Annotated in this window: 85 protein-coding genes (2 of these 85 running past the window's edge); 35 read left to right on the top strand and 50 right to left on the bottom strand. The window is 29.8% G+C overall.

Going from position 1 to position 115,343, the window contains the following annotated elements; all coding sequences use genetic code 11:
• Positions 1 to 37, bottom strand: the 5' end (the start) of a protein-coding gene (locus GQS57_RS02700) for a Lacal_2735 family protein (RefSeq protein ID WP_165730950.1). 131 nt of this gene lie to the left of the window's left edge; 37 of the gene's 168 nt are visible here — the first part of the coding sequence; it begins with the start codon at positions 35 to 37; the stop codon falls past the left edge of the window.
• A gap of 524 nt (positions 38 to 561) precedes the next feature.
• On the opposite strand from GQS57_RS02700, the gene GQS57_RS02695 reads away from it, so the two are divergent.
• Positions 562 to 759, top strand: coding sequence for a YchJ family metal-binding protein (locus GQS57_RS02695; RefSeq protein WP_165730949.1), 198 nt, complete (start codon positions 562 to 564; stop codon positions 757 to 759).
• Positions 760 to 1,246: 487 nt separating this feature from the next.
• Here the strand turns inward: GQS57_RS02695 and GQS57_RS02690 are convergent, their stop codons facing one another.
• From GQS57_RS02690 to GQS57_RS02645, 10 genes are all read right to left on the bottom strand, one after another.
• On the bottom strand, positions 1,247 to 2,482 hold the full coding sequence (locus tag GQS57_RS02690) for a NosD domain-containing protein (protein ID WP_165730947.1): 1,236 nt from the start codon (positions 2,480 to 2,482) through the stop codon (positions 1,247 to 1,249).
• A 50-nt stretch (positions 2,483 to 2,532) separates the two neighbouring features.
• Positions 2,533 to 5,592: a chondroitinase family polysaccharide lyase gene (locus GQS57_RS02685; RefSeq protein WP_165730945.1), complete on the bottom strand. Its 3,060-nt coding sequence runs from the start codon at positions 5,590 to 5,592 to the stop codon at positions 2,533 to 2,535.
• A 41-nt stretch (positions 5,593 to 5,633) separates the two neighbouring features.
• Positions 5,634 to 6,389 carry a hypothetical protein gene (locus tag GQS57_RS02680; protein WP_165730943.1) on the bottom strand — a complete coding sequence of 252 codons (756 nt, stop codon included), beginning with the start codon at positions 6,387 to 6,389 and terminating at the stop codon, positions 5,634 to 5,636.
• Positions 6,390 to 6,442: 53 nt separating this feature from the next.
• On the bottom strand, positions 6,443 to 7,696 hold the full coding sequence (locus GQS57_RS02675) for a glycoside hydrolase family 88 protein (protein ID WP_165730941.1): 1,254 nt from the start codon (positions 7,694 to 7,696) through the stop codon (positions 6,443 to 6,445).
• A 269-nt stretch (positions 7,697 to 7,965) separates the two neighbouring features.
• A complete protein-coding gene (locus tag GQS57_RS02670) occupies positions 7,966 to 9,246 on the bottom strand; it encodes a T9SS type A sorting domain-containing protein (RefSeq protein WP_165730939.1) in 1,281 nt (426 codons plus the stop codon).
• Between the two features lie 86 nt (positions 9,247 to 9,332).
• Entirely contained in the window at positions 9,333 to 10,268 is a 936-nt protein-coding gene (locus GQS57_RS02665) for a DUF5017 domain-containing protein (RefSeq protein ID WP_165730937.1), read from the bottom strand.
• 29 nt (positions 10,269 to 10,297) lie between these two features.
• The gene (locus tag GQS57_RS02660) at positions 10,298 to 11,929 is read right to left on the bottom strand and encodes a RagB/SusD family nutrient uptake outer membrane protein (RefSeq protein ID WP_165730935.1); all 1,632 of its coding nucleotides are present in this window, start codon (positions 11,927 to 11,929) and stop codon (positions 10,298 to 10,300) included.
• A gap of 11 nt (positions 11,930 to 11,940) precedes the next feature.
• On the bottom strand, positions 11,941 to 15,108 hold the full coding sequence (locus tag GQS57_RS02655) for a TonB-dependent receptor (protein WP_165730933.1): 3,168 nt from the start codon (positions 15,106 to 15,108) through the stop codon (positions 11,941 to 11,943).
• Between the two features lie 143 nt (positions 15,109 to 15,251).
• Positions 15,252 to 19,361 carry a hybrid sensor histidine kinase/response regulator transcription factor gene (locus GQS57_RS02650; protein WP_165730932.1) on the bottom strand — a complete coding sequence of 1,370 codons (4,110 nt, stop codon included), beginning with the start codon at positions 19,359 to 19,361 and terminating at the stop codon, positions 15,252 to 15,254.
• 37 nt (positions 19,362 to 19,398) lie between these two features.
• Positions 19,399 to 20,427: a LacI family DNA-binding transcriptional regulator gene (locus GQS57_RS02645; protein ID WP_165730930.1), complete on the bottom strand. Its 1,029-nt coding sequence runs from the start codon at positions 20,425 to 20,427 to the stop codon at positions 19,399 to 19,401.
• A gap of 167 nt (positions 20,428 to 20,594) precedes the next feature.
• On the opposite strand from GQS57_RS02645, the gene kduI (GQS57_RS02640) reads away from it, so the two are divergent.
• The 10 genes from kduI (GQS57_RS02640) to tssD all read left to right on the top strand — a co-directional run bounded on the left by kduI (GQS57_RS02640) (position 20,595) and on the right by tssD (position 34,408).
• Complete coding sequence (gene kduI / locus GQS57_RS02640) at positions 20,595 to 21,437, top strand: 5-dehydro-4-deoxy-D-glucuronate isomerase (RefSeq protein ID WP_165730928.1); 843 nt, start codon at positions 20,595 to 20,597, stop codon at positions 21,435 to 21,437.
• A 6-nt stretch (positions 21,438 to 21,443) separates the two neighbouring features.
• A complete protein-coding gene (locus GQS57_RS02635; RefSeq protein ID WP_165730926.1) occupies positions 21,444 to 22,238 on the top strand; it encodes a gluconate 5-dehydrogenase in 795 nt (264 codons plus the stop codon).
• Positions 22,239 to 22,308: 70 nt separating this feature from the next.
• Complete coding sequence (locus GQS57_RS02630) at positions 22,309 to 23,484, top strand: DUF4861 domain-containing protein (RefSeq protein ID WP_165730924.1); 1,176 nt, start codon at positions 22,309 to 22,311, stop codon at positions 23,482 to 23,484.
• A 640-nt stretch (positions 23,485 to 24,124) separates the two neighbouring features.
• Positions 24,125 to 27,169, top strand: a complete 3,045-nt coding sequence (locus GQS57_RS02625; protein ID WP_165730922.1) for a TonB-dependent receptor — start codon at positions 24,125 to 24,127, stop codon at positions 27,167 to 27,169.
• A 14-nt stretch (positions 27,170 to 27,183) separates the two neighbouring features.
• On the top strand, positions 27,184 to 28,770 hold the full coding sequence (locus tag GQS57_RS02620; RefSeq protein WP_165730920.1) for a RagB/SusD family nutrient uptake outer membrane protein: 1,587 nt from the start codon (positions 27,184 to 27,186) through the stop codon (positions 28,768 to 28,770).
• A gap of 467 nt (positions 28,771 to 29,237) precedes the next feature.
• A complete protein-coding gene (locus GQS57_RS02615; RefSeq protein WP_165730918.1) occupies positions 29,238 to 30,545 on the top strand; it encodes a sugar MFS transporter in 1,308 nt (435 codons plus the stop codon).
• A gap of 27 nt (positions 30,546 to 30,572) precedes the next feature.
• Positions 30,573 to 32,501, top strand: a complete 1,929-nt coding sequence (gene nagB / locus GQS57_RS02610; protein ID WP_165730916.1) for a glucosamine-6-phosphate deaminase — start codon at positions 30,573 to 30,575, stop codon at positions 32,499 to 32,501.
• Between the two features lie 29 nt (positions 32,502 to 32,530).
• Positions 32,531 to 32,830, top strand: coding sequence for a hypothetical protein (locus GQS57_RS02605; protein ID WP_165730914.1), 300 nt, complete (start codon positions 32,531 to 32,533; stop codon positions 32,828 to 32,830).
• Positions 32,831 to 32,835: 5 nt separating this feature from the next.
• On the top strand, positions 32,836 to 33,690 hold the full coding sequence (locus tag GQS57_RS02600; RefSeq protein ID WP_165730912.1) for a BadF/BadG/BcrA/BcrD ATPase family protein: 855 nt from the start codon (positions 32,836 to 32,838) through the stop codon (positions 33,688 to 33,690).
• Positions 33,691 to 34,006: 316 nt separating this feature from the next.
• A complete protein-coding gene (gene tssD / locus GQS57_RS02595) occupies positions 34,007 to 34,408 on the top strand; it encodes a type VI secretion system tube protein TssD (RefSeq protein WP_165730910.1) in 402 nt (133 codons plus the stop codon).
• 97 nt (positions 34,409 to 34,505) lie between these two features.
• On the opposite strand, the gene GQS57_RS02590 is transcribed toward tssD, so the two are convergent.
• The gene (locus GQS57_RS02590; RefSeq protein ID WP_165730908.1) at positions 34,506 to 34,904 is read right to left on the bottom strand and encodes a hypothetical protein; all 399 of its coding nucleotides are present in this window, start codon (positions 34,902 to 34,904) and stop codon (positions 34,506 to 34,508) included.
• Between the two features lie 151 nt (positions 34,905 to 35,055).
• Between GQS57_RS02590 and GQS57_RS02585 the strand changes: the two genes are divergently transcribed.
• A complete protein-coding gene (locus GQS57_RS02585; protein WP_165730906.1) occupies positions 35,056 to 36,048 on the top strand; it encodes a hypothetical protein in 993 nt (330 codons plus the stop codon).
• Positions 36,049 to 36,111: 63 nt separating this feature from the next.
• Here GQS57_RS02585 and GQS57_RS19185 read toward each other — a convergent pair whose 3' ends face one another.
• From GQS57_RS19185 to GQS57_RS02540, 9 genes are all read right to left on the bottom strand, one after another.
• The gene (locus GQS57_RS19185) at positions 36,112 to 36,747 is read right to left on the bottom strand and encodes a response regulator transcription factor (protein WP_165730904.1); all 636 of its coding nucleotides are present in this window, start codon (positions 36,745 to 36,747) and stop codon (positions 36,112 to 36,114) included.
• Between the two features lie 5 nt (positions 36,748 to 36,752).
• On the bottom strand, positions 36,753 to 38,714 hold the full coding sequence (locus GQS57_RS02575; RefSeq protein WP_205860181.1) for a tetratricopeptide repeat protein: 1,962 nt from the start codon (positions 38,712 to 38,714) through the stop codon (positions 36,753 to 36,755).
• A 27-nt stretch (positions 38,715 to 38,741) separates the two neighbouring features.
• On the bottom strand, positions 38,742 to 40,991 hold the full coding sequence (locus GQS57_RS02570; protein ID WP_165730902.1) for a lipopolysaccharide assembly protein LapB: 2,250 nt from the start codon (positions 40,989 to 40,991) through the stop codon (positions 38,742 to 38,744).
• Positions 40,988 to 41,647, bottom strand: a complete 660-nt coding sequence (locus tag GQS57_RS02565) for a DUF1266 domain-containing protein (protein ID WP_165730900.1) — start codon at positions 41,645 to 41,647, stop codon at positions 40,988 to 40,990. Before GQS57_RS02565 ends, GQS57_RS02570 begins: the two co-directional genes overlap by 4 nt.
• Before the next feature lie 3 nt (positions 41,648 to 41,650).
• Positions 41,651 to 44,140 (bottom strand): hypothetical protein, encoded by a 2,490-nt coding sequence (locus GQS57_RS02560; protein WP_165730898.1) that lies wholly within the window; start codon positions 44,138 to 44,140, stop codon positions 41,651 to 41,653.
• A gap of 55 nt (positions 44,141 to 44,195) precedes the next feature.
• Positions 44,196 to 45,257 (bottom strand): SMI1/KNR4 family protein, encoded by a 1,062-nt coding sequence (locus tag GQS57_RS02555; RefSeq protein ID WP_165730896.1) that lies wholly within the window; start codon positions 45,255 to 45,257, stop codon positions 44,196 to 44,198.
• A gap of 112 nt (positions 45,258 to 45,369) precedes the next feature.
• Positions 45,370 to 46,506: an adenylosuccinate synthetase gene (locus tag GQS57_RS02550; RefSeq protein ID WP_165730894.1), complete on the bottom strand. Its 1,137-nt coding sequence runs from the start codon at positions 46,504 to 46,506 to the stop codon at positions 45,370 to 45,372.
• Positions 46,507 to 47,370, bottom strand: a complete 864-nt coding sequence (locus tag GQS57_RS02545; RefSeq protein ID WP_165730893.1) for a hypothetical protein — start codon at positions 47,368 to 47,370, stop codon at positions 46,507 to 46,509.
• Positions 47,371 to 47,372: 2 nt separating this feature from the next.
• Positions 47,373 to 47,723: a hypothetical protein gene (locus tag GQS57_RS02540; RefSeq protein ID WP_165730891.1), complete on the bottom strand. Its 351-nt coding sequence runs from the start codon at positions 47,721 to 47,723 to the stop codon at positions 47,373 to 47,375.
• 172 nt (positions 47,724 to 47,895) lie between these two features.
• Between GQS57_RS02540 and GQS57_RS02535 the strand changes: the two genes are divergently transcribed.
• The 14 genes from GQS57_RS02535 (at position 47,896) to GQS57_RS02470 (ending at position 57,888) form a co-directional block, all read left to right on the top strand.
• Positions 47,896 to 48,804 (top strand): hypothetical protein, encoded by a 909-nt coding sequence (locus tag GQS57_RS02535; RefSeq protein WP_165730889.1) that lies wholly within the window; start codon positions 47,896 to 47,898, stop codon positions 48,802 to 48,804.
• 177 nt (positions 48,805 to 48,981) lie between these two features.
• The gene (locus GQS57_RS02530) at positions 48,982 to 49,623 is read left to right on the top strand and encodes a hypothetical protein (RefSeq protein ID WP_165730887.1); all 642 of its coding nucleotides are present in this window, start codon (positions 48,982 to 48,984) and stop codon (positions 49,621 to 49,623) included.
• Between the two features lie 54 nt (positions 49,624 to 49,677).
• A complete protein-coding gene (locus tag GQS57_RS02525; protein ID WP_165730885.1) occupies positions 49,678 to 50,934 on the top strand; it encodes a hypothetical protein in 1,257 nt (418 codons plus the stop codon).
• Between the two features lie 172 nt (positions 50,935 to 51,106).
• Positions 51,107 to 51,853 (top strand): hypothetical protein, encoded by a 747-nt coding sequence (locus GQS57_RS02520; protein WP_165730883.1) that lies wholly within the window; start codon positions 51,107 to 51,109, stop codon positions 51,851 to 51,853.
• Between the two features lie 87 nt (positions 51,854 to 51,940).
• Positions 51,941 to 52,696 (top strand): DUF2314 domain-containing protein, encoded by a 756-nt coding sequence (locus GQS57_RS02515; RefSeq protein WP_165730881.1) that lies wholly within the window; start codon positions 51,941 to 51,943, stop codon positions 52,694 to 52,696.
• 22 nt (positions 52,697 to 52,718) lie between these two features.
• Positions 52,719 to 53,120 carry a hypothetical protein gene (locus tag GQS57_RS02510; protein ID WP_165730879.1) on the top strand — a complete coding sequence of 134 codons (402 nt, stop codon included), beginning with the start codon at positions 52,719 to 52,721 and terminating at the stop codon, positions 53,118 to 53,120.
• Between the two features lie 21 nt (positions 53,121 to 53,141).
• Complete coding sequence (locus tag GQS57_RS02505) at positions 53,142 to 53,747, top strand: SMI1/KNR4 family protein (protein WP_165730878.1); 606 nt, start codon at positions 53,142 to 53,144, stop codon at positions 53,745 to 53,747.
• Positions 53,748 to 53,854: 107 nt separating this feature from the next.
• A complete protein-coding gene (locus GQS57_RS02500) occupies positions 53,855 to 54,460 on the top strand; it encodes an SMI1/KNR4 family protein (RefSeq protein ID WP_165730876.1) in 606 nt (201 codons plus the stop codon).
• Between the two features lie 58 nt (positions 54,461 to 54,518).
• Positions 54,519 to 55,193, top strand: a complete 675-nt coding sequence (locus tag GQS57_RS02495) for a hypothetical protein (protein WP_165730874.1) — start codon at positions 54,519 to 54,521, stop codon at positions 55,191 to 55,193.
• 36 nt (positions 55,194 to 55,229) lie between these two features.
• Positions 55,230 to 55,658 carry a hypothetical protein gene (locus GQS57_RS02490; protein WP_165730872.1) on the top strand — a complete coding sequence of 143 codons (429 nt, stop codon included), beginning with the start codon at positions 55,230 to 55,232 and terminating at the stop codon, positions 55,656 to 55,658.
• An 85-nt stretch (positions 55,659 to 55,743) separates the two neighbouring features.
• Positions 55,744 to 56,202: a hypothetical protein gene (locus GQS57_RS02485; RefSeq protein WP_165730871.1), complete on the top strand. Its 459-nt coding sequence runs from the start codon at positions 55,744 to 55,746 to the stop codon at positions 56,200 to 56,202.
• An 11-nt stretch (positions 56,203 to 56,213) separates the two neighbouring features.
• Positions 56,214 to 56,723 carry an endonuclease V gene (locus GQS57_RS02480; protein ID WP_165730869.1) on the top strand — a complete coding sequence of 170 codons (510 nt, stop codon included), beginning with the start codon at positions 56,214 to 56,216 and terminating at the stop codon, positions 56,721 to 56,723.
• 20 nt (positions 56,724 to 56,743) lie between these two features.
• Positions 56,744 to 57,175, top strand: a complete 432-nt coding sequence (locus GQS57_RS02475; RefSeq protein WP_165730867.1) for a hypothetical protein — start codon at positions 56,744 to 56,746, stop codon at positions 57,173 to 57,175.
• 290 nt (positions 57,176 to 57,465) lie between these two features.
• Positions 57,466 to 57,888 (top strand): DUF4168 domain-containing protein, encoded by a 423-nt coding sequence (locus GQS57_RS02470; RefSeq protein WP_165730865.1) that lies wholly within the window; start codon positions 57,466 to 57,468, stop codon positions 57,886 to 57,888.
• A 142-nt stretch (positions 57,889 to 58,030) separates the two neighbouring features.
• Here GQS57_RS02470 and GQS57_RS02465 read toward each other — a convergent pair whose 3' ends face one another.
• The 9 genes from GQS57_RS02465 to GQS57_RS02425 form a co-directional block, all read right to left on the bottom strand.
• The gene (locus GQS57_RS02465) at positions 58,031 to 58,801 is read right to left on the bottom strand and encodes a hypothetical protein (RefSeq protein ID WP_165730863.1); all 771 of its coding nucleotides are present in this window, start codon (positions 58,799 to 58,801) and stop codon (positions 58,031 to 58,033) included.
• 34 nt (positions 58,802 to 58,835) lie between these two features.
• Complete coding sequence (locus GQS57_RS02460; protein WP_165730861.1) at positions 58,836 to 61,211, bottom strand: leucine-rich repeat domain-containing protein; 2,376 nt, start codon at positions 61,209 to 61,211, stop codon at positions 58,836 to 58,838.
• 42 nt (positions 61,212 to 61,253) lie between these two features.
• Positions 61,254 to 61,628: a hypothetical protein gene (locus GQS57_RS02455; protein ID WP_240915413.1), complete on the bottom strand. Its 375-nt coding sequence runs from the start codon at positions 61,626 to 61,628 to the stop codon at positions 61,254 to 61,256.
• Positions 61,629 to 61,867: 239 nt separating this feature from the next.
• Positions 61,868 to 62,509 carry a DUF1444 family protein gene (locus GQS57_RS02450; protein WP_165730859.1) on the bottom strand — a complete coding sequence of 214 codons (642 nt, stop codon included), beginning with the start codon at positions 62,507 to 62,509 and terminating at the stop codon, positions 61,868 to 61,870.
• Between the two features lie 179 nt (positions 62,510 to 62,688).
• The gene (locus GQS57_RS02445; protein WP_165730857.1) at positions 62,689 to 63,294 is read right to left on the bottom strand and encodes a DUF1444 family protein; all 606 of its coding nucleotides are present in this window, start codon (positions 63,292 to 63,294) and stop codon (positions 62,689 to 62,691) included.
• A 215-nt stretch (positions 63,295 to 63,509) separates the two neighbouring features.
• The gene (locus GQS57_RS02440) at positions 63,510 to 64,127 is read right to left on the bottom strand and encodes a hypothetical protein (protein WP_165730855.1); all 618 of its coding nucleotides are present in this window, start codon (positions 64,125 to 64,127) and stop codon (positions 63,510 to 63,512) included.
• 173 nt (positions 64,128 to 64,300) lie between these two features.
• Positions 64,301 to 65,899, bottom strand: coding sequence for an MFS transporter (locus GQS57_RS02435; protein WP_165730853.1), 1,599 nt, complete (start codon positions 65,897 to 65,899; stop codon positions 64,301 to 64,303).
• A 12-nt stretch (positions 65,900 to 65,911) separates the two neighbouring features.
• The gene (locus GQS57_RS02430) at positions 65,912 to 66,970 is read right to left on the bottom strand and encodes an HlyD family secretion protein (RefSeq protein WP_165730850.1); all 1,059 of its coding nucleotides are present in this window, start codon (positions 66,968 to 66,970) and stop codon (positions 65,912 to 65,914) included.
• The gene (locus tag GQS57_RS02425; RefSeq protein WP_165730848.1) at positions 66,971 to 68,308 is read right to left on the bottom strand and encodes a TolC family protein; all 1,338 of its coding nucleotides are present in this window, start codon (positions 68,306 to 68,308) and stop codon (positions 66,971 to 66,973) included.
• A 99-nt stretch (positions 68,309 to 68,407) separates the two neighbouring features.
• Here GQS57_RS02425 and GQS57_RS02420 point away from each other — a divergent pair, with 99 nt between their 5' ends.
• Complete coding sequence (locus tag GQS57_RS02420) at positions 68,408 to 69,226, top strand: AraC family transcriptional regulator (RefSeq protein ID WP_165730846.1); 819 nt, start codon at positions 68,408 to 68,410, stop codon at positions 69,224 to 69,226.
• 52 nt (positions 69,227 to 69,278) lie between these two features.
• Here GQS57_RS02420 and GQS57_RS02415 read toward each other — a convergent pair whose 3' ends face one another.
• The 5 genes from GQS57_RS02415 to GQS57_RS02395 all read right to left on the bottom strand — a co-directional run bounded on the left by GQS57_RS02415 (position 69,279) and on the right by GQS57_RS02395 (position 76,540).
• Positions 69,279 to 70,010 (bottom strand): SIMPL domain-containing protein, encoded by a 732-nt coding sequence (locus tag GQS57_RS02415; protein WP_165730844.1) that lies wholly within the window; start codon positions 70,008 to 70,010, stop codon positions 69,279 to 69,281.
• A gap of 73 nt (positions 70,011 to 70,083) precedes the next feature.
• Positions 70,084 to 70,569 (bottom strand): phosphoribosylaminoimidazolesuccinocarboxamide synthase, encoded by a 486-nt coding sequence (locus GQS57_RS02410; RefSeq protein ID WP_165730841.1) that lies wholly within the window; start codon positions 70,567 to 70,569, stop codon positions 70,084 to 70,086.
• Positions 70,570 to 70,655: 86 nt separating this feature from the next.
• On the bottom strand, positions 70,656 to 70,979 hold the full coding sequence (locus GQS57_RS02405; RefSeq protein ID WP_165730839.1) for a hypothetical protein: 324 nt from the start codon (positions 70,977 to 70,979) through the stop codon (positions 70,656 to 70,658).
• An 18-nt stretch (positions 70,980 to 70,997) separates the two neighbouring features.
• Positions 70,998 to 71,411 carry a hypothetical protein gene (locus tag GQS57_RS02400; protein ID WP_205860180.1) on the bottom strand — a complete coding sequence of 138 codons (414 nt, stop codon included), beginning with the start codon at positions 71,409 to 71,411 and terminating at the stop codon, positions 70,998 to 71,000.
• 122 nt (positions 71,412 to 71,533) lie between these two features.
• Positions 71,534 to 76,540 (bottom strand): DUF4132 domain-containing protein, encoded by a 5,007-nt coding sequence (locus GQS57_RS02395; protein WP_165730838.1) that lies wholly within the window; start codon positions 76,538 to 76,540, stop codon positions 71,534 to 71,536.
• 237 nt (positions 76,541 to 76,777) lie between these two features.
• Between GQS57_RS02395 and GQS57_RS02390 the strand changes: the two genes are divergently transcribed.
• The 8 genes from GQS57_RS02390 to GQS57_RS02355 all read left to right on the top strand — a co-directional run bounded on the left by GQS57_RS02390 (position 76,778) and on the right by GQS57_RS02355 (position 91,253).
• Positions 76,778 to 79,291, top strand: coding sequence for a hypothetical protein (locus tag GQS57_RS02390; protein WP_165730836.1), 2,514 nt, complete (start codon positions 76,778 to 76,780; stop codon positions 79,289 to 79,291).
• A 79-nt stretch (positions 79,292 to 79,370) separates the two neighbouring features.
• Positions 79,371 to 81,893: a hypothetical protein gene (locus GQS57_RS02385; protein WP_165730834.1), complete on the top strand. Its 2,523-nt coding sequence runs from the start codon at positions 79,371 to 79,373 to the stop codon at positions 81,891 to 81,893.
• A 246-nt stretch (positions 81,894 to 82,139) separates the two neighbouring features.
• Positions 82,140 to 82,505 carry a YchJ family metal-binding protein gene (locus tag GQS57_RS02380; RefSeq protein ID WP_165730832.1) on the top strand — a complete coding sequence of 122 codons (366 nt, stop codon included), beginning with the start codon at positions 82,140 to 82,142 and terminating at the stop codon, positions 82,503 to 82,505.
• Between the two features lie 558 nt (positions 82,506 to 83,063).
• The gene (kduI, locus tag GQS57_RS02375) at positions 83,064 to 83,903 is read left to right on the top strand and encodes a 5-dehydro-4-deoxy-D-glucuronate isomerase (protein ID WP_165730830.1); all 840 of its coding nucleotides are present in this window, start codon (positions 83,064 to 83,066) and stop codon (positions 83,901 to 83,903) included.
• Positions 83,904 to 83,906: 3 nt separating this feature from the next.
• Positions 83,907 to 84,704: a gluconate 5-dehydrogenase gene (locus GQS57_RS02370; RefSeq protein WP_165730828.1), complete on the top strand. Its 798-nt coding sequence runs from the start codon at positions 83,907 to 83,909 to the stop codon at positions 84,702 to 84,704.
• On the top strand, positions 84,704 to 85,858 hold the full coding sequence (locus GQS57_RS02365) for a DUF4861 family protein (RefSeq protein ID WP_165730826.1): 1,155 nt from the start codon (positions 84,704 to 84,706) through the stop codon (positions 85,856 to 85,858). The genes GQS57_RS02370 and GQS57_RS02365 overlap by 1 nt, the downstream gene beginning before the upstream one ends.
• 163 nt (positions 85,859 to 86,021) lie before the next feature.
• Positions 86,022 to 86,993 carry a type I phosphomannose isomerase catalytic subunit gene (locus GQS57_RS02360; RefSeq protein WP_165730824.1) on the top strand — a complete coding sequence of 324 codons (972 nt, stop codon included), beginning with the start codon at positions 86,022 to 86,024 and terminating at the stop codon, positions 86,991 to 86,993.
• Positions 86,994 to 87,077: 84 nt separating this feature from the next.
• Positions 87,078 to 91,253, top strand: coding sequence for a two-component regulator propeller domain-containing protein (locus GQS57_RS02355; protein WP_165730823.1), 4,176 nt, complete (start codon positions 87,078 to 87,080; stop codon positions 91,251 to 91,253).
• A 190-nt stretch (positions 91,254 to 91,443) separates the two neighbouring features.
• On the opposite strand, the gene GQS57_RS02350 is transcribed toward GQS57_RS02355, so the two are convergent.
• The 15 genes from GQS57_RS02350 to GQS57_RS02280 all read right to left on the bottom strand — a co-directional run.
• The gene (locus GQS57_RS02350; protein ID WP_165730821.1) at positions 91,444 to 91,605 is read right to left on the bottom strand and encodes a hypothetical protein; all 162 of its coding nucleotides are present in this window, start codon (positions 91,603 to 91,605) and stop codon (positions 91,444 to 91,446) included.
• Between the two features lie 335 nt (positions 91,606 to 91,940).
• Positions 91,941 to 92,699 (bottom strand): DUF6250 domain-containing protein, encoded by a 759-nt coding sequence (locus tag GQS57_RS02345; RefSeq protein WP_165730819.1) that lies wholly within the window; start codon positions 92,697 to 92,699, stop codon positions 91,941 to 91,943.
• A complete protein-coding gene (locus GQS57_RS02340) occupies positions 92,700 to 94,334 on the bottom strand; it encodes a hypothetical protein (protein WP_205860179.1) in 1,635 nt (544 codons plus the stop codon). It lies immediately after the preceding gene.
• Between the two features lie 81 nt (positions 94,335 to 94,415).
• The gene (locus GQS57_RS02335) at positions 94,416 to 95,864 is read right to left on the bottom strand and encodes a glycoside hydrolase family 30 protein (protein WP_165730817.1); all 1,449 of its coding nucleotides are present in this window, start codon (positions 95,862 to 95,864) and stop codon (positions 94,416 to 94,418) included.
• 27 nt (positions 95,865 to 95,891) lie between these two features.
• Entirely contained in the window at positions 95,892 to 97,487 is a 1,596-nt protein-coding gene (locus GQS57_RS02330; protein WP_165730816.1) for a sialate O-acetylesterase, read from the bottom strand.
• 273 nt (positions 97,488 to 97,760) lie between these two features.
• On the bottom strand, positions 97,761 to 100,361 hold the full coding sequence (locus GQS57_RS02325; protein ID WP_165730813.1) for a T9SS type A sorting domain-containing protein: 2,601 nt from the start codon (positions 100,359 to 100,361) through the stop codon (positions 97,761 to 97,763).
• A 624-nt stretch (positions 100,362 to 100,985) separates the two neighbouring features.
• Positions 100,986 to 101,795 (bottom strand): DUF4998 domain-containing protein, encoded by an 810-nt coding sequence (locus GQS57_RS02320; protein ID WP_165730811.1) that lies wholly within the window; start codon positions 101,793 to 101,795, stop codon positions 100,986 to 100,988.
• A 32-nt stretch (positions 101,796 to 101,827) separates the two neighbouring features.
• Positions 101,828 to 103,075: a DUF5000 domain-containing lipoprotein gene (locus GQS57_RS02315; protein ID WP_165730809.1), complete on the bottom strand. Its 1,248-nt coding sequence runs from the start codon at positions 103,073 to 103,075 to the stop codon at positions 101,828 to 101,830.
• Between the two features lie 35 nt (positions 103,076 to 103,110).
• A complete protein-coding gene (locus GQS57_RS02310) occupies positions 103,111 to 104,994 on the bottom strand; it encodes a RagB/SusD family nutrient uptake outer membrane protein (RefSeq protein ID WP_165730807.1) in 1,884 nt (627 codons plus the stop codon).
• 10 nt (positions 104,995 to 105,004) lie between these two features.
• Positions 105,005 to 108,292: a TonB-dependent receptor gene (locus tag GQS57_RS02305; RefSeq protein WP_165730805.1), complete on the bottom strand. Its 3,288-nt coding sequence runs from the start codon at positions 108,290 to 108,292 to the stop codon at positions 105,005 to 105,007.
• An 867-nt stretch (positions 108,293 to 109,159) separates the two neighbouring features.
• Positions 109,160 to 110,641, bottom strand: a complete 1,482-nt coding sequence (locus GQS57_RS02300) for a sulfatase-like hydrolase/transferase (protein WP_165730803.1) — start codon at positions 110,639 to 110,641, stop codon at positions 109,160 to 109,162.
• A gap of 33 nt (positions 110,642 to 110,674) precedes the next feature.
• Positions 110,675 to 111,820 (bottom strand): glycosyl hydrolase family 28-related protein, encoded by a 1,146-nt coding sequence (locus GQS57_RS02295; protein ID WP_165730801.1) that lies wholly within the window; start codon positions 111,818 to 111,820, stop codon positions 110,675 to 110,677.
• 21 nt (positions 111,821 to 111,841) lie between these two features.
• Positions 111,842 to 112,642: an SGNH/GDSL hydrolase family protein gene (locus GQS57_RS02290; protein ID WP_165730799.1), complete on the bottom strand. Its 801-nt coding sequence runs from the start codon at positions 112,640 to 112,642 to the stop codon at positions 111,842 to 111,844.
• A gap of 12 nt (positions 112,643 to 112,654) precedes the next feature.
• Positions 112,655 to 114,619: a right-handed parallel beta-helix repeat-containing protein gene (locus tag GQS57_RS02285; protein WP_165730797.1), complete on the bottom strand. Its 1,965-nt coding sequence runs from the start codon at positions 114,617 to 114,619 to the stop codon at positions 112,655 to 112,657.
• A 15-nt stretch (positions 114,620 to 114,634) separates the two neighbouring features.
• Positions 114,635 to 115,343, bottom strand: partial view of an arylsulfatase gene (locus GQS57_RS02280; RefSeq protein WP_165730796.1) — the final stretch only. Its footprint extends 1,091 nt past the window's final position; 709 of the gene's 1,800 nt are visible here — the last part of the coding sequence; its start codon lies off the right edge, out of view; its stop codon occupies positions 114,635 to 114,637.

Below are 115,343 nucleotides of genomic sequence, written 5' to 3'. Positions count from 1 at the left end.
TTTGTACTTCTGATTTCTTTTTAAATATTCCGAACATCTCTATTTTTTGTGTAAATATACAAAATGTTTAACTAATATTAATTATTGTTAAACAAAATTACTTGTGAGGTGATTTATTAATAGATAAAACGATGCTTTTATATTCGTTTTGTTATAGCAATTAGTAAATTGATTTCTTAATATAAATTCTTAAATAACTTTACGTTTACATAATCTAACAACTTATAATTCAAAGCATTTCATTAAAAAAAATGAAATTAAATAAAGTCAAATATTTTAATTACGGGAATATGAATTAGTCATCTATCTAAAAACAAATCTCTTTGCTTTATGGAGTTTCAAGAAAAATAGAGAGCTGTAATTTTGTTATATATAGGAAGTGGAATAGGTTTTGAAAAATCTTAATCAAATAAAAACATAAAAAACTATTATGAGTAAGATTATAATAGCTAGAGTCAAGTCAGCTAAAAGAATATAAATGCATACTACTAGAACAACAAAACATCCAAAAATCCAATAGAATATAAGTTTATTACATATTGTATTGGTAAATAACAAAATATGAAATATCCAAGTAATCCTTCTAATCTATGTGAAAATTATTACAAAAAAGAACATCAAGGTATTAACTCTGTAACTACCCCAGAAATTTTAATGCGTTCTAAACAGAATGCTTTTGTGATGGCTAATATTTATTATCTACAAAAAAGTCACCATAGTACAACCAAACCTTCTAATACTGAAAAAAAGAAATATTAACTTGGACAAAGTTGATAGAATGGATAAAACTATATGTTTTACAATCAACAGAAAATACAGTTAAGTAAAAAGACCTTTATTGCCTTTATTTTTAACAATGATAACTTATTTACTTCTTGCTACTTATACCCCCGAGTTAAGTCTTTTACTTTCTTGATTATTTACTTTATTATAAAAAGACAATACCTCCATATATCAAAAATAAATTAAACAGAATAGATATTATGATAAATATGTAGCTTTAAATACTTAAGTAATAGATTTGATGCCTCCCAAATAAACTACAAGCTATTAAATTAGAAATACCAAAGACAGATTTTTAATTACAAACTAAAATTTAGTTTCTGTAAATAAATTAATATAAAACAGTAAATTTTATTCACTTTTTTTTCACAAACTGTTATGTTTACATCTAACCACCAAACACTTAACCGTAAAAAAGAGATTTTATTTAAACTTAATAATATATTAAGATAAATATAACCTATTAATCATTACCAGAATTATTAATACCTGAAACTAGACTAATAACTTTTATATCATTTTTAAAAACTCCTCCTCCATTTTTATTAAATGACGCTACATTTATAGGGTTTGATATTTTAATGTTTCCGTTAGGTAAAACATTTTCAGTAATATTAATAGATTCTTCATAGAACTCTTCTTCTAATGTATCTCTCCAATACCCAATTCCGTGATAAATATCATCTGTAGTAGTAATTGCAACATTAATATTATTATTAATAATGACAACATTTTTTAAAATAGGATGATCTGGAGTGTTTCCATAAACATACATTAATATACCAGAAGTACTCATTGTATTGTTTCTAATTGTGGCATTTTCTCCATTACGTAACTTAATAGAACCTCCACTGCTATTTGTAGGCCAACCAGAAATTGTATTATTTTCTATAGTTACATTATTAAAACTATGAACATAAATACCATGATCTGTTTCGTTTAGGTTAACCCAAGATTCATTTCTTTTTATAATGTTTTCCTTAATAACAGTTCCGTTACTATTGTCATTTATGCTGCAAACAAAATAACCTTCATCTCCATTATCATTTCCAAAAGTATTGTTTAAAATTTCTGTATTCTCACAATCAACAATATAAACTCCACGTCCGCTATTGCCTTGTCTTCTTTTAAAAGTATTTTCTGAAAGTAGAATATTATTTGTTTCGAATAGCTGAATATATGCATCTTGAGTAAAAGACTTATTTGTTCCTAATTTTCTTTTACCATAATCAAAAACACAAGATTTTATCGTTGTATTACTTGCGTACCTTAAGTTGAGTCTAATGTTTTTAAATTCGATACCATATATTTCTATATCACTGTTATTAGAACTCCAATATTGTTCTAACATTTCTGTTGATGAAGATTCTATTGCGGTAAAAACAGGTCTAATTTCTGATTTTCCATAAATAGAAATACCATCTTTAATTGCTAATTCTCCTGTAATATTATAAGTACCAGCTTCTACAGCTACCCTATCACCACTTAATGCTGAATTTAATATTGTATTTATTTCTAAAAATGTCATCCCATTTGTAATCAGAAAATCATAAGTAATAGCATCTTTAGTATCATCAGAACTAACTATCTCTGCTATTTCATTCTCATTTATTTTACCAACATTAGAAGTAGATTCGGTACAAGAAAACAAAAAAAAGGAACTTAATATAATTAATAAATATTTTTTTATTTTTAACATATTTAGATGTTTTTTAATAAGTAATACCTTGTAAAGGAAGGTGTTTAAATTTATATTTTAGAAATAGAAAAAATTCTAGGTAAACCATCTTTACATTCTAATGAAAACGTTGTATTACCATCTTTATAACTTATAGATTTTATAAAATTAGTTTTAGAAGTATTCCATTTTCCTTTAAGAGTAAAAGAAAGTGGTACAGGCCTGCTAAAGTTTATATAACGACCTTTTTTATATGCTTCGAAATTTAAATCTGGTTGCACAACGCTTAATTCAGCAACATTGTTTTCTTCATTACCAATCATTATCAAACAAGGATTAGATACTTTTTCTAATAAACCGTTTTCTAAACTTTTATCTGCTTCAAATACAACATAACCCGTTATTTTTGATTTTTCATCTTTTACAATATGAGCTATATTATCTGCTCTTAAAATAGTATAACTATTGTCTTTAGAAGCATATTTATTAAAATCAGCTTGCTTATCTTTATCTAAAAAAGGATAAATTACATATTGATAAGAAGCATCTTTTGGAGCAAAACCATGGTTTAACCAGCCTGTTGCATAATCTCCTTGGGTTTCTTTAACACCTTTTCCTTTGGCGTTCATTTTACCCGTATGTATTGAGTATTTATTATGGTAAGAATCTTGTGTTTTTTTCTGAATGTAAGTATCATTTTTAGATAATAAATAATAACCACTTCCATAAGGATCAATTATCCATTTTTTAGAAGAACTGTTCTTTGTTAAGATTTCTTTACTTCCTAATTTTTTCATTTTTCCATTCGAAGAATACAATACCTGCTTAGAATCTGGTAAAAAACTTTGAAATAAATTTGTTTGTGTAGCATTTTTAGTATCAACACTAGAAATATTAGTTCCTATAGAAATTAGTTTATCACCAAAAGAAAAAACAGATTTCTTTGCTTTTAATTTTCCTGGAAAACCATTTTTAGTATCGTCTCCATCTGCATTAGAACCACTGCCCTCATTTAAAATCATTCCAAAAATTCCGTTACCGTTTAGTGTTGTTGTTCCTGCAAAAGTTTCATCGCTTCTAAACATTAACAATGGCTTTTTAGTTTCTAATTCTTTAAGCGGTAAATAAATTATAGTAGCTCCAGGATAACGGTTCCAATCCCAACCTTCTTGACGGAAACCACTACCACTTTCTCCTTTATTATTTAATAATTCTATGGTACCATTTGCAGGATATCTACCATATCTATTTTCGTCTACATAAATTTCTGATGCCCAAACATATTTACTATAGCCTTTTATAATTGCCGCCCAATCATTTCCTTTTCTTTGTATTGCAGTGGCTGCATAAGGCAATGTTTTATATGGCTTTAACTTTTGACTTGCAATACCTTCAATATCTCTAAAAACAGTACTATTAAAGACATCTTCTTTGCCCCAAAGTCTTAAATATGCCGCAGCAACATCTCTATCTATTTTAGAATTACCTTCTGGATTACCAGATTGTGCCATCATTAAATATTGATCTTTTAAAGATTCAATTCCGTTATTTTCTAAAGGATGTCTGCCCGCATTACCAAAACCCCAATTGTATAGTTGACTATATTCACTTGATGTTAAAAATGCCTTTTTAAAATTTTGATGTCCTGCTGTTTTTACTCTAAACCTTGTTCTAGAAAGTGTTTTTATAACTTTTGGTACATTTTGGAAAGCTCCTAATCCATAAGCAGGATAATGCCCATTATGATGCCAAGAAGTTCCATCAATTTTAAAACCCCATTCTTCATTTTGTTGCGCTAAAATAATAGACATATAATTAGAATATGCTTTTAACAAAGCAGCTTGACCTTCTTGATTATCAACTAAAAAAATAAGCATTAAATGATAATAAGATTGTGTATTTAAATAATCTATATTTACTTTAAAAGTACTTTTATCGTCTAATAACATGCCTAAATTAAATAGCCAATGCATACTGTTTGCAACATCATTTAACAAACCTTCTTTATATAAGGTTTTTCTCATTGTAAAAAAACCTTCTGCGATTCCTCTAACAAAATAACCAACATGATGTCTTGTTCCTCCACTCGTGCCAGCTTGCCAACCCTGATCTAAAAAGTACTTTGTACCTAAAACAAACATTTCTTCTATTTGTTTTGTTTCTTCTGGCGTAGATCTATCATAGAAGTGAGAAAGCTTTCTCATAATTGCGCCAAAAGCTTTTACATCATTAAATATTTTAACTCCTTGTTGGTCTTTGTTAAAATATTCTTGTTGATCATAAAATGTTAAAGGCGGACCTAACACAACTCCTTCTTTTTCATAAATACCCAAAGTATTAAAATCTGATTTAAGACTATTTATGTATGTTTTATATTTTTTGGGTACTTCTAAATCTTTTGCAATTAAGCTTTCAAACTTGTTTAAATCTAACCTTGTTGCAACTGAAATTGTTTTTTTTTCTAACTTTTTAATACGATTAAAATTCACTGCAAGTGGCATCCAAAAATCTTCTCTTAACTTTTTATCTTCTTTTATAAAGGGAATTAAATTATCTGGAAATTGATGTCTGTCATCTTGATATTGAGAAAAAATAATGTCATCAAAAAACAACGTTCCGCTTTTGGCTGTTGTAGTAATTTTAAAATAATCATAATTTACAGCAGTTCCTTTTTTAGGTGCATTACCATCCATTTCATAGAAAGGAACCCAAATTTTTCGCCAACCTGTAAAGTTTAAACTAAGATTAAACCAAACTTCTTTCTTACCGTCTTTTTGATAAGAAATAGTGATTTTTTCATCTTGTGAAACCTCATTGTATATTGCCATTTGCAACGTTGGGCTTGCAGGAAAATAGTTTCCATAAGCTAACGGACTTTCTTCTAATGTTAAAAACTTAAAATTAGAAGTACCAAAAGAAGCCTTATCAGACCAAGACCATTTTAAGGAGTTTTTTCCGTATTTATAATGTTTCTTACTTGTAATTAAATTACTGTTTTCAGTTTTATATTCACTTAAAACGGACTCTTTTTCAAAAGACTCTACTGCTGGTTTATTTTGTTGTGCAAAACCTGTAGCTGTAAAGAATACAATTGAAATAAAAATCGTTTTTATAAATATTGAAAATTTCATCTTTGTTACTTTTTTATGTTATTAGGTATTAAAAAACTTACTTAAACTTTAAGTCTAGTAACTTTAGAACCTTCTATTTTCCACTCTTTAAACCAAACACTTTTAGTTTTATTTGCGGTACTATTATTGTTCTCGTTTTCAAAATTACTAACCAAGCTAAAACTACCAACCAGTTGCTTTTCTGAAACATTTTTTTTGGAAATTCTTGTTAAAACCTTACCGCTTTTTTCTTCTAAAGCAGAAAAATCTAATGTATAATTACCTTTCTTATTATTTATTATTAAAAGCTGTAAGTACACTCCGGTTTTTAAAGCATTAATTAGATTACTATTTTTTTGGTTTGAATTTAGCTTACCAATAAATAAAGTTCCGTTTGTACAAATACCAATATCAATGCCTTTTCTAATATTGTAATTATCTTTCTCATTCAATTTATCTCCAATATGGAAACCTACCCAGTTTTTATTAGAAACCTCATCATTAAGAATACCTAAATGCACTTTAATTTCTATATCTCCATTATTATTTTCTAACCGTCTTGTTAAAAGGTGAATGTTACTATTTTTTTCACTTACCAGACATTCAATTCTATCATTTGTTACTTGCCAATCCTTAGGATTTTTTGTCCAATAATCTAATTTAAGATACTGTTCGGTTTCTCCTTCTTTAAAATTACTTGTAAAAGTATTAGAAAACGCTGTTTCTTTTGTACAACTAGCTAATAGACAAAATAAAAAAAAGGAAGTAAAAACTAGCTTTTTAAACGAACAAAATAAAATAGGGGATTTTAATATCATTACGGTAAAATTATTTTAGAGGTTAACCTTAAACAAGTATAAAAATAAGTAAACTACTTTTTTTCTAACTTTTTTAATCTAGACAAAGCTTCTATATAATAATAATCTGCATAAATTAAAGCAACATCAATTTCCCATCCTAAAGATTTTGCACCAGTAGAATGTAATAAAAAAGCATCTGATTTACCAACACCAGAATATTTTTTAGAACTTAAAGAATTTAACATTTTTATACCTGCATTCAAATATTTTACTTGCTCTTCTTTACTTTCTACAAAAGAACTTAAATCTATTAAAGCAGATGCTACAACTGCTGCTGCAGAAGCATCTTTTTCTTCTTTTGGATCACTCTGCACATCAAAATCCCAGGCAGGAATCATATCTTCTGGTAATAATGAAATGTATTTATCCGCTAGTTTTTTAGCAAAATCTAAAAACTTTTTATCTTTAGTTTCTTTGTACACCATTGTGTAGCCATATACTCCCCAAGCTTGCCCTCTAGACCATCTGCTATCGTCTGCAAAACCTTGCTTTGTGTGTCTGTTTAATACCTTTCCATTTATAGAATCATATTCTATAACATGCCATGAAGTTAAATCTTCTCTAAAATGATTATTCATAGTTGTTTCTGCATGCTTTACAGCCATATCATAATGTACAGGATTCCCTCCATTTTTTGCTGACCAAAACAACAATTCTAAATTTAACATATTATCTATAATAGTAATGTGCTGTTTCCATCTTGGATGCATTTTATTAGACCAAGATTTTATCGTTCCTACATTTGGATTAAATCTTGTTGCAAGAGAGTTTGCAGATGTTAATAAGATGTCTTTATATTCTTTTTTATCACCTATTTTAAAACCGTTACCATAGGCAGGAAACATCATAAAACCAATATCATGATGTTCTGTAATGTTCTTAAAATCTTCAAAAACTTCTGTACGCTTAATTGCTTCTTTTTTCCATTTATTATCTCCAGTTACATCGTAAGCATACCATAAAATCCCTGGATAAAACCCAGAAGTCCACATTAATTTATCATTAGGTACTTGATGCCAGTCTGTATCTTCTTTTTCTATAAACCTTGGATGTTTTGTTAAATCTGTTAATTTAGGCACAGCTCTTTCTAATTGTGTTTGACAATCTGCAATTGCACTTTCTAAATTAAAATTTAATGTTTTTTCTATGTTTGAAACAACTGTAGTTTCTTTTAATTTCTTATTAGAATCTTTACAGTTTGTTAGTACCAAACACAAAATTAAAATTGAACCTTTTGAGATTCTAATAACTATTTCTTTTATCATAATAATTTATTTTTTTAACCGGGCTTTTAACTTGTAATTCTGATGCTATTTAATATGATGTAAAATTCGTTCATTTATAAAGTAATAAAGAGGGGCAAATTAACCTTAAGAGAGGTATTTACTATTCTTTTAAAATTAATAGCAGATATTAATCACTAAACAGTATTTAAATTATAGTTTAGTGAACTTAAGTTAAAATAAAAAAGGATAGATCTATAATAAACCTATCCTTTTTATTACCTTAAAAATAGGGTTGGAATTTTATTACTCTATTTTAATATTAGTTTTTTAGTTGTATAATTACCTAATTCAGATTCTAATTTTAACAAATAAATTCCACGAGAAAAACTTGCAACATCAATGGTTTTTTTAAAATCTCCATTTAATACTTCCCTACCTGTAATATCAGTAAGTTTGATACTTTTTATATTAATAGTGCTTTCGTTTTTGATATTTATAATATCTTCTGCAGGATTAGGGAATATTGAAATGTTTTTACCTAAAATAGCATCCTCCGTAGATGCAACTGCTAAACTTAATGATATTACAGAACCATTAATTGCTACATTATCTATAGAATAATCACGACATACATTTGGACTTCCGTGAGCACTCTCGTATCTTAATTCTAATACATCACCTTCATCACTAGCTAATGCAGTATAGCTTAATGACACTTCCAAAACAGTTGTATTATTAGGTATATTAGCTTTAAATGTAGTTAATTGAACTCCACTAGTTACATTAAATAAAGACACGTCAATCACAGTATAACAAGTATTTGTTATATACATTTTTGTAACCACTGAATATGCGTCTCCTTCTTCCATAGTTTCGTCAAACGTAAATGCAGAACCATTACCAAGTACCGCAGCTTGTACATCTGCATAAAGTGCTCCATCAGCAACACCATCTCCATTATCAGCATCGGTATTTGTATTACTTAATTCAACATCTCCTATAGCACTCCAATTACCTGTTTCTGAAAAAGTGGTTGTTGCAACACTTACAGCTGTTCCATTTAGTTTTAAAACATCAATAGCATAATTACGAGCTGCTGAAGCTTGAGTTTTTATAAACCTTACTTCTAATACATCACCAATATCGGTAGCAGTAGCAGTGTACATCAATTCCATAGCTACAATTTTATCAACAGAAGTACTACTCATTCCTTGTAAACCATTTGAAACTCCCGATGTTTGAGTACTAGTTATAGCCAATTCAGTACCATCTGTTTTATTATATAAAGCAACAGAAACAATACAAAAATTATTAGTAACATTATATAATGTTGTATTAATAGTATAGTCAGCACCATTCTCCATTGTTCCATCAAATGTAAAATATGCTGTTTCAGTTTCTGAAGTAGCATCTGATCCATCTATAAGTTTTGCACCGTCACCAAAACCATCTCCATTATCTTCATCCGTTGTAACATTTGTTATCGTTACAGTAGCATCAGAACTATAAGAGCCTGTTGCTGTAACTTGTGCATTTGTAATTGCGCTAATACCTATTAAAGACATTAGTAAAAAAGTAATTTTTTTCATGTTAATATTGTTTTTAATTAGATTATAAAAATAAACCCCCTCTTTTATTAAAAAGAGGGGGCAACTAATATAAAAAGAGGGGGTAATTACTCTAACACCTCTATTGTTAACTCCTTAACATCTTCTTCATTTCCATAAATAGTAGTATTATTACCTACAAAGGTTACTGTATAGACCCCTGCTTCTGAATAAATATGTTTAAATGATTCTAAACGTTCTGAATATGATTTAAGTGAAATTGCTTGATCTGGTAAAACTGCTGTTAAATTAATTTTATCAGTAATTAACCAATCTTCATTTGTAAAATCTGCAGAAGTACCATTCATTCTAAAAAAATCATTAGACCACCAAATCCATTCGTTTGTATTTGCATCTCCAGAACCTTGTACGTTTACGGTTTGCCACTCTGTACTTTCTAAATCTGTAACGGGTAAAGTTGTTGTTTTACCTGCTACCGATAAATCTATTACAAAATTATTAAAACGATATTCTCCTTGTCTGTTACCTTCGGATGTTTTTCCTTCTGCCAATATTTTAAAGGCAATATAAACCGACTGACCTTCTGCTGCTAAGTCTGTAATATCTCCTATACCAGAATTTGTCCATTCGTACGTTCTGTTTGTTGGTAAAATAAATTTATCTGAAATATCTGTCCAATTTGACGCAGCAATTGCTGCTGCTGTTCCAGAACCATCATAATCTGAAGAATATTGAATAGATAAACCAGGATTAGAACGACTTGTTCCGTTTTGATAATTTTGAGCACAATCAAAAGACATATTTACAGTTCCTTCTATATTTGTTCTATCTCTATATTGATATTCTTTACCAAATTCTCCTGAATAAAAACTCAAGAAATTTGGCGCATTTTCTATTGTAAATTCTACTTCTTCGCCCACAGCGATAGATTGCTTTACACTTACTTCAAAATCGGGTGTTTTTACCTCTTCAAAATCTTCGCAACTTGTAAACAAAAATGTTAGCAAAAGTGTACTGAATACTATTTGTTTTATGTTTTTCATCTTTATGTTTTAAATTTTAAACTAAAATTTTACCAACCTGCTGTTTGAGATAAGTTTGTATTTACACCTAATTCTTGTTCTGGTATTGGCAGTATATAATGTTTAGAGATATCAAAATTATTGTAACCATCAAAATAATTAAAAGAAGAGCTAAGGCTATTTAATCTAACTTCTAAAGTAGTTGGTTCGTCTCCGCTTAAAGGAATTCCGTCTGGCCCAACATTAGCATCTGCATAGATAGACCAATCTGTATTTACAAAATCTGAATCTGCTCCTAAAGTTTCCATTATACTTTTAGTTTCATTTACTCTTTCTTCTAAAATACCCCATCTTAAAAGGTCGTATTTTCTATGTCCTTCAAAACACAATTCTAACATTCTTTCTTCTTGTATTAACCCTTCATTAATCTCTGTAAAAGGTGTTGCTTTAGCTCTGTTTCTTACGCGATTTACAGCATTTAAAGCTAAACTAGAACCTGGGTTTATTTGATTTTCTGCTTCTGCATACATTAATAAAACATCAGAAAACCTCAAAACTGGCCAATGGTGTGCCCCATAAGATGAGTTGGTGTTATTACTTTCTAAAGATCTTCTATATTTTGATGCTACTTCTAAAAATTGATTATTAAGAAGCGCTGTATTACAGTCATTTAATCTTGGAACATAGTACGGATTTACGTTCCATAACCCTCTTTCATCAGAAATATCTGATCTATATTTTTGTAATAAGGAAATTGTTGCATTCATTAAAGCAAAACCTTTTCCACAACCTTCATCGTGCACTAACATACCAGCAACTGCACCTAATTTTGATGATTGATTTACATCTGAATTTGCAAAAGAGAAACCTATTTGAAAAAGTACTTCTTTATTATCATACTCTTCCATTGCTAGTTTATTAAACACATCTTGGTAACTAGAATTTAATTGATAATAAGAATTACTTATAATAGCTTCACTCCATTCTTTTGATTTCTCATAAGCTCCGGGTTCGTTAAAAGGCTCACCTGCAATATATAAATATGCTCTTGCTAACAAACCTCTAGCAACACCTTTACCTGCTCTACCAGGTGTAACATCTGCATCTTCTGGCAAATCTTTTTCTGCTAATTCTAAATCAGCAATAATTTGCTTATAAACATCTATACCAGAAGTTCTAGGTAACAACTCTCCAATAGTTTCTTCTAATTGCATTGGTATTCCTTCTTTACCTCCAAAGGCTTTTTCTAAATCGAAATAAATAAAAGCTCTTAAAAAATGACCTTCTGCAATTAGTTGTTGTTTTAGAGTTTCATCTATATCAGAATTTCTAACACCTATTAAAAAAGTATTAACACTTACAATACCTTCGTAATAACTTGTCCAAAGTATTCTTAACTTAGTATCTGAAGAAGAAAAATCATTTTTAATATAACCAAAAGCTCCAACTCTATTATAATGCCCCTCATCTGTATAACTAGATGGGTAAAGTGCGTTAATTTCTGCTTCTTTATACGCTGTAACTACTCTACTGTATACACCTGCTAACCCTGCTAAAGCACCAGATTCTGAATTATATAATGTTGTAGATGTAATGCTATCGTTTTGTTCAATATCTAATTGATTATCGCAACCTTGTATTGTAAGTATTAATAGTAATAATATTATTATCTTAATTTTCATAATTGTATTTTTTAAAATGAAACATTTAAACCTAAACTAAATATCTTATGCTTTGGATAGGCAGAGTAATCTATACCAGGCATAATTGCTGAACTATTTACAGACACTTCCGGATCAAAACCAGAGTAATTTGTCCATGTTATTAAATTTTGTCCAGAAATAAATAACTCTAAGCTATTTAACTTCATTTTTTCTAGTATCGGTTGTGGAAAACTATATGAAAAATTCACTGTTTTTAATCTTATATAAGAACCATCTTCAATAATTCTAGAAGAAATATCTTCAAAACCTTGTCCTCCTGCTCTATAAATATCTGTATCTTGATTATCAATAGTCCATCTATCTGTTACGGTAGCTAACTGATTTTGTCCTACAGTATTCATATCTTCAAAAACCATTCTATTAGCATTTAAAATATCGTTACCATAAGACCATTGAAAAAATGTATTTAATTGAAAGTTTTTATATTTAAACGTATTTCCTAAACCTCCAAAATGCTTTGCTAACCCATTACCAATAATAGTTTTATCATCATTTGTAATTACTCCATCACCATTTAAATCTTTGTATTTTTCATCTCCGGCTTGATGACTTCTGTAACTAGGTTGCGATGCTAATAAAGTATGTGATGCATCGTTTGCATTGTAGTTTTCAAAATCTTCTGGTTGATAAACTCCATCAGAAATATACCCAAACATATTACCCAAAGGTTTTCCTTCTTCAACAATGTATTGTTGGCTACTAAGTCTCCAATAATAATCTGGTGTTCCAAAAATTGGTTTGCTTTCTGGTAAAGAAATTACCTTATTTTGATTAAATGATATATTAAAATCGGTTGTCCAACTAAAGTCTTTTGTCTGAATATTTCTAGTACTTAAACTTATTTCTAAACCTCTATTTCTTACTTGTCCAGAATTTACCCATTGTGTAGAAAATCCTTGAGAAGGAGCTGCATCAGAATTAAGAAGTAAATCTTTTGTGTCTTTTTGATATACCTCTGTAGTTAAAGAAATTCTATCATTTAAAAATGACATATCTAAACCTGCATTAAATTGAGATGTTGTTTCCCATTGTAAATCTAAATTTGCACCAAAACTAGTAGGTCGTTGCCCTTGAATCGTTTGTCCATTAAAAAAATAAGATGCATTGTTTGATGTTAAAATTTGATTACCAGCATTATAATTAAGAATTCTATCATTACCCGTTTTACCATAACCTAATTTAAATTTTAACTGAGAAAAAATGTTTAAATTTTTAATAAACCTTTCTTCTTCTGCTTTCCACGATACAGCTACTGACGGAAAATAACCAACTCTATTACTTTCTGGAAAAGCAGATGATGCATCTCTTCTAATAGAAGCTGTAAGTAAATATTTATTCTTATATCCATAATTTAAACGTCCTAATAATGAAAAAACACTTCTTTTTTCACTTGAATTTATATCATTCGCATCATTTAAAGTACCCTCATCAATAGCATTAATACCTAAATGTTCTACATATTGAGGAATATCTATAGATTTAAAATAGGTTTGATCGAAATTTCTAATATTTAAAGTTACACCAACAAGAGCATCTATTTTGTGGTCGTTAAATGTATTTTTATAGTTTAACGTATTTATTGATGAATAATATTTCCAACGGCTATTATCTAAAGAACCATTAATACCGTCTATTTTATTTATTAACCTACCATATACCGTTTGACTATTATAAAACTGACCCGTTTTTCTGTATTGAGAATTATAACTTCCTTTAGCATCTAAAGTTAACTTTGGTGTTACCTTATATCTTAAACGTAAATTTGTTATTAATTGATCTGTTTCACTTTTTCTATATTCATTATTTAATGATACTAATGGATGCCAAGAAACAATATTAGTTACATCATATTCATTACTAATATTATTTAAAGGATCTTGTCCATTATAATCTAAAAACTTATTTGCTACTGGCGTATACCCTATTAAACTTCTTAAAAATGAATACGAAGATGTTCCTTTTGTGTTTAATCCTTCTTGACTGTAGGTTGTATAATTTATATCTATAGTTGCGTCTAATTTATCATTTACTTTATGGTTTAAAGTAACTCTTCCGTTTAATCTTTCATATTCTGATTTTAATAAAGATCCTTGATCTTCAACCATATTTATAGATGCATTAAATCTAGTTTTTTCTGTACCACTAGAAATTTTAAGTTTATGTGTTTTAGAATACGCTGTTCTAAAAGCTTCATCTTGCCAATTTCTCGAAGGATAATCTGCGTAATCTTCTAAACCACCAACAATAACACTATTTCCGGTATCTGCATCTGGTACAGAAAAGAATCTTAAACTTGTAGAACCTTTATTTAGTTCTAAATTTAACTTGATATATTCGTAAGCATCTAAAACATCTAACGTTTTAGAAACTTGTTTTACATCTAACCTAGACTCATAAGTAATTTTTGTTCTTCCTTCTTTTGCTCTTTTAGTTGTAATTATAACAACTCCATTAGAACCACGTACACCGTAAATTGCTGTAGCAGAAGCATCTTTTAAAATACTCATAGACTCTATGTCTGATGGATCTACTAAACCAGGGTTAAAATCTTCTACAATAAAACCATCTAAAACATATAAAGGAGAATTATCTCCGTTTACAGTATTACCTCCTCTAATTACAATATTTGCTGCGCTTCCGGGTTCTCCGCCACCAGAACTAACCTGCACCCCTGCTACTCTACCAGATAAAGCCTGATCGAAATTTGCAACAGGTGCTTTTGTTAATTGACCAACATCTACTAACGCTACAGAACCTGTTAAATCTTTTTTCTGAACAGCCCCATATCCAACAATAACTATTTCGTCTAAGTTTTCTACATCTGGAGACAAACTTATATTTACTTTATTTTCTTTACCTATTTTTTTTGTAACAGATTTATACCCTATATAACTATAAGTTAAAGATGAACCTGCTGTTATCTTTATAACATAATTACCATCAAAATCTGTAGAAACTCCTTTTGTGGTTCCTGCTTCAGATACCGAAACTCCAGGTAATGGAGAACCGATTTCATCTGTAACAATACCTGAAATTGTTATTTCTTGACCATAAGTAGTAAGTACACTTAGTAACAAGAAAAAGAAAATTCCGTTTGTTTTTAATTTACTTAAAGACAATTTAAACTGTTTTTTCATTCCTAAAATATTTTATATTATACCGTAAATTTAAGAGACTTTTAACAAAAAAAAGAGGGACAAATAGCTCAATCTAATGGGGGTATTTGTTCATAATAAAAATAACCCACTAGAATAAAGAAGTTTAAGTGTTATATTTTTTCTTAAGAATTTAATTGAATGTCTTCATGGTTTTTTACTCTGTATTGAGAAGGCAACTCATTAAACTGTTTTTTAAATGATTTTCTAAAGTGTTTTAAATCATTAAAACCAAGCTCAAACGCTATTTCAGAAATAGTACGTTTTGTTTGTGATATTAATTGAGCAGCTCTTTTTAATTTAATTGTTTTAATAAACTCTATTATAGATTGACCTGTTAATGCTTTTAATTTTCTATAAAAAGCAGAACGACTCATTCCTATTTCATTTATAAGGTCAACAATAGTAAATTCTGAATTATTGATATTTTCTTCTACAATTGTAATACACTTTTTAAGAAAAATTTCATCTGCAGATGTTATTTCTAATTCCTTAGGTTTTAAAATAATATCTTTTTTAAACTTTTTAATAAAATTTAGCCTTGTCTGCAAAAGGTTCATTACTTTTTGTTCTAAAATACTAGCATCAAAAGGTTTAGTTAGGTAGGCATCTGCACCTGTTTTATAACCTTCTTTTTGAGATTCTTTAGAAGTTTTTGCCGTTAAAAGTAATACAGGAATGTGACTGGTAACAACATCTGTTTTAATTTTTTCACAAAGCTCAATACCATCCATTATTGGCATCATAACATCACTAATAATTAAATTTATCGAATTATTCTTAGCTATTTCTAATGCTACCTCACCATTTTCTGCTTCTAAAATATTATGGTTATTCTCAAAAATTTGTTTGATAAAGTTTCTAACCTCCGTATTATCTTCTACTAATAGTAAAGTAGGAATATTATCATCTATATCTTCAATATTATTGTTTTTAGGTTTTTCTTCTAAATAATTTATAGGATTATCTTGTAAAAAAACGGCTTCATTTACCTCTTCAGATATATCAACTATTTGTTCTTTTTGTAAATGTGAGTTTCCAAACGGCAATTGAATTACAAAAGTTGCTCCTTCCTTTTCTTTACTTTTTACTGTAATACTTCCTTTGTGAAGTTTTATAATACTTTTTACCAATGCCAAACCAATACCTGTTCCTGATCTAGAGTTTTCATCTCTTTTTATTTGATAAAATCTATCAAAAATAAATTTGACATTCTTTTTAGGAATTCCTTTTCCGTCGTCTTTTATCTCTATTTGAATAAACTGCTTTAAATTTTTAGGTTTTGTATAAGTAGATAATTTAATTCTAATTTTACCATTGTTAGGTGTAAATTTAAAAGCATTTGATAATAAATTAAAAATCACCTTTTTTAAATTTACATCATCAAACCATATATCAATATGTTTATCTTTAGATTTAAATGTAAAATCAATTTCTCTATAATCTGCCATTTCATCAAAAGATTTCTTTATATTTTCTATAAACGAAACAATATTATTTTCTGATGCTCGTAACTTTAATTTACCTGTTTCACTTTTTCTAAAATCTAACAATTGATTGATTAACTGCAACAAAACACTTGCATTTCTATACATGGTTTTATGTTGGTTTTGTATAGAAATAGAACCTTCATTATTTTTTAACATCCTCTCTAAAGGACCAATAATTAAAGTTAACGGTGTTCTAAAATCATGAGAGATATTAGTAAATAGTGTCAATTTTAATCTATTTATCTCTTCTATTTTTTGTTTTTCTAAACGCTCTTGTTTTAGTTCGTTTTTTTCGTATATCCTTAACAAAGAATATTTTCTAATCAAAAATAAACTACCAATAATTAAAATTGAATAAATTAAATATGCCCACCAAGTTTTCCAGAAAGGAGGTAGTATAGTTATATAAATAGAGTGTCCTTTCTCATTCCAGAGGCCATCATTATTAGATGCTTTTACTCTAAAGGTATAATTACCTGCGTCTAAATTTGTGTAAGTAGCAGATTTATTATGTCCTATATAATTCCAATTCTTATCAAAACCATCTAATCTGTAAGCATATTCATTTTTTTCTGATTTTGAATAACTCAAAGCTATAAAGTTAAAATTAAAGACATTTTGATTGTGGTTAAGAGTTATTTTTTCATTTATTGAAGAACCTGATAAATATGGCTTATTATTTACAGAAACAGAGGTAACATAAACTGGGGGAATAAAAGAATTTTCTAAAATTTTATTTGGATTAAAAAATACAATTCCGTTTGTACTACCAAACATCAATTCTTTGTTTTGCAATTTAATTTTAGAGTTATAATTAAACTCATTACTAGATATACCATCAGAAATATCAAAGTTTTTAAACTGATTACTTTCTAAGTTTAATCTACTTAACCCTTTATTTGTACTAAACCATAAATTGTTATAATCGTCGGGTAAAACAGTATAAATAACTTGGTTTGGTAATCCTTCTTCCAAACCATAATTTATTGTTTCTTTTGTAGTATAATTGTAAAAATAGAGTCCATAACCTTCTGTACCTATCCATAAATTACGCTGTTTATCTTCAAAAGCACAAAGGGTAATAATAGAAGTATCTTCTTCTCTTTCTTGTTTATATTTTATAGGTACTATCTCTTTAGTGTTTATGTTTATCTTTGCTAAACCTTTGTTGCCCGAAATTAATAAAACATTTTTATCTTCTGTTTTTGAAATATTATAAATTATTTCCCCAATAGATTGTTCTGTATTTTTAACTCTTAGAAAGGTTTTCTTTTTTTTATGAAACACATTTAATCCTCCACCAGAAGTTCCTACCCAAATATGTTTATTTACATCTTCAAATAATGAAATAATTCTATCATTACTAATACTTAAACTATCGTTAGAATCATTATTAAATTTTTTAAAATTGAAAGGTGTTTTTGTTGGGTTTAAAAAATTAAGACCACCATCGTGTGTACCGATCCAAAAGTTACCTTCACTTGTTCTTAGAAGTGCTTTTACATTATTAGTGCTTATAGATTTTGGGTTGTCTTCATTGTGCGTATAATATGTAAATTTCCCCGTTTTTATATTTAAAAAGTTAATACCTCCACCTTCGGTACCAATCCATAAATTTTTAGAAGCATCCTCTACAATAGAGCTTATAACTTTATAATTTAATTTATAATTACTTGCCCCTATGTAATAGTTTTTAAAAAGGTCAAAACTTCTGTCGTAATAATTTACTCCACCAGCATAGGTACCAATCCAAACATTTCCTTTTGTATCTCCTGTAATATTAAAAATAGAATTTTGGCTTAAACTGTTTTTATTTTTTTCGTCATGCAGGTAATGATTGATTACATTTTTTTCTTTATTAATTATATATAAACCATTGTAAGTACCTACCCAAATGTTTCCATAAAAATCTTCATAAACAGACCTAACCTCTTCATTAATAGAACTTATTTTATTTGTTTTTATTTTAAAATGTTGAAACTCGTTTTTTTGAGGATTAAAGACCGCTAAACCATCTCTATACCCCAACCAAATAGTATTGTTTTTATCCTCATAAACAATTGGCGCGTAGTTTCTTGTTGTTTTTCTAACTTGAGTCTGAGGATAAGAAATCTCTTTAACTATACTATCATTATAAACAATAATATTTTTTCTATTACAAATCCATAAATTATTATCAGAAGATCTAAATAAAGATCTAATTTGATTTTTTAATAAATGGACAGAATCCTTTGCAATGTCTGTTCTTTCTTTAGTTATAATATTAAACTTTTCTAAACCAGAGTTTGTACCAACCCATAAATTATTGTCTCCTGCAGATGTTAAACTCCAAATTTCATTATCAAAGCTACTTTTTTTAGTTTCTGAATGTTTATAACGTTCAAAACTATCATTATTAGGTGTAAATTTATTTAAACCGTTGTTTGTCCCAATCCAAATATCTCCGTTTTTATCTTCAACTAAGGTTTTTATAAAACTATTGCTTATACTATTTTTATCTTTATAATTGTGTCTGTATGTTTTAAATGTATGGCCATCATATTTATTTAAACCATCTCTTGTACCAAACCACATATATCCTTTAGAGTCTTGCATAATACACAATACAGAACTTTGAGATAAACCATCTACTAAAGAAAATTGTTTAAATTTTAATGATTGATTAGTACCAGAGAAATCTTGAGAAATAGTAGAATATGTTACTAAGATTAAAAGGAAAGAGAATATTATTTTTATAAATTTCATATAGGTCTTTAAAAAGAAGAGTTTTGATAAGTACATTTTACTCAAAAACTCTTAAAGAAGAATTGCGTTCAATTAAATTTGTTTTTACAATTATAGTTTCATTGGTAATTATTTTTGATTTATCATCAATTTGAGAAATTAACAAGTTTGTAGCAGTTATACCTATTTCTAATCCTGGTTGGTTAATTGTTGTTAATGATGGATCTATTACAGAAGAAATAGATTCGTTACTAAAACCAACAATAGCTATGTCTTTAGGTATTTCTACTTTTATATTTTTTAAATATTTTATTGCTCCAATAGCTACAACATCATTTGCACAAAACAAACCATCTAACTTATAAGGTAATGTTAATAGCTTTTTTACATTTTCTTCTCCATCACTTTCCATTAAACTTGAAGAAATTACTAATTCCTTACTAAATGGAATATTATATTTTTTTAATGCTGCCTTGTAGCCTTTAAATCTATTTTTATAAATTTCTAAATTCTGAGGTCCAGAAAAATGTGCTATAACTTCACTTTTTTTCTTAATTAAATGCTCTGTAGCAACAAATGCTGCATCAAAATCATCAATAAGAACATTACTATTTCCTTCTATATTACAATGTCTATCAAAAAAAACATACGGTATGTTTCTTTTTTTTAATCCTTCTAAATGTTTATAGTTTGTAGTTTCCATAGAAATAGAAATTAAAACTCCATCTACTCTATTTGATAATAACGTTTTTATAATATTTTCTTCTCTTTCTAAACTTTCTAAAGATTGACAAATAATAACATTGTACCCAGCCTTAAAAGCTGTTTCTTCTATTCCTGAAATTGTAGAAGAAAAAAAATCTCTAGAAATTCTTGGTACAATTACCCCCAATGTATAAGTTTTATTTTTTCTTAAATTAGAAGCCAAATGGTTTCTCTGGTAACCTAATTCATTAGCTTTTTCTAAAATTTTATTTTTTGTTTTTTCAGCAACTCTAGGACTGTTGTTTAATGCTCTAGACACCGTAGAACTATCTATTCCTAAAATTGCAGCAATGTCATGTATGGTTACTTCAGTGTTTTCCATTTTAAAAAAAAATCCATTTTTTATTGGCACCTATATTAGGGTAAAACTAAACATATTATTATCATAAATAAAAGGTAAATATAAAAATATAAAAATACAATCGATTGTATTTTTATATTTTTTATTACTTTTGTAAGAGAACTTACAATTAATCTTTAAATTTAAGAATGATAACAAATTTCACAACAAGATACGCAGCATCTCCAAAAGATGTAAAAAACTACAACACAACAAGGCTTAGAGAAGAGTTTTTAGTAAACAATTTAATGATTCCAAATGTTATAAACCTAGTATATTCTCATTATGATAGATTTATAACAGGTAGTGCAGTACCAACAAACGAATCTTTAAAACTAAAAACTATAAATCCTTTAAAATCTGAAAACTTTTTAGATAGAAGAGAATTGGGAATTATAAATGTTGGAGAAAAAGGAACAGTAATTGTTGATGGAACTTCTTATATTTTAGAACATAAAGAAGCATTATATGTAGGTAAAGGAAACAAAGATGTTATGTTTTCTAGTGCATCATCAGAAAACCCAGCTTTATTTTACTTAAACTCCACTCCTGCTCACAAAGCTTTTCCAAATAAAAAAATTGGTAAAGATGATGTAGAAGTTATAGAGTTAGGAGCGCCAGAAACTGCAAATGCAAGAACTTTAAGAAAATATATTGTAAATAGTGTGGTAGATGTTTGCCAACTACAAATGGGGATGACAACTATTAAACCTGGAAGTTCTTGGAACACTATGCCTGCACATGTGCATGATAGAAGAATGGAAGTTTACTTTTATTTTGAAGTTCCAGCAGACCAAGCTGTTTGTCATTTTATGGGAGAACCAACAGAAACTAGACATATTTGGATGGGAAATAATGAAGCTGTAATTTCTCCACCATGGTCAATTCACTCTGGATCTGGCACAAGTAGTTATTCTTTTATTTGGGGAATGGCTGGTGAAAATTTAGATTATGGTGATATGGATCATTGTAAAATAAACGAATTAAAATAAAAGATTATGTCAATTAACTTATTTGATTTATCAGGAAAAGTAGCATTAATAACAGGTGCAACTCATGGTCTTGGAATGGCAATGGCTAAAGGAATTGGAAATGCCGGAGCTAAAATTATAGTGAACGGAAATTCTTCTCAAGAAAAATTAGACAAAGCATTAGCAGAATATAAAGCCGAAGGTATAGACGCTTATGGTTCTCTTTTTAATGTTACTGATGAAAATGCAGTAAAAGAAAGTGTAGCCAAAATTGAAGCAGAAATTGGTAATATTGATATTTTAGTAAATAACGCAGGTATTATTAAAAGAACTCCTTTAGTAGAAATGGAAGTGGTTGATTTTAAAGCTGTAATTGATGTTGATTTAGTGGCTCCTTTTATTGTTTCTAAACATGTTGTTAAAGGAATGATAGAAAGAAAAAGCGGTAAAATCATTAACATTTGCTCTATGATGAGTGAATTAGGTAGAAACTCTGTTGGTGCTTATGCAGCAGCAAAAGGTGGCCTAAAAATGTTAACCAAAAATATGGCTACAGAATGGGCTAAATATAATATTCAAACTAATGGTATTGGTCCAGGATATTTTGCAACAAGTCAAACAGAGCCAATTAGAATTGAAGGTAATCCTTTTAATGATTTTATTGTAAGTAGAACTCCCGCAGGCAAATGGGGTGATCCAGATGATTTACAAGGCGCAGCTATTTTTTTAAGTTCTAAAGCAAGTGATTTTGTTAACGGACAAGTGGTTTATGTTGATGGTGGAATTTTAGCTACTATTGGTAAACCAGCTAATGAAGATTAAATAAATAAAACCTGCCTTATTATAGAAATGAGGCAGGTTTTTAAGTTAAAAACTAAAACCTAATATAATAATGAATACAATTAAAACACTTTCATGTTTATTAATTGTAACACTTTTATGTTCTTGCTCTCAAGAAAAAAAGGATACAATTATTACCGTTAAAAACACACTAAATTTCGAGCGTACCTTTGAAACCGTAGAAATTCAAAGAACAGCGCTAAGTACAGAAAACCTTTCTTCTATAGGCATAAAAAACACAACAACAGGTAAACTTTTGGTTACACAATTAGTAGATACTGATGGAGATGGAGCAATGGATCAATTGTTATTTCAACCTAAAATAGCAGCTAATTCTGAAGTAAACTTTGAAGTTGTAACTATTTCTGATGCAGAAAAACCAAAAGCAGAAGAGTTATGCTATTCTCGTTTTGTCCCAGAAAGAACAGATGACTATACTTGGGAAAACGATAAAGTAGCATTTAGAGTTTACGGACCCGTTGCACAAAAAATGGTAGAAGAAAATGTTCCTGGAGGAACTTTATCTAGCGGTGTTGATGCTTGGTTAAAAAAAGTAAAATACCCAATAATAAATAAATGGTACAAAGAAACTATAATTGATAAAACAGGGTCTTATCATGAAGATACAGGTGAAGGTTTAGATGATTTTCACGTTGGTTCTAGTAGAGGTATTGGTGGTATTGCTGTTAAAATAGATAGTACTTATTTTTTATCTAAAAATTATACAAAATGGAAAACAATTACTACAGGACCAATAAGAACTAGCTTTTATTTAGAATATGCTAACTGGGATGCTTCTGGTAAGATAATTAAAGAATCTAAAACAATCAGTTTAGATCTTGGAAGTAATCTTTCTAAATTTTCAACTTCAATTGAAGGAGTCGATCAAATTTCTGCAGGTTTAACTTTACATGAAAAAGACGGAGAAGTTTCTGGTAACAAAGATGAAGGTTGGGTAAGTTATTGGCAACCTCATGCAGATTCTGAACTTGGATCTGCAATTATTGCTGATAGAAACACTTTTTCTGGATTTGAAAAATATGATATTGATACTCCGGATTTAAGCAACGCTTACGCACATCTTATAGTAAAAAATAATAAAGTAGTTTATTATGCTGGTTTTGGATGGAAGAAAAGCAATCAATTTAAAACAAGACAAGCCTGGGAAGCTTATTTAAAAATATTCTCAAAAAAAATAAATAATCCTTTAGAAGTTCGTATAAAATAATCATTCTATTAATTTTTAGCCTTTTTATAATTTCGTTTAACAAAATTTATTTATCCTATTTAGATTCTAAATTTTCTATTTTAATTTCTGCCGAAAATAGGTAAGAGCAGCTATAATAGCAAGAAAAAGAAGGCTTTTATAGCTGCACTTCTTACTGAATAAAGTCAGAGAAAAGGATGTATGTAATCAGAATAGACGTTTTAAATCATTTTTAATTTAGAATAAACAAGTCAACATCAAAATATACTATATCCTAGAACCATAGTGATAAGATAGTGAGTGCTTATATTATTTGCAAAGCTAAAATAGCATGCAAACAACTACTGCTCCTATAATATTAAAACACCCACAGTTAAAGAACCTTCAGAAATCTAATTAAATAAAGCTACTAATATATACTTTAATAGTGCTTCTCCCCTATTACTTACTCAAGATACATTTTCATCATATCTTTACTCGTTTTACTACTTTACAAATACCTGTTTGTATTTCTTAATTGTTTAAATTAAGTTCAAAATATAAAATGAACTAATACCCCCTCTTTATAGCTCTATTACCCCCTTACAAATACACATGTAACTTATTAATTTTGAGAATAATAACTAACCAATTTTATTATTAACTAAAATTATTTATTTCCATGAAAAAAATTCAAACATTACTATTTATTGTTTTTTCTATTGTTTTTACATTAAGCGTAAAAGCACAAGAAAAAACAATTTCTGGTACAGTTACTTCTAAATTAGACGGAACTACACTGCCAGGAGTAAGTATTGTTGTACAGGGTACAACAATAGGAACAGAAACAGACTTTGACGGTATGTATACCATTAAAGCTTCTGTTGGAGACATTTTAAGCTTTTCTTTTTTAGGAATGAAAGCAAAAAAAATTACAGTTTTAAGCACTTTTAATAAAGTAAATGTTATTTTAGAAGAAGATGCAAGTCAATTAGATGAAATTGTTGTTACAGCACTTGGTATTAAAAAATCAAGAAAATCTTTAACCTATGCAGCTCAAGACATTAATGCAGATGAGTTAAATAAAGTAAAACAAACAAACCCTGTAAATAGCTTATCGGGTAAGGTTGCAGGTGTAAACATCTCTAGAAGTGCTTCAGGCGCTGGTGGATCTGTCAAAGTAACTTTAAGAGGTAATTCGTCTATAGGTAATAACCAACCTTTATATGTTGTAGATGGTATTCCATTATCTAACCCATCATCTAGCCAACCAGTAAATTCTTTAGGGAGTAAAGATGGCGGTAATAGAGATGGAGGAGATGCTTTATCTTTAATAAATCCAGATGATATTGAGTCTTTAACGGTTTTAAAAGGAGCATCTGCTTCTGCATTATATGGTAGTGCTGGTTTAAACGGTGTAATTTTAATTACGACTAAAAAAGGTAAATCCGGTAGTTTTAAGGTTGGTTACTCTTCAAATTTAACTGTTGAGAATTCTGCTTATGTTATGGATTTTAATGATGAATCTCAAAGTAATATTGATGATTTTTTATCTACAGGGTTTACTAATATTAATGCAATATCTATATCGGGTGGTACAGAAAAAGCACAAACTTATTTTTCTTATAGTAATACATTTGCAAGCGGAACTTTACCAACAAACAAGTTAAAGCAACATACATTTAATATTAGAGAAACTGCAAAGCTTTTTGACGATAAGTTAACAGTAAATGCTAGTGTTATGGGATCTACTCAAAATGTAGTAAATAGACCTGTTTCTGCAACATATTATAATCCTTTAGTTGGTGTGTATGCTTTTGAATCTGATACAGAGAAATTATCTGACTATTCTAACTTTGAAGTTTACAATCCTAACAGAAATATAATGACTCAAAGATGGTTTCGTGGTGAAGGATCAGAACCTGGAACATTTTTTACTAGTGATATAGAACAAAATCCATATTGGATTTTAAACCGTAATGTTTCTGAAGATACAAATACAAAATTAGTTGCTTCATTAAATCTAAGTTTTAAACTTACAGATTGGCTTACATTACAAACTAGAGGTACGTATGATAAATCATTTCTAGATTTTGAAAGAAAAATATATGCTACAACAAATGCCACTTTAGCCCCAGAAAACGGAAGGTATATTGTTGAAGAAAATGATTATACACAATTATACGGAGATTTTTTAGCAAATATTAATACCAGTATTAATGAAGATTTTTCTCTAATAGCAATTCTAGGAACTAGTACCAAACGTACTACAACTGAATCTTTTGTGGGAGATTCAGGAATAAGTGGAGGTTTACAATTTGCAAATGTATTCTCATTTCAAAACTTTAACGGAAATCCTTCTGTAAAATTCGAGCAAAACTCTTTAGAAACAAGAGTAAGTTCATTATTTGCAAGTGCAACCATTGGTTTTAAAGAAAAAATTTATATTGATTTAACAGCTAGAAACGATTGGTCTTCTACATTACCTGAAGAAAACAATTCATTCTTTTATCCTTCGGTTGGTGTAACAGGTGTTTTAAGTGAATTATTTGATTTAGGAGAACATATTTCATTTGGAAAAATAAGAACATCTTATGCAGAAGTTGGTAGTGGTTTTTCTGCAGACAGAATATCACCTAATAGTAGTATTCTTTTTGGTGGTGGAGGTGTTAATTCAATAAATCCTATTAGACCTTTTCCAGGTTCTACACCTAAGCCAGAAAGACAGAAATCTTTTGAAATTGGTACGGAATGGAAATTTAATAATAATAGATTTGGAATCGATTTAGGGTATTATAATACTAGAACTGTAGATCAATATTATGCATTTTCAACATCCGTTTCTATTATAGGTGCAGAACAAGCATATTTAAATTCTGGTGAAATTTCTAATTCAGGTGTAGAAATTTCTACTTTTTTCACCCCTATACAAAATGATAATTTCGAATGGACATCAATATTAAACTTTGCAACGAATAAGAACACTGTTGAAAAAATTTATAATGGCCAAGTCTTAGAAGGTTTAATTGAACCTGAGTTTTTTACAATATCTAGTAAAAGCTCTAATACTTTTGGTTCTTATTTAGTTGAAGGTGGTTCTTTTGGTGATATTTATGCGCAAGTAGTTAGAAGAGACGAAAACGGGTTGCCTATTGTAGACAACGATGCGGTAATAGCTAATGATGATAATACGGTTGATGGTTTAACAAAAGTAGGTAACGCAAACCCAGACTTTACTTTAGGTTGGAACAACTCTTTTCAATACAAAAATATTACTATAGATTTTTTAATTGATGGAAAATTTGGTGGTGAAACCATGAGTATGACCGAAGCTATTGTAGAAGGATTTAGTAATAACTCTGCTAGAGAAACCGAAAATGCTAACATCGCAGTGGTAGATTTAGCTGGAAATACATCAACATTAACAGCACAAGAATATTATGGAAAAGTAGGTGGTAGAAATGGTTTTACTGGTGAATATATTTATAGTGCAACTAATGTAAGGTTAGCAGAATTTGCTTTGGGGTATAACTTTAAATTAAGTGAAGAATCATTTTTCTCTTCAGTTAAAGCATCATTAGTAGGTAGTAACTTGTTTTTCTTTTATAAAGATGCGCCACACGATCCTAACGTTTCTTTAAGTACAGGTAATGCATTACAGGGTGTAGATATTCTAGGACTTCCTTCAACAAGAAGTATTGGATTGAATCTTAATTTAACATTCTAAAAAATAAATAAAAGATGAAAAATATAAATAAAATATTAGCACGTTTAATTGTTTTAGGGTTAGTTGCTACGTCTTGTAGTAATTTAGAAGATTACAATGTAAATGATAGAAATATTACGCAAGAACAATTAGAGGTAGATTTTCAGCATGTAGGGTCAAAATATAAACCTATTTTCGAGAATATTTATAAATACAGTCCAGCTGCTCAATATCAATTACAGCAAAATTTAAACGCAGATGTATATTCTGGGTATATGACAAACCCAAGACCATTTGTTGCTGGAGCTAATAACACCACTTATAAAATGATAAGCGGTTGGAATAATAGTATTTGGAGTATTCCTTATACTAATGTAATGAATAATGTACAAACTATTAGTGAATTAACAGCTATAGATTATCCTACATTGTATGCAGTTGCCTTAATCTTAAAGGTAGAGACAATGCATCGTGTTAGTGATGTATTCGGACCAATAGTTTATTCAAACTTTGGAGATTTAGAAAATGCAGGGATTTATGATTCTCAGCAAGAGGTTTATAGTGCCTTTTTCACAGATTTAGATACTGCTGTAGCTAATTTAATGGCAAATATAGATAGTAAAAGTTTTGCTTCTTTCGATTTGTCTTATGACGGAGATTATAAACAATGGGTAAAACTAGCAAACTCTTTACGTTTACGTTTAGCAATTCGTATTTCTAAGGTAGATGCCGATAAAGCAAAACTAGAAGGCGAAAAAGCGTTAAGTCAAAGTTTAGGAGTTATGGAAACTAATGCAGATGGTTTTTTTGTGAACAGTGAATTCGATCATCCTTTAACAACTTTAGATAACTCTTGGGGAGATACAAGAATGAATGCTACAATGGAGTCTATATTAACAGGTTATAATGATTCTAGAGCCACTAGTTATTTTGATGCACCAACAAGTGTATCTGGAACCGTAAAAGGTATTAGAGCAGGATTACCTTTGTTAGGAGCATATGCCGATGAACTTGCTCAAAAAGCAGATTATATTGGTTTTTCAGCTATTAATGATAATATTCACACATCTAAAGTACAGTTAATGACAGCATCGGAAGTTGCTTTCTTAAAAGCAGAAGCATCTTTAAGGAATTGGTCAGGCGCAGGAAGTGCTCAAACAAACTATGAAAAAGGAATCCAATTATCTTTCGATCAACATGGAGCAAGCGGGTCTGCTTCTTACATTGTAGATAATATATCTACACCGTTAGATTATACAGATCCTATAAATGCAACAAACAGTGTAGCTGCTTTAAGTAATATAACAATAGCTTGGGATGGTGGCGCAACCAATGAAAAAAATCTAGAACGTATTATTACTCAAAAATGGATTGCAATGTTTCCGGAAGGACAAGAAGCTTGGAGCGAATTTAGACGTACAGGATATCCTAAGATTTTTCCTGTTGTAAGTAACCAAAGTGGAGGCTTAGTTGATACTGATATTCAGATTAGAAGAATACCATTTGTAGATAGTGAAATATCTACAAATTCAGAAGGTGTAGCAACAGCTGTATCTTTATTAAAAGGATCAGATAATGCAGGTACCCGCTTATGGTGGGATACTGGAGCATCAAATTTTTAGTGTTAATTAGTGTTTATTTGAATTAGTTTAGAGCAAGTAAAAGATATATCTTTTACTTGCTCTTTTTTTTATGAAGATTTAATTTTCTTTTTAAAATCCTTGTATAAATAAGTAATCAATTTATTTCTCAAAAAAAGTAAAAATATTTAACCAAATTCTCTACACAAATAAACAGCCTATTAGAAGTTCGTTTTAAATCTTAGTAAGTTTCATAAAAAGAAAAATGAATTGTAGTAAATACAATCCATTTTTTATCACTTCACTCAAAATCATTCTTTTTCATATAGCTAAGACTTCTAAAGTAAACAACCTATTTAAAACTAAACTTACTTAAAAAATAGCGAACTAACAGAAGTACTTTCTTGTTATTTTTTAATCATTGACCACCCTACCCCTAATAATAGAACATTAAACCACTCATTAAAAACTGTTTTATTTTTTAATTTTACATCTATAAATTAAAAAAAATGAACAAAAAAAACAGTACTATTCCTATTATAATAATAGCCGGAGTTTTCTTCATTTTCGGATTTGTTACATGGATAAATGGAGCATTAATTCCGTTTATGAAAACTATTAATGAATTAACAGATACTCAATCTTACCTAGTTGCATCTGCCTCTTATATATCTTTTGTTGTAATGGCTTTGCCAGCTTCTTATATTTTAAATAAAATAGGCTATAAGAAAGGAATGTCTTTAGGATTAATCATTATGTCTATTGGAGCGTTAGTTTTTATTCCTGCAGCAGAAGCAAGAACATATTGGGTGTTTTTAACGGGTATTTTTATCCAAGGAATTGGTATGACGATTCTTCAGACAGCTGCAAATCCTTATATCACAATTTTAGGTCCCATAGAAAGTGGTGCTAAACGTATTGCAATTATGGGTATTGCTAATAAAATTGCGGGTGCATTAGGATCTTTAATTTTTGGGGCATTATTACTTTCTGGTATAGATGATGTTCAAGAAAAATTATTATCTGTTACATCAGAAGAAAAAAATATTTTATTAAACTCCATGGCAGATAGCGTTTTTATCCCTTATCTAATTATGGCTATTGTGTTATTTCTTTTAGGAATTTTAATTAGAAAAGCACCATTACCACAAATTGAAGCTGATGAAATAGAAGAAAATATTGAGGAAGAAAATATAAAAACAAACATCTTTCAATTTCCTAATTTATGGTTGGGGGTTTTAGCATTATTTTTTTATGTTGGTGCAGAAGTTATTGCAGGAGATACCATTATTGCCTACGGAATTTCATTAGGTTTTACTGGTGAAGAAGCAAAATACTTTACAACATTTACTTTATTAGCAATGATTGCTACATATATATTAGGCGTCTTCTTAATACCTAAATATATAAAACAAAAAACGGCCTTAGTTGCAAGTGCTCTGTTAGGTATCATTTTTAGTTTTTGTATTATAAATACAACTGGTTATACGTCTATATTATTTGTTGCTGCATTAGGTATTGCCAACGCACTTGTTTGGCCAGCTATTTGGCCTTTAACTTTAAAAGGTTTAGGGAAATTTACAAAAACAGCTTCTGCTTTATTAATTATGGCAATATCAGGTGGTGCAATAATACCTCCTTTATATGGTAAAATAGTAGATGCTAAAAAATACGAATTAATTACAAATGGTATGCAAGAACTAGAAGCAATAGCTACTGCTTCTACAAATAGTTATTGGCTATTAATACCTTGTTATGTTATGATTCTTTTTTACGCAATAAAAGGTCATAAAATTAAAAATTGGACAAAAAAATAAAACTCTAAATACATAAATAAAAAAAGTATGTTAAAAAGTAATATAGATAAAGCAACAGGTTTTGAAAAAAGATTTGAAAATATAGGTACTGTTGTTTATAAAGATTCTTCTTCAGCATCAAGATCTGTGGCAAAGGAAATCGAAAACCTAATAAAAGTAAAACAAGCGCAAAAACAACCTTGCATCCTGGGTTTAGCAACAGGTTCTTCTCCAAAGGGGCTGTATGCAGAATTAGTTCGTTTACATAAAGAAGAAGGTTTAAGTTTTAAAAATGTAATCTCATTTAATTTAGATGAATATTACCCAATGGAACCAGATTCTGTAAATAGTTACGTTCGCTTTATGCAGGAACAATTATTTAATCACATTGATATTTTACCTGAAAACTGTTTTGTACCAGACGGAACACTACCTAAAGATAAAATTAGAAGTTATTGTGATGAGTATGAAGCTAAGATTGAAGCTTATGGAGGTATCGATTTACAAATTTTAGGTATTGGAGGAAATGGACACATTGGTTTTAATGAATCTGGATCACTACAAAATTCAAAAACAAGATTAGTAGCCTTAGATCATATTACAAGAGTAGCTGCAAGTGCAGATTTCTCTGGGTTAACAAGTACACCAAGAACAGCAATTACTTTAGGTGTTAAGAAAATAATGGAAGCCAAAAGAGTAATTTTAATGGCTTGGGGAGAAAGTAAATCTAACATTATTAAAGAATCTGTAGAAGATACAGTTACAAGTCAGGTACCTGCATCTTATTTACAAGAACATAATAATGCCATGTTCATTTTAGATCAAGCGGCAGCTTCTAAACTAACAAGAATAAATACACCTTGGTTAGTAGAAAAAATTATTTGGACAGATCATCTAATTAGAAAGGCTGTTTTAAGTTTAGCACTTTCTCTTAAAAAACCAATTTTAATGTTAACAGATGCAGATTACATTGAAAACGGTATGAGCGATTTATTGGCAGATTCTGGACCTGCTTATGATATTAATATAAAAATATTTAACAAGCTTCAGAACACAATAACAGGATGGCCTGGAGGAAAACCAAATTCTGACGACAGTAAAAGACCAGAAAGAGCAACTCCAGAAAAAAAACGTGTCTTAATTTTTAGCCCTCATCCAGATGATGATGTTATAAGTATGGGAGGAACCTTTAAAAGATTACATGAACAAGGACACGAAGTTCATTTAGGGTATCAAACCTCTGGAAACATAGCTGTAGCAGATGATGAAGCTTTGCGTTTTGCAAGTTTTGTATGTGACTTTAATGATAAATTTGGAATAAAAAGTTCGGAAGCAGAAAATATATTTAAACAAGCAGCTACTTTTTTAAAGAATAAAAAAACTAGTGAAATAGATTCATTAGAGGTAAGAAAAGTAAAAGGTTTAATAAGACAAGGAGAAGCTAGAGCTGGTTGTCATTTTATCGGTTTACCAGATGTACAAATCCATTTTATGGAATTACCTTTTTATGAAACAGGAGCTATAAAAAAGAACCCAATAGGTATTGCTGATGTAGAAATTACTAAAGACTTAATCGAAAAGATAAAACCACATCAAATTTTTGCTGCAGGTGATTTAGCTGATCCTCATGGAACTCATAAAGTTTGTTTAGATGCTATTTTTGCTGCGGTAAAAGAATTAAAACCTAAAAAATTTATGAAAGATTGTTGGGTTTGGCTATACAGAGGTGCATGGCAAGAATGGGGTGTTGATGAAATAGAAATGGCAGTTCCAATGGGGCCAGACCAAGTATTAGAAAAACGAAAAGCTATTTTTAAACATCAATCACAAAAAGACGGCGTAGTTTTTCAGGGTACAGATAGTAGAGAGTTTTGGCAACGAGCAGAAGATAGAAATAAAGAAACAGCAGATATATACAACCAATTAGGTTTATCTCATTATGCTGCTATGGAGGCTTTTGTTAGATGGAAGTATTAAAAAATATAACTTAAATAGATATTGATATTTTGGGAAATTTAATTGAATTTGTAGATCTTAAAAGGATAAAGAAAATTAATGACATAACTGTTTATCATCGTTTTGTAAACTGGGTAAGCAGCGAGTTTGATTTGTATCTTCAAAATGAAACAAAAAAATTGCAAGTATTTTTACCAAATGGTTCATTTGATATCGAAATTTTTAATGATTGTAATAATAGTTTAAACATTCTAATTCATGTAAAAGGGAAGTCTAAAGACACATCTCTTATGATCATAAAAAAATTAGAAAACATTTATAATAATGTATTAAAATTTAACTTAAAATAAACACAATGATATTAATTGCTGATAGTGGATCAACAAAATGCGACTGGATTATAATAAATTCAAACAAAAAAAAAGTCGCAAAAATAGCTACAATAGGTATTAATCCTAGATTACTTTCTTTAAAAGAGATAAATAACATTATTACTTCTAGTAAAGAATTAGAGTCTTATAAAAGTAAAATTGAAACCATTTTATTTTATGGAGCTGGTTGCGCTTCTGAAGACTCTAGAAACAATTTAAAACAACTTCTTTTTAAATATTTTGATATAGCAACAAAAATAACTGTAGAAGAAGATTTAAAAGCAGCTGTATATGGAACAACAAAAGAGCCTGGTGTAATTTGTATATTAGGTACAGGATCTAATTGTTGCTATTTCGATGGAAAAAATGTTATTGTTAAACAAGTTTCTTTAGGTTATTCTATTATGGATGAAGGCAGTGGTAACTATTTAGGTAAAAAATTATTGAATGCTTATTTTTATAATAAAATGCCTTTAGACTTAAAAACAAAATTTGAAGAAGAGTACAATTTAACACTTGATGTAATTTTAAATGGACTCTATGAAAAAGAAAACCCTAGTGCTTTTCTAGCTAGTTTTGCAAAATTTGTAATTGAAAATCAATCTAACGAATTTATAGATGCTATTATTGACAAAAGTTTAAATGAACTATTTGATAACCTTATTATGTGTTATGAAGAAGAACTTTTTACAAAACCACTACATTTTGTGGGATCTATAGCCTATTACCTTCAAACAAAAATTATAAAAGAAGCAGAAAAAAGAAATATTAGAGTAAGTTCTTTTATCAGCAAACCTATCGATAACATAATTATGAATATTAATAAGATTGATTTTTAATGTAATATTTACAAATAAATTTCAATCAATTAAAACCATCCAAAGACTATTTTAATTTAATATGAATAGAATAAATTAAAAAAAAATCTAATAGAATTGTATTGAAAAGTAATCTATCTCATTTAAAATTAAGTTTTACAAAACCTCATATACAACTCATCCTTTTATTTTTTAACCTTTTTTAAATTAGAAAAAGTAACATTTCATTCACACTTCTTATTATAGTTATAAATATCACTGAAAACAGTTAGAAATATTTAGCTATTTTACTTCAACTTTGTAATAAATAAGAAACAATAATAAAAACATAAATAATATGAAAGAATTAAATGTAATACAGCGTATAGAATTAAGAATTAAAAAAGACGATAATACAGAAAAGGTATTTAAGTTATCGCAATGCGATTATAATTTATCTTCTACTTATTATCCAAATGATGAAGAAGAAAGAGGATTAGATGTAAATCTATCTGGCGTAGTTACTAATGAAATAGATACTTTCTTTTTAGAATGGTTATCTCGTAAACCAGGTGAATGGTCTGGTAGTTTAAAAATTTATCACCAAAAACAAGATAAACCTGTAATTAATTTTGTTTTTGAGAATGCAATTATTCATAGCTATAATCAATCTTTTTCAGAGAACAATGTACAATCTCAAGATACTTATATTAATACTATTTTATCAGGTGTTGTTTTTAATGATGTAAAAATGAATTAAGATATATTTATTATAATTATCTAAAAAAGCCTTTAAGATAAACGTCTTAAAGGCTTTTTTTATTCAACTTATAAATCACATTTAAAACAATTTAAGATTACTGCAAATTGCTTTCTAAATATTCACAAATTTCTAAGTCTGTAAAATAACCACTTTGGTGACCTCCCCAACAAGCTGTTAATGAAAACACACTTGTATCTAATTTTAATTCTTTTTTAGCTTCTGCTCCTTCATTAGGTATGCAATAGACTTCAATTGAGTTTATATTTTCTGCTACAACCTCTTTTGATTTTTTGTCTTTACAAACTGATTTTAAACCATCTGTAAGGCGTTGTAAACAAATACTTGGTACAAATTTAATGAAGTCTATTTCAAAAGTATTCCAGTTGATGTTAATCGGAATTTCTTTACCAACAATCTCATTAATCTCTTTTTGATAACCTTCTAAATACTGATCTTCTATTACTTTTGCAGCTTTTTCTTTTTCTAATTTCATAATGGGTGTTTTTAGTTTCAGTAATGTATCAAAGGTATTAGAAGAGATTCTTAAATTAGCACCACCATTAAGTGAAACTTAAAACTCACTGAATTCCGTGAGTACTGCATCAATAAATTCGTCTACATTTATTTAATAAAAATAACAACATATGAAAATTACAATTATGTCAATAATCTGCTTAATAATTTTAGTATTAATCGTAGCAGGTTGTTCTAATTATATTGGAATATCTAAAAAGAAAGCATCTTTAAATTTAGAAACCTATTTACAAAGAGAATATAATGGTAGACTTGTTTTTAGTGATTTAAAACGTTTTTTTAACGCAGCCACAATGGACCCTAATATGTTTGGTGTCTTAATATTTGATAAAGACATTCCGGAAATTGAATTTTACACACACATTAATGTAAAAGAGATTTTAGAAAATGATACTTTGCCTATGTATCCAATATCAGATTTAATGACTTTTGATGATTTATACCAAGATGCAGTAAAACAATACGAAACAAGACAAGCGGTGATAGCCGATTTTAAAAATGAAATTCCTGAAATAATTTTTTCTACAGAAACTATTGAATTAAATTTTAAGAGAAATCTAAAACCAAATGAATTAGAAGATGTAACTACACGTTTTGTGGTTAGCTTAAATGAAAATTTTAAAGAATTAAATACCAGCTTTCAATTTAGTTTAGTTATTAAAACACTTACATATCCCGAAGGATTTATAATAATCCCATTAGAAATAGAAGATGGTAAATGGCAGAGAAAACCGTATATATTATCAGAATCTAACAGTGATTTTAATGTTTTAAAAACAATGGTTCATAAAAACATTCAAGCGAAATTAGAAACTCCGTATCCTTATTATAAAATTACTGAGCATAGCAAAATTTATATGGATAAATCTTCTTTATCTAAAGGTGCTTGGTTACAATATCTAGAAGATAAGAGAATTACAAATGAAGGAAAAGGTAAATGGAAAAACCCACAAACAGGACTTTATGTGGTCTATTTTGATTTAGATTCTAAATTTATATATCGTGGAGAATTGTTAACAGAAGAAAATGATAAAATGTCTTATGTAAAAGAATTAAGACAAATTATAGAAACGATAGAAAAAGAAGGAATTAGAACTAAATAATAATTTCATTTCAAATTTTAGATAAAAAAAGAGGCTTTAATATGTTTAAAGCCTCTTTTTTTATTAATCAAATAAACCAGATTCTATGGCATATTTTACAGCTCCTGTTGTTGTTTTAGAACCTGTTTTTAAAAGAATATTTTTTCGGTGCGTTTCCACCGTATTGACAGAAATAAATAGTTTTTCAGAAATTTCTTTAGAAGTTAATTCTTCTCCTAAAAGTGCTAACACTTCTTTTTCTCTAGGAGAAAGTTCTATGTTTTTATATTTCTTACGCTTAAAAACGCTTTCCATATAACGCTCTTTTATCAACTTAGAAAAATATTGTTCGTCTCCTAAAACAGTACGTACTGCTTTCTGTAATTCATCTTTGCTTGTAAATTTTGGTACAAAACCATCGGCACCTTTTTGTATTACTTTGTGTACCGTTCTGTGGTTATCTAACATACTTAACATAATAATTTTTACCTTACTATGCTTTTTCTTTATTTCGGTTAGTAACTCAATTCCGTCCATTTTGGGCATGCTGATATCACTAATAATTAAACCAACTTCAAACTGATTTAATAATCGAATTACTTGTTTACCTTCTGTTGCTAAATGTATTTCACCAATTTCTTCCATATCACTTAATATGGTATTTATGCCTTCTAAAAACATAAGGTGATCGTCTGCAATAATGATGTTTGCTTTTTTCACAATTTTTATGTTGTTGGAATGTCTATTGTAATTGAAGTTCCATGACTAGAACCGCTATCTATATCTAAAGTACCTTTTATTTTTTGTAAACGTTCTTTAATATTACGTAGCCCAATTCCTTGTTTTTTATTCTTTATAAATCCTTTACCATTATCTGTAATTACAATATTTAAATGGTCTTCATGCTTGGTTAATTGTACATCTGCCTTTGTTGCTTCTGCATGTTTTAAGATGTTATTTATTAATTCTTGTACAATTCTATATGCATCTGCTAAAAGTTCTGCAGGTAATTTATCGATGTCTTCTTCTGGGAAAAAATAAGTCTGAATATCTAGTTTCGATTTCTTTGTTATTTGATCAATAAAATCAGTTAAAAAACTAATAAATCCTATTTTAGAAAAAGAAAGCGGATGTAATTGATGAGAAAGACTACGTACATCTACACAAGCATTATTTATAGCATTTGCAATTCTTTTAGATTTTAATTCGTCTTTATGATTTTCTGTATAATGTTCAAAAGCAATTTTAATACCCGCCAAATCACTTCCTATTCCATCATGAATTTCGCGTGCTAATCGAGATCTTTCTTCATCTTGTCCTTCTTGATAACGTTCTATTACAGATAATTTATGATCCTTCATCATATCTGTAATTTTTTGTTTTGCATTTTCTTCTTGCTGTAAATTCAATTCTTTTTGAATGCGTAAACGTTTAACGTAAGATAATCTAAGTATAATTAAAATAATTAAGACCAATATAAAACCAACTATAAAAGCATTTCTAACAATACGCTGTCTTTTAACCGTAAGTTCTACTTTTTGTAACTCAACTTCGCTTAATTTTTGTTCCTTTTCTAAAAGCAGAATTCTAGCTTCTTTTAACTGTGTTTCGTATCCTTCCTGAATTTTAGCTACATATTTCTCTTTATCTAATGTCTTCTGATCTGCAACAGTAGCAACTCCTTTTTGATAAAATTCTAAAGCTTTTTCAAAGTTTTTTTCTTCTTGATAAAGTTGTGCTAAATTCTTGTAAATATCAGATTTATAAACAGATAGAGATTGTTCATCTCCAATAGCCAATGCTTCTTTAAAGTAATTAATCGCTTCTTTTTTATGTCCTAATTTAGCTTCACATAAGCCCAAATCGTTTAAAACAATAGCAATATCAGAATGAAATTTTAACTCTTTTAAAAGCCCTAATGTTTTCTTTAAAGCAACTGCAGCTTCTCCACAACGCTCCTCCTCTACCAACATTTGAGAAAGATTAATGTTTACATAAGCAATAACCGCTTTATTTCCTTCTCGTTCTCTATAATCTAAAATTGTTTTATAATGTGTACGTGCTTGGTCAAACTTCCCTTCTTCTTTTAAAATATTAGCAAAATTAAATAAGGTGGTTAAAACACCGTCATCATCCCCTAATTCTCTGTAAAGATTGGCTGCACGATCTAAATTTTCTGCAGATTTTTTATATTCTTTTTGAAGCAAATAAAGTGTCGCAATATTTTGATACGCATTTGCTTCTTGTATTTTATCATTTGTTTTTTCTGAATAACTTAAACACTGCATAAAGTAATCAATAGCCTTCGGATATTCTCCTAAATGCTTATAAGCAGATGCCATAATATTATAGCAAGCTGCCAAACCTTTTTCTATCTTAAATTTATGAAGTAAAGAGATTGCTTCACTTGAATATTTAATGGTGTTTTTGTAATCTCCTGTAATGTTACTTAAGTTTCCTAAAGCATAAAGCGCACTAACTTCTTGAATATCAATTTTTAATTTTCTACTTTCTTTAAGCCATTCTGTAGCCGCTTTTTTTGCTGTCTGCGGATTAGAATTTATATTATTTTGGTATTCCGATGCAAGCGAATCTATACGAGCTGTACTGTCTATTGCTTGCGACAAAGTCACATTATAAATCCCTAAAAAAAGGACTAAAACTATATATCTTGTAAATTGCTTCATTTCTAAAAAAAAGTAAACTTAATACCTTTAAGCGAAATAATTGTTTCTTATTCTAGATTTCATTTCTTTTAACATTTCTAATTCATTATTTTCAAATTCAATATTTAATTTAGAGATGCTTTCTAGTAAATTATGTTGTAAAAATACATCTTCTTTATAATTTGTTGTTGCAACCTCTAAATGTTCTAATAAAGCATCTTCAGACGGATTATCTTTACTTAAATACATGGCGTTGTACTTTGTAAAACCTTCTACATCATTCAATCCTTTTGTAAATTTTTTAAACACTCTTAACATCACATTATATTCATCTTTAGGTAAATTAAAAAATGATTCTTCCGGATAACTTTGTCCTAAATGTTGATATGCAACAAAAGCTTCCTTATATCTATTTTCTTCTTCTAATAAATTGGCATATTGAAAATCTAGTTTCCAATCTCTAGCTTCCGGAGCTTCTTTTTTAATAGTTTCGTAAAGTGCAATAGCAGCCGGATTATCAAAACCTGCTAACAAACATTCAAATGATAATTTTAAATAAGCACCTTTATTCGTTGATAAATCTGCTGCCTTTTTTAAAGATGCTGATCCTGCAGCATTATTTCTTAACATCCAATGTATAAATCCATTATTTCTGTAATCTGAAAATGTAGTTGGGTTGGCTATTAAATCATCTGTAGATACCTCTCCTAAACCTTCTGGCTTTTCTAAAAAAGTTTCATAGCAAATCCATTGAAAAATAGGTTCTAAATAGGGTGCTAATTTTCCTTGTTCAAAATTATAGATTGCATATTTATGGCATTCTGCATAATCTCCTTTTTCTAGAAGCGCTTCCACACACATATTCATGGTGCTACAATAATTACCGTCACCAATTTTATAAAAGCTAATTTCTTCTTTCATATCCTCAAAAAAAGCTTTGTAATTCTGGTTTCTTGCATGAATAATCATACGTAAATTATACAACCAAGGTGCATAAGAATGTGATGGTAACGGAAAATCTGAAAGTGATTCATTTATAACTTCATGCGCTTCATCAAATCTACCTAATTTAATGAGCGCTCGTGACTGAAAAAATAACGTTTTAAGCGTTGGTGTTTTTCTTCGATGAAATTGTACAACAACATCTAAAATACCTTGCCAACTTTCTATTCTACTATTCACTTCTAGTAAATAAAACAAATATTCACTCATTCTTAGTCCGTTTTTAAAGGCCTCGTGATAAGCTGCTCCAGTAGCATTGTAATCTTTTACAAAGAAAAAAGACTTCGCTTTTAAGACTAGTAATAATGGGTTTTTAGGATTTAAAGCCAAACCTCGTTCTACACAAATCTCTATTGTTTTTTTATTTTTTGAATAATAGTATGATGAATTTCCTATTAACATATATTGATGCTGTGCTAATTGCCAACCCGAATTAGCCAATGCTATCATATAATTCTCATACTCGCTAAAATTGGTATAGTTTTCTTCTGGAAATACAGGCTCTTTTGGTGCAGCTAAAATTTGAGAAACCATATCGTACATCATAAAAGATTTGGCATAATCCGCTAATAAAAAACGTGTGGTATCTGTCAATTCTAAATGTCGCCATTCTGAAATCCATTGTTTTTTATTATCGATAGACTTATTGCTCCATAAAGTCAATTGAATACGCGCTAAATTTTGATCTGCTTGGTCTAAATTATCATCAAATTGTAAGGGAGTTAAAATTTCTTTACGATGTGTATCTGATGCTAAGTTTAATAATTCATAAGCATCTGCTGCTTCATTAGAAATACGTAATTGTTCTATACGAGCAGTTTTCACCTCCCAAAGTAAAAACCGAGCTTCTGTTAACGCAGGATAACATTCTAAAATATATTTTAGCGTACTAATTGCCTCTTCAAATCGCTGTTCTTCTTGTAACTTTAGAGCATAATGTATGTGTAAGGTTTCGTTGTACGGATATGTCATTAATGCCTTTTCATACACCCATTCTTCACAGTATTTATAGTAACTACAGACATATTCATAATCTGAAGGTAAAACTTCATTTATATTGATTAAAGCTTGTAAATAAGACTCTAAAACAGGCATATTTAGTTCTTCAAAAACACCAATATAAAGCATATACATGCGATAATATCTCGCAGTATCTGCAGGATAACTTTCTCCTAATATTTCAATATTTTCTTGAATATTGGCCATAATAGGCTGCAAAGGAGCATAAAGATTAGCTTTATAAAGTTCTTCTGCACGCTCTATTTGTGTGATAACTTCTTGTCTTGTTAAACTCATTTTTTCCATGTTTTAAACCAATCGGCATGTTCTATATATAAGCGTTGGTAGCATTCCCAAAGTGTTTCCATACCAGGAAATTTACTAACATCTTGTTCTGTTGCTCCTAAAACATATTCGTCTCCTAAACATACATTTCTATGAAATTCTCCCCAACTAGAAAAAGTAGATTTTATAGTGTCGTTCGCTTCTTCTAAACGTAAAATCATTTCTCTTGTATCAATAAAACCTAACACATGCCCTAAGCGCATTTGAAAAATATAATACGCCATTTCGTACCCAATTAATTTTTGCTTTTTTAGACTAAACCGATATTTCCAAACCATTTTATAAATGCCTTTCGTTTTTGGGTTTTCTTCGGCATTGTATTTTGCATCAAAATCTCTTGTGGTACTCATTCGGAATTCTATTGCAAGTTTTTCGAATGCATTAGAAACCATTTCTCTGTTTTCATAACGTTGCAAACTATTGCGTAAATGCAAACCAGATTTTATGCCATATAAACTTAAAAGTCGTTTTGCTTGCTTCACATGCATTTGGTTTTCTAAATCGAAACCAGACCAACTTGTTAAGTCGGCACTCTTATAATTTTTTATCAATATCAAGGCCGATAAATTTAATTGGTCTTGTATTTTTGGTGTTATTTCTTGTGTCATTATCTAAGCTTTTAAATGGTCAACTACTTCTAATAAAGCCTTTGTTAAATCTTCTGAATAGGCTTCAGATTTTGCCATCGATTTTAATCCCATTCCGTATGATGGTGCCATTTTAGTTCCTTTTACCAAATGCACAAATAAACTTCTACAAAGTATTCCGTACGTTTCTTGTTCTGTTTTTGGTGCTAAATTTGTATCGAGTAAAGTCATATAAAGAGCCTGAATAAACTTAGCTTCAATGCCTGTTTTATCATCAGCTAACCAAACTTTAAATTCTTCTATTTTTTCATCTAAAGGCTCTAAAAGTTTAGTGTCACAATTTCCATTTTCCTTATAATTTTCTAGATTATAAAGTACAGCATCTACATATTTTTGATTAATTTCTTTAACTTCCATTTCAACATTAATAGTTTGCAACTCTGCTGCAATACTTTCAATTTCTGATTGAGGTTCTCCTTTAAAATGAAAATGATAAAAACCATCAATAGCGGCTAATAATTCTTCTTGATACGTAAAACACGCTATAACACTTCTACTGTAATCAGTAAGATATTTTACCGTGTTTGTATTTAATTTTTCTTTATTTAATGTCTTTAGAAAATCAGTTAAATACGTATCAATTTGCATCGAAATATAACCTAACATGCCGTTGTCTTTTTCTTTGAGTTTGCATTTTCTATGAAAAGTAATAATTCTATTTATAGCTCTATCTAAAAAGTAACTCACATCGTCTTCTCTTGCATTAAAATAGTTTGCTGTACGAATACCTTGCGTGTCTAAAACATCTGAAATCCAAACGGCCTCTTGTCTAGAACTATAATAAAAATCGCCTAAATAATTAAACCAAGCTTGAATAATATTTAAGTTTAAAGGACGCTCTTCATTAACATAATGTCCTTTTGCAAAATTATTACAAAGATCGGTAACACAAGCATCAATGTTTTTTAGTGCCCAAATTTCGTTTACACGCGTAAAATTACCTGGCTCTACACATAAATTAGCTAATGTTTCTACAATAAAAGGTAAGTTTTCTTTACTGATTTCATCACTAACATCTCTTGTTGAATAAGCGATCTCTAACAAGTATAATTGTAAAACTTCTTGTTGTTCTGCGTTGTATAAAGTTAATAACTCTTCGCGAGCATCATAAAAAGTGAGAATTAAAAACTGATTTAATGGAATTTTAATGCCTTCTTTTATAAAGTCTTGAAGAAAACCTTTTAAGTTGTCTTTATTCTGATAAACGTTTTGAATTAAAAATGAACCTGTCATTTGAAAATCTTTGTGATCATAACGCATTACAGGAAATTGCCCTTTTCTGTCTTTAATCAATAAATCTGAAAATATGGTATTAAAGGTTTCTGTCTGATTTTTAACACCTGTTTTAGGGTGACATCTATCAAACCAAAACGGAATGAATTGTAACGGAAGTGCTTCTACCCTATTTTCTGTAAGAATTAACTTACCGTAATCTTTAAAAGCTTCTGTATAAAAATTACTTCCGCCATCGGCGTTTAACCAATCTACAAAACGTAAATAGCAAACATCTAATTGTTCTTGCGGAATATTTTTATCACGATTATTAAATAATAAAACATCGCCTGAATCCCATAACATTCTAGGTCCTAATGCGGCAATTAACGGATGAAAACCTTCGGTAGTTTTTAGATTTAACAATTCTAAACTATTTACTTCTAAGTAAATAATGCGTTCTTTTATCGCTTTATGTGCTTCGTTAATCAGTTGTAAATCATTGTAATAAAAAGCAGCTAATTCTGTACTAAACCAAGGCAAAATTAAATCGTATACACCTTTAACATACACACGTCCTACAGGTAATATTCTATGAAATTCTGAAATAAATTTATACCAATTATTATCAAAAAAATGTTCTACAAAAGCATTGTCTATCTTAAACGGAAAAGTAGCTATGGTTTTATCAGCATTGACAACCGAATATGTTTCGTTTAAAATTTGATATCGAATGCAATACTGAATTAAAAAATCTGAACTCAGCACATCTCTAATATCAAAAATTCTGTAAACTAAAAAGCGAGCCACACAAAGAGAAGCCTTAGATTCACTTTGTACCAACATTTTTAAAACCTTAAAAAATTGCGTTTTCAAATCTTCAGAAACAGCATCGGTTTGTAAATAACTGAGATTGAAATATAAAAATTCTAGGAGCTTATTAGTGCTTTTTTCATCCGGATAAAATCCTTTTTCTAACAATGGAATCCAAGATGCAATAAGCGATAATCCTTCTTTTTCATTTGCAAAAATAGCAGGATGAAAATAAATAAGTTGTGCTACTTTTTCTGTAAAATCAGCTTTTACACCCTCTGTATTATAATTGTTTTTTGTATTTTGATAAACATCAGTATCAGTAATGTTCATTAATTCTAAAACTTGAAGTATTGCTTTTACTTCAGAAGCATCTAAAGATGACATCTCTAATTTCGGAACTATTTTCTCTTTAAAAATCGCAGACATTTGCTGGGTGTTATTCAAATTATATTGTAATCAATTTTATTCTTTTGGGAAGATTTTATTCGACGAAAAACCATTCATTCTCTTCAATTTCTCCTTCGTTACCCATTAAACTTTTTAGAAAAGTATTTAGGTCTTCAGCTTCTATATATGCAATTTCTTGATCGGCTCCAAAACGAATAATTTGTCCGGCTTTTCCTTTTGTATTTGGCGCGAAATCGAAAGCTAAAAAATTTCCATTTTCTAAATCGAAAAACGGAATCCAATAAGGTGTCGTGTACATTAATAACGCTTTTCCTTGGTTTGTAGAATAGGTATCTAACAAGTCTTCTTGCGTCCAATCATCATAACATTTTTTCCAATCTTTCCATTTCTTATAAATATCTTCTGCACCCATTATGGCACATCTATCAATCCCATTATGCAACGTTAAGTATTCCTTTATTATTGCAGGAAAAGGGAAACCAGCTTCTTTTTCAAATTGAGCATAAATGGCATCATTGTTCTTTGGTGGATGTATTGTTAAACCTTTTTCTGCAATTAAAGCATTAAAAGATTGTTTTACTTCTTCTAAATTAATTTTAGCTTCTAACTGAATAAATGGAGTTAAAAAATCTACTTTTTCTTTTGCTAATTTTTCTGCTATAAATTGATCAGGAATAAATTGATCAATAAAAGCACCTGTATTTTCTTGAAAAGTGATATTCTTTATATTAGAAACAGGTTGAGAGCTATACAAACTCGTACTAAAATTGTAAATAGATGGAACAAATTTTTTAGTTACGTCATCACTTCTAAAACGCTGAATATTTATAAACCATTCTTCAAATATTGGCATATTTTCTATTTCAAAAGTAGCAACAGTTCTGTCTTCTAAAAATCCAATACCGTAGAATTTTTTACTAGATTTATAATCTGGTGTAATAAGTGAGAGTTTGAATATTTTTTTACTGGAGCGAGTTTCAATAGCATATATAATTGCATCTCTAAACGTAAAAGAATTCTTGTAATGTTTTGGATCTTCAAGAATAGAAAGTGTGTTTATTTCTATAGGTTCAAAGTTAAAATCGTTCCATTTCAACAATTTAAAGTCTTCAGAATATTGGATACTATTGTTCATTTTCTCTTATTTTTTTGATACCGCTAAGATACTTTAGAGCTATGATTTTTTTATCACTGAAACTAATGATTTTAAAAACTACGGAATACTTTTAGATATCAATACAAAGAAATTATTTTGATAAAAATTGGCTAATACATGCTCGTTTTGGACCGTAACTTCCATGAACAGTATTAAATTTTACATCTAACTTTTGAAGTAAATTCTCGTAAGAAAAACTAGGCAATTGATCGATACAAGTAATCATTAAATTTTTCTCAATTTTTAAATTTTGATGATGAACTGCATCACAACTTAAGGCGTAATTTAATAATTCAGCATCTAAATCTTGCGTTCTAAATTCACCCTGAAATTCGTTTGTAACATTTGCTTCATTTTCATTATTCTGCAGTGTTACAGACGCTGTTTTAGACATTGGTCCGTTTCCGTGTCTTGTTTGATAACAACGTGTAACGTAAAAAATAGCTATTTCTGCATCTTCTTCTAAATGCGTTTTTATAAGCTGAATTGCATTTTTAGAAGTGGTATAACTCCACGTTGTATGCGGATGAAAACCGTGTTGTGTATCTAATAAAATTCCTTGGCTGCCTTCAAAAATAAAATGTTCGAATGTTGTTTTTAATTCTGAAAGAGATTTTAAATTATAAAATTTCTGAATAGAAAAACAACTTTCTATAAAATACGCTTCGTTATAATCCTTTAGTTCGTTTTTGTAATATTCCTGAACGCTTTTTGGCTGACTTTCTAACTTCGTTTCGTAGTAATTTTTGATACTAATTAAGCGTTGTTTTAAAACCCAATTAAACTGCAAATCGTTGGCATATAAATAAACTTCTTCTTTATTTCTAGCAATGGTTGTACCGAAACCCAAACCACAAGAACCATGATTTTGTTGCTTTTCTATGGCTCTATTAAAAGCAATATCATAAAAAGTGGTAATCATCGCAAGCGGATGAAAATACAGTTTTGGTTGATATTTTTTCAAGAAATTTCCTTCGTCTAAAATAGCCGGTGGAAAAAGTGTAGTATGCTCTGAATAATACGTAGGAACACCTAATAATGTTCCTGAACCAAAATTACTAAACGTATGCGTAAGTGCATCTGTACTTACGGTATGCCCAATTTGATGTCCTCCAGAAAACCGAACCACTAAACTTTCTTTAGGATTTTTTGATGCCAGAAAATCGGTCGTTAAACCTTTTCCAGCATCACCAAAACCTAAATCTATAACAATACTACATTTTGTCATTTATAACATATTTTCGACTTCTATATCATCAGAAGAAGTATTGGTGTTTGTGGTTGCACTAAATGGTTTATGATTTTGAATCACCTCTTGTGCAATACGTTTTGCTACGGTTTTAAAATCAGCAATTTCTATAAAATTATCTCCTAAAAGCGCTTTCCAATTTCCTTTTCGGTGTTCTCTTTTAGACCATTCATTATGCTCTAAATGCATATGAAATACATTATACTTTTCTTGAGCTTCTTTAATAATGTTTTCTGTAGTAACAGTTTCTGCTTCTTCTGCGCAGGTGTATCTTTTAATAATTTCTGCCGGAATTGTAGGAAAAACAGGTTCATCACCAATAGTAAATAAAAAACCTTTTTGCTTCCTTTTTTCCCAACAATCAATCGAAGTATGACGTGCTGCAAACAAATGAGCCAAATTGTATCCTTCTTGATTGTTTCCGCCACCGCCACCTTCTAAATACACACGCGTTAACCAACGGTCTAACAATTCTGCAGAAGATTCAAACTGACCAACTTGTAAAGGAGCTGTATCATAAATAAAATCTCCAATTCCTAAAAATAATACTTGCGGATCTTCAATTCCTGCTTCCATTAAAGAACCAATAAGATCAGGTAAAGCTTCTTTTACAATATGTTCTGGCACAAAGCCCATGCTCCCGGTAACATCTAATGCTACAATAATAGAAACCGTTTCTGGATGCTCTTCAGAATCTCTAGATTCTCTAACAAGTGCTTTTGTAGGATCCATTTCTGCATCTATATTTCTAGACGTAAATATTTCTTCTCTAGACTTGTTGCTGTAGTCTTTTGTTTTTCTTAATTTTTTATAAGCGTCGTTACTAAATCTTCCTCCTCCCATAATTATAATTCGTTTATGATTCCGCCAAATAAATGCGTGTATCGCTTTTTAGCTAATTCTAATTTAATTTCTAAATTTCTAATCTTTACAGACATTTCTAAGTCTTTGGCTACATAATCTTTTGCATCAAAATCGGATGCTAAAACCAAACTATTTGCATCTGTCGGACTCATGTCTAACATGTTTTCTTGTTCGCGTTTTAAGCGTTTTAATGACAAGGCTAAATCTTCCGTTTCACGTTTGTACATTAATTGCGCATCTTCTGCAATGGCACTTGCACGATCGTCTCTTATTTTTTCGTTGTTGCGCTTTAATGAATCTAAAAAAGCTGCACTTTTAATTTTATCTTCCATCAAATATATTTTCACCAAAATTATAGGTAACTCTTCATTTTTTTATCCCTGAAAAGGGTGATTTATTTATTTTATTGAAAATATCTGTTTTTAATAGATATATAAAATCACTGAAATCAGGCAGTAATTTTTTTAATCGAGTAATTACCTTTGATGATTAAAAAAACTACTGATGACAACCATACATTTAACTTCAACTGATTTAAAAATTAACTCAGTTTCTATAGAGTTTCCTATTTCTATAAACACTTTAAAAAAATGTTTAGATGATAATTACAGAATAACTAAAGGAAAAAGAAATACTGTTTTTACTTGGGATGAATTAGGGCTTTTAGGTTATTCTAAAAATGGTGAACTCATTGAATCACTCTCTTTAGAATTAGAACCAGAGACGTACGATTTCTCTTCTAAAAACAAATTCTCTGGAAAATGCTACTTTAATGATCAAGAGATTACCAATTATTATAAAACACATAAAGAAGAACGTGTAGCACTTTTTAAAGGTGATGATTCTGGTGCTTTGGCACTAAATGATATTTGTGCTTGGTTTAATGTTGATGAAGAAGAAACTATAAAAACAATTGAAATAAGTACATACAAACCTTATGTGCGTTGGCAAGGTATTCCGGATGATAAATATAGTATTAAACCTTTAGAGGAAGAAGAAATTACTTTTGTAGACTTTGGATTTAAACTGTCTATTATAGAAGAATTAATGTATATGAAAGGCTTACTAGAACCTAAATTCGACATTCATGAATTTGCAGATTGGTATAAAAATCGTAAAATAGATATTGATGAAGAAGGTTACGAACCTATAGCAGAAGTGGTACAATATTTTAAAGATTTACCAATTCCGAAACGTTTGGCTACAGAAATCACAGACATTTATCAAGATGGCGGAAACGATATTTATATGAACCTCTCCCCTTTTTCTGGTGGTGGTGAAGATGATTGGGATATGGAAACGGCTGTTGATGCAAAACAATTTCCTAACCTTAAAAAAGCAACTTTATGTTACGCTAAAGATTGTGTTTATGACGAATTTGAAAAAATGGGTATTGAAGCAGAGTCTTTATAATTGGATTGCCAAGAATTAAAAAGAAGTACACTTAATTGATGTACTTTTTTTTTGCCTTTTAGCACACTAAAAACTCTAAACTAAAATCTACTATTTTTAAATATCATTAATTTCAGTGATAAACAAAAAGCACATTCCCTCTAATTTTGTCTAACAATATAAAAAACAAAAAAAGTTATGGGACTAACGATTTCAAGTGGAATATTAGCAGATTTTAAAGAAAATGAGCCAGAAGGTTACGAGGCTTATAAAGTTATTTTTGAGAATATAAATACCATATTAGTTAAAAATGGTGTAGCACCTTACACAGAACCAGATACCCTAGAAGGAAAGACTTTATCTACTGGCGGATTTTCTTATGGTTTTTTACATCATTTAAGACGTTTTGCAGCTCATGTTTGGGAAAATGAATTTGATGAAAATTGGGTACCAACACCTTTTTCTCCGGAAGAAGAACCACAAGGTGATGCAGTTTTAGAAGATCAATATTCTTATTTATCTAGCCACCTTTTAACACATTCAGATTCAGAAGGTTTTTATATTCCTGTAGAATTGCCAGAAGTTCTTTATGATACAGATGAGGCTCCTGTTCCTGGTGCAATGATTGGTTCTTCTTACGATCTTTTAAGAGAATTAAAAAGTCTTACAAAGCATTTAGGTATCACTTTAAATGAAAATGATATTATATCTAATTTACCAGAATTGAATGAAAAAATTAAAAACGAAGGTGATTTTTGGATTGAAACATTGGTTTGTGCTACTCTTTTAGATGCAGCTAAATTTAGTATCAATAACAAAACAGCAATTGTTTTTAATTAAATAGTAACCTCTTTTAACTTTAGGTTCTCTCCAAAAAAGAAAAAAATAGTACAAATGAAATTCACAGACAAGAGTAAAGAAAATATCAAACAAGAATGGAATTTATTAGGAAGCAAATATGCTTCTGATGTAAATGAAATGGTGAAGTTTGGTGAAACGAACGGATGGGAAAATTGGAAAGGAGAAGAACCTAAAGACGAAAGGGATCATTTAGCAGATGCTGTTTATCAGCTTTTAAAAGAAGCTAATAAAAATAATACGGTTGCTCAATTTAGAAATGATTTTCCGCCTGCGCACACTCCTTTCATCAAACTTTTGCAAGATAAAGGGAAAAGTATAGAACAATTACATTTTATAAATGAGCAGAAGGTTGTGTTTTTAGTAGGTACAGCCTATCAAAAAAGACAAGCATATCTTCTTAAAAATGATGCAATTATAGAACTTGATGACGCTATTAGTGCTATAGGAAAATCTAAAAAGAATAACGTTTTTGCAATTGTTTCTAATCATAAAATAGTAACAACACAAGGTTGGCAAGGAGAAATTATTGCAACTTTTAATTTAGAAAAAACGAAGGATTTAGGAGTTACAGAATTAACTCCTTTTAACGACGGACATAAAATTCTACTAACAACATCCGAAGGAATTTATATTATTTCTAAAGATGCAGAAAACATGATTCACCCAGTTCCAGATTTAGAAGACGAAGAATGGGAATCTGATATGGACATGGAAAACGCAACAATTTCTAATGATAATAATTACATTGTTGTTGGCGACCAATGCAGCGACCATAGAGTTTTAGATAATAATGGCGTAGAAGTTGGAGAAGTTGGCCCGCAATCTTCTTATCCAGATTTTTGTCTTTTCTCTAAAAATGACCATCAATTAATTACAAATTCTTGTCATTTTTATAATGGAGTAACTATTGGTGTAGATGCTACAGATTTAAAAAACATCAATATAATAGCTTACGAAGAAAGCGAAGATTATACAGTTATAGATGACGGAATGAGAGTTTATTGTGGTGTAGCAACTTCTAAACATTACATTTTGGGTGATGCTTTTGGATATATTAAAGCCATTGATACCAAAGGAAATTGCATTTGGAAATACTTTTTAGGTTCTACCATTACAAGTATTACTATTTCTGACGATGAAAACACATTATGGATTGGTTCTGCATCAGGAATGCTGCATAAACTACAATTAGATAAAGGTCTTAGAGATAACCACACCATTGGAAATGGAAATCATTATGAAGAATTCAGGTTCATTTTTTGGAAAGAAGAATCTATTATGAAATGGTAATTCTGTAAGAAAGAAAAAACAGTAAAACACTTTTCTTTATATTTTAATATCACTGAAAACCGTTACATAAAAACACGTACAAAGCTTCATCTTTGTTCGTATAAAGAAATAAAAGCAATTCATTTTTATTCAAAATATTTAATTGATCTGTTTATACAGAAGTACCCGTAACATGAAACAATCATTACTAATTATATTCAATTTAATCTATTTAACTGGGTATAGCCAATATCCTTTTGAAGCATCGCCTAAACCTGTTTATGAGGAATTCAACGATTGGAAATTATACGATTTAACAGAAACAAAACAACAAACAGATTATACAATTACTATTAATGATTTTTTTGAAACAGAAGCTTTAACCATTCAATTAACATCTTATACAGGAGATGAAGATCAAGCCTCTTCCATAAGTATATTTAGAGGTAAAACTCAGATTCAGAAGCTTTCTGAGGATATGTTTTTTAGTACGTTAAATATTTTTGAACCAATTAGAATAACTGATTTTAATGCTGATAATTTAAAAGACATAAAACTTTTAATTCCGTATATGGGTAATGGAATAGCAGCTTTAAATGTTCGTGTTATATACCTGATACAAGGTAAAAACAATAAGTTTTCAAAAATTTCATATGATGATATGATGGATGGAAATCGTGAAGAAAGAGATTTTAATAAGGATGGAATCTTTGAAACGATTACAATGAAACTTGATAATTATGAAAATAATAATTATTGGACATTTGACATTTTTGAATTTACAGAACTGGGACTTACCAATGCTAATGAAAAAAATAATTACCCAATAATGACACAATATCTTAATAAAAAGAACTTTAAGATTACTAATAAAATAAGTCATTCTAAAATGAAGACGTACGCTTTAAAACAACCTAAAGAATATAACTGGCAAAAATAAAGTTGCTAATTGAAAGGTTGTTTCCTATTTACAAAATCATCAAATTTTTAGTATTGAATAAAAATAAATAATTAAAATAAAGAAATTATGAGTCAAGAAAATAATGTAATCTACACCGAACAAAACGCAAAAATGAAAGCTGCTTATCTTAAAGCGCAGTCTACCTTTAATTACTTTTGGCGTGAAATTTATTGGGAAGCTAAAAGAGTTGTTCCTGCTCACGATTTAGCATTAGTAAAAATTCCTTTTCAACAAAAAATTGAAGGGAAAGAACAACCTTTAGTAGAACACATGTGGATTAGTGAAATTGATTTTGATGGAGAATTTATTACAGGTATTTTACAAAATGCACCAAATAAATTGACAAATGTTGCTGAAGGCGATACCGTAACCAGAAAAGTATCAGAAATATCAGATTGGATGTTATCTATAGATCGTAAAACTTATGGCGGATATACCATTCAGGCACTACGCTCTGATATGACAGATAAAGCAAGAGAAAACCATGATAATGCTTGGGGTTTAAACTTTGGGGATTATAATAATATTCTAATCGCTCATCAACAAGAAGAAAAAGAAGAAAACCTTATTGAGCACCCAATGAGTAAAGTAATGGAAAAACCTGCTAGAGATTTCTTTACAGAAAACTTAGACGTAGTAGCTGCTGTAGGTGAAAATGGTATGACAAGATTACACACAGAAACCATTGCAGGAAACAAAATAGCTGTAGGAATTTTATTAGAGTTAGGTGCAGATAAAAATGCTAAAACTAAAACAGGAAAAACAGCATTCGATTTTGCTACAGCGCTAAACTGGTCTCACCTTATACCAATTTTAAAATAAAATTAATCATCATCATTTTTTTATGAAAGCAAAAATCAAATATATTTTTATTGGTCTTTTAGCCATATTAGCGCTCTCTTGGTTCTTTATCAATAACCAAGAAAGCGCTAATATGAATTCAATTTTTATTGAAAAAATTAAAGATGGTGACATTATTTTTAGTGCTCTAAATACTGATAAAGGAGCATTAACCGACTTTAATAAATTTGGAGTTATAGAAAAACATTTAGGTAAAATATACGTTTGGGATAATCAAAATACCATAAAAAAAAGCCTTTCTGAATGGAGTAAAAATGGAGAGATATTAAAAGTTTATAGGATAACACATCTAGATTTTAATATCAATACCTTAGAACTACAAAACGGAACTTATAACCATATAATGAACTCTGATGTACTAGAATTTATAATTGAAAATAAGTAAAAAATTAAAACAAAATTCGAGATGAAAACAATAGCAGACACCTACATATCAAGTCTTAAAAAGGCCTATTACAATGCTAAAGGAAAAGAAATTTGGGATCATTTTGAAAACGTAAAACATGGTGCATCTCCAAAAGATTTAGATCAGATAAAACCCATATTTCCAGAAGTTCCTGAAACATTATTGCACTTACTACAGTTTGTAGATGGCACCTACTGGAAAACTTATGGCGAAGAAGATATTGCTTTTTTAATGTTAGGTTCTGATATGGCTGAATATCCGTATTACTTATTGTCATCAGAACAGATTATTGAAAACAAAAATGCAGCAGCAAGCTATTATTCAGATTATATCGAAAGAGCGTATGAAGGCGTTTATATTGATGAAAAAATCACCAATAAAGCAGAAAATCTTAAGTGGCTTCATTTTTCAGATTGTATGAATAACGGCGGAACGTCACAATTATTTATTGATTTTAGTCCTTCAGAAAAAGGAAAAAATGGGAAAATTGTAAGATTTCTTCACGATCCTGATGAGTTTAAAGTGATTGCAAATAGTTTTGAAGACTATTTACAAATGCTGATGGATAATGAGATGGATTTTATTGAAGAAGATAATTTAGAATAGGTTTACCTTTTTAATCACTTAACCTTTTTGAATTTATAAAGTTGTTAAGCAACCTTAAAATTTATAGACTTTAGTATTAATAAAAACAGAGCTTAAAAACACATTGAATGGACAACATAGCAGACACATATATTTCAGGACTTAAAAATGCCTATTACAATGCTAAAGGAAAAGAAATTTGGGATCATTTTGAAAATATAAAACACGGTGCCTCTCAAGAAAATTTAGATGAATTGAAAGCCGATTGTCCTACTATTCCTAAGGCGTTAATTGATTTATTGCAATATGTAGATGGTACGTATTGGAGAACGTATGGTGACGAAGATATTGCTTTTACCTTATTGGGTTCTGATTTATCTAAATGTCAATATTACTTATTATCGTCTCAGCAAATTTTAAAAAATCAAGGTGATGCACCATATAATTTTCAAGATTATTTATATGGAGAATATGATATCGTAGACATCGATGAAAAAATCTTAAAAAATGCAAAAGATCTTAACTGGCTTCATTTTTCAGATTGTACAAATAACGGCGGAACGTCTCAACTTTACATAGATTATAGTCCTTCTGAAAAAGGAAAAATAGGTCAAGTTGTGAGGTTTCTTCATGATCCGAATGAGTTTGAAGTAATTGCTGATAGTTTTGAAGCGTATTTACAAATGTTAATAGACAATAAATTTCATTTTATTACAGAAGATTCAATCGAATAAAACTTTTACAAAAGATAAAATAAGCCTAATTTGTAATTAAAACATCTAAACCTATTCAATGCATAAATTATACATACTAATCATTTCAATTGTCTTCTTTTCTTGTAATAACACTAAAAAATCGACCAAGACTTCAAAGCAAGAAATAGCGCCTAAAGAAAATATTATTGTCAAAGACAATGATGTAGACAACTTTATTCCTGATGGATATGAAGTTGTATTTTCTGGAAATGAGTCTAATAAAATAAAGGCAGATTTAAATACAGATGGCATTCTTGATTATGTAATATTAATAGCAAACGGAAATAAGAAAGAAAAATATTCTAATGCAACGAGCGTAAAACTTGCCATATTTGAAGGACAGAAAGACGGTTCTTTTATCTTGAAAAATGAAACAGGTAATTTAACTTATTCTTTTATTTATACAAATCCGGATGTTAGAGTTAAAGTCACAGATATCAATATAATTAGTCTTAAACATCAATCTATGCGACATGATTATGAATTAAAATTCAGATATCAAAACAGCGATGAAGACTATATGTTAATTGGTGCTGAATATAATAATTATGGAAATGCGGCACATGTTGGCGCCGGAAATATAAGTACCAATTTTATTTCTAGAAAGAGAACTTCTACAATAGATGGGAAAAAAACGAGCTCTTTAGATAAAATATTAATACCAATTTCAGAAGTGAACGATGACAATGTTTATGATTTAATAAGTAATTAAAAAAATATCATTCCACAACTTCAAAATTTCAATTAGATGAAAAAAATAGTACTATTACTTACCGTATTTCTTGTTTGTTTAGCAACATATTCTATCATTAATTATACAAATAGAGAGGAGTTTCAAGAAGATGAAAGTCATGTTTCTCAGTCTTTAGATGGTAGTTTAGTGGTATATATGGAATCTGCAAATGTTGATGATCATGCTTATTGCAAAATTTTCCTTTTTGATACAAAAGTGTATCCAAATCTAAAGGAAGAAGGGACATTTCCATCAAAATTACAGAAAAGCAATCCGAAGGCATTATTCTATATTCCACTAAAATTTTATGCTCGAATTACAAATTTTAAATGGAATGAGAAAAATAACACAGTCAGTATTCATCAACCGGCTGTTAATGATGTAAAAGCTTTAAACTACGAAATTGATTTGAACAATTTTAGCTTTTACGAGAAGGGAGAGTAAACGTATTTAAATAAAGGATTTTAATTAATTTCTATATGAATTTCTCATAGATAAAAAGTAATAATTCGAATAGTAAAATAACAATATGGATTTAGAAAATGCCATCATAAAAATTCAAAAATTCGATGTCAATGATGATATGGAAGATTATGAAATTAGTGAATTCTTTGATGCTATTGGCGATGAATTAGAAGATGTAAATAGTTTTACAGATTTACAAAAGCAGCAGCTTATTCAAGCATTTTTTAACTTCTTAAAACGTCAAGATCCAGAGTTAGAAGAAGATTTTTCTTTCATTCATTTAATAGAAGCTATAGATCAACCAGATTACAAAATTTATGATGCTGAATTACTGAAATTCAATACCGAAAACGGAACGATTACTACTACCCTTTTGTTGAATCGATTTATCAATGGTTTAAAAGAACAGGAACGTAAAAAACATATCGATTTATTAAAATCGATTTCTGAGAATAAGAATTATACCGATTTAGTAAGAACTGAAGCATTGAGTTATTACGAACATCAAACTGAAAAAGGATAAAAACAACAATTATGAAACTTGCTTTTGACACTTATTATTACGACGGAAAGGCGAAAACAATTGCAGTAAGCTTTAACAATTGGGAAGATGAAGTACCTACACAAATTTACACAGATATTATTGAAGGTGTAGAACCGTATGAACCAGGATCTTTTTACAAACGCGAATTACCGTGCATTTTAAGTCTGCTTAAACAAGTGAATTTAGAAGAAGTAGACTTAATTATCGTTGATGGTTACGTTATTCTAGAAGAAAAACACTTGGGCTTAGGTGGCTATTTGTACCAAGCTTTAGACCATAAAATTCAGGTTGTTGGTATTGCTAAATCTGAGTTTGTGTCTAAAACATCTGTATTTAAAGAAGTGATTCGTGGCGAAAGTAAAAAGCCATTGTATGTGACCACTATTGGAGTTGATAAAGAGGAGATTTGCCACGCCATAGAACGAATGCACGGTAAATACCGAATGCCAACGTTACTACAGATTGTAGATACTAAAACCAAAGAAAATACTAAAAACTAATATTTAAAAAAGTTACAACTATGAATGAAAATTTAATTATAACCTCGGTAGATGAACTAAAACCAATGTTTAGAAAAAATTACAGGGAGTTTATTACAGAAAAGCCAAGGACTGTTATTTTTGAGGAAGAGGAATTTAAGTTATATAATTTTGAAAAGATGATGGAGCTTACCAACATAGATGGAATGGAAGTCAGTAAGATTGACGCATTAACCCCGTATGTTAAAACATTAAGTGAATTTATGAATCCTATATTTAATGATTTAAATGGGTATAAGTGGAGTTTAGAAAAATTAGCTTTAGGTAAAGCTATTGGTGCTAATTCTGAAGGTGATTTATTATTTTTTGGTTGCTATGATAATACTAAAGTACATTTATTTCGTCACGATGATGGCAGTATAAAGAGAACTAAATTAACCTTGTTTGAAATTATTAAACAATTTTCTGAGTAAATTTTAGGTACTTAGCGTAAATAATAAAAAAGCCCAATTATAAATTTTATAATTGGGCTTTTTTTTGTTGTAATGTCTGCTTCTTCTGATACACACTATTAAAACCATATTCCTAATTTAATAGTAGCTTCATCTCTTAAAAAAAATATAATTTTTTGACAAATAATAATAAAATAATGTTAATAAGGCTGTTATAATTGGCTGTACATAATATAACTTTTAAGTTTGAATAAATCTTAAAAATTAAAACTATGTTAAAGTCATTTAAAATCAAAAAATTATTTCTTATTATGTTCGTTTGTGGATCTATCGGTCTAACAGCACAAGAACAAAAAGATGTTTCTGATAAAGAATTAAGTCAATTTGCTGATGCCTATACCGAGGCTCAAGTTCAAGGTCAAGAATCTCAGCAAAAAATGATAGCGATTATAAAAGAAGAAGGATTAGAAGTAGAACGTTTCCAAGAAATACAAGAGGCTAAGACCAATCCGAATAAAGAATCAAACGTAACGGATGCAGAAAAAGAAAAGCATGAAATTGTAACTACTAAACTTCAGAAATTACAACCTGAAATGCAAAAAAAGGCTATTGAAAGTATAGAGTCTACAGGAATTTCTATAAAGCAGTTTGAATCTTTAGCAGCGAAAATTCAAGTAGATAAAAGTCTTCAGCAAAGATTACAGACTATTATGGAAAAACGTCAAGGAAAATAGTCTTAAACTCTTATTTTATATTAAATCAAATAGCAGGTTTCTTTTCTTTAAAAGAAACCTGCTATTTTTATTCTGAACAGTTTTATTGGGGTTATTTATAATTTTATTCCGAATGAAGTTATCTACTTTTTTTTTAATAAAATTATTCAGTGTATCTTAAAAATAAATGATTTTTATCTTTAATTATTTCTGCTAACTTTTCAAATTCTGATTCGGTTGTATTATACAATTTAGCCAAATCAGTAATTAATTCTTTTACTTTATTTTCTTCGAATTTTTCATTTTTAATGAATCCTAAAAATGAAGCACCAATACCAAAAAGTTCAAGATTGTATTTTTCAAATAAATGTTTTGATAAAGCGTAATTTTCAAAAGGACTTAAATCTGCACTAAAATATCCATTCGGAAATCCGGTAAGTCCTTCGTATGGCTTTTCTACGGGAAGAATTTTAAGAATCACCTGTTTGTCTAAAAATACTAATGGAGATTCATTCATGTTTTCTAAATCTAAAACATCATCTTCAGAATTGTTTATGTTTCTTTCACAAACCATTTTAAAATCAATTCCTTTTGTTTGTTTCAAAAAGTTTTCTCGGATAATGAAATATTCCGATGGTGTAGAAAGATGCCCCAAATGCTCGTTATCTTCATCATAACAAGCTTTGTCAAGTCCAGATAAATCATAACCGTCTGTATCTAGCAGAGAATTCCAATCACAAGCGTGACCACTAGTATATTCAGCTTGATCTAAACTATCAAGCGTTAAGATTACTGTTTTGTCAGGATGATTTTGTTTATAGGTTTTATAAACCTCAATAAGTTCCTCGTACGACTTTATGTCTTCGATTAAGAAACTGTCAAATAAACTTTCCTGGTAAGGCTCACGAGTTTTTATTAATTTTTCTATTTTCATAAATTTTGTTTTAAATAGTAAATCTTATTAGAAGTTACGCAATAGCGTCTTTACTAAACTCCTTTTTTAATTCGGTGTAACCTGGCGTTATTAAGTATTTATACTTATCAGGATTCATATTTCCACCATTAAATTTTCCAATATAATACTTAAGTTCTTTCAGTTTTAACTTTCTAAAATATTCTGGAACAGCATTTTCAAATTTACAGCCATCAATATCTAAACGGTTTAGTTTTGGTAAATCGGCAATCCAAGTTGGTAAATCTATAAAATCGTTTCCGCCAAGCGATAAGGTTTTTAAAGTGGTTATTTTTTGAAGAAATTCTGGTAATACATCAAATTTATGGTGTATTAAAAACTCAGTTAATTTTAGTTCAGAGATACTTTCAGGAATACTATTTACATCGTCACCAATCCCCATAAAACTTAACTTTTTTAAGGCTTTAAACTGATTTAATTTAGCATACCCTTCCATTCCAAACTCATAACTTAAAGCGATGTATAAAGATTTTAAAGCAGGTGCTTCTAAGGTTTCTAAGGTTTTAAAAGTAGTATAACTTAAATCTAAAGTTTTTAAATACGGCAATGTAACTTCAGGAAATGTACTTGTAACATCATAATGCGCTATGTCTAAAGTTTCTAGTTTAGGCATATTTTTAATAAGCGCTTCTAAGTTTTCTGCTTTATAAAAATCTAATTTTAAATAGTTTAAATGTGGTGCAGCTACACTAGTTATTTCAGCAAGGCTAGCTTCCTTATTATCTAAATGCAAATACTCTAAATTGGTACAATGTTTAAGTACATCTTTAAATTGTTCCGTATTTGTATAAGCTTTTAGTGTGGTTAATACTTTTGGTTTTGGTAAGTATTTTGTTAAGTCTTCTTGCGAATTTTTAGATTCATTAATACTAGAAAAATGAAGTGTTTTAGTGATTAAGTTGCTAAATAATACTTTAGGTTTTTCAATAGATAAATTAGCAAAATAAGCGTGTTCTGTTTCTAGTAATTTTTCAGTTGCAATATATTCTTTAATGTCAAATAAATATAATTCTTTAATTTTAGAAGGTAAATATTTAGCTTCTAAAACTAAACTTCTACAACTATTAAAACATAAATAATCTAAGTATTGCAATTCTTTTAAACCTTTTGGAATACTTTCTATGTTAACACCGTAAAGTTTTAAATATTTTAACTGTGTACATTCGCCTATATTTTGCCAAAGAGAATCTGTATTACTTCCTTGATGTAGATCAATAGATTCAAGCGTTGTTAATTTCCCAAACCCGATCGATACAGCAGAAAAATCTGTAATATATTGTATTTTTATTTTTTTAAGGTTGGTAAATCTATCAGGATGCGAGAATACATAATTTAAGATTTCGACATCATTAATTAATAGTTCAGAATTTAGAATTGGCTCATTTCCCTGTATAATTTCTAAACCATCATCCAAAGTGATGTATTCACAATGCTTGGTAAATATTTGATGGTCTTCAATGGTTTTAATTAAAGGAATGGCATCTAACTTCAGCACAAATAAATTGTCTAATTGATTGAATCCGTTAGGGATTTCAATCAAATTAGGACACATATACAAATCGAATTTCTTAAGCTTTTTAAGCATAGAAATACACGTAGGAAGTTTGGTTAAATGTTTTAAACGAATAAAACTTATTTCCTTTAAACTCGTTGGTAATTGTAACTGAGAGACGTCTTTTAAATTGACTAAAATAAAATCTAACTCTTCTAAGTTTCTTAGTTTTTCTAATTGAAGTGACTCTTGGAACTCCGTTTCTATGTAGCTTATTTCTAGTTTTTTAATATTTTTTAAAGACCAAAAATATTCTGGAAATGTAACAAGTTTTGATAATTCTAGAGTAACACTTTCTAGTTGTTGTAAATTCCCTATAGAAACCGGTAATGCTTGGTAATTACCTTTAATTTCTAAAGTCTTTAAAGAAGTGATATCACAAATTTCCTTTGGAAAATCGTTGCTAAAGACATCACTTACTTTTAGGTGAGTAATACCATTTAAACGAGAAATAAGGTCAGGTTGCTTTTCTAATTTTTGAGCAATAGCTTCGTCTCTTATAGAAAGTGATGAAAACTCAAACATGTTGTAAAGTTTCCCTATTGGAAACAATGGATCTTTAGTTCCAAAATGAAGCAAAGCATTTATTATTTTACCATAATCCTCACCATTTTCAGGAAGTTTATTACGTGTTTTAAACGCATTGTTAATTTCTGTAGTTCCATATTCTTCTAAAATTTCAGTAACCTCAGCAATAATAACCTCATCTCTAGTTATTTTACCTATTAGAAACATTTCGTACAAGAAAGCTTCAGGATAATTCTGTGCTGTTTTTAACTCTTTATAATAAGAAGTAAGATATTCAATTTTAAATTCCATAGTTTATTTTTAATACTAAAACAATAAAGTAAATTTCATTTTTTAACCTGCTATGCGCTTAATACCCTCCATCTTTTTAAGAATGATAGGTACAAATAAGGCAAATTTAGCATTAAACTCTTCTTGTGTTTTTGCGGTGTTTAAATTTGTGCCCATAGTTACCCAAGAAGTACATAAAGCGTCTTCTAAACTATCTTCTTCAGTATCTATATTTAAAGCTTTAATAAGATTAAAATTTTCATCCTGACTGTAAAACCCAGACTCTTTAACGATTTCAAAAACGAGTTCAAAAATACTTCTAGTGTCTAAAAGTTCACTAATATCTATTGTTCCTTTATCAGAAGCACTTATAGATTCAAAGACATCTACCATTAAATTTTGTACTCTATCGTTAATATTAGGGGCTAGATTTTTCAATTTTTATTTTTTTAAAGTTGATTTTTAATATGTATCGTTAGTTATTTAAAACCGACGAAAAAAAAGAAATATAAGTAGTACTAATTTGTTAGACTTATAATACTACATCTTATATATTTACGACAAAATTAAACAAGCATATGCATTTTTTTATCACTGTATTCCGCTATTTAAATATTTAGTAGTTTATCTGATAATTTAAAATCGATAAAAGAACTAGCAATAAAATTTAGCTATTTTTATTCATCTCTTGTTATATTATCTAATGCTATATGTCCTGTAATATGTCCTTCTTTCATTGTAAAAAGAATATTAGCTATAGGTGCATTTCCATAACTATCATCTTCCCAAGCATTTTTGTGCATGTCTAAAAATGCACCAAGTAGCTCTTCATCTGAGTCTCTAGAAATTACCATCATACAACTACGTCTTGGAACAGAAACCAATAAATCTTCTGCATCTAACATAGCATGAGCTTTTAACATATGTGAGTTAGAAAGAATTCTTTCACTAGAAAAATCATGTCCGCTAGAGGTTAATAATTTATTTTGAAAAGCTTTAGAATACGTAAATTCGGTTTCATAGTTTCCTAAGTTTCTAAAAGCTTCATTTGTAATTTGCTTTAGATCCATATTTTCTAAATGCTTTTGTGTTAGAAACACAAAATTATCTGGAGTATCTATACCATACGCAATAACTACTTTTGGTCCCGCTTCTGATTTTATTAAGTTAGAATTTAATGCTCCAGCTTTAAGACCAACCCAATTTCCTGGTTTTAAAATAGGATATATTTTTTGATCACTATTTTTAGTTTCTTCAATTATTTTTTCTATTTCTATTTCTTTTTCTGTTTTTTCTTTTCCGTAAAGAGTGCCGCTCATCATCTTGTGTTTTAGTATTTACTACAAAATTAGAAAAGCATATAAAGTTTTTTATCACTGTATTCAGCTATTTCAAAATTTAGTGAATTATCTATGATGTTTAATTCAACCTAATTAGATCCATAAAAAAAGGCATTCTTAAAAATAAGAATGCCTTTTTTGTAATTATTTAAATTGAATTATAGTGGAATGTGCCCTACAATAGTTCCTTCTTTTACAATAAAAAGAGAATTGGTAATAGGTGCATTTCCAAAACTATCATCTTCCCAAGTAAAGTTGTGTAGGTATGCAAATTTATTCATTGTTTCTTCATCTACATCTCTAGAAATAATAGTCATACATGTTCTTCTTGGAATAGACACCAATAATTCTTCTGCATCTAACATTGCATGTGCTTTTAACATATGTGCTTTAGAAAGAATTATTTCACTAGAAAAATCGTTTCCGTTAGTTGCAACCGCTTTATTATCTAACGAACCAACAAATTCTAATTCTGCTTCATAGTTTCCTAAGTTTTCAAAAGCTTCACTTGTTATTTTTTGCCCATCCATAGTTTCTAAATGTTTTTGAGTTAAAAACACAAAGTTATCTGGTGTATCCATTCCATATGCAATTACCACTTCTGCTCCATTTTCGGCAGGAATTAAAGTATTACTTAAAGCACCTGCTTTTAAACCAACCCAATTTCCTGGTTTCAAAATAGGATATATTTTTTGATCACTATTTTTAGTTTGTTCAATTATTTTTTCTACTTCTTTTGAATTTTCGTTTGCTGTATTGCTCATAATGTTTTGTTTTTATTATTTATTACAAAACTACAGAGGTATCTATTTTTTTTTATCACTGTATTCAGCTATTTCAAAATTTAACGGTTTATCTATTCTGGACGTTTTTTAAATAAAATTCATAAAAAAAAAGGTATTCCTAATATTAAGAATACCTTTTTTTATGATTATTTCCTCTGAAATAGAAAATGTTACTATATATATAGCTTTTAGATTTATAGATATACGATACCTTCTCTATTACCACTTTTTATGTATAAAAGTATATTAGCAATATGCGCATTGTTGTAAGTTGTATCATTCCAATTATGTCTATGCACATGTAAAAACATATCTAAGAGCTCTTTGTCCGAATCTTTAGGAATAATAAGTATATTACCACGTCTAGGTATAGATACAAATAATTCTTCTGACTCTAAAAAATCATGAGCCATACGCATCTGTGTATAACTAAGAGCTCTTTCATTAGAAAATCGAGTTCCATTTGAACTCAACACTTTATTATCAAATTCTTTTTCAAAATTAAATTCTTGTTCAAGCTCGTCTAAGTTGTCGCTAGCTTCTTGATATAAGTTTCTATTTCCAAAGAATTCTTTATGTTTCTTTGATAGATACACTAAGCCATCTGGCGTTTCTACGGCATAAGATTTAATAACTAAAGGAACATCTTTATTATCGTCTTCAGAAACTTCTACATTATATAACGCACCATTTTTAACACCTGGCCAACTTGCTGGTTGTAGTACAGGATAAAGTTTATATTCTCCATCTACAGCTTTTTGTACTACTTCGTCTATTTCTGCTAAATATTGTTTTTTTTCTTGATCTGTCATAAGTATAGTGTTGTAATTAATTTAATACAAATCTATAAGAGTATTTGACCAATTTTATCACGGTATTCTGTGATATAAAAATATAATGGTATTATTCTTTAACTAGAATATAATAAACGATTCGTTTAAATTCCCCCTATAAACTCATAACAGCATCAATATTTAAAGAATCATTAAATAGGCGTTAATTTATCTGTAATTTTTCTAAGGTGATAATGAAAATGCGGAATTAAAGCAATACCAAGCATTACAAAAATGATAAAGCAACTTAAGTAAATATAGTAATCTCGGGCAAACAAAAGATTAGATTGAACTCCTACTGCTTTTCCTAACATTTTTCTTGCACCTGCAGAAGCTTGTAATTTAGAAGCTCCGTGACTTAATAAGGTTTCCTTGTAGTTTTGTAACCGTAGAGCAGATACAGGGTTTGTAATTACAATGTCCTCTGCAAAATTATTATAATGCATACTTCCTTGACGCAAGCCCATAAAAGTAACCAACGCCATACTTAATGTAAAAGTAAAACAACGATACGAAACTCCAGTAACCGAAGCAGAAAAACCTATTTCAGAAGGAACTCCTGTAACATAAAAAATAACTATAGAAACAATTAAGATACCATTACCAAAACCTTGAAAAAATAAGGGTAATATAATATCTAGTATTTCTGCTTGATTTCCCAATATGAAAATCATATAGATATGAAAAAATAAAAATGAAGCAAATCCTGTAAGCCAAATTAATCGTATTCTTACACCTGCTAAAATAAATCGTGCCGTTAATAGTGCTCCAAAAATAACTCCTACTCCATTTATTATCATCACATAACTTTTGTGATATACATCTAAATTAAGTCCATTGGCAAAGAAACCAAACGACACGCTAGTATCTCCTTTTGTAATATAAAAAGCAACGAGCATTAACATTCCAATCCTAAAATTTCGATGTTTATATATGCTAAGATCTACATAAGGTGTTTCTAACTTTAATTGCCTAAAAACAAACAAGAGTAACAAAATAACAAAGGTTATTGTTGTTAAAATAATATGTAAACTCTTAAACCAACTGTAGTATTGCCCGTAACATAATATATAAGTCACCGTGGTTAAAGCAGCCGCATATAATACAAAACTTACCCAATCTACTTTATCCTTAATGCGTGTTTTCTCTTTTCTTAATTCTACCCCATTTTTTAAGCAAACAAAAAGCAATACAAAACCAGGTAAACAAGAGAATATAATTAATATAAAAAGGATATTAAAATTGTAGTTTGAAAAAAGAACAGCATCAACAATATAAGAAAGCGGTACAGAGCCAAACATGGTTCCGTACAAAAAAGCATAGCTTAATACTCTACTTCTTTGGGAATGAAACTGCTGAAATATTAGATTAAATGAAGTGCCTACAAAAACAAGTGCCAGCATTCCGTTTAAAAACCTAAAAACAATTAATAAGATTAAATTTTGGGTATTGTAAAGTATTAAGTTTACGAGTATAAACAAGATGCAACACATGGTAAAATAAGGTTTGGTAGCAAACTTAGTCGAGATTGTTTTTTCTAAAGAAAAGCCACTCGCTACCCCTAAATAAAACATTATAATAGAAAATTTAATGTCATAAGAATCGGCAGCATAATAACTCATCGCACTATCCATTCCGCCCATATAAATCCCTAAAACAGCAGTTACAGGAACAAGTGTAAGCAAAATTGCAAGTACCATAAGCCATCTTGGAACCCAAGATTTAAAGGAATGGTGATAAGTTGTCGACATAATTTAATTTTATTATTTAGGAACGCTTACCTCGGCATTCATACCAGCACGAAGTTGTTCTAAGCTATTTTCATTATCAGTAAGTTTAATACGAACAGGAAAACGTTGTGTAATTTTTACAAAATTTCCAGTGGCATTATCTGGTGGTAATAATGAAAATTGAGATCCTGTAGCGGCAGAAAATGCTTCTATAGTTCCTTTAAATGTTTCTCCTGGAAAAGCATCAATTGTAATAGTTGCTTTTTGTCCTTCATGCAACGCTGCAATTTGTGTTTCTTCAAAATTGGCTTCAATCCATTTACTTTGATTTTTATCTACAATAAAACCAATGGTTTGTCCTTTTTGTACCAATTGTCCTATTTGTAAATTCTTTTTACCCATATAACCATTGGTTGGCGCAGTAATTACTGCATATTTTAAATCGAGCAAAATTTTATTTAAATCGGCTTTTTTCTCTTGAATTGTTGCTTTTGCAACTTCTATTTGGGCGCCAACATCAGTCGTTTTACTCAGTGACGTTTGATAGCTTCTTTTTACAGATTCAAAATTCGCTTCAGCAACTTTTAGTTTGGTCTGGATGTCTTCAAAACGTTGTGGGGTTACGGCATTGTTGTCTAATAGGTTTTTGTAGCGTTCATATTCCTTTTGCTGCTGATATAATTGTGCTTTTGCCGCATTAATTTGCGATTGATTGATGCCTGAACTTACGTTAGACGTATTTTGATTGCTTTCTAAAACATGCAATTGTGCTTCGGCTGCTCTTAATTTTGCTTGCGCAATATCTTGTTGTACCAAAGCTTCATTTCTATCTAATACAACTAAAGTATCTCCCATTTTTACATGTTCGTGGTCTTTGTACTTTACTTCTTGTACATAGCCATTGGTACGGCTCAAAATTGGGTTAATGTATTCTTTAACTTGTGCATCATTTGTGGTTTCATATCTCCAATGATGAATCATAGAAAACACACCCCATATTATTAAACCTATTAAGACAAATAAGGCAACTAGATAGGTTATATTCACAATAATTCTATCTGTCTTTTCGTATTTTTGTAATTCTGTGCTCATTTATAATTTTCCTGATATTTTTAATAATTGATAATAATGTACTTTGGCTGCAATTTGATTGTTAATCAATTCAAAATGGGCTTCTAACTGTTGCGTATCTGCATCAATCAAATCTGTTAAAAGTGATAATTGATTAAAATAAGTTTGTTTTACTATTCGATAATTTTCTTGTGCAGATTGAATGTTTTCTTGTGCAACATCAATTTTTATGATATCTTCTTTAAAACGACTATAAGCTGTTTTTACTTTCATCCTTAAATTATCATCCACATTTTCTTTGGCTAACTTTTGTTGCTCTACTGCTATTTCAGCTGCTTTTTCCTTATGCTTATCATAATAAAGCGCAGAAATATCGTAAGACAATTTTATACCTGCAACACCTAATAAATAAGGTGCTTGTTCATAAGGATAAAGCTTTATTTGAGGATAAGAATAGGTGTAATTTCCAAAAAAACCAATTTTAGGAAGCTTATCTGCTTTTAAAGCGGCTGTTTTTAATTCACTTAATTCTATTTGTTTTTCAGCCATTTTTTCTAAAGGTGAATCACTAAGCATTTCCGAAACAAAAGTTTCATAATCTTTATCGATAGCAATGTCATTTGTTTGAATTGTGTCAGACGGAATTAAAAGTGTATCATCTTCATTTCCTACTAAAATATTAATGGCTTGCGTTACTATAACAAGATCGTTTTTTATGGTAACCAACTGTGTTTCTAATTTTGCAAGTTGTAGTTTTGCACGTAGTAAATCACTTTTTAACACAACTCCATTTTTAAACAATTGCTCAATCAAACGAACACGTTCTACATTTTGTTTGATATTTTGCTTCACTAAACCTTCATACTGATACGAACGTTGCAGACTTACGTAATATTGAATTACCTCTAAATGCAATTGGTCGCTTGTTTCTTCTTCAATATGTTCTAAAAACTCCTTAGTTGCTTCGGCTGTTTTAATCGCCGTTTTAGAAGCTCCACCTGCATAAATATTAAAATAAGCAGATACTGACGCATCATAAATACTATGATCTTCTAAAGGAATAAACGCTGCACTGTTATTAATTCCGTTTACAAAAACAGGTATATTAGATAATTTTCCATAAGACGCGTCAAAATCTACAGATGGTAATCTTTTATTTTTTACGTAGAGAATATTTTCTTTACCAATTTCAGTTTTTAAATGCTGTGCTTTTAGTTCTTTACTAAAAACTTCTGCTTTACTCCAAACATCATCTAAACTTAAGAAAACACTATCTTTTGATATTTCTTGAGCAAAGCCAAAGGTGTTAAAAAGTACTGCTAAAAAGAAGAATATTCTTTTTATAAAACTGTTTATCATTTCTGTTTCTATTTTTAGTGCAAAATTACACAGACTATTAAATTATTTTTTTTTGTAAATAGACAAATATTTACTAATTTGAGCCAAATAATAATTAAGATGAAAAAGAACTATAATCCATTTCAGTTTTTAAAGGATGTTGATCATATAAATGACAGTGTTTTTATACACCATACTAAAATTGAAGAGCAATTGCCCATGCACAAACACTATAAACATCAATTGTCTTATATTGAAGGTGGTGTTGCTTATTTAAATACGCCAACCAATTCTTATTTTTTACCAGCACGACATTTTATATGGATGCCAGCAGGTATGGAACATAACTTAGAATTGCGTTCGCCTTTTATTATGGTGCGTAATTTATATTTTCCAGTAGATTTGTTTCCAACAGGTCACAAATTAAGAGTCATGGGTATTTATCCCGTTACCGACTTAATAAAGGAAATGATTTTGTTTACTGAAAAATGGAATGGTGAATTTACAAAAGAACAAACAAAAAAATATGAGTTTTTAATTGCTTTTCGAAATGTATTGATGGCAGTTTCAAGAGTTCCAATTCCTATCGCTTTACCAACTACAAAAAATGAATTACTAAAACCTATATTAAAATACATTCATCATAATTTAGAAGAACCTTTAAAACTCAATTTGGTTGCAAAAGAATTCGGAATGAGTTCTAGAAGTTTATCTAGAATATTTAGAGAACATATTGATATTTCTTTTCTTCAGTATTTAAAAATGACCCGCGTAATTAGAAGTATGGAAATGTTATTAGAAACAAACAAGTCTATTAGTGAAATTGCCTATGCTTGTGGTTATAGCAGTATTGGCGCATTTAGTAATGTATTTTATCAAATATCTCATATCCGTCCTGTAGATTTTAGAAAACAGAATTTAAAAAAGGGAGGAAAATAAAGCTATTTCCCTCCCTTTTGTATTTTAATTACTTAAAAAATATAGTAAGATATTAATCTACTTTATAAACCAGCTTCATAGTAATTGAAGCCGTTTTTTCTCTATTTGCTGTATTAAACGTTCCTCCCCAAGAATAATCTTCTCCAGAATTTTGACCTGTGATTTGAAAAATTCCCATTTTAGCAGATTCTAAATCACTTAAATTTCCTCCAGAAAATTTAGCAATGTTCTCTGCACGTATTCTCGCATCTTCTGTAGCTTTAGAAATCATTTCTATTTTAAGATCGGCAAGTTTTGTGTAATAATATCTAGGAGCTTGTGAGTAAAATTGGACACCTTGGTTTAATAACTCAGTGATTTCTCTAGATACCTTTTCTATTTTATCGACTTCTTTAGATTCTATTTGTACAGATTGTGTAAGTTCGTAACCAACAAATTCCTGACCAGCATATTCTCCATTTGTAGTGTATAATTGCTTCGTTTTTTCATTTGTTTTTACAGCACTATAAATTAATTCTTCTGGTTTAATTCCTTTTTTAGATAGGTAATTATTAATGGTGCGTTTCTTTTCTTCTAATGTTAAATAGGCTTGTTTTAAATCTGCATTGTCTGCACTAAAACTTCCTTCCCAAACAATTAAATCTGAAGAAAAATCCGTTTTACCTAAACCAGTAACCTGAATTTCTCCATCTTTTTTATTTCTATCTGTGTATGCTTTTCCTAAGAATATAGAAGATGTAACTATGGCTATTCCAAAAATAATTGCGTTTGTATATTGTTTCATAACATTTAATAATTTTTTACTTACTCTAATGTTCTAAACTGTTATTTAAACGTCTTATTGCACTTCTTTATGTTTATTCACTTAATAACTTCTCTTCTTTCATTATTTTTTTCGCATTTTCTGTTTCATTTTTTCCATTATCTAATGAACCTGGTAACATAATTATACGTTTCTTAATTTTTCCGTTTTCGTCTTTAAAGAGGACTTCAAATCGAGAACGTGTTATTCCGAAAATTGCTTTTTTTAACTTGACACTTTTAATGTCTTTTCTTTCTATTATTGGTGTTGCAGAATTATTAAGGCTTGTAAATATTCCATACATTAGAAATAAACCAATTATTAAATAAAATATAGACATTGGAATTTGACCTGTTTGAAAACTATCAAATGCTGAATAAAGTAAGAAAGCAGAAATTCCTCCATAAATTATTAAAACTCGAGTGATGCTTTTTCCAACAGCCACTTTTGCCACATTTCCAATGATTCCATCTCTTGTTAAAATAATTTTATCTGGTAAAATATGACAAAATCCTGTTTTAGTTTTAAATTGTTTTTCCATTAATTTTCTTGCTATTTTTTAAACCTCATCCTTTTTTTCTCATTTATATTGAATAGCATTTTTTATTAAGATTTGTTTTTTAAACGCTACTCCTCTATTTTTAATTCTGTAAGATTAATTGTTTTATTTTCAACAAGTTGATAAACTCCTTTACCAGAAATTTGTTTGGTAAAAAGGTTATGATCATCACCATAAGAAACTCCTACATTTACATCAAATATAAATTTGGCATTATTAAAAGTGAAAGAATTAGTATTAACCTCAACAGAAATGTTAGTTGGTTCTAAGGTAACATCCCAATAACTGGAAGCTGTATTGCCAAAGTCTAAATTTGCTAATAGGTTTGCCCACGTTTTGTGATGATTAGAAATTTGTGCTGCTAATTGGTTTTGTATGTTTTCAATATCCATATTTACTGAATTTAAATACTACCAATACGTACCTACTAAAAACGTCATTCTTATAAATGCAATGACACTTTCTGACGTTAACTCTAAAGGTGCTTTTAAATCGGTAATTTCATCTTCATCTACAAAAACTACAAACAAACCGTCTTTAAAAGAAAGTAAAACATTATCTATTGCTTTTTGCAAATTGGCTAAATCTGTATTGGCTAATTCGCCAAATTCTACTTTACCACTTTCTGCTTTTTCTTGTATTTCTGCAGGACTTAAAAATCCAATAACATTAACTTCTGTTCGTTTTTTATTAAAAGCTTCTACTTGATTTTTTACACAACCAATTAATAATTCTTCTAAATTTTTAGGATTTTCTTCTAAAGTAAAAGGCACTTTTTTAACCTTCTTCTTACCTAGCCTTTTTAGTTGTAACGTGATTTCCATAATATGCTAAATGTTTTTTTGCGTTAGGGATTGTCGTGGAAAGCCCACAGTGCGTTAGCACGAGGACTTGCAACAAAAGCCCGACCTCGCCTAAGCGAGGTAACGCCCTTATTCTTTTTAAATTAGCTATTTATCTGTGCTAAAATTGTTGGATCTTGTATTTTATTGTCTTCGGATAAAAGTTTCATTTTAGAAATAATTTCTGCCGATTTTGGATCGTCATCTACAAATGGTAAAAACATACGTCCACGATGCTGACTATGCACCGGAATTATAGACAATGCTAATCCGTTTTTGCTAACCTGACCACTTCCTAAATGAATACTATATTCGCCAAAGGTTCCTTTAATAAACACAAAACGCTCTTTAACGGTAATGTTTTTAAGCTTGAATAACCTTGCAGATTCTTCTGCCAAAGCAGCACGCATTTGCATGGTACTATGACTTGCTTCTGGATCTACACCACCAACATGTGCAACACTTACCACAAGATCTATATCTCGCATAATTTCACTAAAAATTACAGACGGAATCTCGGTAAGCGGAATTCTTTGATACGTATCTACAGAATGAAAACAGATATCTTCTATAGTTGGCGCTTCTGCTTCTGAGGGCGAATACCAATCTGCCATAGCATACATTGTGGCTATAAAACCTTTTTTGTGATATACTTTTTGCAAACCTTCTTCCATACTAACCGTCCAACCACGACTTCTTAAAAGTGCTATGGTTTTTTTAGGCTGAATTTGGTGTCCTTGGTAACGTTCTGAACGATTGCTGTGTTCGCGTTCATCATCGGTAACTAAATACAATTCTCTAAATACTTGTTTAAAAGGTTGCGTTAAGCGTTCTGCAAATAAGTATTTCTGATACATATCCCATTCTACAGCTTTGTATAAATGAGAGGCGTGCGCAATAACTAAAAGGTCGTTTTCTTCTAATTGATGCGTTTTTCCGTTAGCATCTGTTAAAACACTTTCATTGTAAAAACCTGAAACTTCTTTTTCTGGAACGTACATTACTAATTTACTCAACATCACTCTTACAATAGGATGTTGCATCATATTATGAATTTCTAGCGCTGTAAATTCATCTTCATTTACCATTGCATTTTCTAATGATAAACGGGTTCTGCTGTATTGTCTAGAAAGGTATGTTTTGTTTTCTTTTAAAGCGATTACTTGTTTGTCTTTACGTAATTTAGCAGGAATATTTTTTAACGATTTACCTGATTTGGTAACCTTAATATCTGTTTTACCAAGATTGTTAATTACTAATTCTATCTCTGTTTCTTCTATGTAAATTTTAGCATTCTCCATAATTTTTTGAGTCGCCTTTGCTTCCATTGCCCAACTAAAACGTACACGATCTTGATAACCTGCGTTACGCGATAAATTGTCTAAACCAATTTCTACTGCAATAGCTTCACTTTCTTGACGCTGTGCTCCAAATTGCTTGCTCTCTTTTAAGAAATCTTGCAACAAATTATAACGCTTTAATAAATCTTTTTCTGGTATGGTTTTACTTAACGGAATTAAACCTAAAGCACGCACATAATCTTTGTCTCGCTTGTCTTTAATTTTCTTTAAGGTTTCAGTAATTTTTACTTCACCTAACATTACGCTAGAATATAATTTTACTTGTCTATGTCCGTTTCCGTCAGAAATATATTTGGCTGCGTCATGTAATAATTTCCAATTGGCTTTTCCGATGGTTTTATACACTCTATTAAACCAATCTACATCTATGGCACCAAGAGCAAAATCACTTTTCGGAATGTTAGAATAACGAGAAATAATGGTTTCTTGTTCGCTATTCATACGATCTGAAGCGTGTGCTTGAAACCACCAAACGGCATCTTCTAATTTTTCTAAACCTAAATACTCTCCAATAACACCTGTCCATTGTGTTGCATAACAAGCAAGTTCTATCAAACGTTTTTTAGTCACTTTAGAAGCATCTGCACGTGCAGCAAAATCGGCATAACTTTCGGTATCTTTAAAAAGAGATTTTTTAAGCATAGAACTAAAAATAGTTTTTTTACTCTCTCCGTAATAACTATAACCACGTTCAAAATTATCTTTTCCTAAACGTTCTAAAATTCTAAATACATAATCTACACCTTCTACACGATGAATACCATTCATGTAACCTGTTGCAGTAGTTTCTATATCTCCACGTTCTAATTCTGTTTCTAATAAATTAGTTTTTAAGGCAGCAAAAACATGTTTAGGTACGCTGTCTTTTTCTATCCATTTATAATTTATTCTAGAATTATAACCACCATCCATAAGAGCCATTAATTGGCGAGAATGTAAAGCTTGTAAACATAAATCATCATCATTGATTAATCCTTTTTTGTAAAGTCTTAAAGTTACCGGCATACTAGGAAAAGGAACAATTCCGGGTCTACTGAATTGTTTTGTAATTACGCTTACATCTGTAGTTGCATTAGGATATTCTATATCTTGTGCAACTAAATACATATAAAAGCTCCAATATTTATGTACTTGTTCTTCTGTAAGAAGTTCCAAGTGATTAATACTTAAACTTGGTACAAGTGGTAAAATGATGTTTGCCCAATTGTACGTTTTTTTATTATAGCGGTAATTAGAGGTTTGATATTGTACTAACTTCAGCTTGTCAGGGAAATTAGCAATCATATCTTCCATAACATCTAGCTTAAAATTAGCTATTGTTTTTTCTTCTACATACACTTTATATAGACGTTGTAAAATTTCATTATAAGCTTCAGATTTTGAGTTATAACAGTCTTCTTTATCTAAATTTAATCCGCTTAAATCTGGATAATATTGTCTCGCAAAAGTGCCTAATTCTTTATAATCTCCAAATGGATTATTATGATTAGTAATGTAACGGATTGCAGCATGCATTTCAAAATCATTAAGCGTACTTTGCTCATACCAAGCAATCCATAATTTTGCTAAAGGAAGGTTCTGTAAATGATCTTCTGCAGTAGCATCTTCATCTAATCTTTTTATACTACGAATCCCTTTTTCGATATAAGTGGTTGCTATTTCTCCTCTATATAGTTCCGCTTGATATTCGAAGTGTTTGTTTTTAGTAACAATTGCTATTAACTTATTTACCTCTTTTATAATCTTATTAGCATCTATAAATTCTTTAAATTTAAATCCTGCAGATTCTGATGTTGTAATTCCTAATTTATCAAAGAAACAGGTCTTTTTTTCAAAACGAGATTGTGGTATATATAATGGTGTTAAGTTATCATAATCTATAGCTCCAAAACCATTACCATAATTAAACTCTTCTGCATTGTCAGAAAATTTATCTAAATAAACTTGTTCGTTTTTGGTGATTTTAGGTCGCTCGTTATAAATGCGAATTTGGTCTTCTACAAAGTTAGACTGTCTATTTTCGTCGTGTAAAAGCGTTAACATTTCTAAACCTCCTAAACGTTGATCTATACTTTTTGCTGTTACCAAATTTGTAGCACTATTTCTTAAACGATCTGCTGGTAATTTTATCAATAACTGAATTAAAGAAGTACGTAATTCTTTATGTTTTCTTCTTAATAAATCTTCTGCAATTTCTAAATCTTCATCATAAAGATGCATTCTACTAAACAAATTAAGTCCGGTAGCCATTAACAATTCATTTCTGTTATAAATTGCTTTCCTTGCTAAAGCTCTTTTCCACGAATTTTTATCAAAATTTAAAGGTTCTTTTTTCTCAGAATCTTTTTGATAATTGTAAAAAGAATAACTGTAATCTATAGGAAAAACTTTACGAATGTAACTCTCTCTAAATTCTGTTGGCAACACTTCTAAATCGTTCGCCATTAATTCTAATTGATTTTCTGTAGATCCGCTTAAAAGAAACTGATAAAAATAATAAGAGCTAGGTGTAAAACTCCACCAAGAGAATATTTTAGTTTCGAAGGTTTTCCCTTTTTCTTCTGCTGCTTTTGCTACATCAAATAATTTTGAAAAAGTATCATTATCTAATGAAGTATTGTGTGGTAAATTTACCGCCATCCAATGATCTAGGGCATAATCTTTACCAATTTCATTTTTAAAATACTCTACTAAAGAATCGTTTGTTCTGTCTGTTTTAGATATAAAATATAATGCTAAAATCTTTTTATTTCTATCTTCTGATGTAAAAACAAGATCTAACGATTTTGCATTTGCTTTGTCTACATCTAAAATAGCAATAGACCATAAAGCAACTAAAACCTCTAAATTATCTTTACTTTTAAGAAGTGTGTCTACTTCTTTTAAATTTAAAATTAAAGATTGTGCCAATTCTAAAACTCTATTGATTACCGATTTTTTAGGCGTGTCCCAATTTAAACCAAACCAAGTACTTACTGCTCTAGTAACACTACTAAAACGAGTAAGATCGTTTTCTAAAACAATATTAATCGTGTATTTTAAAGCACCAAGACCAGCTTCATCTAAAGATTCTAGAATAGTTTGTCTTAATCCTTCTTGACGTTGAGCTGCGAGTAATAATTTACCAACCATTTCCCAATGTTTTTCGTCTTCAGACAGTAATAATGCTTTTATAATATCTATACTAATACCACCAATTTCATCTTCTCCCTGAATAATATCGTCTAATAACTCATCAAACACTCCTTCTCCATTATGCAGTAAGGTTGCTAAGAAATAACTACTCGATCCTGGAAAATACGTGCTATATTGAAACTGCTCTTGTAATGTTAAGCCGCCAAAACCTCTTCTACTTAATCGTAAAAAATGGGTGAAAAACTGTAATTTATTACGTAATGTATCTTGCGTTTTTACAGACCTAAAAGCTTTTCTGTCGTATCCTCTTTGATAAGGTAACGTATCCATAAAATCCCACATATCGGCTAAATACGGAGTTTGAACAATACCATATAACTGAATTGCTAAACGCATTCCTTCTTCGGTTCTCCATGGATTTATTGTAATTGCATCGTCAAAAATGGCAACAAAATCACTTACATTATAATAGTTTCTTCTTTCGCCTTTATCAAAGCCTCCTAAAATTTTTGCTAAAACTCTATAAGGTTCAGAAAATGGACGAAATTCAAACCGATCTATTTCTGGTTTTTTATATTTTTCTATATATTTTTTAGCGTCTTCTACTGGAATCATATGTCTTAATTCTTTAAATCAATTATAAATGCTGATTATAAACCTTATCAAAAAAAAGGGATTATAATTAATGGCAAGATAAAAGTACTTCAACTTTTTTTACTCACTGTATTTAGTGATATTTTTTTGTAAAGTTTTAACTTTTTAGATGAAGGTGTATTTATAATATCACAGAATACAGTGATAAAATACCTCCATATTTAAAATAGGTTTGTAACATCAAAAATAAACAACCTTATGATATTTGCTAAACACGAACATGGTTTCAATTTTAATAATGATGAAGCATCTTATAAAACGATTAAAGCTTGTAAAAATTACCCAGAAGATTTTTATTATGAGATTTTTGTACTTGCTAAATCTACTAAAAACAAGCAAATTAGAACCGAATGTGCCAATATCATAAAAAAACAGGCACCAGAAGCTTTACAACTCGCTTTTAAGAGTCGAAAAAAAATAACGTTAGTAGAAGATTCTTATTCTTTTAACAAGAAGCTAATTGCTATATTAGAGTATGGCGTACTTTCAGAAGACTTAGACCTTTTTAAACTATACACACTTGTTTGTAAACGTTTAACACTTTCCATTAAATATTCAAAAAAAGAAATCATTGAACTTTTCATAGAAACACCCCGTCTTTTAAGTCAGTTTAATGGTATTAAAGAATTAACAATTAGCACCTTTAGACAGAAAGAAGGTTTTAGTAACGTTGTAAACAACATAACGCAACTTTCTTCATTAGAAAAACTTGAGCTTGAAATTGATTATAAATACATACCAGAAGAACTAGAACGATTAGTTAACTTAAAAGAGTTTATACTAGCAGCACCTAATTTGGTATGGGTTCCCGTAGGAATAACCAAGTTAAAAGCACTTAAAAAGTTGGAGTTTAGAGGGAGTTTTCCTTTTGGTAATGACGATGCTAACCCTAACATAGTTAACTTTACTTGGCTTACAGAACTTACCAGTTTAAAGCATTTAAGAATAGGTTCTTTTACGGTACAGGACCTCTCTGATGTAGAGCTTCCGGAAAGTTTAAAAAAATTAGAGCTTTTTAGGTTAGAAAATATAACCGCTTTACCAGAAACACTTGGTCACTTACCAAAACTAAAAAAATTGAGGCTAAGTGGTATGGAATCGTTAGAACACTTTCCTGCATCTGTTAGTGAATTTAAAAAGTTAGAGGTTTTAGAAGTTATTCATTTATCAAAATTAAAAAAAGTTCCTGCATCTTTTATTTTTGGACCGAATATTAAACGTTTACTAGGTTTGTATACAGAATTTATGCCTTATGGAGTAACACCTGTAACTAAACTAAAAAGAATCGTTTTTACCAATCCAGAGCTTCTTAGTTTTGTATTAGATAATTCCTTGTCTTTTAACAATTTAAAAGATATAGAAATCACTTGTGAAGCACCACAAAGAAGAAGTACACATACGTTTTCTGCATTTAAAAAACTTAAAAACCTTAAGTATAAGTTAGCGCATCATTTAGAATGGGTTTTAGAGGATATTCATGAATGTAAAAAGCTAGAAGACGTTTTTATTTATGGTATATATAATGGAGCTGATGCTGAAATAACGAACGCTGACGTTACTAATTTCCCTCAAGCATTTTCTAGAGTAAAGCATTTACAAACCTTACGCGTACACAGTGCAAAAGCACTAGTTTTAAATACAGATTATTTACCTATAAAGACAGACAGTCTTACCATTACAGATATAAAAGTCATTGAGCCAGGTGTTGAAGATTTTGAGGTAAATCATATAAAAGTAGTAGGTACACCTATTACCGCATTACAAAAATTTTATTCGGTCATACGTGCTAAAAAAATTAAGTTAGACGATGTAAACAGTGTTAAAAATGAGACTTTAGATTTTGATAATTTTAAAGACCCTGAAAGCTTTAAAGATTTTATATTTAATAGTAATGTAAAAGGTTTAGATAAGGCATTAAAAACACTTTGTAATTTACAATCACTAACCATTGATTTTAATAAAGATAATGCCGAACAAAACAATGGTTTAACCGTTTATACGCACCATAATTTAAAAAACTTAACCATTAAAAATTTTAATGGTAACACTAATGTTATTAAGTTATTATTAGAACATACGCCTCATCTAGAATTTTTAGAAATTTACGAGTGTGTAGGACTTGCAGACTTACCTAAAGTTACTTTAAACAAACTAAAAACACTGAAATTATTTTATAGCGATGATATAAAGTCTATAGAAAACTTAACAGTGCCCAACATAGAATTTTTTAAAGTTTTATTCTGTGACAATTTTGGTTACGATGCTATGGTTACGGCATCGCATTGGAAAACGCTTAAATTTCTTTGGTTAGAACACATTAGTAAAGATCTTGAAATCTACCCAGAGACCATTGCAGACTTAAATTTAGACACCTTTTTTATTGATGGATTTTTAACTAAAAGACAAATTCCAAAATGGATAGGAAGAATGAAATCCTTACGAGTTTTAGGTATAGAAAGCTTTAAGTACTCCCCATTACCGGAAGAATTAGCCGAATTAACCCAATTAAAAATAATGAGCATTAGAAGGTGTGATTTTACAGAGCAAGTCTCTGATAAATTTGAGAATTTGAATTTAGAGATATTAATTTACAGGTATTCAAAATTTAATGGAAACAATATGAAGTGGTCTAAATTTTACGCATTAGCTGGAAATAAAATATTAAAAGAAGATTTTGTTAACAGAGATGAAAAATATAATCTGTACTGTTAAAGAAATTTAAGCACAACGTACTGCAATCTAAAAACCCTGTTTTCAAAAGAAATTTATACTTTAAAAATTAACGATTATTATGACAAAACCAGCAGAAACACCTGTTTTCAAGTTTTATACAATGGATGAATATTATGAAGACATTAAAAAGTGTAAAAACTTTCCAGAGGATTTTTATTATGAAATTTTTGTGATTGCAAAAGCAACATCTAATAAAAAAAATAGAACAGAGTGTGCTAACATCATAAAAAAACAAGCCCCAGAAGCTTTACAAATAGCTTTTAAAAGTCGAAAAAGAATAACACAAAAAGGAAAGCGTGTAGCCAGAATGATTTCTATTTTAGAATATGGATTGCTATCTGAAGACTTAGACCTTCTTAAATTACATAATCTAATTGGTGGAGGATCAAAACTATGGTTTTTTCATTCTTCGACAGATTTTTTAGATCGCTTGTTAGAACATCCACATATATTAAGACGATTTAACGGCGTAAAAAGTTTAGAAATCCATTTAAAAGATTTTGGTAATAAATATGATAGTATTCTTAATGAGATATCAAAATTAACGTCTTTAGAAGAAATAGATCTAGAAGGTGATTATGAACAACTACCAGAGGATTTTGGTAATTTATTAAATTTAAATAAATTAAAGCTTGTTGCGCCTTGTCTAAAAAGGTTTCCTAGTACAATGTCGCAGTTAACAGCCTTAAAAAAATTACGTATAGAAGGTGATTATTGGATTGGAAAAATTATTCCTAATATGAATCTAACCGATTTTAATTGGCTTACAAACCTTACTGAATTAAAAGTATTCAAACTACGTTATGTAGGCGTGCAAGACCTGTCTCAAGTCCTGTTTCCTGCATCCTTAAAACGTATAGAATTGTTTTACTTAAATGAATTAACAACATTACCTAAAGATGTTAGCCATTTAAAGCAACTAAAAGAGTTTCAAATTCTATCTAAAAGCATAGATAACTTACCAAGTGGTTTTGAAGATTTACCAAAATTAGAACTTTTTGAGCTTAATGCCCCTAAGATAGATTCCATATCGTCTACCTTATTTTTTGGAGATGAGTCTAGATGTTTTGAAGAAACGCCTAGACCTAAATTAGAAACAAAAATTACATATAGCGAAACTAATATTACACCAATAACGGAAGTAAATCTGCGAGAATCTATAGAAATAGATTCACCAAAACTACTTAATTTTGTGTTAGATAACGCGTCGTTTTTCCCTAATTTAAAGACGATAACTGTAGATTGTGAAGCACCAGAAATTCCGCATAAAACATCATTAGCTGCATTTAAAAATTTAACAACGCTTAATTACAAACTAGAACATAAATTAGATTGGCTTTTTGAAGGAATTGAACAATGTACAAAACTTAAAAATGTAGAATTATACAGGTTTCAAGTGTCAGGTACTAGAGATTTCAAATTAGCGGTTAGAATTTTTCCTAATGTGTTTTCAAAAATAGAACAGTTAGAAAACTTGACGATTAAAAATGCGAGTGCTTTAGTTGTAAATACTGACTATTTACCTAAGGAAATTACCAATTTAACGATTTCTGAAATTAAAGGCATAAATGCAGGAACAGAACAGTTTGATGTATTTCATCTAAAAATTAAAGACACACCAATACTAAATTTACAGCAATTTTATGCAGTAATTAGTGCAGCTAAATTTAATCTAGGACATAGAAATAATGATGTAAATAATGTGTTAGATTTTGAAACTTTTAGACATCCACAGAAAATTGAATCGTATCATTTTACGAGTGATGTGAGTCAGTTAGGGAGTTTATTTAAAAACTTTGTGAATTTAAAAGAGCTTACCATTACGTTTAAAAAAAATAAGCCAGAACATAACAATGCATTAACTGCTCATCTGCATAAAAATTTAAAAGTATTAAAAATTGATAGTTATAACGGAACTACTGAAGCTTTAGAGCGTTTATTAACACACACACCAAACCTTGAATTTTTAGATGTATTTGAAGCCAGAGGTTTTGATGCTTTTCCTGCTGTAACATTGCCTCAGCTTAAAAAATTAATAATGCAGAGTGTAGCTGTTAAAACCATAGACAATCTAAAAATTGAAACTATTGAAGCGGTAAAATTAATACAATGTGATAACATCAGTGATGAAAGTATCGAAATGATATCACGCTGGAATTCTCTAAAACACCTTTGGTTAGAAGGTTTAGATGAAAATGGCACCACGTATCCTGAAACGATTTCTGAATTAAATTTAGAAACACTTTTTATCAGTGCACATCATAAAGAAGAAAAAATACCTACTTGGATTACCAATCTAAAAAACCTACGTGTTTTGGGAATAAATGACTTTAAACAAGTGGTTTTACCGGTAGAATTAGCAACACTAACACAACTGGAAGTATTAAGTATTAGTGGTTGTGATTTCTCTGAAAAAGTTTCTGAAGAATTTAGAAATCTTAACTTACAGAAATTGATCTACTGGACCTCTAAATTTAATGGTAGCAATATGAAATCTGAACTCTATGAGCCTTTAGAAAATAAATTAGTGTCTCAACGTAATTTTGATGATATAGATAGTGAAGTACCTTTTAGGGTGTAGCTAAAACATTTACTATTACATACGAATAGTTTTTTTTGCAAAAATGAAGTTGCTCCTTTAATTTGATTAAGAATTAAACGAACAACTTCATTTTTTTTTTACAAAAAATATATTGCTTCTCTGCGCCATCAATTTTATAATAATTTAAGTTTTACAAATAAGATGATATACCTTTATATTTGCATTACATAATTCAATATATCCTTCTATTTAAAAGGATAATTTGTATTAGCAAAGAATAAAACAATGAAATGTCCTTGTAATCCATCTAAGTTATATATTGATTGTTGTAAAAAAGCACATCAAAATATACGTTCTGTAACTACACCAGAAGTTTTAATGCGCTCTAGGTATAGTGCTTTTGTGATGGCTAATATTGACTATCTTCAAAAAAGTCACCATAGCTCTACCCGACCTTCTAATTTTGAGAAAAAAGAAATATTAACTTGGACAAAATCTGTAGAATGGGTAAAATTAGATGTTTTACAATCCACAGAAAACACAGTTGAGTTTAAAGCTTTTTTTTATGAGAATAGTTCCTTAAATGTGATACATGAAAATTCTCTTTTTGTAAAGGAAAATGATCATTGGGTGTATAAAAGTGCTTTGTAAAAAATCTAACCTTTTATTTTATAAAAAACTTCACACCTAAAATTATATTAAATCTAAAAAGAACTTCAAATAAATATTGTAAAAGTATTTCCTTTAAGAATTAATATAGATTGCTTTTATTACAACTTATAATAAAACTCAATTTCGTTATCCAAAATTCGGTAATTACTAAACCTCTTCTCTTCATCAGTTTTCTTATACTTTTTTGTTTCATAAAAATTTACAAGTAAGGCATAAATTTACTTTTCCTATAATCACAAAAAGGATTAATATTTTAAAGACTTAAAAAATAAATTCATCAATTGATATCTTTTATTTTAATATTAATATCTCCAAATAAATTAGAGTCGCTCTTTTAACAAAAAAAACGGACTATTTATTTTTATAAATGTGTTATAGCCCTATCCCTAATAAAACATAGGGAAATGGGCTATATTTTATATAAATGGAATATAAATTACATAAAATTCATACAGTGATTTTTTAGATTTACACCTGAAAGATTAAAAAACACATTTTTAAGAACAACACTAATTAAAGAAAATTATAATTTTAATTATGAAAACAAGTTATACAACCCGTTACGCATCTAGCCCAAAAACAGTAAAAAAATACGACACTCAAGAATTAAGAGATGAGTTTTTAATTCCTGATTTAATGGAACCAGGGAAAGTAAAATTTACGTATACACATTACGATAGGTATATTGTTGGAGGAATTGTACCAACATCTCCCTTAAAACTGGAAGCAATAGACCCTTTAAAAGCAGAATTCTTTTTAGAAAGAAGAGAAATGGGGGTTATAAATGCAGGACCAAGCGGCAGTATATCCGTAGACGGAAAGGTTTTTAAAATGAACCATAAAGATGCACTTTATATCGGTAAAGGAGCAAAAGATGTTATTTTTAACAGTGATGATGTTACCAATCCTTCAAAATTTTATATTAACTCCTCTCCTGCTCATTCTGCTTATCCTACAAAACATGTAAGTAAAGCAGAAGCAAATAAAGTAGAATTGGGAAGTTTAGAAACTGCAAATCATAGAACCGTAAACCAAATGATTATTGGCGGAATTGTAACAACATGTCAATTACAAATGGGAATGACTGAGTTAAAACCAGGTTCTGTTTGGAACACAATGCCAGCACATGTGCATGATAGACGAATGGAAATTTATTATTATTTAGATATTCCTCAAGATCAGGCCGTATGTCATTTTATGGGAGAACCTCAAGAAACACGACACATTTGGATGAATAATCACCAAGCAGTAATATCTCCTCCATGGTCAATTCATTCTGGATCAGGTACATCAAACTATACCTTTATTTGGGGTATGGCAGGAGAAAATTTAGATTACAATGATATGGATGTTGCAAAAATTACAGAATTAAGATAAGTTATGGAAAAAAATAAAAACATTTTCGATTTAACAGGAAAAAGAGCATTAATAACTGGTGCTGTTCATGGGTTAGGAATGGCAATGGCTAAAGGTTTAGGACATGCCGGTGCAGAGTTAATTGTAAACAATTACTCTACAGATATGCTTCAAGAAGCAAAGGAAGAATATGAAAGCGAAGGTTTAAAAGTGCATACTTATGTTTTTGACGTTACCAATGATAAAGATGTTGAAAAGCATATAGATTTAATAGAAAAAGAAGTAGGACCGATAGATATTTTAATTAACAATGCAGGTATTATAAAAAGAGTACCTATGGAAGATATGGAGTCTGCAGATTATAGAGCTGTAATAGATGTAAATCTTGTAGGTCCTTTTATCGTTTCTAAATATGTTGGTAGGAAAATGATTGCTAGAAAAGCTGGTAAAATAATTAATATTAACTCTATGATGAGTGAATTAGGTAGAAATACGGTTTCTGCTTATGCCGCTTCTAAAGGAGGTATAAAAATGTTAACCAAAAATATGGCTACAGAATGGGCAAAACATAATATACAAACCAACGGAATTGGTCCTGGATATTTTGCGACTTCCCAAACGGCTCCTATTAGAGTAAATGGCCATCCTTTTAATGATTTTATAATTCAAAGAACACCTGCAGCACGTTGGGGTAATCCAGAAGATTTAGCTGGTACAGCTGTATTCTTAGCTTCTAGTGCTAGTGATTTTGTTAATGGACAAATTATTTATGTTGATGGTGGTATTTTAGCAACCATCGGTAAACCCGCAAACGAAGAATAATGAAAAAACTAATCTATCTTTTCCTAACCCTTACTTTTTTTATCTCTTGTGATAAAAAACCAGCAGCAATTTCTAGTATAGAAATCAAGAATAATTTAGATCTTGATAGAGAATTTGAAACTGTAGAAGTTGATATCTCTACTTTTAATTTAGATAAAAACTCTTCTTTTGTTATACTTGATAGCAATACAAAAGAAGAAATTATTTCTCAAGTTGTGGATACAGATTTAGACGGAAAAAATGATATTATCATTTTTCAACCTAAAATTAAAGCGAACTCTACAAAGAACTACACATTAACAAGTACAGAAACTAAAAAAGACGCTGTTCCTGTTTATTGTTATTCTCGTTTTGTACCAGAAAGAACAGATGATTATACTTGGGAAAACAATAGAGTTGCTTTTAGAACTTATGGACCTGTTGCTCAACAAATGGTTGAAGATTCGATACCTGGAGGTACACTTTCTAGTGGTATAGATGCTTGGTTAAAACGAGTAGAATATCCAATAATTAATAAGTGGTATAAGAAAAACACTCTTGATATAGGTGCTTATCATATAGATTCTGGTGAAGGTTTAGATAATTTTCACGTAGGTTCTAGCCGTGGTGTTGGTGGTACTGCTGTAAAAATTGATACTTCTTTTTACTTTTCTAAAAACTTTACATCATACAAAACTATTACAACTGGTGCTGTTAGAACTAGTTTTGTACTAACATACCCTAAATGGGATGCTAACGGAAAAGTAATTTCTGAAACAAAATACATCTCTTTAGATTACGGGCAAAACTTATCTCGTTATGAAATAGACGTAAAAGGTACAGAAAAGATTGCTGTAGGTTTAACGTTACACAAAAAAGATGGTAAAACATCTTCAAGTAACAATTGGATAAATTATTGGGAACCTTTTGATGATTCTGAATTAGGACAAGGAGTAGTAGCTGAAGATGCATACTTTATCGATTCAGAAAAATATCTTACATCTAAAGTAGATCAAAGTAATTTCTATGCAAATTTAAATGTAGTAAATGGTAAAGTAATTTATTATGCTGGTTTTGGTTGGAAAAAAAGCAATCAATTTAATACACAAAAAGAATGGGAAAGCTATTTAGAAGACTTTTCTAAGAAAATAAATACCCCTTTAGAAATTCTCTAAAGTCTTTATTTATCACATCATTCCATTTAAGAATTAATTAAAAAGCTTTTATATAAAAAACATGCTATTTTTTAATTCCTAAATGGAATGTCTTTTTTACTTACAGATAAAGCTTCTATTTCATTACTAATTTTAGATAATTATTAATTTAAAAAACAACATCATGGAATTGTATCCTATAAAATTTGCTCCAATTTTTAAATACAGACTTTGGGGAGGAAATAAACTAAAAACATATCTTAATAAAAAATACGACGAAGAAAATATTGGCGAATCTTGGGAGGTTTCTGATGTTAAGGGAGATGAAACTAAGGTTTTAGATGGCTTTTTAGCAGGACAAACACTTAAACAACTTATAAACACCTATAAAGAAGATTTTTTAGGTAAATCTGTTTATGAAACTTTTGTTACTAATTTTCCTATTCTGATAAAATTTATTGATGCTAAAACTCCTTTATCAATACAAGTACACCCAAGTAATGCACTTGCAAAAGAACGACATAATTCATTTGGAAAAAATGAAATGTGGTATGTTATGGAAGCAGATAAAGATGCAGAACTTATAGTTGGTTTTGATACCGATACCAATAAAGAAGAATATCAAAATCATTTAAATGAAGACACAATATTAGAACTTTTACATCAAGAAAATGTAGAGAAAGGAGATACTTTTTATATTCCTACAGGACGTGTACATGCTATAGGAGCAGGTGTTTTGTTGGCTGAAATTCAACAAACTTCTGATATAACTTATAGAATTTACGACTATAACAGAAAAGACAATGCTACAGGTAAAGAGAGAGAGTTACATACCTCACAAGCAATAGATGCTATCGATTTTAAATACTACAGTAATTTTAAAACAACTTACAAAAAAGACGTTAATACCTCTAATACTTTAGTACACTCTCCTTATTTTAAAACCAACTTTATTAAGCTAATAGGTACTTTAGAAAAAGACTATACAAACCTAGACTCATTTGTAATTTACATGTGTGTAAATGGGACCATAGAAATTACATCTAAAAATAAAATATATAGATTAAACATGGGAGAAACTATTTTGCTTCCAGCGAATCTAAATCAGCTTAAATTATCTTCTGAAAAGGGAGAAATTCTAGAAATTTATTTGTAATATGTGCTTCTTTTGAACTATTAAAAGATAGTTTTAAGCAATTTCAAATAACTGAATCAAAGTATTTATCTGATATCATTAAAAATGAATTTAAGGTCTTATATCATCATCCTCTTTTGTTTAATTTCCAATATTGTTATTGGTCAATTTAATAATCTAAAATTTGAAAACATCGATACTATAGATGGCTTATCTAGTAGTACTTGTATGGATATATTTCAAGATAAAGAGGGTTTTATGTGGTTTGGTACCATAGATGGTTTAAATAAATACAATGGCTATGAATTTGAAATATTTAGATCTGTTTTAGGGGATTCTAAAACCATTAGCAATAATAGAATTACTTCAATTCAAGAAGATAACGAAGGAAATCTTTGGGTAGGTACTAATAATGGTTTAAATTTTTTTAATAAACGTACAAGTAAATTTTCTGAAATAAATCTTTACAAACAATTATCATTATCCAACAGTTCCCAAAAAAACATTAACGATTTACTGTACGATAAAATAAATAATATAATTTGGGTAGCTACCAATAATGGAGCTATAAAAATTAAATTAGGAGATGATAATGTAAATACCAAAAACTTTCATTTTTCTTATTTTATTAATGATCAATCAAATTTAAACTCTATAGATAATAATGGTGTTAATGTTATTTTAAAAGATAACAACAATCATATTTGGATTGGAACGGATGGGAATCACTTAAACCAATACAATGCATCAAAAAATAATTTTAATCGCATTCTTATAGAGAGTAAAAAACCTTACGAATTAAACCACATTCCAAAAGGATTTTTTATAGATTCAGATGGAGATTTTTGGATAGGTAACGACTTAAATAATCTAATTTTATGGGAAAAAAAACTAAATCGTTTTAGTCATATTTCTTTGGTTGATAACCATGTTCCAATCTTTAATATTTTTCAAGATGATAGTGGATTTTTTTGGGTTCCTAGTGAAGGACAAGGTTTGTATTTATTAAAAAAGGAAAAAAATAAGGTTAGTATACAACAACATTTTAAAAATAACCTTTCAGATCCATTTTCTCTGCCTAATAATAAACCATCAACAGTATTTCAAGATAAAAATGGTATCTATTGGATAGGTAGTTACGATAAAGGTGTGAGTAAATTAGACCTTAAAAAATATTCTTTTGGTCACTATTATTATCAACCTGGAAATAACAAAGGACTGAGTGCTAAAACGGTACAATCTGTATTACAAGATAAAAAAGAAAGAATATGGATTAGCTCTTATGACGGTGGTTTAAACCTTTTTGAAGAGGAAAATAATACATTTAAAAAAATTTCTTATCAGAATAATAAAGGGTTAAGTTCAGATAAAATTCTCTATACTTTCGAATGTCATGATGGTTATATTTGGGTATGTACATTAGATGGAGGATTAAATAAATTTAATCCTGAGAACAATACGGTAGAGCAGTTTTTACACGACAGTAAAGACTCTTTGTCCATTAACCAAAACTCGGTATGGGCAGGGGTTGAAGATGCTAAAAACAGAATATGGCTAGGATTAAGAACAGAAGGTATTAGTTTATTTAACCCAAAAACAAAACACTTTACTAATTATAAAAACAACCTAGTAAGTAATGATATATTGTATTTATTTATAGATTCTAATAATCGATTGCTTGTTGGTACAACTTTAGGTTTAAATGTAGTCGATTTAAATACATTAGAAGATTTTATTCCCAAAAATATCGAGTTTACTGAAATTAAAGAAAATGGTGTAAGAGATAATTGGATTAACTATATAACAGAAGATCATTTAGGTAATATTTGGATTGGAACCGATAGTGGAATCCGTCAACTAGATAGCAATTTAAAGTTATTAAATTCTTACACTTCTCAAGACGGATTACCTAATAACCTTGTTGTTGGTATTGTAGAAGATAACAATAATAATTTTTGGATTACAACTAAAGGTGGTTTGTCTTTTTTAAATTCTCAAACTCTGAAATTTAAAAATTTTAATATTCATGACGGTTTACAAGGACCAGAATTTCAAAGTAAATCTATAGAAAAAACAAAAGATGGAAGAATACTTATTGGAGGAATAAATGGTTTTAATATATTTAATCCTAATGATATTAAAGCTCCTGAATCTGCAATACTTTATCCACAAATTACTGCTTTAAAATTAAATAACAAATTAGTTTCAGTTGGCGATACTATAAACGGTAGAGTATTATTAAATAAAACAATATCAGCAACAAATAATTTAGAGTTGCAATACAACGAGAACTATATTTCGTTTGAATTTTTATCATTATACTTTGAAAATCCTGAGCAAATACAATATGCTTATAAAATGGAAGGTCTAGATAATGAATTCATAAACATAGGTTCTAACAGAGTGGTAAACCATTCTAACTTAAAAGCAGGTAGTTATACTTTTGAAGTAAAGTCTTCTATTGATGGCCACTGGGATACTTCTAAAACAACAAGTATAAATATAAAAATATTTCCTCCCATTTGGAAAACGTGGTGGGCATATTTACTATACTCTTTAATAGGTGCCTTATTATTTTATATTGTAATACATTACTACACACTTAAAGTAAAAGAGTCTCAAGAACATGAATTAGACCAAATGAAGCTTAAATTCTTTATTAATGTTTCTCATGAATTTAGAACTCCCCTAACCTTAATACTAAACCCTGTCGATAAAATACTATCTAGTTATAACCAAGATTCTGATACTATTAAAAACTCTGCAATCACCATTCAAAGAAGTGCCAGAAGGTTACTCCATTTGGTAAATCAATTATTAGATTATAGAAAAATGGATGTTGGAATGGCTCCTTTACAATTTGAAAAAGGAGATCTTATAACATTTAGTAGAGATATCTTTTGTCTTTTTAAAGATTTAGCAGCAAAAAAAGAAATTAATTATCAATTTAAAACCTCTATCAACACTTTAAACTCATTATTTGATTTTGATAAAGTAGAAAAAATTATTACAAATTTGATTTCTAATGCTATAAAGTTTACGAATAATGAAGGAGATATTACAGTATCAATCAAAAAAATAAAAGAAACTGAAAAAAAATCTAAACTTTCATTTTTAAAGAAAGATAAACTAACAGATTATGTAGAAATTATTGTGGAAGACACCGGTGTTGGATTAAATAAACATCAGTTAAAAAATGTGTTTTCTCGTTTTTATAATTTAGATATAAATAAAGCTGGTACCGGTATTGGTCTTAACTTTACAAGAGGATTGGTAGAATTATGTGGTGGAGAAATCTTTATTGAAAGTGAACATTTAAAAGGAAGTAAATTTACTGTTCGCTTGCCTTTAAACGTTAATGCAAAAGCAGAAAAAGTAGAAAATATTAAAAATGAGTTCCTAATAAACTCTATGAAAGCTGTTGAATATGATATGTTTATCTCTAATGACTCTTTAATAAGTCCAACCACGGAAGAAGAAGAAACTCTAGATGACAAAAAACTACCAACGATATTAATTGTTGAAGATAACATTGAATTAAGAAGGCATTTAACAAACGACTTAAAAGATGACTATATTATAAAAGAAGCTTCTAATGGAGTTAATGGATTAAAAATGGTAAAAAAACACTATCCAGATATTGTAATTAGTGATGTTATGATGCCTAAAATGGATGGTTTTGAAATGTGTAAATCCATAAAAACAGATTTTGAAACATGCCATATACCTGTTTTACTATTAACTGCAAGAACCTTAGATGAAGATAAAATACACGGTTACGATAATGGTGCAGATGGTTACATTTCTAAACCGTTTGTAACCAGTTTACTTAGAGCAAGGATAAATAACTTATTAGAAACTAAAAGAAGGCTAAGAGAACGTTATTCTAAAATTGGAGGAGCACTCTCTTTAACTGAAGATACAACTTCTAATTTAGATGAAGCTTTCTTAGATAAAACTAGAAAAATTATTTTAGAAAATATTAGTGATATCGATTTTAAGCAAGATCATTTATTAAAAGAAATAGGTATTGGTAAATCTCAATTTTATAGAAAAATAAATGCTTTAACAGAGTTAAACCCTAGTGGTTATATTCGTACTATAAGACTAAGACACGCCTCTGAATTACTATTAAAAAAACAACATTCTATAAAAGAAATTACACATATGTGTGGCTTTAATTCTACCGCCTATTTTAGCAAAACATTTAAAGAATTATTTAATGTTACACCTACTCAGTTTATGGAACAAGAAGGAAAAGAAGGAATGCCAAATTTATAAAATGAAGTTTTTACTTTTTATTTAAACCTCATAGCAGGATGTGCATAATTAGTTTAGTATTAAAAGATATAAAGTTGTTTATTAAAACATGAACGTCAAAAGTTCTAAGGATTTTCTTAAGAGTGCAAAAGTTAGCAATTAAGTATATATAATTATTTTGTTGCTTTTATTCAGACCTTTAATGATTCAATTAATTTCTGTTTTGAAAAGGAAACCATTTTAACACGAATGTTAAACCTACTGCACACAAAACTCCAGATAAAACACTAATTATATTATTTTCCTCATAAAAATAGCTAGCAATACCTCCTAAAATTATAATCCCAATTCCAATTATTTGTAACTTATTCATAAATTTGTTTCAACTTTCATTCCAATAGAGTAATAACTCAATAAATTGAAATATTTATCATTATTGTAAATATATTAATTCTACTTTTTATTTTCAGAATCTTAAAAAAAAAAATGATACCAACTGTATTTTTCATAAACATTATAAAAAAAATGACCCTTGGCGCAAGACTTAAATAAACATCTAAAACACTTATAATCAAATATTACGAAACTTTACAAATAAAAAAACTATTAAAATAGCTACCAACAAAAAAAACGAACCTTAAATAGGGCTCGTTTTTTATTTTTTATAACTAGTTTTTATCTAAAAAAACATAGTCTTAAATTAAGTGTTTAATCTTTATTGTTTAAAGAAGATAATTGAAAGACTTTAAAGTTATCTACAGTCATGTGATTTTTTACAGTTCTAAGACCAAAATATCCAGAAGTATAAGGATTTGTATCTTTAAAATCTACAAATAATTCATTATCTCTATAATATTGAATCACTCCATTATGTGCAATAATTTTTATATGATAAGACCTATTGCCTTCTAACATAAACTTGACATTTTTTAGATCATTTTCTGGTAATAATGGTCTTTCTCCATTACCAACATATCTTCTAAACCTTGTTGTTCCATTGTCATTACCACCAACTCCCATGTAGTACAACTGTAGGCTATCATAATTAGAAAACTTCCCTCCTCTTTTTTCTGAGTTAGCAAACAAATCTTGCACATTTTCTGGGTCCGAAGCCATCCAAAAACAATTTAAATCAGAAACACGATCATTAGGTCCTCCATTCTCTATTAAAAACACATCATATTCAATTTGGATAGCGCCAGAAAACTTTTCTTTTAACCAAACAGTACATCCAGAAACATCATCAATTACCAATTTACTATCCTCTACCTCTACGGTTCCATTAGGCATTTGTTCAACTTTCCAATTAACTAAACCATCTGTAAAGTTCTCTTCGAAAATAAGTTTTTTTTGTAACTTTTCTCCTTTAACAGTTACGGTATCATTATTATTAGAACATGCACCTAGCATCCCAATAATTAGAGACGCTAGCAACAATACTCTTCCTTTTACAATATATTTTCTCATTTAATTTATTTGTTGAATTAACACCAAACTCCAAGGAGTTATTTGATGATCTATAGTTAATACCCCATTTTTATCTGCTTTTACATATGATGTTTTCATTGTATTTGCATATTCTTTCATCAATTTAATTTCTTCTCTTGTTGGTGGTTCTGGTTTTCCCATATCCTCCCAATAATTATGAATATTACCATGATCTTTATCTAAAATTTCCATCTTAAACATTGCTCCTGCTTTTAATCCTTTTAAAGAAAAATTTAAATCCTTATTGGTTCCATCTTCTCTTTTATTTGTTCCAGAAGGAACTGCATTTTCATATTCTTCTGGATAATTATACGCTAAAGCTATAATATTTCCATTAGAAGATTTTTTACTTACAAATAAATAATCATCCTTATATATTTGCTGATCTCCCAGTTGATGTAACATTCTGTATGCATGATATGATGGTTTTACCAAACCTTGAAAATTTATCATACCAAAACCACCATGAAAAATACTTGCTGCTCCCCCTTTTTCTTCAAAAATATCAGTAAAAGTCCACAAAGCTAAAGAATTGGTTAAACCAATACAATCTAAATTCGATTTTACAATATAAGCTGCTGCCGGCAAACGATCATGCATCGCATCTCTACTACTTGGACTTGTATGCCATTCTGTAAGGTGTATTTCTACATCAGGAAAATCACTCTTTTTAATTATTTTATTCAACCACAATAAATCTTCTTTTACAGAACCTACATGTCTTGTTAATCCTTTTCCTTTTCCTGTTTCTGGATTAAAGGCATAATCTGTTGGGTATGGATGTGTACTAACAAAATCTACAGGAAGATTTTCTTTTTTACAGTATTTTAAAAAATCTTCAATCCATACACCATGCCAATCTAAAACATTAATATCTTTAGCAGCAAACACAGCGTCAGATGCTTTATCATCCGTTAATTCCCCATCAAAACGTGCATCAGGCACAAAATTACTGGTAGATGGACCTCCAACTTTTAAACGATTATCTACAGATTTTACAGCTAAAGCAGATTGTTTATACAATTCAAAATACTGAGATTTTGTTCCGTCCCAAAATAAAGGGTATAAATTAGGTTCGTTCCAAACTTCAAAATACCATGTTAGTACTTCTTCAATTCCGTAACGATCCACACAGTGTTGCGTAAATGCTTCTACTAAATCATGAAACTTTCCAAACGATTCTTCATCTGGTGTAATATTAGCTTTCCACCAAAAAACAGTTTTAGAATCTTTTGCAGCTATACTTGTTGGAAAAAAGGCCAATTCTACAAAAGGTTTTATTTTTAATGCTAACATTCTATCAAACAAATCATCAATATATTGCCAGTTGTAAACCGTTTTACCTTTTTCTATTATTACAGGAAACATATCGTCATGAAATATTCCATGAAACCGAACATATTCATATCCTATATTTTCTTGAACTTGTTCTAATTGTTCTAACCAACCAGCTCTTAAACCTTCGTTAGCACGACCAGCTCCAACCATTTTACTCCAATAATGATCAAAAACTTCTCCGTCTTTTTGAACATCAATTTTCATCTTATTTTGTGCATTTAAACTTAAGACACAACCGAAAATTAATCCGTAAATTATTTTTTTAACTATATTCATTTTTCTATTTATTTTAATGGTTTTTTATGGTTCTATGTAATAATTGTTTTTAAAGTCTAAAATTCTTTAATTAAGTTTGTATTATTCTGTAAACACAATGGTGTTAATTGATTCTGCTTCTACATTCACAGAAATAGTTTTGCTACCAATTTTTAAATTTAAGGTATCAATAGATTCTTTAGGGTTGTAAACTAACATAGCTACTCTCCCATCTTTTAATTGAAATGCCAGGTGATTTTTTCCTTCGGATGATTTTAAATAATGATCTCCTGGCTGTATAAAATGTGATAAATGTTTAAATAAATAAAACTCATCTGTATACGTAACATTTTTTGAAGTTTTATCTACCACTACCAAAGAGTTTTGAGGCCAACCCCAAGCACTCTTACCTGTTTCATCTAACACCATATTCCAATACATATAAGATCCAGCCCCATTGTTAAAATAATGTACAAGATCTTTCCAAGACCTTTCTACAGAAGTCCAATCATTCTCATGCTCTCCACACTTATTTTCCGTTTGCATCAACTTTAAACCTGGAAACGTTTTATGAACCGTTGGAATTGCTTTTGCTCCTCCCCATTGAAAACCCGCTCCAGAAATATAAGATGCAGTAGATTTGTAATCTAAAATTGTTTTTACATAATTAGGATTACTAGAGTTTACAGTACCTAACCAAATCTCTGTATCTAATTTATCATTTTTAAATTGAGGTCCTAAGAAATCGTTAATAAAGTATGCCATATCTTCTGGTCTCCAAGTACAACTTGGCCAATTTGGTTGAAATGCAACTTCATTTTGGGGCATAATTGCAAACAAAGATACACCTGCTTTTTCATAAGATTTTACAAACTTTGAAAAATACAATGCATACGCCTTTAAATATCTTTCTTGCATTTTAAAAGCTGTTGCATTATTATTTATTTCAGCTCCTAAATTCATTTTATTTCCTTCAATAGCATTTTCAAAATTGCCACTTCTCATTGCGTAATGTTCGTTTACTTTCATCCATGCTGGCGGAGACCAAGGCGATGCCCAAATTTGCAAATCTGGATTTACTTTTAAAGCTTCTTTTAAATACGGAATTAATATATATTTATCTCTGTCTATGTTAAAATCTCGCATTTCAAAATCTTCAGGAACATCGTTACTAGAATAATAACTTAAAGCATAGTCTGATGCACCTAAAGGAATTCTACACATAGAAAAATTGGCTCCTTCTTTAGAAAACAAATCATTAAAAACTTTTTTAGATGCTTCTTTTGGCAAGGCACTTAAAGCATCCCAACCTAATTCATTAAAAGCACCACCAACTCCATCTACTTTTTGTAAAATACTATCTTTATAAATTGTAATATCTGTAGTTGTTATATTTTCTTTTTCTAAAAATCGTTTTGCTTTTACCCAACGTTTTGTTGCTGTCGTGTAGGTTAATTCTACTTTTTGCGCAAAAGACACATTACCTATAAACACCAAAGCCAATAATAACAATGATTTAAAGCTTTGTTTATAAAAATTAAATTTATTCATATTCATATTTCTTTTAATTATAATCAATTACTTTTCTGAACTAAATATAGCCGCAGGTAACCCTTCTATGTTATATAAGTTTGCTCCTTCTGGGTTTGCAGCCCAAGCATAACGAACTTCTTTAGGGTTTAAAATATTTTCACTCCAAACTTCTATTTTATTCTTAGAAATTATTTTAGCTTTTGCTTGTTCCCAAATACCCTTTTCACTTAAAATCTCAAACCTTTTTAAAGGTTCATTAACTGCTATAGCTTTATTTAATAATACTTTTGAACCAATCATTAAACCTGAACCAACTTCCTTAAATTTAATTTGAATTTTATTATTTACAATCTTTTTAGATTGATACAAAGGTCCACTTACAGCAGGTATTCTTATATTATAATCTTTCTTTAATGCCCACAATGCAAGTCTTTTTCCTACATCCATTTTATTATGTGGATGTATATCTTTAGGTTCACCAATGTCATATAAAACAGCCATTCCTGTATTTTTTACTTTTAACGTTTTTCTTAACTGATCATTAACTATAGACCAACCTAAATCTTTCTTTTTAGAACCTCTATTACATGCAGCTAATTGTGTCCAATAAAAAGGAAAATCTCCTTGTGCCCATTCTGATCTCCAACTATCTATCATCGTTGTTAAATAGTTTTCATATTCTTGGGGTAAATACTCCGCATTACTTTCTCCTTGATACCAAATTGATCCTTTAATTGCAAATGGAATTATTGATGACAACATGCCATTATGTAATGTAGCTTCTAGCTGCATATCATCCTTCGGGTTTTTTAAAGGTTTAGGTTTTCTTCCTTTTTCTCCCTTTTGTGTCCAAATTTTTATTTTTTTCTGATATTCTAAATCGACATAATCTTTGGCTTCCATTTTCTTTATAGCAGCTTTAGATTTAACTCTACTTGCTTCAAAATAAGCCTTCATATTTTCATTTGCTAAATACGCTTCTTCAGATAACCAAGGTTGAATTCTAGTTCCTCCCCAAGAGCACTCTAGTAATCCAATAGGAACATCAACTTGTTTACGTATCTCTTTTGCAAAGAAATATCCAGTTGCAGTAATCTTACCAATATCCTCTCGGTTTACAGAAACCCAATTCCCTTTAAAGTTCTTTTTCTTCTCGAACAAAGAAGTAGTTTGCGGCACTTCTATGTGTCTAATCCAATTGTCATTTGCCGTTTTAACTTCGTTTCTAATATAGGTTACTAAAGGTTGATGTTTTGGGTCTCTTGCATCATTTAAAAATTTAGACATTCCAAAATCCATATTAGACTGTCCTGTGCATAACCAAACATCTCCAGATAGCACATCGTTTATAACAATTTTATTTTTTGAAAAAACAGTTATGGTATGCGGACCTCCAGCTTCGGGGGTTTTTATATCTGCTCTCCAATTTCCTTCTAAATTTGTTATCACCTGTGCCGATGCTCCCCAACTTGTTTCTACGGTAATAATTTCGTTGGCATCTGCCCAACCCCAAATAGGAATTATGGTTTCACGTTGAATAACCATATGGTCGGAAAATAAACTATTTAAACTTACATTTGCTAAGGCCATTTTTGGCAGCACAAATAATAAAATAAGTAAAAACTGATAATGATTTTTCATGAAACAAAAGTTTATTTTTTATAAGAATACCTCAGGGTTCTTAATATTTCTCTTTTAGTGTAATATTATAATTTCTTACTAAACAAATCGATAAATTATTGCTCCTTCATTTTAACTTATTACTCATTTATAACCATAACATTGTTTCCTTTGGGATTTAACGCTTATAACAAAAAAGTTCTACCAAATTTTATTCGGTAGAACTTTTTATTTTCTAAATATTCTGAATTGTTTTATGTGAAACAAATCGTTCTACTTACTTCCTATTTCAAACTATAATTTTACTATTTTTTTTATCACCTCCTTACCCTGATTATTTACACGAATAATGTACATGCCACTATTTAAATGTTCGACATTTACTTGTTGCTTTTTGTGTTGAATAATTGTAGTTAAAACTTGCTTTCCTAAAATATTATAAATTGTTACCACAGCGCCTACACTATTACTTAAAACAAAAGCATTACTAACAGGATTTGGGTATAATTTAATTTTATTTAAAACTTTTTCATCAATAGAAAGTGTAGCATTACCAAACACTTCTACTTCAGCTAAATTCATCCCGCCTTGATTTTCTTTTAAAAGTTCGATTTTAACAATTTTACCTGTTATATTTCCTGTATCAATAGTTAATGAAGGGCTAGGCGCTGATGTATATTCTTTCTTGAAAGATTCTCCACCTGCTTCATTAAAAACTGTAACTCTAAAATGACTTAATCTAGCCCCATAATTACCTCCAGTTCTATTAAAAATATTAATATGATCGATAATACTTTCTGATTTTAATTCTACTTGCCACCAAGAATTAAAGTCATCATTTCTTGTATGAGAAACAGATCCACCACCATAATTACCATTTGTATTTCCATCAATCGCCCGTTCTGGAACCCCCTCATAATCTGTAGTTGATTGTGATGCTGTACCATTTAATGCTAAATTTACGGGCTCTAAATCTTCCTTTACTAATAACACATTAATATAATTAAGCTCAAAAGCGTTATCTGCTCCACTAAAAAAAACTTTCATAGACTGTACACCTTTTGTTAATCGTACGGCTTTACCTACTTTAAAGTCTTTCCAATCGGTTGAACTTGTAGAATTAGGTGTTCCGAAAGGGACGGCAACTTCTGAAGTAATATCGTTGCCCCAAAAATTGAATTTAATCTTTCCATTAGCATTTGCTGATGCATAACGAATGTTTATATCATAAGTTCCGTTAGACGGCACGTTTACCGTGTAAGTTAACCATTCTCCATCTTGTATGCTCGTAACATTATACCCGCCTTCGCTACAGGTTTTTACATCTACATTTTCATCAATTCTATATTCACTCCCAGAATTCGTCGTGGTTAAATCATGATATGTTTTGCCTTGTCCTTCTAACACGAAAAAATCAAAGTTTTCTGCCTCGATTGTTACCGGTAAAGTATTCATACTATAATCTGGCAAACCATTTAAATCAAATCCGTTTATTGGATCACCTGGGCTTACTCGTCTATATTTCAACCCACCTAAACCAGGATAATCTGTAGTAGTTAATTGTTCTATACCTATTTCATCTGTTAAAAAATCAAAACCTCTTTCTAACCACTTAGTATCTTCGGCAGGAAGGTTCATTCTGTATTTGTAATGGCCTAAATTAGATTCCAAAGCAGGACCTACTAAAAGATCTGTTCTTCCTCGGTGCCAATCTTCTTCATCTGTATTTTGAGCTAAGTATGGATTAATTTTAAGTGATTTCCATCGTCCTGAACGATCGAAACGTTCGAGGTATTCTCCATTTTCAACTGTTGGTTCCCATGGTGATGGTTGATCTGAAAAACTTTTAACCCAACTTAAATTATAGCGGTACCAAAAGCTAAGCCCTAAAAGCAAACGATTGTTTAAATGTCCATACAGATTTCCGCCTTGGTTCCAATCAATTTCTGCCATAGTACAAAGCGTTGCTACGCCTCCATGAGCATGAGCCTGATCTCGAGAACTTTCTTGACATTGACCATTTTCATATACATAATTACTAATAACTTCATTGTAACCATAATCTGGAATTGTATTTGACATTCCAGTAAAACTGTATTCTTCAAAGTATTCATTTGTAGACTTAAGACCGCTATTCGTTGGTGGCCCTGAAAGGTAAGGCAAATCATCTGCTCGATGCGGTAACCCTTTCAAATATCTTACGGCGCGATCATACATAATTTCATTGTCAAGAAATACCCCCATAGCCATCATAACTCGCATTCCGAAAATGCCTTGATTACCATGACGTGCTGGGTCGCCTTGATAAATATGCCAATACAATGTATGATCACGACTTGCAATGGCCGCAGTTGGAGCCGTAGTATTAGAATACCCAGGATATACCAGCATATCTTTAAATTTTTGAAGTGCAGTAGAGTCCCACCCAGAGTATGTGCTTTTAATAATTTCAGCAGCCTCAATGAGTTTCCAATGGCGACCACTATCAAGTGGAACACTTAACTCTTGTCGTTTAAGATCTGAATATGCTGTAAAAACCTCGATTGCCTTTTCTGCATGTCGAGGATCTTCTGTGATATACCACATTAGTGCATTGTAATAAGCTGTAATGCCATCATTAACTAAAAATTTATTCCAACTTTCGGTTAAAGTTGTCATCCCCTTACTCCCTCCTGCAACTTCAACGTTATAACTCGCGCGAGGATGCGAAGCCAATAGTTGAAAGGAAGAAGCAAAAGGTTCTATTTCTGCTTCTACCATAGCTTTCATTCGATCTAAATCGGATTTCTTATGAGACAAGCCGGGGTGTACAAATTGAGCATGCATGGAAAAGCTCACAAAACATAATAAAAATGTTACTGCGAATAATTTGTTAAAAGTGTAATTTTTTCTCATTGTTTTTAGTTTATTAATTGTTGCTAATATTACAAATAGAATAAAGCATAAACTATAATTTATAATCCTTAATGTTTAAATTATGACTTTTTTTCAACAAAAAACAGTTTACAAAAGTTACTGATTTTAAATAACTTATAAAATAAAAAAAATCCTGCCTTCTAAATTAGAAGACAGGATTTTCAGTCTGAATAATTACTATTTTAAATATTCTACCTTTATTTTAAAAAGAATATTTTTAAGAAAATTATTCTTTAATAATTTTCTTAGTTTAAACTTGATTATCCTTATTAATGTTTAAAGGATATATACCACTTTTTAAGCTACTCAGATCAATCTACTATTTATTTCGTAAAAGCCTTTGTTTGATTACCAACCAACCTTAAATACTATAAACCTCTACACTAGCAGCGACACTACTGGAGCTATTAAGTTTATCTTTCACAGGATTTGGATAGGTTTTAAATTTATTATCACCTACACAACAACACTCCTAAAAAAACTACATATCAACATCTTATAAATGTTAAATAATTTAGTTTGGTTGTTTTTTTAACCAAAAGATCTCCTTAAACAACATCCTGTTTAAGGAGACCTTGGTTTTGTAATAAAAATTTATACTATTTATATTTTTTCTGGAAACATCGCTTCATTAGGATTGCTTTCAAAAAAATAAGGTGAATCTACTGCAACTCTATAATAAGTAACGTAGCTAAATGTACCTTCTGAAACAAAATCAGAAATTATTGTTTCATCTTCCGACTCGTCAACTTCAATTGTTTTTTCAGTACCATCGGTACTACTTGTATAAGTTATCGCTGTTTTTACCAAAAGATTATTTATAACAAGAACAATTTCATTACCATCGTCATCTAATTCAGGATTACCACTTGAATCCATTTGAAATCTTCTATTCGATGTCCAGCTAATCACTACACCTACCTCAGACGGATACGTTACTTCATCATAGTGTCTAGCTTGTAATGATTCTTTATAAGTATCGCCTAGTACTGTTCCAAAAACATCATACTTTATAGATTTATTACCTTCAGAATCTTCTAAATGTACAAAATACTCACTACCGCCTTCTGGTAATTCTAATTCTGTTTGATAAATTTCTGGTTTGTATATCGTTCTATTGATATCAATAACAGTTACTATCTTTTCATCGTCATCGGTTATATCATCATCAAACAAAGTAACCACTGCTTTTTTTATTTTTGGATCTGCGTTAACAAAAACCTTAAATAAAATTTTATTATAAGCCGTGGCTACTGGAGCCACAGAATCTGGCATAGCTAAACTTATTACTTGTTCTGGAACGTATTGTTCGTAGGTTTCAACTAAATCTGTATCACAAGAAATACAAAGTAAAACACCTACAACTCCAAGTCCTATAGAAGTAATTTGTTTTTTCATAAAATTATAAATCATAATTTTCATATTTTAAATTCGTTTCGATTAATTTATTGTCGATTATCACCATAAAACTCTATCTCACTAAGATGTAGTAGTGTAGATTTTCTATCTTGATTCACTTTTTGAACAAACCTGATATAACGTACTTTAGGTGCTTCTGGAGAAATTTCAAAATTAAATCCTGCTTCTGCTGCTTCAATATCTTCAGTAGTATTATCATTACCTGGTCGACCAGAAGGTTTTACAGGTGATGCATCTTCTAATAATAGTGTCCAACCATCTAAACTTCCATCTTCATTTAATGTTTCTCCTCCCCACAAATCAAAAAGATGTGGATTTCCATGACGCCACATGAAATTACCAAGTCGTGGCCAATACTTAAATCTATAAACTTGAGATAAAGCACCTAAATCTATTGTAAACATAGTTACTTCAAGATCTATCCCGTTATAGGACCAATTTTCATATTCAGGTAATTCACCATCAGGACTTGTCCATCCTGAACCGGTATGAAATCCGTTATTACCACTCATTACTCCATCAAAAAGATGTGGAAGCAACCAACCATAAGCCGTTTCGGTATCGTGTGGTTGATATACAGCTTGAAAATTAGCTCTATCGAATAACTCAAGATAACGTGGTGTTAATGTCATTTCTATTTGATCACAAGTATTATTATATCTATCCCTTACTACAAAAACATAATCGGTTTCTCCAGCCTCTTGACCTAAAACCAAACGTTCGCCAACTGGAGCAGATGTATAAACAGCATCTTGAAAAATTAAACTACCACTTGCGTCTACCGAATACACCTCTATGGTTACAAGTCCGGTTTCTGGATTTTCCCAAAATAATTTAATACCTCCATAGTCTTCTTCTGCATAAAGTGTTTCGCACACATATTTATAAGGTGGTTTTTCTGGGTTTATTACTACTGGAGCAACTTCTGATTTTCTTTCTGACTGATCTACTGCATATAATTCTACATTATATTGAGCCGCTTCTGCAAAACCTTCAACTTTTAATGTGTTATTATAAACAGATGATTTTACACTTACTAGCTCTCCACTACCAGTTCTTTGATATTCTGCTACAACATATAACACATCTTCATCATCGGGTAAGTTATATGTTATGTTAGAAGCACCTGCTAAATTTTCGACAGAACTCGCGTCTACAACAACGGCACCAGGAGCAACACCATCGTCAGAAACTAACGAAGTTATTTTATCTTCTTTACAGCTGTAAACAGCTGCTATGCACAAAAGCATAATAAATAATTTTAAAGTCTTCATTATATTTTTATTTATTTGTTAATATTAATTTTAAACTACCAACCAAACGCCTGATCTAAATTAGGGTTTGCCAATATATCTGCTTCAGATATCGGCCAAAAATAATCCTTTATCGAAAATTCGGTAGCACCATAGTTATTAATCTGATAGAAGTTTGTTGGTGTTGCGTCACTATAACTCCAACCATTCATTGGCGTACTATTTAGTTCAACATGTGCTTTAAACCATCTTCTTAAATCCCAAAAACGCTGCCCTTCAAAAGCGAGTTCTATACCCCGTTCTTGATGAATAATATCTCTTAAACCTTCTTTTGTAGTTGGTTTTGCTGGATTGGTTGAATAAGCACTCCAAGCAGCCTCTACACCTTCTAATCCTGATCTTTTTCGCACCATATCAACATATTCGAATACTTGTGGTGATGGCCCTACAGCTTCATTTAAACATTCTGCATATAATAAATAAATATCGGCTAATCTGTAAACTGGCCATGAGTAATTTTCGGCTGTAAACGTATTATTTCCTATTGCCGATTTATAATGTACTAATTTTTTTGGCCAATATCCTGTTTGATTAAACTGTCTATCATTAATATAACCTGATACTCCTCCATTTTTAGCATCTACAGTAAATAAGTCTGTATCGTCTGCTTCATTATTAACATCATAAGACAATATACCATCTCCAGCTAAAGACGCATAGAACCTAGATTCTCTATTTAAATGCAAGCCAATCGTTTCGTAACCTTCTTTTACATAAAACTTATTAGCATCATCTCCAGTAACTAAATCATATCTAGCACCAAAATTATATGCTGGATCTTCGTCCATTGGCACACCATTTTTAGAATAAAACATTTCTGCCATATGTAGAGGTGCAGAATAAAAAGAGTTTACCTGACCTGCAGATTCTGCTGATACGTCTGGATCTATTCTAGCAAAACTAAAACCCTGAATACCATTAGTTGTAGGGTAAGCTTGTCCCCATATAATCTCTTCATTCCACCTATCTGTAATAGCACCTCTTAGATTCATTTTTGTCATAGTTTCATTTGATAAACTATAAGCTGATGTAAATTTATATAAGGTATTACCTGCTTGGTGAGCGTAATCAATAGCTTCTTTAGAAGCATCTGCAGCTAATTGCCATTTATTAGAATCAAAAGTTTGATTAATATAAGGTGTACCTGCATTATTAGTCCATGAAGCGTATACTGAATTACCATTTAAAAGCGGACTTGCGCTAAATGCCAAAACTTTGGCTTTTAACATTGCAGCAATTGGCTTTGTTGCTCTACCCAATTCTTCTCCCTCTAAAACAATTTGAGCAGGTAAATCTTCAATAGACTCATCTAATAAAGATACAATATAATTTACCACATCATCCACTGGATCTCTTTCTACACGAACAGAAAGTACGTCTTCACTAACATCAATATTTTCATCGATAATAGGAATAGGTCCATACATTCTTAATAAGTGATAATGATAATAAGCCTTTAAAAATTTAGCTTCAGCTATCCATCTATCTTTTTCATCGGTGGTCATGTCCCGAACATCATTAATTCTATTAAGGAAAATATTACAATCCCTAAGTGCTATATGTGGTTTATGACGACTTCCGTCTCCCCAATCATCAAATAACGGATTTGCTTTAGATTGCTGCCCTTGAGACAATTGCATTGCGGTCCAAGTTTGGTGCGTCCAAATCTCGTCTCCTCCTACTAACGCCACATTACCATTAACATCTGAAAACTCTGGTAAATAACCATATAAGGTAAAAAAGAACTTTTTAGCATTTGCTCGATTGTTAAAAACCAAATCGAAAGTAGCTACATTATCTGGTACTATATCTATATAACTTTCGCACGAAAAAACACACAAAAACATTATAGAGTATATAATTTTATTTATTTTTTTCATTTTCATTTTTTTATAAATTAATTCTAGCGCCTATGTTCACCGTTTTCTGTAAAGGATAGTTTAATCCATTACCCCTTAACTCAGGATCCCAAAGTTTAAATTTACTCCAGTGCATTAAGTTTGTTCCACTTAAGTATAGACGCACACTAGTTTGTCCAAATACACTACTTCCTTTTTCAAAATTATATCCTAACTCTAAAGATTTTAACCTCATAAAAGCTCCATCTCTCATCCACCATGTACTAGTTTGGTTATTATTTTGCACAGCATAATTAGATAAACGTGGCCATAAAGCGTAAACATCTTGATTTTCTTCCGACCAATGACTATCTGCAAAGGCTTGTAAAATTTGATTTTCTGCTATAGCTCCTGGTAAATAATCACCATTACCATCTGTATCTGCAAAAGGCGTTAAACCTTCTGAATCTATAAAAAATGATACATTATCTAAACCTGCAAAAAATGCAGAGATATCGAAGTTTTTATATCCTAAAGAAAATCCAAAACCGTAACTTACTTCAGCTTGTGTTGGCTCTCCAATTGGCACAACATCTAAACTAGATATAATTCCATCACCATTAATATCGGTATATTTAATATCTCCAGGCATAACTTCCCCAAATTGCTGCTCTGGTGAATTTAATACATCATCATCATCAACAAATAAACGCTCAGCTACTAAACCATAAGATTGATTAAATGTGTTACCTAACTTTGACAGCCAAGGTGTTGCAGATAAATCTGGCTCTTCATAAACAGTATATTCACTATTGGTTTTTACAAAGTTTGCAGTTGCTTGTAACCACCAATCTTCATTAAATTTATGATTCACTAATAAAGTAAACTCAAAACCATTAGACTTCCCTTCACCTAAATTGGCAACTGGTGCTGCTTGTAGTCCTAAAAATGAAGGTATATCAGCACGAGTTTGTAAAATATCTGTTGTGATTTGATTAAAATATTCTGCTTGAAATTGAATCGCATCATTTAAGAAGTTAACTTCTAAACCATAATTTTGTTTATACGCTCTTTCCCATGAAATATGAGGGTTTTCATATCTACTAATAGAAACACCCTCACTTGAGTCTTGACCAAAAGTTCCAAAGGTTGCCCCCGCACCTGAATCATTTAAATTAACATTTGACAAATAGAAGAAACGATCGTTACGACTTCCAATTTGCGCATTACCTACAACTCCATAAGACCCTCTTAATTTAAACCTGCTTATTAGATCTATATTCCAAAAATCCTCATTAGAAACAACCCATGCTGCACCAAGAGAAGGGAAGAAACCAAATCTGTTTTTTTCAGCAAAACGTTCAGACCCATTATATCCAAAATTTCCTTCAATAAAATATCGTCTATCAAAATCGTAAGTAAAACGTCCTGATATACCAACATTTCTACTTGGAAGTGACGATTGTAGATCGGTTGCATTACCATCAACAGATTCTCTTAAAATACCTACTAACAAACCACTAACACTATGTTTTTCTGCAAATGTATTATCATAGTTAAGTGCAGTCTCAAAATAAATATTTCTATTAACAACCCTAGAACCTTCATCCTGTGTAAAACTTAAATATTCCGTACCTCCTAATGGGTTTAAACTTGTTAATGTATAACTATCATCTGCTCTATTGTAGTTATTATCACCAATAGCATAATAATAAGGCTCATATTCTCTAGATATGTTATATGAAGATGTATTTGTGATATTACCTAAAGCTCTCCATCTTAATCCATCTACTATACCACTTAAGTCTTGTTTAACCTGTAAACTTAAAACACTAACAGATCTACTGTAATCACGATATCCTCTTACTAATTCAGCATAAGGATTTAAATAACCAGCTAACTCACCATCTCCTGTATCTACATTACCAAACAAAAGGTGTTCTGTAAATTCATTAGCAGCATCAGCTTCGTAATAAGCAGGATATCTAACAGGATTGGTTCTATTAATCATATTGTATACCTGGTTACCAGTAGGTACTGGTCCTCTATAATCATCTACACTAGTATTCAATTGCACAATCAATTCTGTTGAAGGTGTTAAATCAATATTTACGTTAGACCTTAAGTTGTAAACCTTATTATCAATATTATTATTGTAATTTGCTTTGTTATCCACTTTTAAAATACCGTTATCTTGAGCAACAGACCCAGACACATAATATCTAGCAACTTTACCTCCACCAGATACACTAAAGTTTAACCTTTGATTTCTAGTAAAATCTTGTAACAACTCATCTTGCCAATCCGTAACAGGATATACAAATGGGTTTGTACCAGCAATCGTATTATTTATTTTATTTTGTAAATATGGTAAAGGGCTGTTTATATTAGGGGACAAATTTCTAGTATTAACAGCATCCATATGCAGTCTTAAATAGGTAAGTGGATCTGCTATATCTAAATTTTGAGTTGCTTGAGAAAATGTGGTTTCATACCTAATCGATACTCTAGGTTTACCTAACTCACCCGTTTTAGTTTTAACAGCTATAACCCCGTTTGCACCTCTGGCTCCATAAATTGCAGTAGCGGTAGCATCTTTAAATACAGAAAAACTTTCAATATCATCTGGAGATATTCTCGCCAAATCATCGGCTGTTAATTCTATGTTATCAATCAATATTAGCGGCGATGCATAATTACCAAAAGTAGTTGCTCCCCTGATAAAAAATTCTGCATTATCCGATCCTCCTCCTGGTTCTCCAGAACTTTGAAACGCAATAACACCAGGGACTCTACCAGCAAAAGATGTTGTTAAGTTACTTGATGGTATTTTTAAGTCCTTTGGTTTCACAGTAGTCACCGACCCAACTAAAGCTTCTTTTGTTTGGGTACCAAAACCTACTACTACAATCTCGTCTAAACTGGTAAGGTCTTCAATCATAGTAATATTTATGTTTTTAAAGTTACCAACTTTAATTTCCTGAGTTTTAAAACCTATGAATGATATTACTAAAACTTCACCAGTATTTGCTACTAATGAGAAATTACCATCAAAATCGGTTTGACTCCCCCTTTTGGTCCCTCTCACTATAATATTTACACCCGGCAAAGGCATTCCATGCTCGTCTAAAATGATTCCTGTTACTGTTTGCTGCTGAAAGTCGCTACTTACAACATTGTTTACTTCGGGGAATTTAAAATCTGAAATATCGAACGCTGTTTTCGAGCTAGCATATCCTTCTAAAATAAAAAAGGAACACACGACTATAGATTTAATTATCCTGCGGCTTTTTAGTTTACAAGTTCGCAACGGATAAATTAAAGAATAAATTTTATTCATATTTTTTTGATTTAATAAATTAGTTAATTGTTCTTAAATTTTTTAATAGTTTTTGTTTTTACATAGTTTTAAAAAGTTTAATGGTTAATTGTAGTTATTATTTTATGTTGAATAAATGATGTAGAAAGTTTTTAAGTCTATAAATTATTACCACAATCCTGATAACTTAAAACTATAGCTCACTATTTAAAGTTCACACACATCCTGATATAGAAATTTAATTTTATAAACACCTAAATGACAAAGGCTTATTTTTTTTTAAAAAAAATTCTATTAGCTGTAAAAAGTAATTTGCGGTATTTAATCCTGAAAACTTCGTATGATTTAAATACAAAAAGATTTTATACACAGATTAACATGAACTAAATTTGGCTCTGAGAAATATACAAGGTCTATAAACCGAACCTATCGATTCGCTTGTATTAAAATGCTAATATTAACCTAATAGGTTTCAATTTCACCAAAAAACATGGTGGTTGTTTTTGGTATTAAAAAAAGGTACAGAAAGAATAGATACTGGTTTAATTACTTGTTGAATACTCATACCTAAATAATTAGTATTCATATAGGTAGTCCGAAGTATTGTAATGAAGCAACATATAAAAGACAATATGCCAGCTTCCTTTAAAGTGAATAATATTTTCATTGGTTTAGTTTGATTAGTTATAGCAATATTAGTAATTGAAACAAATTAAAAGTATAAATCATGACTTTATATCTTTAAATTATCATTCAATTTCATAAAAAAATCACATATTACTAATAAATTAAGAGTAAAACGAATAATTTATTAATCCCAAAATAAAAAAAGCCTTACACTCTAAATTGAGTATAAGACCTTTATATAATGACATTATTTTATGGTATTTAATTAATTTGTGGCTGGTTCCATAATCTGTATGGATCATCATTTGCTACCATCTGTTCCAACAACAAAGCCTCCATCTCAGCCAATTTTTCTGCATACTTTGGATTTTCTGCTAAATCGGTCTCCATCTCACCATTCTTATGATGTTCTGGTAAATATTCATTAGGGTTTTTCGCTAAATTAAAAAGTTGAGTTTCTCTCACTGCACCATCCATTACATCGTATTTAATCAATTTCCAATCGCCTTTTTTAACGGTTCTCATTCCTGGTTTTGTTCCTCCTGCATACACACCATACATTACATCTCTAACTTCTTCTTTTTCTCCTTTTATTACGGATGTAAAACTTTTTCCTTGTACCGTTTTTGGAATTTCGATACCTGCCAAATCACATAAAGTTGGTAATACATCTAAAAGATAGATATTTCCTTTTACTCTTTTTCCTGCTTCAATTCCAGGTCCTTTTATAATAAATGGAACACGCCATGTATGTTCGTATAAATTCTGTTTCCCAATTAAACCATGCCTTCCAATAGACATTCCGTGGTCGGATGTATAAATAATATAGGTATTATCTAACTCCCCCATCGCTTCTAACTTACCTAACACTTTACCAATTTGTATGTCTATATTTTCCGAACAAGCATACTCACGTCCTAATTCATTTCTTACCGTATTTTCATCTCTATTTTTCCAAACACCACTTACACGCTCTTCATCTCTAAGATCTGGATGTCCATGAAAAAATGGGTGTTCTTCTAAATAATTATCCTGAAGTTGGGGTTGTTTTTCACTTAAAGCAGGAATCTTATTTTTATCCTTATGGTTTACTGCTCCGTATTTAGCTAATAATTCAGGAGTACCATTTCTTGTATCATGCGGATGCGAAAATCCGAAGTAAATTAAAAAAGGGGCTACTTCTTGGGTTGTTTCTCTTTCTGATAAATAACTTAAAACTTGTTTAGAGTGCCACGCACTTCCACTTTCCTCTGTCCCTCCTCTTTTAGTAGCATCTTTTACAACCGTAAATTGTTTATTGGCATTTGGGTACGAATTTCCTTTTTTACATGTACGCATGGTATTGTAACCTGCATTATTAAAAACAGCACCCATGGTAGAATCTTCTATTTCGTTATATTCATTATTTTTTTGATCTTCTGCACTTTTAGGTAAATTCCAAACTGTTCTACCAGACATAATCATGTGTCTAGAAGGTGTACAAACAGCTCCATTCATAGATCCCATATTTCTTGCCTGATCAAAAACAAGTCCGCCTTTTGCTAACTTATCTATATTGGGTGTTTCTAAAATTGAATTTGGGTCGTATGTTTTTAAATCAAAAGGAGATTGATCATCAACCAAAACAAACAAAAAATTTGGACGCTTTTTTTCTGTTATTTTCTGCTTCTTTTCAGTGCTTTTACATCCTACAAATAAAACTAAGATTGATATAACAAAAAGTAATTTATGCTGTTTGTTCATAAGGTTAATTTAATTATTAATATTATTTTTTAATTACCATAAAATTCTAACATCCTTTGGCCATTGTTTAACATCAGTATATATTTCGTTTCCTTTTTTAAAAGTACTATTCTCTAGAGTAACATCACATTTTAACAATCCCATATCTACCTCTATATTATCAAAAACACTATTGATTATATACGAATCATTAACCGATCTCCACATTGCTCCCCAAGTATTGTTTACAATCTCACAACGATTTAAAATTACTTTTTGAGGTGCATATTTAGGATTTTCTGTATAATGATATTTATCATAATAATTTTCACAAGGAAACCAGAGTGCGACTCTTGCGCATCCTGAAACATGATATTTATGAAAGAAAATGTATCCAGCTTCGTCATGATCTACCTGAATACCATTTGTTTTAGTATCTTTTATAGTGCAACGTTGTGCCAAAACATACTCGCAAGATGTATATTTATTTCCTTTCCCCTTTACAGGATAAGACATATTACAATCAGACTGTAAAATGTATTTGTTATACAAAAAGTATACATTATGGTACAAACCTCCTGCAGACCCATTATATTGAAAATTACAATTATCCATTATAACATTATCAGTACGTTTCATGTGAACACCTTGTGCAGACCAATCTGTAACATCAATATTTTGAAGCATTACTCTTGTGTGCCTGCTTTCGTTTCTACCTCTAAATAGAATACCATTTACTTTCCCTTCTCTTTTTCCTTTAAGAGTTAAATCTTTTATGACTAAATCTGTAACTTGTGGTTTATCTTCAATGTTAAAAGCAGCATTATCTATTCCTTCTCCTTGTAAAAGAATCGTTTTATCTCTCCCTTCTCCAATTAAAGAAATATTACTTTTTAAAGTAATGGTACTGTTTAAAATATGAGTTCCTTTTTTTAGGAAAACAACTCCACCACCTTCATTATAAACCTTGTCTATAGCTTTTTGTATAGATTGACCAGGTTTAACCTCTACAACATTTTGCAACCATTGTTTAGGATAGTCTACATGTTTAAAATCATCATTCCATTTATCAGACATTACAGCATATACTTCTTGCTCTATAGTTACTTTAGTATATGCAAATGCTTTTTTTTGTGCATTTATAGATGAAATTAATCCTATAAAAGCGATAACAAAGAAATGTTTTATGTTTTTAATCATATTCAATTATTATGATGACTATTATAAATACTTAGCAATTACTTCTGCTACTTTTTTACCTTGCTTAATTTTACCTAATTCGTTATAATGAACGTTTCCTGGTTCTTGTTCCCATTGTTTTCTATTAGGTTTTGTAAATGTATAAAGGTCGTTTATAGCAATATTCGGATGATTTTCTAAAACCTCTAAAGCTGCTTTATTAAACTTAATACTATCGCCAGCAAAACGTCCTTTTGCTTTTTCTGGAACCGGTGTTGTTGTAGCAAAAATCAATGTAGCTTTTGGATAATTTCTATTTAAATAATTACAAACCTCCTCTAAATTTGTTTTATATTTTTCTATGGATGAAACTTGTTTTCCATTTTTATTTAGATGTTTTCCTTTAAGATATTTTAAATCATGTAAGCCAACATTAAAATGAATAATATCCCACTTAAACTTCCATCCTTTTTTTAAATTTGGTTGAAACATGGTCCTTTGCATTTTATCCATATTTGGGATAAAATTATGACTAGCTCCTCCATTTTTAAACAACCGAATTACCGTAGCTTTCTCTTCTAAAATTTTTTTAACTGTAGATGAATATCCTATGGAAATAGAATCGCCATAAATAAGTACATTGGGTTTTCTTCTTACAGGATTTACATATTTAAAAGCATCTGTTTTATAAACCTTACCTATTTTACCACATAATTGTTCCCAAGTCTTTTTACAAATCTCATAATCTGTTTTTTTAGCATAACTTTCTGCAAAGACTTTAGGTGTTACTAAAACTCCTAAAATACTTGTTCCTAAAATTTTTGTAAAATCTCTACGTTTCATCAGTAATACTAATTATTTAGACCATACTTTAATTTTATTCTTGCCTAATTTTAAATTATTAAAAGGCCCAACTAAAGGAACCTTAGTCGTTCTTGCTTTTCCAAAATAATCTTCGGTTAAAGTGATAGGCGAACCATCTACATTTTCGAAAGGAGTTTCTGTTTGCAATGCCACTCCCATTAATTGAGTATCTACAATATTCGTTTTTACATTTGCAAAACTTTCATCAACAGTAATATTTAAATAATATCCGTCTGCTTCTTCAGTTAAACTAATATTTGGGTTTAAGTTTCTATTCTCTATTTTATTGCTATCAATATTAGAGGGTAATGCTTTATTTAAATACAAATTACCATCAATAAACGTCGGAAATTTCTGTTTGTTTGCACGATTAAGACTTCCGTTAAATTTCCATTTATAAGAAGCATCCGGAAAATCATTATAAACATTTAAACCATGTTGTTGGCTACTTTGTAAACTATCTTTATCTGATGCTAAGATGTTATTATAAAAACGATCGTCTCCCAGAATAATAGTCATTAACCCCATAACCTGCGTAGAATGCGGAAAATGATATTGTGTAAATCGATTTCCGGCAGAACGAGTTTGTACTTTACCTGCCATTAAATTATTTGCAAACGTAGTACCTTGAGATGCGTTTAATAAAGAAATTTCTGATAATAAAATATTGTTATCAATAATCATAGGTCCATGATTTACTTCTACAAATAAATCTTCGCTTGCATCATTATTATACAATAAATTTCCAGTTACTCTTGCTCCTTGTGCTTGCCAATCTAGCCAAATACCTCTGTGATTATCATGAATAAAGTTATTTTTGATAACTACATCAATAGCTGCATGTAATTTTATGCCTCCAATTTCCCAACCACCAAACTGTTTTTTAACGTTGATATTGTAAATATGATTATTACTAATTTCACTAAATACACATCCTAAATGACCAATAATTCCGCCTTGTTCACAATCTTTAATGGTATTATTTCTAATAATATGAGAACCAATCATTTCTTTAGACCAACCTAATTGTAATGCTTTAAAAACAACTTCCCTTTCTCTTTGTGTACCATGCTTTTTCTTATCGTTAATCCATAAATTTTGCCCAGAAGCTCTTTCTTTCCCAATACTGATTCCGGTACATTTAGAGTCTGAAATTAGGTTGTTTTCAATGATCCAACCTTTACTCCAATTCGGACCAATTAACCCACCTTGTTCTGCTGTTGGTGGTGCCCATTGTGTTGCAGCATGACTCATTTTAAATCCACGAACTGTTATATAATTTATCCCCGTTACTTTTGGAAAAAAAACGGTGGATCTTACATTTATTTCTACCAATTCTTTATTAGGATTATGCCCTTTAAAATTGGCATAAATTGTAGTCGTTTCTTCATTACTTTTACAAAACCATTTATATTTTGACCCTTCTGTATCTACTGCTCTTTTTAACGGAATTTCTTCAAAAACCTTAGACAAGCTATCTATTTCATACAAAGATTTTCCGTTGAGATATACTTCTCCTAAATGATGCTCTCTTCCGTATTTTTCTGTTAACCAATCTCCTTTTAAAATTTCTTGATAAGGATTAAAATCGCCAAACATTTTGTTGCTTAACACAACTTTCCATACATTTCCTTTACATTTTTTCCACGTTTTTATTTCCTCAGAACCTTTTATCCAAACGTCTTCGTTTTCTGCTGCTTGATAAACAATTCTACTAATATTATTAAAACCACCGTTAAAAGGGTTTATTCTCTCTCTATAAGTACCTTTATGTACTGTAATAACATCACCTGGCAATGCAATTTTAGCTGCTTTAGAAATTGTTTTAAAAGGATAATCAATACTTCCTTTATTAAAATCATTACCACTAACAATGCTAACATGGTACTCTGTTGCATGCAATAATGATGATATTGTTATTAAAATTAAAACAATTATTTTTTTTAATATTTTCATACTTATTTAATATGTTTAAATCTTCTCTATTTTAGCATAATAAGCACCTATTTCAACATCATTATCTAAGGTAAACCAAGTTTCTAAGTGCGTTTCTCCTTTTTCTAATTCTACCGTATATTCTACAAATTCTGATGTTAAATCTACTTCTTTAGACATATCTATATTCTGAATTTTAATTCTAGAATTTTTAATAACCAAAGCTTTTCCTTTTTTACTAGCACTTACACTCGTACCTTCTAAAGCAGGACGAATAGGAGCCTTATCTCCTAACGCTAAATGTGATTCTTCTGGCCAACGACGTAGTTTTATAGAATATGTACCAGCTTCTTCAACTTTTACGCGCCAAAAACCGTTGTTTATTTGTCCTTGTCTAATATGATCTTGTTTCCAAGGTGTAAAAGTATCTGTATGCCAATCATGACAAAATAAAGTAGTAGGGTTTTCTGCTTCATTACCAACAATAAAATATGGTTTTTCTACAAAAGTAGGAGAAATTTCTGCCCACCATTTATCATATTCTGCTTTGTATTTTGCTACTTTTTCTGGATATTGATCTGCAATATTTGTTCTCTGTTCTGGATCTGTATCTAAATTATACAATTCTGTTCCTTCTACCATTCGCCAATTTTCATGCATTAAAGCGGTACGTTTCCAAGGAATAGGATCTGTAGAAAATTGCGTATTTACGTATACAATTCTATCATCAAACTTAGAATCATCA

This window comes from Polaribacter sp. 20A6, from assembly GCF_011378915.1.
Lineage (GTDB): Bacteria > Bacteroidota > Bacteroidia > Flavobacteriales > Flavobacteriaceae > Polaribacter > Polaribacter sejongensis.
This window is presented reverse-complemented; position numbering and strand designations above follow the sequence as displayed.

What these genes read in the sequence shown, in the direction of transcription:
- GQS57_RS02695 (WP_165730949.1), top strand. Translation starts at nt 562, where the DNA reads ATGAAATATCCAAGTAATCCTTCTAATCTATGTGAAAATTATTACAAA.
- GQS57_RS02690 (WP_165730947.1), bottom strand. Translation starts at nt 2,482, where the DNA reads ATGTTAAAAATAAAAAAATATTTATTAATTATATTAAGTTCCTTTTTT.
- GQS57_RS02685 (WP_165730945.1), bottom strand. Translation starts at nt 5,592, where the DNA reads ATGAAATTTTCAATATTTATAAAAACGATTTTTATTTCAATTGTATTC.
- GQS57_RS02680 (WP_165730943.1), bottom strand. Translation starts at nt 6,389, where the DNA reads ATGATATTAAAATCCCCTATTTTATTTTGTTCGTTTAAAAAGCTAGTT.
- GQS57_RS02675 (WP_165730941.1), bottom strand. Translation starts at nt 7,696, where the DNA reads ATGATAAAAGAAATAGTTATTAGAATCTCAAAAGGTTCAATTTTAATT.
- GQS57_RS02670 (WP_165730939.1), bottom strand. Translation starts at nt 9,246, where the DNA reads ATGAAAAAAATTACTTTTTTACTAATGTCTTTAATAGGTATTAGCGCA.
- GQS57_RS02665 (WP_165730937.1), bottom strand. Translation starts at nt 10,268, where the DNA reads ATGAAAAACATAAAACAAATAGTATTCAGTACACTTTTGCTAACATTT.
- GQS57_RS02660 (WP_165730935.1), bottom strand. Translation starts at nt 11,929, where the DNA reads ATGAAAATTAAGATAATAATATTATTACTATTAATACTTACAATACAA.
- GQS57_RS02655 (WP_165730933.1), bottom strand. Translation starts at nt 15,108, where the DNA reads ATGAAAAAACAGTTTAAATTGTCTTTAAGTAAATTAAAAACAAACGGA.
- GQS57_RS02650 (WP_165730932.1), bottom strand. Translation starts at nt 19,361, where the DNA reads ATGAAATTTATAAAAATAATATTCTCTTTCCTTTTAATCTTAGTAACA.
- GQS57_RS02645 (WP_165730930.1), bottom strand. Translation starts at nt 20,427, where the DNA reads ATGGAAAACACTGAAGTAACCATACATGACATTGCTGCAATTTTAGGA.
- kduI (WP_165730928.1), top strand. Translation starts at nt 20,595, where the DNA reads ATGATAACAAATTTCACAACAAGATACGCAGCATCTCCAAAAGATGTA.
- GQS57_RS02635 (WP_165730926.1), top strand. Translation starts at nt 21,444, where the DNA reads ATGTCAATTAACTTATTTGATTTATCAGGAAAAGTAGCATTAATAACA.
- GQS57_RS02630 (WP_165730924.1), top strand. Translation starts at nt 22,309, where the DNA reads ATGAATACAATTAAAACACTTTCATGTTTATTAATTGTAACACTTTTA.
- GQS57_RS02625 (WP_165730922.1), top strand. Translation starts at nt 24,125, where the DNA reads ATGAAAAAAATTCAAACATTACTATTTATTGTTTTTTCTATTGTTTTT.
- GQS57_RS02620 (WP_165730920.1), top strand. Translation starts at nt 27,184, where the DNA reads ATGAAAAATATAAATAAAATATTAGCACGTTTAATTGTTTTAGGGTTA.
- GQS57_RS02615 (WP_165730918.1), top strand. Translation starts at nt 29,238, where the DNA reads ATGAACAAAAAAAACAGTACTATTCCTATTATAATAATAGCCGGAGTT.
- nagB (WP_165730916.1), top strand. Translation starts at nt 30,573, where the DNA reads ATGTTAAAAAGTAATATAGATAAAGCAACAGGTTTTGAAAAAAGATTT.
- GQS57_RS02600 (WP_165730912.1), top strand. Translation starts at nt 32,836, where the DNA reads ATGATATTAATTGCTGATAGTGGATCAACAAAATGCGACTGGATTATA.
- tssD (WP_165730910.1), top strand. Translation starts at nt 34,007, where the DNA reads ATGAAAGAATTAAATGTAATACAGCGTATAGAATTAAGAATTAAAAAA.
- GQS57_RS02590 (WP_165730908.1), bottom strand. Translation starts at nt 34,904, where the DNA reads ATGAAATTAGAAAAAGAAAAAGCTGCAAAAGTAATAGAAGATCAGTAT.
- GQS57_RS02585 (WP_165730906.1), top strand. Translation starts at nt 35,056, where the DNA reads ATGAAAATTACAATTATGTCAATAATCTGCTTAATAATTTTAGTATTA.
- GQS57_RS02575 (WP_205860181.1), bottom strand. Translation starts at nt 38,714, where the DNA reads ATGAAGCAATTTACAAGATATATAGTTTTAGTCCTTTTTTTAGGGATT.
- GQS57_RS02570 (WP_165730902.1), bottom strand. Translation starts at nt 40,991, where the DNA reads ATGAGTTTAACAAGACAAGAAGTTATCACACAAATAGAGCGTGCAGAA.
- GQS57_RS02565 (WP_165730900.1), bottom strand. Translation starts at nt 41,647, where the DNA reads ATGACACAAGAAATAACACCAAAAATACAAGACCAATTAAATTTATCG.
- GQS57_RS02560 (WP_165730898.1), bottom strand. Translation starts at nt 44,140, where the DNA reads ATGTCTGCGATTTTTAAAGAGAAAATAGTTCCGAAATTAGAGATGTCA.
- GQS57_RS02555 (WP_165730896.1), bottom strand. Translation starts at nt 45,257, where the DNA reads ATGAACAATAGTATCCAATATTCTGAAGACTTTAAATTGTTGAAATGG.
- GQS57_RS02550 (WP_165730894.1), bottom strand. Translation starts at nt 46,506, where the DNA reads ATGACAAAATGTAGTATTGTTATAGATTTAGGTTTTGGTGATGCTGGA.
- GQS57_RS02545 (WP_165730893.1), bottom strand. Translation starts at nt 47,370, where the DNA reads ATGGGAGGAGGAAGATTTAGTAACGACGCTTATAAAAAATTAAGAAAA.
- GQS57_RS02540 (WP_165730891.1), bottom strand. Translation starts at nt 47,723, where the DNA reads ATGGAAGATAAAATTAAAAGTGCAGCTTTTTTAGATTCATTAAAGCGC.
- GQS57_RS02535 (WP_165730889.1), top strand. Translation starts at nt 47,896, where the DNA reads ATGACAACCATACATTTAACTTCAACTGATTTAAAAATTAACTCAGTT.
- GQS57_RS02530 (WP_165730887.1), top strand. Translation starts at nt 48,982, where the DNA reads ATGGGACTAACGATTTCAAGTGGAATATTAGCAGATTTTAAAGAAAAT.
- GQS57_RS02525 (WP_165730885.1), top strand. Translation starts at nt 49,678, where the DNA reads ATGAAATTCACAGACAAGAGTAAAGAAAATATCAAACAAGAATGGAAT.
- GQS57_RS02520 (WP_165730883.1), top strand. Translation starts at nt 51,107, where the DNA reads ATGAAACAATCATTACTAATTATATTCAATTTAATCTATTTAACTGGG.
- GQS57_RS02515 (WP_165730881.1), top strand. Translation starts at nt 51,941, where the DNA reads ATGAGTCAAGAAAATAATGTAATCTACACCGAACAAAACGCAAAAATG.
- GQS57_RS02510 (WP_165730879.1), top strand. Translation starts at nt 52,719, where the DNA reads ATGAAAGCAAAAATCAAATATATTTTTATTGGTCTTTTAGCCATATTA.
- GQS57_RS02505 (WP_165730878.1), top strand. Translation starts at nt 53,142, where the DNA reads ATGAAAACAATAGCAGACACCTACATATCAAGTCTTAAAAAGGCCTAT.
- GQS57_RS02500 (WP_165730876.1), top strand. Translation starts at nt 53,855, where the DNA reads ATGGACAACATAGCAGACACATATATTTCAGGACTTAAAAATGCCTAT.
- GQS57_RS02495 (WP_165730874.1), top strand. Translation starts at nt 54,519, where the DNA reads ATGCATAAATTATACATACTAATCATTTCAATTGTCTTCTTTTCTTGT.
- GQS57_RS02490 (WP_165730872.1), top strand. Translation starts at nt 55,230, where the DNA reads ATGAAAAAAATAGTACTATTACTTACCGTATTTCTTGTTTGTTTAGCA.
- GQS57_RS02485 (WP_165730871.1), top strand. Translation starts at nt 55,744, where the DNA reads ATGGATTTAGAAAATGCCATCATAAAAATTCAAAAATTCGATGTCAAT.
- GQS57_RS02480 (WP_165730869.1), top strand. Translation starts at nt 56,214, where the DNA reads ATGAAACTTGCTTTTGACACTTATTATTACGACGGAAAGGCGAAAACA.
- GQS57_RS02475 (WP_165730867.1), top strand. Translation starts at nt 56,744, where the DNA reads ATGAATGAAAATTTAATTATAACCTCGGTAGATGAACTAAAACCAATG.
- GQS57_RS02470 (WP_165730865.1), top strand. Translation starts at nt 57,466, where the DNA reads ATGTTCGTTTGTGGATCTATCGGTCTAACAGCACAAGAACAAAAAGAT.
- GQS57_RS02465 (WP_165730863.1), bottom strand. Translation starts at nt 58,801, where the DNA reads ATGAAAATAGAAAAATTAATAAAAACTCGTGAGCCTTACCAGGAAAGT.
- GQS57_RS02460 (WP_165730861.1), bottom strand. Translation starts at nt 61,211, where the DNA reads ATGGAATTTAAAATTGAATATCTTACTTCTTATTATAAAGAGTTAAAA.
- GQS57_RS02450 (WP_165730859.1), bottom strand. Translation starts at nt 62,509, where the DNA reads ATGAGCGGCACTCTTTACGGAAAAGAAAAAACAGAAAAAGAAATAGAA.
- GQS57_RS02445 (WP_165730857.1), bottom strand. Translation starts at nt 63,294, where the DNA reads ATGAGCAATACAGCAAACGAAAATTCAAAAGAAGTAGAAAAAATAATT.
- GQS57_RS02440 (WP_165730855.1), bottom strand. Translation starts at nt 64,127, where the DNA reads ATGACAGATCAAGAAAAAAAACAATATTTAGCAGAAATAGACGAAGTA.
- GQS57_RS02435 (WP_165730853.1), bottom strand. Translation starts at nt 65,899, where the DNA reads ATGTCGACAACTTATCACCATTCCTTTAAATCTTGGGTTCCAAGATGG.
- GQS57_RS02430 (WP_165730850.1), bottom strand. Translation starts at nt 66,970, where the DNA reads ATGAGCACAGAATTACAAAAATACGAAAAGACAGATAGAATTATTGTG.
- GQS57_RS02425 (WP_165730848.1), bottom strand. Translation starts at nt 68,308, where the DNA reads ATGATAAACAGTTTTATAAAAAGAATATTCTTCTTTTTAGCAGTACTT.
- GQS57_RS02420 (WP_165730846.1), top strand. Translation starts at nt 68,408, where the DNA reads ATGAAAAAGAACTATAATCCATTTCAGTTTTTAAAGGATGTTGATCAT.
- GQS57_RS02415 (WP_165730844.1), bottom strand. Translation starts at nt 70,010, where the DNA reads ATGAAACAATATACAAACGCAATTATTTTTGGAATAGCCATAGTTACA.
- GQS57_RS02410 (WP_165730841.1), bottom strand. Translation starts at nt 70,569, where the DNA reads ATGGAAAAACAATTTAAAACTAAAACAGGATTTTGTCATATTTTACCA.
- GQS57_RS02405 (WP_165730839.1), bottom strand. Translation starts at nt 70,979, where the DNA reads ATGGATATTGAAAACATACAAAACCAATTAGCAGCACAAATTTCTAAT.
- GQS57_RS02400 (WP_205860180.1), bottom strand. Translation starts at nt 71,411, where the DNA reads ATGGAAATCACGTTACAACTAAAAAGGCTAGGTAAGAAGAAGGTTAAA.
- GQS57_RS02395 (WP_165730838.1), bottom strand. Translation starts at nt 76,540, where the DNA reads ATGATTCCAGTAGAAGACGCTAAAAAATATATAGAAAAATATAAAAAA.
- GQS57_RS02390 (WP_165730836.1), top strand. Translation starts at nt 76,778, where the DNA reads ATGATATTTGCTAAACACGAACATGGTTTCAATTTTAATAATGATGAA.
- GQS57_RS02385 (WP_165730834.1), top strand. Translation starts at nt 79,371, where the DNA reads ATGACAAAACCAGCAGAAACACCTGTTTTCAAGTTTTATACAATGGAT.
- GQS57_RS02380 (WP_165730832.1), top strand. Translation starts at nt 82,140, where the DNA reads ATGAAATGTCCTTGTAATCCATCTAAGTTATATATTGATTGTTGTAAA.
- kduI (WP_165730830.1), top strand. Translation starts at nt 83,064, where the DNA reads ATGAAAACAAGTTATACAACCCGTTACGCATCTAGCCCAAAAACAGTA.
- GQS57_RS02370 (WP_165730828.1), top strand. Translation starts at nt 83,907, where the DNA reads ATGGAAAAAAATAAAAACATTTTCGATTTAACAGGAAAAAGAGCATTA.
- GQS57_RS02365 (WP_165730826.1), top strand. Translation starts at nt 84,704, where the DNA reads ATGAAAAAACTAATCTATCTTTTCCTAACCCTTACTTTTTTTATCTCT.
- GQS57_RS02360 (WP_165730824.1), top strand. Translation starts at nt 86,022, where the DNA reads ATGGAATTGTATCCTATAAAATTTGCTCCAATTTTTAAATACAGACTT.
- GQS57_RS02355 (WP_165730823.1), top strand. Translation starts at nt 87,078, where the DNA reads ATGAATTTAAGGTCTTATATCATCATCCTCTTTTGTTTAATTTCCAAT.
- GQS57_RS02350 (WP_165730821.1), bottom strand. Translation starts at nt 91,605, where the DNA reads ATGAATAAGTTACAAATAATTGGAATTGGGATTATAATTTTAGGAGGT.
- GQS57_RS02345 (WP_165730819.1), bottom strand. Translation starts at nt 92,699, where the DNA reads ATGAGAAAATATATTGTAAAAGGAAGAGTATTGTTGCTAGCGTCTCTA.
- GQS57_RS02340 (WP_205860179.1), bottom strand. Translation starts at nt 94,334, where the DNA reads ATGAATATAGTTAAAAAAATAATTTACGGATTAATTTTCGGTTGTGTC.
- GQS57_RS02335 (WP_165730817.1), bottom strand. Translation starts at nt 95,864, where the DNA reads ATGAATAAATTTAATTTTTATAAACAAAGCTTTAAATCATTGTTATTA.
- GQS57_RS02330 (WP_165730816.1), bottom strand. Translation starts at nt 97,487, where the DNA reads ATGAAAAATCATTATCAGTTTTTACTTATTTTATTATTTGTGCTGCCA.
- GQS57_RS02325 (WP_165730813.1), bottom strand. Translation starts at nt 100,361, where the DNA reads ATGAGAAAAAATTACACTTTTAACAAATTATTCGCAGTAACATTTTTA.
- GQS57_RS02320 (WP_165730811.1), bottom strand. Translation starts at nt 101,795, where the DNA reads ATGATTTATAATTTTATGAAAAAACAAATTACTTCTATAGGACTTGGA.
- GQS57_RS02315 (WP_165730809.1), bottom strand. Translation starts at nt 103,075, where the DNA reads ATGAAGACTTTAAAATTATTTATTATGCTTTTGTGCATAGCAGCTGTT.
- GQS57_RS02310 (WP_165730807.1), bottom strand. Translation starts at nt 104,994, where the DNA reads ATGAAAAAAATAAATAAAATTATATACTCTATAATGTTTTTGTGTGTT.
- GQS57_RS02305 (WP_165730805.1), bottom strand. Translation starts at nt 108,292, where the DNA reads ATGAATAAAATTTATTCTTTAATTTATCCGTTGCGAACTTGTAAACTA.
- GQS57_RS02300 (WP_165730803.1), bottom strand. Translation starts at nt 110,641, where the DNA reads ATGAACAAACAGCATAAATTACTTTTTGTTATATCAATCTTAGTTTTA.
- GQS57_RS02295 (WP_165730801.1), bottom strand. Translation starts at nt 111,820, where the DNA reads ATGATTAAAAACATAAAACATTTCTTTGTTATCGCTTTTATAGGATTA.
- GQS57_RS02290 (WP_165730799.1), bottom strand. Translation starts at nt 112,642, where the DNA reads ATGAAACGTAGAGATTTTACAAAAATTTTAGGAACAAGTATTTTAGGA.
- GQS57_RS02285 (WP_165730797.1), bottom strand. Translation starts at nt 114,619, where the DNA reads ATGAAAATATTAAAAAAAATAATTGTTTTAATTTTAATAACAATATCA.